The sequence below is a fragment of the Plastoroseomonas arctica genome, assembly GCF_018128965.1.
Taxonomy (GTDB): Bacteria; Pseudomonadota; Alphaproteobacteria; order Acetobacterales; family Acetobacteraceae; genus Plastoroseomonas; species Plastoroseomonas arctica.
In genome coordinates this window covers 1-114,563 of the sequence record NZ_JAAEDH010000003.1, presented here as the reverse complement: position 1 = coordinate 114,563, position 114,563 = coordinate 1, and the positions used below count along the sequence as shown (strand labels likewise).

Below are 114,563 nucleotides of genomic sequence, written 5' to 3'. Positions count from 1 at the left end.
ATTTCAGCGGCGCGCGTTGCGAACAGGTCAACATGCGCGGCACCATCATGCCCGGGGCGGTGTTCACCGGCGCGCTGCTCGATGGCGCCGACCTCTCGGATGCCGATCTCGGCCAGACGATGTTCGACCTGGTCCGCGCCCGCAACGCCCGCTTCACCGTGAGCAACTTCATGGCCGCACGGCTCACGCGCTGCGACTTCAAAGGCGCGAGCTTCGCGCGCGCCGACCTGCGCGGCGCCGACCTCAGCGATTCCAGCCTGTTCGAGGTCGACCTCGGACGCATCCTGGCGGATTCCACCACACGCTACGAACGCATCCAGCGCACCCGCACCAAGCTGGTGCCGCGCCGCGCGCCGCCGGTGCCGGCATGACCCGCGCCATCCTCGAATCCCTTGTCGCCGATGGCGAGATCATCGGCCCGCAGCTAAGCTTCGCCGGCTTGGACCTCGCGCGCGCGGACCTCTCGGGTGGCATTTTCGAGGGCGCGGACTTTACCGGCGCCGACCTGCGCGGCGCGAATTTCCGCGAGGCGATGGTGACCAAGTCCCGCTTCGAGGGCGCCGATCTCTCCGGCAGCGACCTCGCGCATGCGAGCTTCGTCGAATGCGCGATGGTGCGGGCGAACCTCGCCAGCACAAAGATGAGCCTCGCCAATTTTGTCACCTCCGATCTTACCGGCGCGGCGCTGCAGAGCTGCGACATGACGGATGCGAAGTTCGTCGAATGCGTGCTGGAGGGGGCGGGCTTCAGTGGCTCGCGTCTGCTGCGCACCGGGCTGCTGAAATGCCGCACCGTTGGCATGGACCTGAGCGGCCTGTTCTGGGAAAGCGGCGCCATCTTCGAAGGCGACCTCTCGCGCGTCGCGATGGGCGGCACGCGCTTTTTCCGCGCCGTATTCAAGGATTGCTCGCTCGCCGGCGCCAGCTTCGCAGGCATCGAGTTCGAGGGCTGCCAGCTGATGGATTGCGATCTCACGGGATGCGATTTCTCGCGCTGCAACCTCAAGCAGACCGGCATGATCAAGTCGATCCTGCACCACGCGAATTTCGACGGCGCGCGCATGATGATGGGCATCTACATGGAGGCGCAGCTGCAGAACGCCTCCCTCCGCAGCGCCGACCTCACCAACGCGGTCTTCGCCAAGGCTGACCTGAGCGAAGCGGATTTCGCGGGAGCGCGCCTCTACCAGGCGATCTTCCAGGACGCGAATGCGCCACGCGCGAAATTCACCCAATGCGACATGACCTATGCCGATCTCAGCCACGCCAATATCGAACAGGCCGACTTCGCGGGTGCGACGCTGGCCCGCGCGGTGCTGCACGGCGTGAACGACCGCAACGCCAATATCCCGAACCGCCGCCAGGCGATGCCGCCCGATGTCGAACGCACCGAGGCCGACAACTGGCAGACCCGCTGGAAGAAGCCATGATATACCGTGAAGGAGGAGCGCCGCGATGAACGCCCTGACCCCGATGACCACGCCGGCCGCCGAACAATTCTGCGCCACCATCATGGGACGCGATGGCCAGCACCTGCTTGTCGAGCGCGATGGCTCCGCCCAGACGGTGCGGCGCGCGCTGTCCTGCCTTGTGCAGCCGGAACCGGGCGACCTCGTTCTGCTCGGCGGCCCCGCGACGCGGCCCTTCGTGCTCGCCGTGCTGGATCGCTCCGGCGCCGCGCCGCTGCGCATCGCAGTCGAAGGCAATATCGAGATCGCGGCCGATGGCGGACGCCTCACGCTCACCGGCGACGCCATGGTGATGGCCGCGCGCACAGGGCACGTGCTGGTCGACGACCTGGCGCTGACCGGCGAGAAGGTGACCAGCCGCTTCGGGCGCATCTCGGTGGTCGCCGAGGCGATCGAGAGTCTCGTCACCCGCCTGCTCACCCGCGCCAAGCGCAGCTACCGCTTCGTCGAGGAGACCGAGCAGCTGCGTGCGCAAAACATCGACCAGCGCGCCTCGGGGCACCTGCACCTGCGCGGGCAGACCGCGGTGCTGCATGCCGGCGTCGTCGTGAAGCTCGACGCCGCCCAGATCCACATGGGCTGAGGGAAACACCGATGTTCGCCAACACCCAGATGATGGGCCTCGACCTCGCCTTCCCCGATGTCTGCATGACACCGGCGGTGCCGCCCGTGCCGATCCCCTACCCCAACATCGCCCTGGGTCCGACCGCGATCCCGAGCCAGGTGACGACGCTGATCATGGCGATGCCGGTGCACAACATGGCAACCGTCACGCCGCTCTCGAACGGCGACAATGCCGGCGTGCTGACCGGCGTGGCGTCGGGAATGGTGATGGGGCCATCGCGCCACCTGCTCGGCTCCTTCACCACCATCATCGGCGGCATGCCGTGCACGCGGCTCACCTCGATCACGCTGCAGAACAGCACCAACATGGTCGGCTGCCGCCTGGTGCCGAGCCAGGTGACGATGCTCGTCCTGGCCCCCTAGATCGGGCCGCCATGGATGCGCCAGCGTCCGGTCACCGGCGCCGGCAGCCGCGCCATCAGGGCCAGCATCGCGGCGTTGTCCTCCAGGATCCAGCTGATCTCGATGCGCCGCCAGCCGCGACGCTCCGCCGCGTCGAAGGCGGTGGACAGCATCATCGCCGTCGCGGCGGAGGATGCCAGCGTGCCACGGAACGCGCGGCTGACCCCCAGCATCGCGATCCGTGCACTGCCGACCCTGCCGAACAGCATCGCCGGCAGCATCCGCCAGGACCCGCGCGCCTCCTCAATATTGGGCAGCATCGCCAGCACGCCGATCGGGGCGCCGTCCCACTCCGCGAACAGGATCACGCTGGTGCGCGCGATGGGGCGCATGATTTTCGCGATCGCCGCCGCTTCCGCATCGCCGATCGGCATGAACCCCCAATTCTCGGCCCAGGCGTCGTTGAACAGTGCGGCAAGGCGCGCGACCTCCGCTGGCCAATCGCGCGGATCGAGTGCGCGAATGCGCAGCCGCGCATCGAACCCCGAGAGCAGACGCGCCGCGCGCGCGCGATGAACCTCCCGCGCCAGGTCGAGCGTGCAGGCGACCACGTCCTTCTCCGGCGCCAGGCCCTGGGCTTCGAGCATCGGCGACAACCAGGGCGGGTTCCGCGGCATGCGCAGCATCGTAGGGCTGTCGAAGCCCGCGACCTGCACGCCCACCTCGTGGTTGATGGTGAAGGAAAGCGGGCCGCGCAGGCGAGTCATGCCACGCGCGGCAAGCCAGGCGCGCGCGGTATCCAGCAGCGCGGCCAACGTCGCTCCGTCCTGCTCTACCTGCAGGAAGCCGAAGCTGCCGATGCCGGGGCCACCGCCATCGACGCAGGCGGCGATGCGGCCCACCGCGCGAGAGCCACGCCACGCGGTCCAGCCGGAAACGGGGAGCGGCGAGAGGCGGAATGCCTGGCGCATCTCGTAAGAAAGCAAGCTTGGAGGGAATGAATTCCCTCCAAACCACCCTTCTTTAATTTTTATCAATGGGGCGTCCCTAAGCGGCCTGCGCGGCATCGAGGGCGGCCGATGCTATGACGGCGGCGGCCGTGCGCAGCTCGGCGGGATCGTGGTCGGCGGACAGGAAGAAGCGCAGGCGCGCGCTCGACTCAGCGACGGCGGGGAACAGGATGGGCTGCACGTTGATCGCGCGCTCAAACAGGGCGGCGGAAAGCCGTGCGGCACCGATGGAACTGCCCGTGATCAACGGGACGATGGCAGCGCCCGCGGAAGCGCCCGTGTCGAAGCCGCGTGCGCGCAATGCGTCGCGGAACAGGGCGGCATTCGCCTGCAGCCGCGCCACGCGCTCCGGCTCGGCATGAAGGATGCGCAACGCCTCGGTCGAGGCGGCGGCGAGCGCGGGGGGCATCCCTACCGAATAGACGAAGCCCGGCGCCGAGTGCCGCAGCCAATCCACCAGGTCGCGATTGCCGGCGATGAAGCCGCCACAGCCGCACAGCGTCTTGGACAGCGTGCCCATCCAGATATCGACCTCGCAGGGATCCACGCCCGTGTGCTCGAAGATGCCCGCGCCGGTCGCGCCCAGCACGCCCAGGCCATGTGCCTCATCCACCATCAGCCAGGCATCGTGGCGCCGCGCCATCGCGGCAAAACGCGCGAGGTCGGGTGTGTCGCCATCCATCGAATAGTGACCCTCGATGAGGATCAACGCACGCCGCGCACCCTGCCGCGCGGCGGCCAGCTCGCGCTCCGCCGCCTCGGCATCGTTATGCGCGAAGGCGATGCGGCGCGCGCCCGACAGCCGCGCGCCCTCGAGGCAGGAATTATGGATCGCGGCATCATGCACCAACAGGTCGCGCGGCCCGAGCAGATGCCCGAGCACGGTGACGTTGGTGGCGTGCCCGGAGACGAAGGCGAGCGCCGCATCCTGGTGGTAATGTGCCGCAAGCGCCGCCTCCAGCGCGCCATGCACCGGCCGCTCGCCCGACACCATGCGCGATGCGGAGGCGGAGACGCCGTAGCGCGCCGTCGCCTCGGCCACGGCGCGATGGATGCGCCCATCGCCGTTGAGCCCAAGATAGTCATAGGACGAAAAATTCAGGCAATCGCGACCATCGATGACGCTGTGGGCGCCGGCGATGCCGTCATGCGCGCGGAAGAACGGGCTCTCGATGCCCAGGTGCCCCGCCGCCTCGCGGATCACCGCCATCTCCCGCTGACCGGGCAGGTCGCGAAAGGCGCGGCCCGGCGCCGCCTCGGGCGCGACCACGCCCTTGCGCCGCGACAGCCGCTGCAGCAAGGCGAGCTTGGCGGTTTCCGAAAGCCCGAAGCCGGTTCTCACGTCACGCTCTCCGGCGGTTCATAGGCGTCCATCATCGTCTTCACGAGCCCGGTGTCGCCCTCATCCCATATCGCCCCGGCGATGCGCGTGGCGAGCGTCGCGATGGTCAAATCCTCGGTCACGGCGGCCAGCGGCACCTGCACGCCCAGCCGCCGCTCCAGCCCCATGCGCAGTTCCAGCCCGCCGAGGCTGTCGAGACCCAGGCCCGGCAACGGTGCGTCCGCCGGCACCGCATCGGCGGGCAGGCGAAGGATGCGCGCGATCTCCTCCTGCGCGAGGCGGATGAGCGCGGCCCGTGCCTCAGCGCGCGGCAGCGCCCGCAGCGTCGCGCGCAGATCGGCCGGGGCGGCGCTGCCGGGCGCGCTTCGCTCCAGCCGCGCGAAGGCGGGCTCGGCGAAGATCGGCAAGTCGATCCCGGCTCCGTCGCGGGCGAGCCGTACGACATGCACCACCGGCAGCCGCGCCGCGATCAGCGCCGGCAAGGCGCCGAGGGCGTATTGTGCCGTCATGCTCTCCACGCCCAGGCGGCGGGCCAGGGTCAGCGCAGCCTCGCCGCCGGTGGCCAGCACGCCGGCATCCGCGATCGGGCCCCAGCCGACCGCGAGCGCCGGCAGGCCTTCCGCGTGGCGGCGGCGCGCCAGCGCCTCCAGCCCCGCATTGGCCGCGACGTAAGCCGCCTGCCCCGGATTGCCGAATGGTGTCGTTGCCGAGGAGAACAACAGGAACAGGTCGAGCGGATCCTCCCGCGTCAGCCGGTCGAGCAGCAGGGCGGCGTCAAGCTTGGGTGCCATCACCCGCGCATAACGGGCTGCGTCATGCGCGACTGCCGGCGCATCCTCGAACACGGCCGCCGCATGGATGATGCCGCGGATGGGTGGCCCCGCCGCGCGCAGCTGCCGGAGCGCCGCGTCGAGCGCGGCGTCGTCGGTCACGTCGCAGGCGATCAGGCTCGCCTGCGCGCCGAGGGCGGCGAGAGTGCGGATGATCGCATCCGCACCGGGCACGGCACCACCGCGGCGCGACAGCAGCGCCAGGCGGCCGGCGCCGCGCGCCGCGAGGAACTTCGCGGCCTCCAAGCCGAAACCGCCGGTGCCACCGGTGACGACGTAGCAGCCCTCCTCGTCCGGCGCCCAATCCGGCGTGGGCGGTGCGCTGGAGGCGGGCGGCGTCAGCACCAGCTTGCCGATATGGGTGCTCGCCTGCAGCGCGCGGAAGGCTGTCTCCACAGCCTCGGCCGGCAGCACGCGATGCGGCAGCGGCAGCAGCGCTCCCTCCGCCAGGCGCGCGGCGATGTCGCCCAGGATATGCGCCGCGAGCTCGGGACGCGCACGTGGCAGGGCATCCGCGTCGATCGCGTGGTAGGCGATGTTGCGGCGGAGCGCGCGCATCCCGAGGCGGCTGTCTTCGAAGAAATCGCGCTTGCCGAGCTCCAGGAACCGCCCGAAGGGTTTGAGCAGCGCCAGGCTGCGCGCCATCGCGTCGCCGGCGAGCGAGTTCAGCACCACCTCCACGCCTTCCGGCCACTGCGCACGCAGCGCATCGGCGAAGCCCGCGTCGCGGCTGTCGACCACCAGCGCCGCGCCCGCCGCGCGCAGGAAGGCGCGCTTCTCCGCCGTGCCGGCCGAGGCGGCGACCTCCGCCCCCGCCGCGCGCGCGATCTGCAGCGCCGCGAGGCCGACGCCGCCGGCGCCGCCATGGATCAGCACGCGCTCGCCGGGGCGGATGCGGGCGAGCGTCTCCAGCGCATAGGCCGCGGTCAGGAAGGCCACCGGGATGGTCGCGGCGGCGGCGGCGGACAGGGTGTCCGGACGCAGCGCCAGCGCATCGGCGCGCGTCGTCGCGAAGGTGGCGAAGGCGGCCGGGGCGAAGCCGAACACGCGCGCGCCCGGCGCCAGGGCGACGCCGGCGCCCACCGCCTCGACGATGCCCGCGCATTCCATCCCCAGTGTCGGCCCGGCGAAGCCATCGAGCAGCGCCTCTTCGGGCAACAGGCCCTGCGCCCACATCAGATCGCGGAAATTGAGCCCGGTGGCCTCGACCCGCAGGCGCACCTCGCCGGGGCCGGGCGAAGGCGGCGCTGCGGCCGCGCGCCAGGCGAGGCTGCCGATCTGGCCGGGCGCTCCCACCGCGAGCACGGCATCACGCCCCGCCACCGCCTGCGGCAGACCAGGCTGGAAGCGAGGCGCGAGGCGCCCCTCATGCGTCAGCGTGACCTCGGGCTCGCCCTTGGTCGCGAGTTCGGCGCGCAGCCGGCGCGGCATCTCGTGCGGTGTCAGGCCCGCGAGCGCGATCCGACGCGGCGCCAGGCCGGGCATCTCGTTGGCCAGCACGCGCGCGAGCGCGAGACAGGCGGCCGCGCCGGGGCTGCGTGCGGCGTCGCCGAGGATGAGCGTGAGGCTCGCCGCGCTGCCCTCCGCCGCAGCGGCGGCGCGGGTGATGGCGGCGAGCGTCGCCGGGCTGCCATCCTCGCCGCCGAAGATCAGCAGGCGCTGGCCACGCAGCGCGGCGGGCGACGGGGTCTGCGTGATGGCGGCGGGCGTGCCGAAGGCCTCGGCGAGCGGCCAGGCGTCCTGCGTCGCCAACACCAGCGTCGCCGGCTCCGGCGCCAGCGCGGCATCGTCGCGGGGCGGCGCCTCGGCCGCGATCAACCATACGGGCAGCGGTGCGGCGACTAGTGGCGCGACCTCGACGGCCAGCCAGCCGGCCTGCCGCAGGGCGCCGCGCCACGCCTCGGCATCGGGAACGGCAGCGCCGTCCCACCATCCGGGATGCTGGCCGCAGGCGAAATCGAGCAGCCGCGAGGGTGCGGGCTCCGCCAGGAACAGCGCTGCATTGGGGCCGGCAATGCGCCGCAGCGTCGCCGCAAGCGTGGTCCCCGCCGGGCTGGCCAACCCAGGCAGCAGGCCGACGACCAGATCCGCCTCGGCCGCCGCATCCATGACGCACCAGGCGAAATCCACGCCGTCGCGCGGCGGCGGCTGCGCCCCGGCGCGCGCCGTGCCGACCCCGGTGTAGAGGATGCGCCGGCCACTCGCCGCCAGGGCCTCGATCATGATCCGGGTCAGCGCGCCGCCGGCGCCGAGTTCCAGCACCCGAAACGGCCGCTCGATCGGCCAACGCGCGGCGAGCACCGTGGCCGCCGCTGCCAGCACTGCCGCGAGACGCGCATGCGTCGCGCTGTCGGGCGACAGGGTGGCCGCCACCTGCGCCGCGCCGCCGAGCGCGGCGGGCAGGGTCTCCGCCGCATGGGCGAACCAGGCGAGGTCGAGCGCCAGCGCCGGCTGGTCGGCGAGCACGGCCCGCCAGATCTCCATGGCCGGCGGCAGCGGCTCGGCCTCCGCCAGCGCAGCGGCGAGCGGTCCCGTGGCCCCGGGCACGGATTGGGCGGATGCCGCGGCGAAACCATCGAGCAGCAGCGCCGCCTCGCTGAGGTCAAGGCCCGCATCGGTGGCGCGCGCGGCGGCGATCGCCTCGGCCAGAGCGGGGATCGGTGCGCGCCCGGCATCCGGGATCGGCAACGCCTCGAAGCGGAAGGCGTGGGCGGAGGCCGGCTCGCGCCGGGGCAGGCGCAGCCGCTGCAGCCAGAGATCCTCGATCACCGCGACCGGCGTGCCGGTGGCATCGCGCAAGGTGATCCGCGCCGCGATGCTGCGGCTCCCCTCCGCGGTGATCGCGAGCTCGGCGATGGCGGCCGGTGGCGCGTTGCGTCGGGCGCAGAGGCGGCCGATGCGCACCGGCACCAGCCCGTCGCCGCCGGCGCGCTCGGCGAGCAAGCCGACCAGCGCCTGAAAGGCGCCGTCGAGCCGAACCGGGTGCAGGAAGAAGCCGGCATCCGCGGGCGCAGTCTCGGGCAGCTGCAGCGTGGCGCGCGCGGTGCCCAGCGCGTCGTCGACCTCGAGCCCCTCGATCGACCGGAAGGCGGGCCCGTAGTCGAGCCCGCAGCGCGCGGCCAGGGTGGCGACATCGCTGCCGGCGACGCGGCGACGCGCCGCCAGCGTGACCAGTACGGCGCTTGGCAGGGACGGCAGCTGACCCAGCATCGCCCGCGCATGCTGCGCAAAAGGCTCGTCGGCGAGGCGGCGGCGGCTATCGAGCGTGAAGGCGCCATCGGCGAGCGTGCTGCGCAATTCGCGCGCACGACCGGCCTCCAGCGGAACCGCGCGCAGGATGGCGAGGTTGCGGAGTTCCAGCACCGCGGCCTCCGGATGGGCGGCGGCGGCGGCGGCGGCGAGCGCCATCTCCGCGATGGCCGCGGCGGGAAGCACCGCCTCGCCGAGCAGGCGATGGTCGCCGAGCCAGGCATCCTGCTCGGTGTCGAGCATGCGCTGCCACTGCCCCGGCGCGGCGAGGTCGCCGAGCAGCGGGTGGTCGCGGCGCGGCTGCGTCAGGCGCGCGCTTTCGACGGTGATGGGGAAGCGCGTGGCGCGGCGCGCGAAACCGGTCAGTGGCAGCGCCCGGTGCGCCGTCGCACCCGCGAAGCTGCGCGCGCCGCGTGGATCCGCACCCTGCGAAGTGGCGCGGTCGGCGACGGCGGGGAAGGGATCGCGCGCGTTGTCGCGGCGCGTCAGGCTGGGCAGCGTCGCGACCCCCTCCGCGGCCGCGCGCCCGGACTCGCGGATGTAGGATTGCAACACCGGGTTGGGCCCGATCTCGACGAAGATGCGCGCACCCTGCCGCGTTGCCTCGGCGATGGCGGCGTCGAAGCGCACCGGTGCACGTAAGTTGCGCCACCAGTAGTGCGCGTCGAGCGCTTCTCCCTCGATCAGCGTGCCGGAGACGGTCGAGATCAGCGGCAGCCGCGTCGGGCCCGGCGCAAGCGCGGCGAGATCCGCGCGCAGCGCTTCCTCCACCGGGTCCATTGCGGCGGCGTGGAAGGCGTAGTCGAGGTCGAGCACCAGGCAATGCGCGCGCGCCTCCACGGATGCCGCGGCAAGCCGCGCGATGGCCGGCGACGGGCCCGCGATGGTCAGCGCATCGGGCGCGTTGAAGGCGGCGATCTCGAGCCCCGGGCCGCAGGCATCGAGCAGCGGCTGCGCCATCTCCGCCGACAGGCCGAGCGCGGCCATGCGCCCGACCCCGCGCCGCGCGTGCTGGTGCCGGCTGCGCGTCGCGACCAGCATGGCCGCCTGGTCCAGGCCGAGCGCGCCGGTGGCGCAGGCGGCCGCAACCTCGCCCACCGAATGGCCAAGCACCAGCGCGGGGGCGATGCCGTGTTCGGCGAGTGCTGCGACGATCCCGTACTGGATCGCGAAGAGCAGCGGCTGCGCATGGTCGGTCGCGGCCAGCGCCTCGGCGCTGACGCCCTCGCGCAGCAGCGCGAGCGCGGACCATCCCAGATGCGGGCCGAGCGCGGCATCGGCGTCCGCCACGGCGCGGCGGAACACGGGGCTGCCGCGCAACGCCTCGCGCGCCATGCCGGCATATTGTGCGCCATTGCCGGCGAAGACGAAGGCGAGCGTGCCGCGCGCGGCGGTGCCTTCGGCAATGCCCTCGGCTCGGCCATCGCGGAGCCAGGCGGCCAGGCGTTCGGGAATGCCCTCGCCGCGCAGGACGAGGCGGTGCGGGTGCAGGGCGCGGTGGCGGGCGGCGGCGCGCGCGAGAATGCCGGGGTTCGGAGCGCCCGTCGCCCGCAGCGCCGTCACCCAGCTCGCGACCAGCGGCTTCAGACCCTCCGCACTGCGCGCCGAGAGGATCAGCGGCGGCATGGCCTTAGCCGTGTTGGCCGCGACACGCCGCGCTGGCGCCGCGCCGAGGAAGGCGGTGGCGTTGGTGCCGCCGAAGCCGAAGCTGTTCACGCCGATGACGGCATCGTCACGCGCATCGAGCGGCGTCGCCTCCGTCGCGACCGCGAGGTTCAGCCCGGCGAAGTCGATTTCCGGATTGGGGGTCGCGCAATGCAGCGTCGCGGGCAGGCTGCGCGTCTCGAGCGCGAGCATCGCCTTGAGCAGCCCGGCCATGCCGGAGCCAGCCTCCAGGTGCCCGAGGTTGGTTTTCACCGACCCGATCGGCAGCGGCCGCGCGCGGTGCTGGCCGATGACGCGGCCGATCGCCTGCGCCTCCGCCGGGTCGCCCACACGCGTTCCGGTGCCATGCGCCTCGAAGGCGGCGACGCGCTCGGGCGTGATGCCGCCGCGCGCCATGACACGGGTCAGCAGTGCCATCTGCGCGGCGGGGTTGGGCAACGACAGGCCGATGGTGCGCCCGGCCGCGTTCACCCCGGTGCCGAGGATGGTCGCGCGCACCGCTTCGCCATCGGCCAGCGCGTCGCGCAGGCGCTTGACGATGATGACGCCGGCGCCCTCGGCGCGCACATAGCCATCCGCCTCGGCGGCGAAAGCGCGGCAGCGCCCGGTCGGCGAGAGCATGCCGGCGCGCGAGAATCCCATGAAGGCGTAGGGGCTGAGCAGCAGGTTCACGCCGCCGACCACCGCCGCCTCCAGCGCCGGGTCGGCCGCGAGCGCATTGGCCGCGGCGTCGAGCGCGACCAGCGAGGAGGAGCAGGCGGTGTCGAGCATCGCCGCCGGGCCGCGCAGGTCGAAGACATGGCCGATGCGGTTGGCCAGGATCGCCATCGCGCTGCCGGTCATGTGGAAGCGGTCGGCGGCGGCCGGGTCTTCGAGGCGCAGCTCGGCATGGTCGTGGGAGGAGGCGCCGATGAACACGCCGATGGCGCGCCCGGCTAGCCGGTCCACCGGCCATCCGGCATCGTCGAAGGCGTGCTGCGCGACCTCGAGCAGGATACGCTGCTGCGGGTCCATCTCCTCCGCCTCGCGCGGGGAGAGGCCGAAGGCGGCGGCGTCGAAGCCCAGCACGTCGCCGATGATGCCGGCGGCGAAGGAGTAGCTGCGCGACGGTTCGCCGCGGCGGGGGTGCAGGAAGCGGGCCTTGGCGAAGCGGTCCTCCGGCACCTCGGTGACGGCGTCGCGTCCTTCGGCGAGCAGGCGGGCGAAGGCCGCGAGATCCGGCGCGCCGGGCAGCCGGCAGGCCGCACCCACGATGGCGAGGGGCTCGGTGGTCCGCGCCGCCTGACGCCCGCCCGCCGTGCCGCGCGTCGGGGCGCGGCTGGAACGTGTCATGCCGCGCGGCCCTCAGCCAGCGACGACATCGCGCGCCGCGACGGTGAGCGTGGCCGGCTCGCTCAGCGGACGGCGGACCGGCGCCTCGAAGCGCGGGCGCGCCGTGCGCGGGCGGACGAGCTCGTCCAGCAGGCCATCGACCTCGGCGAAGTGCTCCTCCCAACGCGGCCGGCGCCAGCGCGCGAGGCGCTTGAGCTGGGTCTCGCGCGCGCGGCTGTCGGGGCGGGCGAAGTCGAGCACGCGCTGGCGCCAGGCGGCGCCGTCCAGCGGATCCAGGTATTCCGGCACGTCGCCGCCCACCTCGCGGAGCGCCGGGATGTTGCTGCAGATGGCCGGCGTGCCGAGGGCCAGCGCCTCGGCCAGCGGCAGCCCGTAGCCTTCGGCGAAGGAGGGGAACAGCAGCGCGCGGGCCCCGCGAAGCAGGCCGGCCACGTGGCGGTCGGTCAGGTTGCCGGTCTCGGTCACCAGGCCGCGCAGCACCGTGCAGCGCTCGAGCAGGTCGAGCACGTTCTCGTTCTCCCAGCCGCGCTTGCCGATCAGGCGCAGGCGCGGCGTGGCGGGGCCGTAGCGCTCGGCCAGGTCGCGCCAGAGATGGAGCAGCAGCAGGTGGTTCTTGCGCGGCTCGATGGTGCCGACGGCGATGAAATAGGGCGGCTCCCCGGCAATGGCCGCAACATCGGGCGGCGTGACGCCGAGCACCGCCACCCGCACCGGCGGCTGGCCCTCCCGCCTCGCGAGATGCGGGCGCAGCGCCGCGGCGGTGGCCGAGGAATTGACGATGATGCCGTCGGCCTGCGCGCTGATGGTGGCCAGGCGGCGCAGGTGCTGCTGCGTCACGCCGGGGCGCGCGTATTCCGGGTGGGTCGCGGGGATCAGGTCGTGGACCAGAGGCACGAACAGCGCGCCCGCCTGGCGCAGCCGCGCGATCGGCTCCTGCTTTTCCATCGCCTTGTGCGACACCAGCAGGAAGGCGCAGCGCTCGGGCCCGGCGAGCGCCCTGGCCAGCCGGTCCCGGCCACGCCCGGCGCAGAGCCAGGCGACGCAGGCGCGTCGGATCCGGCGCGCCTCAGCCCGCGCCGCCTCGCCGCCTTCGCCACCGGCCCATACCTCGGCGAGAGCCGCATGCAGCGCCTTCACCGCGCCGCGCGGCAGGGCGGTGAAATACCCCCAGGGGCTATAGGCGACGAAGGTGCAGTGGTCCTGGTCGCCCGCGAGCCAGCGCGCCACATAGGCCGCCTCGACCCGGTCGATCCCGGACGGCGTGGCGGCACCGGCCACGGACAGCAATCGGGAGACGTCTAGGAGGATGTGCAAATGCGTTGCCACGGGTGAAATCGTTGGGAGACAGTATCGTAAATTGCACACGCCGCGCCTGGATAGGCAACTCGAAGATACGCCCGGCGTGTGGATCCACGGCGACCCGGCAAGGCCAATGCCTCATCGTGCCGCCCTGCATGCTTAGCGGAATTTTACTAATATGGGGTGAATAGCGCGCCAGATATTCGCGTTATGCGTGAGACAGCCCCCCTCGCCAGCGGCCGTACGCGGGGGCAAGCTCCGCTCCATGAGCAAGACCTCCCTCTGGCGCCGCGGTGCCACGGCCGACAGCATCAACGCCCGCTTCGAGGGGACGGTCGCCGGCCTGCTCGGCATCCGCGTTACCGCCGTGACCGAGGAGGGGCTGGAGGCCGAGATGCCGGTCGATGCGCGGCACATCCAGCCCTACGGGATCCTCCATGGTGGCGTCTCGGTGGTGCTGAGCGAGACGCTGGGTTCGATCGCCTCGGTCAATGCGTCGCCGGAGGGTGCGCAGGTGGTCGGCATCGAGGTGAACGCCAACCACCTGGCGACGGTGGCCAATGGCAGCCGGGTCACGGCGCGCTGCCGGCCGCTGCATGTCGGGCGCACGACGCAGGTGTGGCAGACCGAGATTTTCCGCGCGGATGGGCGCATGGCCTGCGTCTCCCGCCTGACCGCGGCGGTGCTCGAGGCCAAGGGCGGCGCCGCGGCCGACGTCGGCAAGGAGGGGTAGGGCGTGATGAAGAAGGTTGTGCTGATCGGAACCGGGGGGACCATCGCCTCGGTGGGACGGCATTCGCGGGACCTGCAGGATTACGGCACGCTGGGGAAGATCCTGGACGCGCCGAGCCTCGCCGCCCGCGTGCCGGAGCTGGCCGAGGTGGCGGAGGTGGTCACCATCCCCTACCGCGCCGTGCCCTCGACCCAGCTGGGGTTTGCCGAGTGGCGGGAGCTGGTCGGCATCATCCATGAGCAGGTGGCGGCCGACCCGGCGATCGGGGGCTTCGTCGTGACGCATGGCACGGCGTCGCTGGAGGAGACCGCCTATTTCCTGTCGCTGACTCTGAAATGCGCCCAGCCCGTCGTGATCACCGGTGCGCAGCGGCCGTCTTCCGCGATTTCGGGCGATGGTCCCATCAACATCCTCAACGCGGTGCGGGTTGCCGCCAGCGACGAGGCGCGCGGCATGGGTGCGCTGGTGCTCTTGAACGACGAGATCCAGGCGGCGCGGGAGGTGACGAAGACCTCCACCTTCCGCATGCAGACGTTCCGGACACCGGATTTCGGCGTGCTTGGCCAGGCGGATGCCGACAGCGTCAATTTTTACCGCCGCCCGGTGCGCAAGGCGGCGCCGGACACGGAGTTCGACATTGCGGGCCTGACCGGCCTGCCGCGGGTGGATGTGGCCTACACCCATTGCGATGCCGATGGCGTGGCGATCGACGCCTATGTCGCCGCAGGTGCGAAGGGCATCGTCACCGCAGGCTTCGCGCCGGGCTTCGTCACGCCGGCCATGGCGAAGGCTCTGGAGGTTGCGCATGCTGCGGGCGTCGTTGTGGCGATGTCCTGCCGCGCCGGTTCGGGCCGGGTCTTCCGCACCACGCGCATCCGCGAGGCGGGCTTCCTGGTCGCCGACAATCTGAACCCGCAGAAGGCCCGCATCCTGCTGGCGCTGGCCTTGACGCGCACCTCTGACCCAGCCGAGATCGCCCGGATGTTCGCGACCTACTGATCGGCCACACCAGTCAGCAAAAATAAAGGAATGGGGTCCGGGGAGATTCTTTTCCCCGGCCTTCTTCGGGAGGGTTCCAATGGTCCAAGTCGACATCCTCGTCCAAGGCTACCCTGGCAAATCCGTCTGCCATGGCGGTCTCGGCTGGAGCACGATCGCGCTGCTGCGCTGGCCGAACGGCCCCGTGGCGCTCATCGACGTCGGTGCCTTCTCGATCCGCCCGGAGTTCGGCAAGCAGCTCAAGGCGCGCGGCGTGAAGCCGGAGGAGGTGACGGACGTGGTGCTCACGCATGCGCACTGGGACCATTCGGTGAACTACACGCTGTTCCCCAATGCGCGGGTGCATATCGGCCGCGCCGAGATGGACTGGGCGGTGGCGGAGCCGGTGGGCTTCAACCCGTTGCCCGAATTGTACGTGCAGGATCTCGCAAAGTCGTCGCGGCTGCGGCTGCTCGATGAGGGCGACGAGGTGTTGCCGGGCATGACCGCGCATCTCGCGCCAGGCCATACGCCGGGGTGCCTGTATTTCTACCTGACCGCGACCGAGGCGCCGATCATCTTCACCGGCGATTCCGCGAAGAACCGCGCCGAGCTGCTGTCGATGGCGACCGACATGACGATGGACGCAGCCGCCAGCCGTGATTCCCTTGCCGCGATCTGGGCGCTGTGGCGGAAGGTGCCGGGCACGCTGGTGGTCCCCGGCCATGACATGACCATGCGCCTGGATGCCGAGGGCAAGCCCGAATACATGGGCCAGCGCCGCGCCGGCATTGCCGCCTGGTTCGACGAGGACCTGGCCGTGACGCATGAGTTCGACATCTCGGCGCCGTGAATGAGGCCGCTCGCGCCTGGGTGCGGCTGCCGTCCGGCCGGCGACTGGACCTGCTGGCGCCGACACCGTTCGACTGGACGGATGAGGATCTCGCCCTCGGGCTCGCGCGTACCTTCCGCTGGGGTGGGCATTCCGCCTGGCCGCAGCCGCTTTCGGTCGCGCAGCACGCGCTGACGGTGCTGGCGCTGCGTAGAACGCGGACACGGCACGGGCTTGATGCGGCGCGCGAGATGCGCGAGTTGCTGCACGACGCCGAAGAGGGGCTGATCAATTTCGACTGCATCTCGCCGTTGAAGCCGTTCCTCGGCGAAGGGTTTTCGGCGCTGTCGGAGCGGCTGACACAGACGGTCGCGACGCGCTACCGCCTGCCGGCCTGGACGGTGGAGGAGAAGCGCGCCCACAAATCCGCCGATGTCGCGGCGGCGGCGGCCGAGGCGGTGCATGTCGCCGGCTGGACGCCGGTGGAGGTGCGCGAGACTTTGGGTATCGCGGGGCCGATCCTGGCACGAGACCCGCTCGCGGCGCGGTATGCGGAGCAGCCCTGGCGGCCTTGGGCGCCGGATGTCGCGGCGGCGCGGTTTCTGGAGGAGCTGAGCGCGCTGCAGGCGCGGCGCGACCACCGGCCAGGCGTCAGCGAGGCTTGATAAAGCGGCCGCGTCAGCGGCAGCCGCCCGAACGGGGGCCGTTGTCGCTGATCTCGCCGCGCGCGTTCACCGGCAGGCTCTGGTGGCATTCGCGCGCACGCGGCGGCAGGGCGCGCACCAGCACCGCGGCGGTGCCGGCATATTGGCAGACGAGGACATAGCCGCGCGGGCTCCGGCGCGAGATATCCCAGCTCTGGCGCAGCGATGGCGGGGTCGGACGGCCGCGCGCGCCGGTATCGGGCATCAGCGTGCCGGGCGCCTGGGCCATGACGTCGCTTTCGGGACCATCGATCACGCTGATGCCGCTGAACGGGCGCGGCGGCGGCAGCTCGGCGGCGCGGTAGGGAAAGCCGGTGGGCGAGGGACGCGCCACCAGGGTGAATCCGGGCGCATTCGCCGGCAGCGTCCGCGGGCAGGTGATCTCCTGCGCCGCGAGCGGCGTGGCGATCAGCAGCAGGGGCAGCAGGGACAGGCGCATGGGCGGCCTCGAGATCGGGTTGCGGGGCGACGCTGCACCCGCCCGGCGCCACGGGCAAGCGCGGCTCAGGCCAGGCCCAGGGCGCGCATCTCCGACATCGCCGCGCGCACCGGGGTGAAACCCGCAACCGCCTCCAGCCCCGCGTAGCGCATCGCGCGCAGCTCGGATTCCGAGAGCGAAAGAATGCTGCGCAGCGCGGCGGCCACGGCATCGGCGTCGGTGGTGTCGACGAGGAAGCCGCTCACGCCGTCGGCGATGAAATCCGGTGCGCCGCCGAGCCGCGGGGCGAGTGCGACACAGCCGCAGGCCATCGCCTCGGCCGCCGTGCGGCCGAAGGCCTGGTAGTCGGACAGGTCGAGGAAGACATCCGCGGCGCGCATCAGCGCCGCCACATCCTGCTGGCGCAGGCGCCCCAGCATGCGCACGCCTTCGGGCGTGACGAGGCCCGCCTGCTCCATCTCCTCCGCATCGGCGCCGAAGCCCACCACCTCCACATCGCCGAACTCGCCGGCGGCGAGGCGCGCCATCAGCTTCAGCGTGCGGCGCGGCGCGCGGCGTGGTGTTGCCGGCCGCACCATCGCCACCACCACGCGCCGCCCCGGGCTGCGCGGCGCGGGGCCATACAGGCCGTGGTCGATGCTCGGCACCACGCGCACCGCATCGAGGCCATGCGCCGCCTGCACGATGCCGGTGAGCCAGCTGGTCTTGGCGAAGTAGACGCAGTTGGGCAGCAACGCGAAGCTCGCCACTGCAAGCTGATGTTCGGAGGTGCCGGCGGCGTAGAACAGCGGCTCATAATCCTGCACGTAGTAGCCGGTGCGGATGGCGGAGTTGCGCATCGTCAGCAGCGCCTCGCTGATCGAGTGGACGGAGGTGTTGGTGGTGCCGATCACCACCTCGGCCTCGGCGGCGAGGAGGGCCAGGTCCTTGGGCCCGTCGAACACGCCCATTCCACCCTCGGCGACCCAGGCGAAGCGGTCATAGGCGGCGGCGAATTGCGGCGCATTGGCGCGATTGACCAGCACCCGCGCCTCGACGCCCAGCGCGCGCAGCGCGGTCACTTCCTGCACCACCGAATGGGCGCCGCCACTGCCGCCGCGCACCGGCAGCACGAATGCGATACGCGCCATGCTCAGCTGATCTCCTTGAGGCGGTCGAGCATGCGCGCGCGCACGCGCACCAGCGCGGGGCAGGACTGCATGGTGCGCTCGAGGGCGGCGATGTTCACGCCCAGATGCTTGTTGGTCATCTCGAGCCCGCCGGCGCGGGTCAGCGGGCTGCGCCCGGCGGCGCCGAAGCTCAGCGACTTGTGGTGATAGACGAAGGCGTCGTCGGCGAGCGTCAGGCGGAAGCCGGCGCGGCGCGCGCGCAGGCACAGATCGGTCTCCTCGCCATAGCCCATCGGGAAGGCCTCCTCGTCATAGGCGCCGATTCGGTCGAGGACGGTGCGTGCGATCAGCGTGCAGAAGCCGTTCAGCACCGGGAATTCCGGGTATTCGCGCGTCGAGACCTCGTCGAGCAGGCGCTGCACTGCGTCTAGGTGCTCGGGCTCGATCATGTCGTTGACCGACCACGACCCGTCGGGTCGCTTGACCTCGGGGATCGACTGCCAGGTTGCGGCGTTGGACAACGGGCCAACCATCCCGGTGCCTGGCCTTGCGCGCGCCGCGGCGTGCAGCCGGTCGAGCCAGCCATGCGGGACGACGGTGTCTGAGTTCAGCACCACCACCCATGGGGCTTGCGTGAGCGCCACCGCCTCGTTGATGGACTTGGTGTAGCCGCGGTTGGTGTCGCGCCGGTGCAGGATGAAGCGCGGATCGCCGGCGACTTCCCGGCGCAGCATCTCTGCGGTGAAGCCGCGGCTGCCATCATCGACGATCAACACCTGGAAGGGCCCGGTGCCGGCGGCGCGCAGCGCGCGCAGGCAGCCGCGCACGATGTCGTCGCCATTGTAGACGGGCAGGATGACTTGGGTGAACGGGTGCGCGTCGCCGGCTGCGACGCACGGGGATTGGCCGGCCGCCGGCGGCATCGCCGGCAGCAGCGCGTGCGTTGGCATGGCCGCCTCGCCATGCACCCGCACCAGCTCGGCCAGCGCGTCGAAGGCGCTGTGCAGGCGCTGATCCTCCATCCCGGCCGCCGAGGATCCGGCCGGCGCCACGATGCGCGGCGGCATGGCCGCCAGGCCGCGCGCGTTCAGCGCCTCCACGCCAAGCCAGAGCGCGCCCGCCGCGAAGTCCTCCTCGCTCAGCGTGATCTGGGCCGTGATGAGGCTCGGGCGGCGGAACACGCGCACCCGGCGCAGGCGGCGCAGCTTCTCGAAGCCGCCGAAGCGGAACACCATGAGCCAGAGTTCGGCCTGCGCCTGCATCGCCCGCTGCGTCGCCTGTGGCAGCCAGGCGCGCAGCTGCAGCAACGCGGGCGTGTCCTCGATGGTGGGCATCAGTGGTGCGAGGGGAAAGTGCAGCGCGATGCGTCCGCTCGGCGCATCGGCCAGGATGCGGATGCCGCGTTCGGGCGCGGTGTCGGCCGTCATCGGGTCGCCAACGACAAGCTCGTAGCGCAGCGAACGTGCGGGCGGCTCGGCGGCCACGAAGAGGCCGGGCGCGAGTTCCACCGGATCGCCCGCGCTCACATGGCCGGTGAGCGGCGCGTCCCAGCGGGCAAGCGGCGCCTCGGCCTCGTTGGCCTGCACCGCCGCGCCGCGCCCGACGGCGATGGGCGAACCCGCGAGCTCCAGGCCGGTGGCGAGGTTCCAGACGCGCAGCTCGCGCGGCACGCCGTCGCGCACCGATGACGGCAGGTGCCAGGTGAAGCCGCAGGCACCATCGGGCAGCGCCTCCGCATCGGGTGCGAGTGGCCAGGCCGCCAGAGTGCGCAGACCGAGCCCCGGCACCTGGATCGCGATCTCTGGCGGCTCGCCGGGCACGTCCGCCTCGCCGAGCGCCCAGCCGGTGAGGCGCGCGCCATCCTCGGACTGCTCCAGACGAACGCGTCCGGTGATGTCGCCCTGGTTGGCGGCGACGGGATCGATGACGTTCATGCCGGTGCGCTCAGCCGTTCGACGGTGGGTGCGCCGATGATCGGCGCCGGGCCATGCGCCGGCGGGAAGGCGGCGGCGAGCACGGGTGATTCGAAATCCTCGGGCGCGGCCAACGCTGCCCCGAGCCGGCAGAGCGGCTGCGGCGGCAAGACCACCAGCGTGCCTGGCGCGCCCATCCGTAATACGAGCGCGAGGCCGCCAGCGCCCAATGCCGCGACCTCCGCCGCATCGAGTGCGAGGTCGAAGCACGCCATGCGCCGCTGCGCCGTGGCCGGGAGCTCGAGCAGAAGACGCGATCGCCCCGTGCCGGCATCGTACAGCGCCAGGCTCAACGGCATCGCAGCGCCGATGGCGCGGAGTTCGATCGCCATGCGCAGCCCTTCCGCCAGGATCGGCGCGGCCTCCGGGTGCAGCGCGAAGGCGACCTCGCCGCCGCCATCCTCCGGGCGCAGCCACAGCCCGTAGAAGGGCAGCTCGCCGGGGCGCCGCTCATGCGCCTCGGCCACGGCATAGCGCAGGCGAACATCGGCACGCAGCGTCAGCCCGGGCGAGGGTTCGACCGTGGCGGTGCCGGCGCTGCCTTCGACCGCGCCCGGCCATTCGCGCAGCCACGGATTGCGCAGCGGCGAAGGCAGGCCAGGCAACGGCGCCAGGCGCTGTTCGAGCAGCCGCGCCGCCTCGGCCGCGACGGTGTCCTCGGGTGCCACCGCCAGAAGCGCGCGCCAGCGGCGGAGCGCGGTGCGCAGCGCGCCGGTCGCCTCGGTCGCCTCGGCCGCGCCACGCAGCGCCTCGCGTTCGAGCGGGTCGCGGCGGATCGCGGCCATGAACTCGCCCAGCGCCTCGAGCGGGCGGCCGAGGCCGAGCAGCAGACGCCCGCGCTTGAGCAGCCGTTCGCGATGCGCGGGGTCGGTGGGTGGAACCGCGGCCCAAAGCTCCACCGCCTCGCCGTGGCGGCCCGCCGCCATGGCGATGCGGGCGAGGATGATGACCGCGCGGGTCAGTTCCGGGCGCATCGCCAGCGCCGCGCGGGCGTGGCGCTCGGCGAGCGCCATCTCGCCCATGGTGAAGGCGACGCGGGCGCGCACGGAGAGCATGTCGGCGTGGCGCGGCGCCGCCTTCAACCCGGCATCGAGCAGCGCGGCGGCGGCGGCGAAGTCGCCCCGGGCCTCGGCGTTGCGCGCCTCCTGCAGGGCGGCGCGGGCGCGCTCTGCCGCGGTGGCCATCGGCGCCGGCGCGATGAAGGGGGTCCGGGCGAAGGACGCCGGAAGGGCGGGCCCGGGGCGCATGAGCGCAATGCCGGTCCTCGCCTCCAGCAGCTGGAACAGCCGATCGAAGAGCGGCCACTCGGCGCGGCGCGGGCCCAGGCAGGCGGCCTGCGCCGCCGCCAGCCGCGGGCGATTGGCGGCGAAACTCAGCTCGCGGCGGAACAGCGCCCGACCCGGGCCACCATTGGTGAGCCCCGCAGCCACCTCGCGCAGCGCGCCATCGAGGGCAACAGGCGAGGCCACCAGGCGGACGGCGCCGGGCGCGGCGAGCTCGGTGATCGGCGGCACCGGCGTCGCGATCACCGGCACGCCCATGGCCAGCGCATCGGTCAGCTTCGCCGGCGTCTGCCAGGCGGAGATCGCCGCCGCGGGGTCCTGCAGGATGGCGACCGCATCGGCCATGCCGGCCAGCGCGGGCAGGCGCTGCCAGGGCTGGTCGCCATGCAGGGCGACGCGTGCGACGGACTGGCGCAGCCGTCCTAGAAGCGCCATGTCGCGGATGGTGCCGATGACGCAGAGCGCGAGGCGCGGATCAGCCAGCCGCTCCATCGCCTCGACCAGCTGGACCAGCCCCTTGTGCTGGCGCGGCGTGCCCAGGAACAGCACCACGCGATCCTCCGGCCCATAGCCGAATTCGGCCCGCAGCGCGGCACGGTCGTGCAGGGCCGGGTCGAACAGCGCCTCGTCGCGTGCGTGGCGGAGGATGGTGCCGCCATAGGCACGCTGCAGGGCGCCGGAGGAGACGGTGATGCCATCGGCCTCCCCAACCAGCGTGGCGCAAAACCGCGTCCAGATCGGGCTGCGCGGCTTGGCGAAGGCGAGCGGGTCCTCTGCGGCGGCGGCTTCCAGCGCCTCGAAGCCTGCTTGTGTCTGGTCGTCGAGGAAGGCGAGTTCGTGGTCGTCGATGTCGAGCAGCAGCGGGCATCCCGTGCGCTGGCGGATCAGCGCGCCGATCAGCAGGCTCGCGAGGCGCGGCTTGCCGACATGGACGAGATCGCAGCGCGTCGCGTCGGCCAGGACGACGGCACCGGCCACCAGGCTGCGCAGATCGCCGGCGGCGAAGCTGCGCATCGGGATGGGGCTGTCGGCGATCGGCGGCCAGATCCGACCGCCCTGGCTTTCGAAGATCGGCCCGACCAGCTCCGTCGCGTCGCCGGGGCCGGCGAGTTCGGCCAGCATATGGGCCCGCGCCACGGGGTTGTGCGCCATGTCCCAGGCGATGACGGTGACGTGCCGGGCGCCGACGCGAGATCCTGCCGGGCCGGCCGCGGCATTGGCCGTGATGCGCGGCGTCTCCACCGGCGGCGGCTCGGCCCACGCCGTTTCGGTGCCGGCGCGCGCGGCGGCGAGGTTGCGCAAGGCGCGCGCCACCGGCGGGACGGAGGCTTCGATGCTGCGCAGCATGGCCGGCGCGGTCAGCGCCCAGGCCAGGAACCCCAGCCAGCCACCCGCCGGCGGCTGGGCGCCGAGCACCAGCGCCACCCAGTCGCGCAGATAGGGGTCCGGCAGCACGCCCAGGCGGGCATGCGGCGGCAGCGTTCCCTCGGTAACGGCCGGCACCACCTCCGCGCCGAATTCCCCCGCCCGCGCCACCGCCTGGACGACGAGGTGCAGGGGCCGCCCGGTGTGGCGCTGCAGGGTTTCGGCCCGCCGGCTCTCCCGCCCCAGCAGCAGGACATGGACGAGTTGGACATCGGCGGCTGTCGCGAAGCGCTCCATACCGGTGACACCCCTGGCTGGGGGCTGCCCCGGTCCGCTGTCTTCGGCGTCGGACACGCGCGTTCAGGCTCCGCTAGGGTTCCGAACGATGTCCTAGCATGACCTGACGCCGCTTAGAATCCAGTCGCGGTCAGGCCTCGACCTGCTCGACCGCCACGACTTCGGGCACATAGTGACGCAGCATGTTCTCGACGCCATGCTTGAGCGTGGCACGCGAGGAGGGGCAGCCCGAGCAGGCACCCTGCATGCGCAGCCGCACGATGCCGTCGCGATAGCCGCGGAACACGATGTCGCCACCGTCGCCGGCCACGGCGGGGCGCACCCGGGTGTCGAGCAGTTCCTTGATCTGGGCCGCGATCTCGAGGTCGGCGGGGTCCACATCCTCGGCTTCCGCCTCGGCGTCCGCACCCTCGAGCACCGGCAGGCCGGCGGTGAAATGCTCCATCACAGCGCCCAGCACGCGCGGGCGCAGCGTCTGCCACTCGGTCTCGTCGGATTTGGTGACGGTGATGAAATCGGCGCCCAGGAACACCCGCGCCACGTCGCCCAGCGCGAAGATGCGCGCGGCGAGCGGGCTGCGGGCGGCGGCCTCCTCGGCCGCGGTGAAGTCGGCGGTGCCGCGCTCGCCCATCACGTCCCGGCCGGGGAGGAACTTCAGGGTGGCGGGGTTCGGGGTGGCTTCGGTCTCGATGAACATGGCGCTGGTCCGATACGGCTGGGAGGGGTTGTTCATACCGCACGACCCCGGTCCGGTTTCGCGATAGGTGGCGCGGATGGGCCGATTGCGCAACGGGGAGGGTGCAATCCAGCCTCTCATTCCAGCCAAGTGAGGCCTGGGGCCTTGTCGGGGGCCGCTGCGGTCAATACATCTCGGGCTGTTGCAATCCACCCCATCCGTTGAGACGGGGGCGGGCACGGTGCCTCATCGTTGGGCCGGACCCGTCAGCCACATAGGAGAGTATTTGGATGAGCAAGGTCATTGGTATCGACCTCGGCACCACCAATTCCTGCGTCGCGGTCCTTGAAGACAAGGATGTGCGCGTCATCGAGAACGCCGAAGGGGCACGGACGACGCCCTCGATGGTGGGCTTCGCCAAGAATGGCGAACGCCTCGTCGGCCAGTCCGCCAAGCGCCAGGCGGTCACCAATCCCACCAATACGCTGTATGCCGTCAAGCGCCTGATCGGCCGTCGATTCGACGATCCGATGGTGCAGAAGGATATCGGCCTCGCGCCGTTCGAGATCGTGCGCGCCGACAATGGCGACGCCTGGGTCAAGGTGAACGGCCAGAGCTACGCGCCGCAGCAGATCAGTGCGAACGTGCTGACCAAGATGAAGGAGACGGCCGAGGCCTATCTCGGCGAGAAGGTGACGCAGGCCGTCATCACGGTCCCCGCCTATTTCAATGACGCCCAGCGCCAGGCGACCAAGGAAGCCGGCGCGATCGCGGGCCTCGAGGTGCTGCGCATCATCAATGAGCCGACGGCGGCAGCCCTCGCCTACGGCATGGACAAGAAGCACACCGGCACGATCGCCGTGTATGACCTTGGCGGCGGTACCTTCGACATCTCCGTGCTGGAAATCGGCGACGGCGTGTTCGAGGTGAAGTCCACCAATGGCGACACCTTCCTCGGCGGCGAGGATTTCGACCAGCGTGTGATCGACTACCTGGCCGACGAGTTCAAGCGCGAGAACGGCATCGATCTGCGCGGCGACAAGCTTGCCCTGCAGCGCCTGAAGGAAGCCGCCGAGAAGGCCAAGATCGAGTTGTCCTCGGCCAAGCAGACCGAGATCAACCTGCCCTTCATCACCGCGGACGCGAGTGGGCCGAAGCACCTGGTGTTGCAGGTGACGCGCGCGAAGCTGGAAGCGCTGGTCGATGACCTGATCGCGCGCACCATGGAGCCGTGCAAGAACGCGCTCAAGGATGCGGGCCTGACGGCGGGCGAGATCGACGAGGTCATCCTGGTCGGCGGCATGACGCGCATGCCCAAGGTGATCGAGGCGGTGAAGGCCTTCTTCGGCAAGGAGCCGGCGCGCAACGTGAACCCCGACGAGGTCGTCGCCATCGGCGCGGCCATCCAGGGCGGCGTGCTCAAGGGCGACGTCAAGGACGTGCTGCTGCTCGACGTGACGCCGCTGTCGCTCGGCATCGAGACGCTGGGAGGGGTGTTCACACGCCTGATCGACCGCAACACGACGATCCCGACCAAGAAGTCCCAGGTCTTCTCGACCGCCGACGACAACCAGACCGCGGTCACCATCAAGGTGTTCCAGGGCGAGCGCGAGATGGCCGGCGACAACAAGCTGCTGGGCAATTTCGACCTGCAGGGTATCCCGCCCGCACCCCGTGGTGTCCCCCAGGTCGAGGTCACGTTCGACATCGACGCCAACGGCATCGTCTCGGTTCAGGCCAAGGACAAGGCGACCGGCAAGGAGCAGCAGATCAAGATCCAGGCGAAGTCTGGCCTGTCTGATGCCGATATCGAGCGGATGGTGAAGGAGGCGGAGGCCAATTCCGACGCCGACAAGAAGCGCCGCGAGACAGTCGAGAGCCGCAACCAGCTCGACAGCCTTGTCCACTCCACGGACAAGACGCTGAAGGAGAATGGCGACAAGATCCCGGCCGAGGACAAGACCGCCGTCGAGGCGGCGCTGGTCAGCGCGCGGGAGGCCTTGGAGGGCCAGGACGACGACCGGATCAAGTCGGCGACCGAAAGCCTCACCCAGGTCGCCATGAAGATGGGCGAGGCGCTGTACAAGGCGCAGGCCGCCGCAGCCGAGGCCCCGCCCCCGGGCGACGCGCCCGGCAAGCAGCCGGATGGCAAGGTGGTCGACGCCGAGTTCGAGGAAGTCGACCCCACCAAGAAGAAGCCCTCGTGAACCGTGATCCCCGCCCGGCGCGTGCCGGGCGGGGGCTTTCGCGCTGCCAGGGGAGCGTGTGACCGCAATGGCGAAGCGGGATTACTACGAAGTGCTCGGCGTCGCGCGCGACGCCGATGAGGAGGCGTTGAAGAAGGCGTATCGCAAGCTCGCGATGCAGTTCCACCCGGACCGCAACCAGGGGAACGACGACGCCGAGGTGAAGTTCAAGGAGGCCGGCGAGGCCTACGAGGTCCTCAAGGACGCCGAAAAGCGCGCCGCCTATGACCGCTTCGGCCATGCCGCCTTCGAGGGCGGCGGCGGTGGCGGCCAGGGCCCCTTCAGCGGCGGCTTCGAGGATATCTTCGAGGAGATGTTCGGCCGCTTCGGCGGTGGTGGCGGGCGCCAGCGCGCAGCCGCTGGGCGGGGCTCGGACCTGCGTACCCAGATCGAAGTGACGCTCGAGGAAGCCTTCGGGGGCACCAAGAAAACCATTCGCGTGCCCTCCTCGGTCAGCTGCGACGCCTGCAAGGGCTCGGGTGCCGAGGGTGGCACGGCCTCCGCCAGCACCTGCGGCACCTGCCAGGGGCAGGGCAAGGTTCGCGCGCAGCAGGGCTTCTTCCTCATCGAGCGCACCTGCCCGACCTGCAACGGCACCGGGCGCATCATCAAGAACCCCTGCAAGGTCTGCCAGGGCGCGGGGCGCGTGCATCGCGACCGCAACCTCTCCGTCACCGTGCCCCCGGGCGTCGAGGACGGCACCCGCATCCGCCTGGCCGGCGAGGGGGAGGCGGGGATGCGCGGCGCGCCCTCGGGCGATCTCTACGTCGATGTCGCGGTCAAGCCGCACCCGATCTTCCATCGCGAGGGCGCCTCGATCCTGGTGCAGGTGCCGCTGCGCATGACCCAGGCCGCGCTCGGCGGGCATGTCGAGGTGCCGACCGTCGATGGCGGGCGCGCCAAGGTGACCATCCCCGCTGGCACCCGTGCCGGCGAGCAGTTCCGCCTGCGTGGCAAGGGGTTCTCCGTGCTGCGCTCGGCGGCGCGTGGGGACATGTTCGTCCAGGTCGCAGTGGAGACGCCGCAGAACCTCACCGCAAAGCAGCGCGAACTGCTGGAGCAGTTCGAGGCCGAGGCGGCCAAAAGCGGCAAGTCGAGCCCGGACAGCGAGGGCTTCTTCGCCAAGGTGAAGGAATTCTGGGACGGCTTGGCGCGGTGAAGCTGCCCGCCCTGCCCTTCACCGCGGTCGACTGGTCCGCCATTCCCGCCGAACGCCACGATGGCGAAGCCGGCTTCGCGCTGTGGCGCACCATGCAGACCGGCAACGTGCGGGTGCGCGTGGTCGAATACTCGCCTGGCTACCTGGCGGACCATTGGTGCGACCGTGGCCACGTCCTGTATGTGCTCGCCGGCGAGCTGGAGAGCGAGCTCCGCGATGGCCGCCGCTTCGTGCTGCGGCCCGGAATGGGCTATCAGGTGTCCGACTTCGGCGATGCGGCGCATCGTTCGTCCACCCGCGACGGGGCTACGCTGTTCATCGTCGACTGACGCCGGCGCGAAAGCCGGCATCATGCCCTGGGTACCCGGCGAGGGTATGCGCGCGCCCGAAGCCCGGCGATGGTTCGCAAGCGTCAGCGACACGAGGGAAAATGTCACATGAACAAGCCCATCCTGCTGACCGGTGCCGCCGGCAATCTCGGCCGCGTCCTCACCAAGGGCCTGGCCGAGCACGGCTTCGACCTGCGTCTCACCGATGTCCGCCCCTTCCCCGACACGTTGCCCTCCGGTGCCGTGTTCGAGCAGGCCGACCTCGAGGACGGGGTCGCGCTGCTGCGGCTGGCCGAAGGCTGCGGCACCATCCTGCATTTCGGCGGCGTCAGCACGGAGCGACCTTTCGAGCAGATCATCGGGCCGAACCTGCGCGGCCTGTTCCACATCTATGAAGCCGCACGCAGGGAGCGCGCGCGGGTGGTCTTCGCGAGCTCGAACCACGCCATCGGCTTCCATGAGCGACCCACCGAAGACTCCGGGTTGCTGGACGTCGCGGACCCCTTCCGGCCGGATGGCTATTACGGCCTGTCCAAGGCCTATGGCGAGCTGATGGGGCGGATGTACTGGGACAAGCACGGGGTGGAGAACGTGAACCTCCGCATCGGCGCCTGCTATGCGCGCCCGGCCGATCGCCGGCAGCTGTCCATCTGGCTGTCCTTCCCGGACCTGGTGCGGCTCGCCACCTGCTGCATCGAGGCGGAGCGCGTCGCCCACGCCGTGGTGTGGGGCGTATCGCAGAACCCGGCCAGCTACTGGGGCAACGACCACCGCGAACGCATCGGCTGGGAGCCGCAGGACAGCGCCGAGCCGTTCCGCGCCGAGGTGCAGCATATCCTCGACGACGCGGTGAGCGAGCGCTACCAGGGCGGAACCTTCGCAGCCGCGGGCTATTCCAGGACGGAGCCCGCGCCCCGCGAAACCTTCGCGCTTGACTGAGCTGCGGCTGCGCGCCGGCGCTTGGTCGGCGGTGCTGCTGCCGACACAGGGCGCGGCTTTCGCGGAACTCGGGCATGCGGGGGTCGCCGTGCTCGCGCCGCTGCCGCCGGGGGCGGATTCGAATACGGCGGTGACCGGCGCCTTCTGGATGATCCCGTGGGCGAACCGGATGGCGGATGGCGTCCTCGGGACCGGCTGGAACCTGCCGGTGAACCGCGCGAGGGACAAAACCGCCATCCACGGACTCTCGCGCGACCGGCCCTGGCAGGTGCTCCGCGCGACGGCGGACCAGGCGCGGCTGGTGCAGACGGTGTCGGCGCCCCCCTATGCCTACCGCGCGATGGTGTCCGTGCGCCTTGACGAGGACGGCGTGAGGATCGCGGCGCTTGTCACGAATCACGGCGTCGAACCCGCGCCGATCGGGCTCGGCTGGCACCCGTGGTTCGCGCGTCGGCCGGGACAGCGCGTGAGCTTCGCAGCCCGGCACCGGCTCGCCACCGATGAGAGGCTGCTGCCGGTTGCGGTCGCTGCATCGCCAGGGCTTGAGGACGCCGAGATCGACAGCATCGAAGGAACAGACGCGCATTTCGCCGGCTGGAACGGGCGCGCACGGCTCGAGGACAGCATCCTGCGGCTGACGATGCGCGCTGGCGGCACCTGGGCGCGCAACCTGCAGCTCTATGTTCCCCCGCACGCCCGGACGATCTGCCTGGAGCCGGCGAGCCATATTCCCAATGCGCCGAACTGCCCGGCGCTGGCACCGCTCGGCCCGCTGCGGCCACTCGCGCCCGGGGCCTCGCGCAGCGCCTGGCTCCACCTCGCCGCACTGCACTGAAGCCCGGTTCACAAACCCCCCGGGGCGTACCATGATCTCGGTATGGGAGAGACTCAGCAACGCGCCTTGGTCCTCGGTGGGGGCATCATGGGCCTGTCGACGGCCTGGGCCCTGGAGCGCGCCGGCCACGCGGTGACGGTGGTCGATCAGGACGAGATCCCGAACCCGCGCGGCGCCTCGACCGACCATCACCGCCTGATCCGCCACGCCTATGGTGCGCAGCTTGGCTACATGCGCATGGTCGACGACGCCTTCGAAGCATGGAGCACGCTCTGGCAGGATCTCGGCGAGGCGCTGTTCGTGCCGACCGGCGTGCTCGCCATGGCCGATGCGGAGGGCGGATGGCTCGCCGAGAGCCGCGCGGCGCTGGCCGCGCAGAACCGGCCGCTGCGGGTGCTGGGCGCCCGCAACGTCGCGGCGCGCTACCCGATGCTGTGGGGCACCGGCATCGCGCGCGCCTTCCTGATGCAGGCGGGCGGGGTGCTGCTCGCCGAGCGCATCCTGATCGCGCTGCACCGGCACCTGCTGCACCGCGGCGTGCATTTCGTCACCGCCCGCGCGACGCGGGTGGACGCGACGCGGGCGACTCTGGCGCTCGATGACGGCACCAGCCTGCAGGCGGACCTGCTGGTCGTGGCCGCGGGACCCTGGGCGCCGCGCCTGCTCCCGGGCATCGCCTCCCGGGTGACGGCCTCGCGCCAGGTGGTGGTCTATCTCGACGCGCCCTACGAGCATCGCCTGGCCTGGGAAACCTCGCCGATGCTGCTCGACCTGTCCGAACAGGGCGGCTTCTACGCGGTGCCACCCGTCGCCGGCACGCCGCTCAAGATCGGCGACCACCGCTTCACCAATATCGGCGATGCCGAGGATGACCGGCACGCGACGGCCGCCGAGGCGGAGGCCATCCTGGATCTCGCGCATCGCCGCATCAAGGAGATCGGGCGCTACCGCGTACTGTCGGCGCGCGCGTGCTACTACGACGTGAGCGAGGGCGAGCGCTTCATCCTCGAGCCGATGGGCCCGCGTGCCTTCGTGATGAGCGGGTTTTCCGGCCATGGCTTCAAGTTCGGCCCGCTGCTCGGCATGGCGCTGGCGGCGGCGGCGGGCGACGCCACCCTGGCGCGCGCACTGCCCGAATGGGCTGCCGGCGAGACGGTGGCGCCGGACGGCCTGCTGTTCGAGCGCGCGCGCGACACGGTCTAGCCGGCGCCGGACCGACAAACGGGGCACGAACCCCGGGCTGCTTTTTGGGAGCGAGCGCGATGCGCACCACCGCCGCGGAAGACGTGATTTTCGGCCTGACGCGGATGGGCGACACCGAGGCGTCGGGCCTCTCCGCCGATGACGTCGCCCAGGTGGTGAATGAAGCCGCGCGCTTCTGCCGCGACCAGATCCTGCCCGGCGCCCAGGCCGCGGATCGGGAAGGCGCGCGTTACGCCAATGGCACCGTCACCACGGCGCGCAGCTATCCCGGCGTCTACCGGCAATGGATGGAGGGCGGCTGGCAGGGCCTATCGGCGCCCGAGGAATTCGGCGGCCAGGCGCTGCCGGGCAGCCTCTGGGTCGCGATGATGGAGTTCGCCCTTGCCGCCGACGCCTCCTTCGCGCTCGGCCCGCTGCTGACCGCCGGCGCGATCGAGTGCCTCGACCACTATGGCAGCCCAGAGCAGAAGGCGCGGCTGCTGCCGCACATGGTGTCCGGCGAATGGACCGGGGCGATGTGCCTGACCGAGCCGCAATCGGGCTCCGACCTAGGCACGCTGCGCACCCGCGCGGAGCCGCTGGGCGAGGGCCGCTACGCGCTGCACGGCCAGAAGATCTACATCACCTGGGGCGACCACGACTGCACCGGGAACATCGTCTACCTGGTCCTCGCGCGCCTGCCCGATGCGCCGCCGGGTTCGCGCGGCATCTCGCTGTTCGTGGCCACCAAGATGCTGGCGGATGGCACCCGCAACGCGCTGCGCTGCGGCGGGATCGAGCACAAGATGGGCATCCATGCGTCGCCCACCTGCACGATGCTGTTCGAGGGCGCCGAGGCCGAACTGGTCGGCACCCCGCATCGAGGCCTCAACGCGATGTTCGCCATGATGAACAATGCCCGCCTGGCCATCGCCGTGCAGGGCGTTGCACATGGCGCGCGCGCGCTGGAGCTCGCCGAGGCCTATGCCGCCGAGCGCGAGCAGGGTGGCCGCAAGATCGAGGCCTATCCCGACGTTGCCCGCATGCTGATGGAGATGCGCGCCTCGACGCTGGCCGCACGGCTGATCGCGCTGGAGACGGCGGCGGCTGGGGACCGCTTCCGCCGCACCGGCGATGCGGAGGCGGAGCTGCGCCTCGCGCTGCTGACCCCCATCGCCAAGGCCTGGTGCACCGAACGCGGCGTGGAAAACGCCTCTACCGGTGTCCAGGTGCATGGCGGCATGGGCTATTGCGAGGATGCCGGCGCGGCGCAGGTGCTGCGCGACGCGCGCATCGCGCCGATCTACGAGGGCACCAACGGCATCCAGGCGATCGACCTGGTCGCGCGAAAACTCGGCCGCGACCAGGGTGCCGCGATGCGCGCGCTGATCGCCGAGGCGCGCGAGGCCGCCCCGGCGATTGGCACGACGCTCGACGGTTTCGAGGCTGCGACCGCGCTGATCGTGGCAGCCGAACCCGAGGCGGCGCAGTCTGTCTCGTTCGCCTATCTGGATGCGGCGGGTTGGGTCCTGGGTGCCTGGCTGCTGGCGCGCGCGGCCCAACTCGATGCGCGCTACGCGGAAACCGAGCATTTTTTCCGCCAACGGATGCTGCCGCGTGCCGTGGCGCGCATCGCCGAAATCAACGCCGTTCTGGGAAGATCCGGGGAATGACTCCCCGCCAGTGCCAACAGATAAGAACAAATGGATGGGGTCTGGGGAAATTCTTTTCCCCAGCCTTCTCCCCAAATGTTTCAGATCGACGCTTGCCATTCCCCCGCGAAGTCGTATCTCCGCTCATGCTCCGGTCAGGTTTGCACAAGTTTTGAGATCGGACTCGATAAGGGACCAGCTTACCGGATGAACATCCAAGCGCCCGCGATCCATCGCCCCCGCTCTCGCGTCGCGGTGATCGGTGCCGGGCCGGGCGGCCTTGCCGCCGCGATGCAGTTGGCCGCGGCCGGCGCCCGCGTGACCCTCTACGAGAAGGACAGTGTCGTCGGCGGCCGCACCCGCGTGCTGACCACGCCGGAGGGCTACCGCTTCGACCTCGGCCCGACCTTCTTCCTGTATCCGCGCATCCTCGCGGAGATCTTCGAAGCCTGCGGCACGCGGCTGGAGGACGAGATCGAGCTGATCCGCCTCGACCCGCTCTACCGCCTGATCTTCGAGGGCGAGCCGCGCGTCACCATCGACGCCACCGCCGACATGACGCGCATGGCCGCGGAGATCGGCAAGCTCTGCCCGCATGATGCGCGCAACCTCGGCCGCTTCATGGCCGAGAACCGCGCCAAGCTCGAAAAATTTCGCCCCGTGCTGGAACGCGCCTTCCACTCCAAGGCGGATCTGCTGGGCATCGACATGCTCAAGGCGCTGCGCCTCATGCGCCCCTATCGCAGCGTGGATGCCGATCTGGGCGCGCATTTCAACGACCCGCGCGTGCGCCTCGCCTTCAGCTTCCAGACCAAATACCTGGGCATGAGCCCGTTCCGCTGCCCCTCGCTCTTCACCATCCTGAGCTTCCTTGAATACGAGCACGGCGTGTTCCACCCGCGCGGCGGCTGCGGCGAGGTCTCGGTCGCGATGGCACGCGTGGCGGAGCGGCTGGGTGTGGAGATCAAGCTCTCGACGCCCATCGATTCCATCGCCTTCGAAGGCCGGCGCGCGGTGGGTGTGGAGATCGGCGGCACGCGTCACGCCGCGGATGCGGTCGTGATCAACGGCGACTTCGCCCATGCCGTGCCGAAGCTGATCCCCAACGCGGTGCGCCGCCACTGGACCGACAAGCGCATCGCCAAGGCGCGCTATTCCTGCTCGACCTTCATGCTCTACCTCGGCGTCGAGGGCACCTTCCCGCAGCTCGCGCACCACTCGATTCTGCTCTCCGAGGACTACAAGCGGAACATCGCCGAGATCGAGGGCGGCATCATCCCCGACCAGCCCTCCGTCTATGTGCAGAACCCGGTGGTCACGGATGCGACCATGGCGCCCCCTGGGCATTCCGCGATCTACGTGCTGGTGCCGGTGCCAAACCTGCGCCACGGCGCCGATTGGTCGGCCGAGGCGCCGCGTTACCGCGCGCTGGCCATCAGCCGGCTGAAGGCGCTGGGCATCCCGGACATCGAGCAGCGCATCCGCTACGAGCACAATGTCACGCCGCAGATGTGGCTGGATGACTATGCAATCGGGTATGGCGCGACCTTCAACCTCTCGCATGATCTGCGGCAGATGCTGTGCTTCCGCCCCGGCAACCGGTTCGCCGATGCCGAAGGTGTGTACCTGGTGGGCGGCGGCACCCACCCTGGCAGCGGGTTGCCGGTGATCTATGAGGGTGCCCGGATCACGGCCGGCCTGGTCGGCCAGGATCTGGGCTTGGGCGTCACGTCACCGGCGCTCGCGGGCTAAAGGGAGTGGTATGATGAGCAAGGTCGTCGTCATCGGCGGAGGGCTGGGCGGCCTGTCCGCCGCCGCGGTCGCGCAGGCGCGCGGGCACCAGGTCACGCTGTTCGACAAGAACCCCTGGCTCGGCGGCAAGGCCGCCGTGCTGAGCCTGCCGGCCCCCGATGGCAGCGGCAAATTCCGCTTCGATATGGGCCCCACCATCCTGACCGTACCGCGCGTGCTGCGCCGCATCTATGCCGAGGCTGGGCGCGACCAGGCGCAGGACCTGCCGCTCATTCGCCTCGACCCGCAATGGCGCTGCTTCTTTGAGGATGGCAGCCAGATCGATCTGATGGCAAATGTCGAGACCATGGCGCGGAGCATGGATGAATTCGCCCCCGGCCAGGGCATGGGCGACGGCTACAAATCCTTCCAGAAGATCTCCCAGGACCTGCACGCGATCTCCGAGCGCTTCTACTTCTGGAAATCCGTCGAGGGCGTGCGCGACACGATGGACCTCAAGGCGAATTTCTCGCTCGCCGTGCTGAAGGACCTGCTCAAGCTGCGCATGGGCAAGACGGTGGCCAAGCTCATCCGCGGCAATGTGCCCGATGCTCGCCTGGCGCAGATGCTCGACCATTTCTGCCAGTATGTCGGCTCCAACCCCTATATGGCGCCGGCCGTGATCGCCGGCATCGGCGACATGCAGGCGGCCGAGGGCGTCTGGTACCCCGAGGGCGGCACGCGCGCGGTGGCCGAAGGGCTGGCGAAGCTCGCCGGTGATCTCGGCGCCGATCTGCGGACAGATTCCGATGTCAGCGGCATCGAGGTCGTGGGCGGCGCGGTGAAAAGCGTCACCGTGAACGGCGAGCGTTTCCCCTGCGACGCTGTCATCTCCAACATGGACGCGATCCGCACCTATACCGAGCTCGTGAAGGGCAATGAGGGCGAGAGCTACGCGAAGAAGGGCTTCCAGCCGGCTTGCTCCGGCGTGGTGCTCTATCTCGGCCTGAACAAGCGCTACGACCACCTCGGCCACCATGACTTCGTCTTCTCGCGCGACGCCGAAGAAGAATTCGACGCCATCTACCGCCGCGGCGTCCCGGCACCCGACCCCACCGCCTATCTCGCCGCACCCTCCGGCACCGACCCCTCCGTCGCACCCGACGGCGGCGAGGCGCTGTACGTGCTGGTCCACACGCCGCACCTGCGCCCTGAGCACGACTGGTCGAAGATGTTTCCCCCCTATCGCCAGACCATCCTCGACAAGCTCAAGCGCACCGCGGGGCTCGAAGACATCGAGGAGCGCATCGTCGTGGAACGTGCGCTCACGCCCGTCGACATCCATGAGCGTTACCGCGTGCTGGAAGGCGCGATCTACGGCCTCGCCTCGCACGGCGCCTATTTTGGCGCCTTCAAGCCCGGCAACCGCGCGCGCAACATCCGTGGCCTGTATCTCGCCGGCGGCGCCGCCCACCCCGGCCCAGGCATGCCGATGGTGATGATGTCCGGCTGGATCGCGGCCGATTCGATGGACCGCGACGCCGGCGGCAAGGGAATGGGTGACGCCGCCGAACTCGCCGGCCGGCGCGAGGCGATGCTGCCCCAAGCCGCGGAATAATGGTGGAGGCGTCACCCGTCGCGCAGCGATCGGCGTGGCGGATGGCGTTCTTCCACGCCGCCTTCCGCCATAGCTTCCGCGACAGCATGGGCGCCCTGCGCGTGCCGCACTGGGGCCTGCCACCGGCGCCACTGCCCGCCGCACCCATCGTCATCATGGTGAACCACCCCTCCTGGTGGGACGGGATGGGCCCGATGCTGATCGTGCAATCCCTGCTCGATGGCCGGCACGTCTACACGCCCATGGATGCCGCCGCCTTCGAACGCTACGGCTTCATGAAGCGCCTGGGCGTCTTCGGCGTGGATGGAGAAAGCGCGCGCGGCGCCGTCTCCTTCCTGCGCACCGCGCGCGAGGTGCTGAAAAACCCCGGCCACCTGCTCTGGATCCACGCCGCCGGGCGCTTCCATGATGTGCGCGAACGCCCGGTGCCGCTCACTCCCGGCATCATCCGCCTGGCCGAGGTCGCGCCGCAGGCCATCTTCCTCCCACTCGCCCTCGAATACGTCTTCTGGGACGAAAAGCGTCCCGAGGCGCTCGCCGCCTTCGGCCCGCCCATCGCCGGCGAGGCCCTCGCGGCCATGCCCCGCGACGAACGCGCCACTCATTTGCGATCGGCACTCGAATCCACGATGGACAGGCTGGCGGCATCGGCCATCACGCGCGATGCTCTGGCGTTCAAGACTGTCATCCGGGGAAAAGAAGGCATGGGGGGAATCTATCAACTGTGGCGCCGCGCGCGTGCGGCGCTCCGCGGCGAACGCTTCGACGCAAGGCACATGGCCGAAGGCGGCAAGTCGTGACCCTGCTCGAGATCGTACTGCTTCTCACCGTCATTCCCGCCTCGATGGCGGCGGTCAACCTGGCTCTGCTTCGCGTGCCGCACGGCGCCATCCCCGCCGGTGCGAAACTCTCCATCCTCATCCCCGCACGCGACGAGGAAGCCAATATCCGCGCCTGCGTCGAATCCGCCCTCATGCAGTCCGGCATCGCGCTCGAAGTCATCGTCATGGATGACGGCTCCCGCGACGCCACCGCCGCGATCGTGCGCGAGATCGCCGCGCGCGACCCGCGCCTGCGCCTCGAACAGGCCCCGCCGCTGCCCAAGGACTGGGCCGGCAAGGTGCACGCCTGCGCGCGCCTGGCCGAGTGCGCGACCGGCACGCACCTGCTCTTCCTTGACGCCGATGTCCGCCTCGAAGCCGGTGCCGCGGCCGCCATGCTCGGCCACGCGGCACGCACCAACTGCGCCATGGTCTCGGGCGTGCCGCGCCAGGTGATCGGCTCGCTCGGCGAGGCGCTCACCGTGCCCATCATCAACCTGCTGCTCGCCGGCTACCTGCCCGCCATGGGCCGCGCCTTCACCCGCATGCCCGGCATGGCCGCCGGCTGCGGCCAGCTCCAACTCGTTGAACACGCCGCCTACACCCGCATCGGCGGCCACGAATCCCTCAAGACGTCCATGCATGACGGGCTCAAGCTCGCCCGAGCCCTCCGCCGCGCCGGCGAACGCACCGAACTCGTCCAGGGCGCCCATCTCGCACGCTGCCGCATGTACGAAGGCTTCGCCGCCAGCTGGAACGGCTTCCTCAAGAACGCCTGCGAAGGCATGGCCACCCCCATCGGACTGCCCATCTGGACCGCCCTCCTCGCCGGCGGATTCATCGCCCCCTTTCTCCTCCTCCCCGACACCGCCCTCGCAGCCGCCCTGGCGCTGGGCGTGCGCGCCGCCATCACCCGCCAGACGCGCGAACCCTGGTGGACCATCCCCCTGCTGCCCTTCGCCGTCCTCACCGCCCTCGCCATCCAATGGACCGCCCTCACCCGCGCGGTGCGAGGAGGACAGACCTCCTGGAAAGGACGCGCCTATGGGCAGGCGTGAAGGCAAGGCGGGGGCCTCCGCCCCCTCGACCCCCGCCAGGGATCGCGCCGATCCCCGGGCCCCTGCGTGTGTTGGTCCTGGGTTTGGAAGGTGGGCTCTGGACTTTTATCTGGGCCTTTCATCGGGAGAGGGTGGCCGGCACGCGCTCACCAGTTGGGCGCGCACCTCAGGCCACCCTCTCCCGATGAAAGGCATTCCGGACAACGCCCCAGAACCACCCTCCCAAAGCCAAGAACCAACAGATGGAGGTCCAGGATCGACACGATCCTGGAGGGCTTCGACGTATACGTCGAAGGGGGCAGAGCCCCTGGCCTTCCTTCACCCGTGACCCCATCGCGCGACCATACCCAGGAGAACTTCCCCGTCGCGTCGCGGCTGATCGCGCCTGCGTTGCGGCCGAAGGTGATGGGGTTTTATCGGTTCGTGCGCACGGCGGATGATGTGGCGGATGATCCGGCGTTGGGCTCGGCGGAGAAGTTGGCGCGGCTGGATGGGTTGGAGGCGGCGCTGCTGGATGTCGGGGCGTCGGAGCCGGCGGCGGTGGGTCTGCATGCGTCGGGGGCTGGGGTTGGCGAGGCTCGGGTGATGCTGGGGGCCTTCCGGCAGGATGCGGTGCAGGCGCGGTATGCCGATTGGGATGCGCTGATGGCGTATTGCGCGGTGTCGGCGGCTCCGGTGGGTCGGTTCTTGTTGCGGCTGCATGGTGAGGATGCGGGGCTGTATCCGGCGACGGATGCGTTGTGCGCGGCGTTGCAGGTGTTGAACCACGTGCAGGATTGTGCAGGGGACCGGGCGGCGCTGGGGCGGGTTTATTTGCCGTCTCCGTGGATTGGGGATGAGGCGGCGTTTTTCGCGCCCGAGGCTGTGGCGCTGCGGCGCCCGGTTCTGGATGCGTTGCTGGACGGCGTCGAGGGTCTGCTGGACCAGGCGGCCGGGTTTCCGGAGCGGCTGCGCTCGCGGCGCCTGGCGATGGAGAGCCGGGTGACGATCGCGCTGGCGCGGCGGCTGTTGGCGGAGCTGCGGGCGGCAGACCCGGTGGTCGGGCGGGTTGCGCCGGGCAAGGTCGATTTTGCGCGTGCCTTCCTGCGCGCACCGCTGCGCGGGCCGAGCGATGCGGCGCTGGTGCTCGCGCGCGTCGGGCGGGCGGGGAGTTCCTTTGCGCGCGGCATGGCGGCGCTGCGCGGCGAGCGGCGGCGCGCGCTGTACGCGGTCTATGCCTTCTGCCGCGCAGTGGATGACATCGCCGATGCGGAGATGCCGGAGGGCGAGAAGCGGCTTTTCCTGTCACGCTGGCGCGCCAAGCTGGTGGCGCCGGATTGCGCGTTGTCGCGCGAGCTCGCCTGGGCGCGAAGAGGGTATACGCTGCCGGTCGCGGAATGCGAGGCGATGATCGCCGGCATGGAGGCCGATGCCGCGCCGCGCGTGCGCGTGGCGGACCAGGCGGGGCTGGACCTCTATTGCCGTCAGGTCGCCGGCAGCGTGGGCGCGATGGCGGTGCGGATTTTCGGCGCGCCAGGGGCGGAGGCGTTCGGCCTCGCGCTGGGGCGCACGCTGCAGCTGGTGAACATACTGCGCGACGTGGACGAGGATGCGCAGCGCGACCGCGTCTACATCCCGCTCGACCTGCTGGCGGCGGAGGGTGTCGCCGACGGGCCCGCGCTCGCGATGATCGCGCAGCCGGGATTCTCGCGCGCCTGCGCGGCTCTGGCAGTGCAGGCGCGCGAGGGGTTCGCCGCGGCCGAACGCGCGCTCGCAGCCGGGGATGCGGCGCCGCTGCTGCCGGCGCGGGTGATGATGTGGGGGTATCGGCGGCTGCTCGATCGCCTGCTCGCGCGCGGCTTCGTGCCGCCGCGGCTGCGCCCCCGGCTGCGCACGGCGGAGAAGCTGCGCATGGCGCTGGCGGCCGCGCGGCTCGCGCCGGTCTAGAGCATGATCGCCGCAGGTGGAATCGCGGGAGGCGTGAATCATGCTCTCCAACCAAGGCGCTGGAGCTTTTGACGTGAGCGCTTTCGAAGCGAAAAAGCTCTAGCGGGTGGCGGGATCGGTGCATGTGGTGGGCGCCGGCGTCGCCGGCCTCGTCGCCGCGCTGCGGCTGGCGCGCGCGGGCCAGGCGGTGACGCTGCACGAGGCCTCGCCCGAAGCCGGCGGCCGCTGCCGCGCGCTGCCCGATGGCACCGACAACGGCACCCATGCGCTGACCGGCGCGAACCGGACGGCGCTGGGCTTCCTGCGCGAGATCGGCGCCGCGGACGGGTGGGTGGAGCCTGAGCCGGGCGCGCTGCCGGTGTTCGACCTGGCCGATGGCAGCGCGCGGCGCGTCGCGCTGGCACCGCTCGGATGGCTTGGTGCGGCGGCGCGGCCCGCGGGGATGTCGCTGGGTGCGCTCTGGGCGCTTTCGACGGGGCGCGGCAGCGTCGCGCAGGCGCTGCACGCGCATCCGATGTTCCTGCGCGGCTTTGTCGAGCCACTCACCGTTGCCGCGCTCAACACACCGGTCGAGGAGGCCTCCGCGCCGCTGCTGCGCCGGGTGCTGGCGCGGCTGCTTGCACCCGGCGCGGCGCGGGTGCTGGTGGCGCGAAAGGGGCTTGGGCCGGACCTGATCGCGCCCGCGCTCGCGGCGCTGCGCCTGGCCGGGGTGCCGCTGCGCTTTGGGGCGCGGCTGCGCGGCATCGTGGTGAATTCCAGCCGTGTGGTGGCGCTGGAGATCGGCGCCCATCGGGTGGCACTCGGCCCCGGCGACGCGGCGGTGCTGGCGCTGCCGGCGTGGGAGGCGGCGCGGATCATTCCTGGCCTCGCGGTGCCCGCGGCGCACGCGCCCATCCTCAACATCCATTATGCGCGCGTGGGGGCTGGGCCGGTGCGCTTCTTCGGCCTGCTCGGCGGCCTCGCGCAGTGGGTCCTGGTGCGCCCCTCGGGCGTGAGCGTGACCGTCAGCGCCGCGGACGCCGCCATCGGCGAGGAGGCGGAGGCGCTCGGCGCGCGCGTCTGGCCGGAGCTGCGGCGGGCCGCGCTGGGCCTTGGGCTCGCGGGCGATTGGCCGGACGCGCCGCCGGCCTTCCGCGTCGTGAAGGAACGTCGCGCGACGCCGCGGCATGGCGTGGTGGGCAACCCCGTGCCGCTACGGATGCCCTTCGCCAACCTCGCCTTGGCCGGCGACTGGACCTGGCCCGGCCTGCCGGCGACGATCGAGGCGGCGGTGCTCTCCGGCCGCGCGGCCGCGGCGGCACTCGCGTGAGCCCCGCCGCAGCCCTGGCTGCGCTCCGTGCCGAGCCGGGAATCCCGGATCTCGCGGCGCGCCGCGCCATGCTCCACCGGCTGGACAAGGTCATGATCCGCCGGGCCGAGGAGATCGCCGCCGCGCTCGACGCCGATTACGGTGGCCGCTCGCGCATCGAGACCATGCTCGCCGACATCATCCTGGTGGCCGATTGCGCACGCCATGCGCGCCGGAACCTCGCACGCTGGGCGCGGCCGCGGCGCCACTCGGTACCCTTCCCGTTCCAGCCCGCCGGCGCACGGGTCGAGTGCGTGCCCATGGGCGTCATCGGCATCATGGCGCCGTGGAACTACCCCTTCCAGCTCGCGCTGCTGCCGGCCATCGACGCCCTGGCCGCCGGCAACCGCGTGGTGATCAAGCCCTCCGAGCTGCTGCCACGCAGCGCGGCGCTGATTGCGGAGATCCTCGCCGAGGCGCCCGGTCCCGGCTTCGCCCGCGTGGTGCAGGGCGGCCCGGACGTCGCCGCGGATTTCGCGGCCCAGCCCTGGGACCACCTGGTCTTCACCGGCGGCACCGCGACCGGCCGGCGCGTGATGCGCGCGGCGGCGGAGACCCTCACGCCGCTGACGCTGGAACTCGGCGGCAAGTGCCCCGCCCTGGTGCTGCCGGGTGCCGACCTCGCGCGCGCGGCGCGGGAGATCCTGGTGGGCAAGGCGATCAATGCGGGCCAGACCTGCATCGCGCCCGACACCGTGCTGCTGGTCGGCCATGGTCGCGCGGACTTCACCGCCGCCTGCCGCGCGACCGGAATCGCCCTGCCCGAGACGGCGCTGGCGAGCGACGCGCAGGCGGCCCGCATGGCGCGCTTCGCCGAGGGCGCCTGTCTCACGCCATTGGGCGCGGACCGCTCGCCACGGCATCGCGCCATCGCGCTCGCCGAGGCGCCGGACGACCACCCACTGCTCCACGAGGAGGTGTTCGGCCCGATCCTGCCGGTGGTCGAGACCGCGGATTTGCCCGCAGCACTTGCCTGGATCGCTGCCCGGCCTTCGCCGCTCGCCATCTACAGCTTCGGTGCGACACGTGCCGAGGAAAACACGATCGCGGTTGGCACGCGGTCGGGCGCGATCATCGCCGGGCGCTGCGTGGAACAGGCCGCGATCCCGGGCCTCCCCTTCGGCGGCCTCGGGCAATCCGGCTTCGGGCGCTACCGCGGGGAGGCCGGGTTCAGGGCATTTTCGAACCAGCGCGTGCGGATGTGGCGGGGTACCTGGTCACTCTCGCGGCTGTTCGATGAACCTCGCGGGACATGGGCGGAGAAGATTATTTCCCGGTTGCTCGGCCACTGAAACAGGTGTGTTCTGCACCCAATGGTTGCAGATAATCATGACCGTCTCCAAATAGATACGCTTCGCGTACGTATACGCATGGCGCGGGAGGACGATGCGCGGGCGCTCGCATCCATGATGAGCGCGCGGATCAGCGCCCGGCTCGCGACCTGGCCCGAGCTGATGACCCCGTCCATGGCGCGGAACCGCCTGGCACGCGACCTGGCGGACGCGCAGCGGATCGCGCCCATGGTGATGGAGCTGCGCGAGGATGGCGCCGTCTGTGGCTGGATGAGCGTCACCCGTCTGCCGGAGCATCCGGCCTGCGGCATCCTCACCTATTGGCTGGGAGAGGCGCACCAGGGGCGCGGCCTGATGCGCGAGGCGGCGCCGCAGGCGGTGCGGCATCTGTTTGAGAAGCTCGGCCTCGAGCGGCTGCGCGCGGCGGTGCAGATGGACAACGCCGCCTCCATCGGCGTGTTGCACGCGGCGGGCATGCGCCCTCTCGGCCCTGGCCGCATCTGGTGCAGCGCGCGCGGACAGGAGGAAACCTGCCTGTGGTTCGAAATCGACCGCGCCATGGCGCTTGGCGAGGCCGTCGGGATTGGGCATAGCGAAGCGGCGGGCGAAAGCCCGGATGCTGTCGCAAGCGAGCACTGGGCGGGCGTGCCGGAACGGTAGACGGAAGGGACTTAAAATCCCTCGGCCCTTGGGCCATGCGGGTTCGAGTCCCGCCGCCCGTATCCACCCGTGGTTAAGCGCTAAAGCGGCTTTACCGGGCGACGGGCGCCCAACCGGTTCGCCTCGGGGGGCGAGTTCATCCCGGCGGTGCGGCCAGTGTCACGCCCTGCTCGGCATAGAAGCGCGCCGCGCCCGGATGGAAGGCCAGGATGGCGTTGGCGGGCGCATTGGCTGCGCGGGTGCCGATCGCGCTCGGGTGGATCGCCACGCGCGGGTCCTCGGCGGAGAGCGCGGCGCGGGTCAATGCATACGCCACCGGCTCGGGCATCGCCCAGTTGCCGACGACGAAATTCCACGCCGAGAATGTCAGCACGGGGGCGGACTGGCCGCGATAGGTGCCGGGCGCGACGGTCGACTCCGCCATGTAGGGCAGCCGCCGGCGCGCCTCGGCGAGCTCCGCCGGGGTGAGGCCGAAGATCACCGCCTCGCTGCGATCGGCGACCATGGTCAGCGCCGGGATTGGTACCGCCGCACCTTGCCAGAGCGCGTCGATCTCGCCGCGCAGCAGCGCCTCGGCCAGCGCGGCGGGGTCGCCGCTCACCACGACGGGCTCGATGCCGGCAACCGCGGCGGCGACGCGGAAGAACCCCTCGGCGGGGCCGCGGGCGGGGCCGGCGCCGACGCGCTTGCCGGCTAGGTCGCGGATGGTGCGCAGGCCTGAGGCTGCGGGGGCGGCGACCATGAAGGCGGTCTCATACATCGGGAACAGCGCGCGGATGGCGACGTGGCGGTGGCCGCCGGCATTGGGCGCGCCTTCCAGCGCGTCCCAGACGGAGCCGAGGAAGGCGGTGCCGATGGCGTTGGCGTCAGATTCGACGGCGCCGAGGTTCTGCAGCGACCCCGCACTCTGCTTCACCTCCGTGGTTATGCCGGTGCGGGCGAGGTGGCGCGCGAGGCCCTCGCCATAGGGGAGGAAGGCGCTGCCGGGACCGGCGGTCCAGAGCGCGATCGCGGCCTGGGCCTGGGCGAGGCCCGGGGTGAGCGCGGCCAAGGCCATCAGATTGCGACGCCGCATCGGCCGTCCTCCATCGTTGCAGTGATCATGGCGCCGGACCGAGGACACTCAGCCCCCTCGCCACGGCTGCGTTGGGCAAATCCCCGTCGAGCGAGGCGAGCGGAAGTCGGCGGCGCTGGGCGAGCTCAAGGTAGGCCGCATCATGGACGGAGAGGTTGAACCGCTCCGCGAGCGGCGCGGTGGCGGTCCAGTCGGCGGTTTCGAGATCGAGCACCACCGGAAGCTCCCGCAGGAAACCCGTCAGCTGCGCGCGTTTGGACGCGTCGAGCCGGCGCTGGCGCTCGGCTATGAGGAGTCCATTGAGCGCTTCGAGAGGCCAGAGCAGCGGGGCCCTCGCGCCGATCTGGGTCAGGCGGTCCAGCAGTTTCGTCACGGCTGGCGTCTGTTCATCCTCGAAGCACCAGGCGTGCGCGACGGAGTTGTCGAGCACGAAGCTCACGACCGTCCTTCGTTGACGAGGTTCTTGATCGCGATGCCGCCGAGCGTGGTGCCGCGGCTGGCCTGCCGCAGGCCATCGGCGGCGCGGCGGGCCTTGTCGCGATAGAATGTCGGTCCAACCGGGACGAGCTTCGCCACGGCGACGCCGCGGCGGGTGATGATGACCTCAACACCGCGCTCGACCTCGGATACGAGGGCGCTGAGACGGTTTTGCGCATCGAAAATCGGGACGTTCATGACGGTAGTCTAGCTGGCCAGATAGCCAGATCGCCAGTATGTCGCGAGAGGTGTCGTCTCGAGCAGCCTGGGGAGGCGGCGAGCATGCTCCGCCGCACTCATCCCCGTGCCGCGAAATCGATGCGCGGATCGACCAGCGTGTAGCAGAAATCCCCCAGGATCTGCATCACCAGCCCGAGCAACGTGAAGATGTACAGCGTCGCGAACATCACCGGGTAATCCCGCCGGATCGCCGCCTCGAACCCCAGCAGCCCCAGCCCGTCGAGCGAGAACACGATCTCCACCAACAGCGCGCCGGTGAACAGGATGCCGATGAAGGCCGAGGGAAACCCCGCAATGATCAGCAGCATCGCATTGCGGAACACATGGCCGTAGAGCACGCGGTTCTCGCCAGCACCCTTGGCGCGCGCGGTGACCACGTATTGCTTGCCGACCTCGTCCATGAAGCTGTTCTTGGTCAGCATGGTCAGCCCGGCGAAGCCGCCGATCACCAGCGCGAGCGTCGGCAGCGCCATGTGCCAGGCGTAGTCCGCAGCGCGCTGCCAGAAGGGCCAATCCGCGCTGCCCTGCGAGGTCAGCCCGCGCAGGGGAAAGATCTGCAGGAAGCTCCCCCCCGCGAAGAACACCACCAGCAGGATGGCGAAGAGGAATCCCGGGATCGCATAGCCCACCAGCACGATCCCCGAACTCGCGACATCGAAGCGCGAGCCGTCGCGCACCGCCTTGCGGATGCCCAGCGGGATGGAGACCAAGTAGATAATCAGCGTCGACCACAGGCCGAGCGAGATGGAGACCGGCATCTTCTCCGCCAGCAGCGTGACCACCGGCCGGTCCTGGAACAGCGACCGCCCGAAATCGAAGGTGAGGTAGCCGCGCAGCATCTCGAAGAAGCGCACATGCGCCGGCTTGTCGAAGCCGAAGGCGCGCTCGATCTCGGCGACCACGGCGGGGTCGAGGCCCCTCGCGCCGCGATAGCTTCCGGTCGGCGCATCGCCGGTGCCGCCGCCCTGCTGGCGCGGCTGCTGCCGCACTTCGCCACCACCCTCGCCGGTGAGGCGCCCGAGCGTATTCCCCTGGCCCTTCAGCTCCGCGAGCATCTGCTCCACCGGGCCGCCAGGGGCGAACTGGATGACGGCGAAGTTGATCAGGATGATGCCGAACAGCGTCGGGATGACCAGCAGCAGGCGGCGGAACAGGTAGGCGGCCAAGGCGGCGTCCTTTTGCTAGCGCCGACCGAACATCTTCTCGAACGCGGCTTTGTCGAGTTTCAGCCAGGTCGGCCGCCCATGGCTACAGGTGTTCGCGCGTGGCGTCGCCTCCATCTGGCGCAGCAGCGCGTCCATCTCGGCCGGCGCCAGGCGGCGCCCGGCGCGGATTGAGCCGTGGCAGGCGAGCCGCGCGATGGCGGCATCCAGGCGCCGCTCGAGCGCCATGGCGGAGTCCCATTCCGCCAGCTCCTCGGCCAGGTCGCGCAGCAGTGGTGCGGGCTCCGGCGCACCCAGCAGGGCGGGCATGGCGCGGACCAGCACCGCGCCGGCGCCAAAGCCTTCGATCTCAAGCCCCAACCCCGCGAGCATCGGCGCGGCCTCGACCAGCCGCGCGGCATCCGCCTGGGGCAATTCGACCACGGCGGGGATGAGCAAGGGCTGCGTGCGCACGCTGCCCTCGCGGCGCTGGGCGCCGAGCGCCTCCTGCGTCAGCCGCTCATGCGCGGCGTGCTGATCGACGAGGATCAGCGCGCCGTCGGGCGCCTCGGCGACGATGTAGGTCTCCATCAGCTGTGCGATGGCGCGGCCGAGCGGGTGGCCAAGCTCCGGCGCTTCCCAGGCCGGGGCGAGGGCCGGCGGCGGCATCGGCATCCCCAGACGCGGCTGCGCCCAGGACGCGGCTTGCGGCTGCGCCCAGGACGCGGCTTGGGGCTGCGCCCAGGCCTCGGCGCGGCCCGCCGACCAGGGCGCGGAGCGCGGCCCGCCGCCGGCGTAGGCGAGCTGCGTCTCGGCGAGGCCCGCGACCATCGCCGGCACCGCAGCCTCACCACCCGCACCTTGCGCCAGCGCGCGGCGCACGGCTGAGATCAGCGCGCCGCGCACCCCATCGGGGCGGAGGAAGCGCAGCTCGGTCTTCATCGGGTGGACGTTCACATCCACCGCTTCGGGCGGCAGGGTCAGGAAGATCGCGCCCACGGGGTGGCGGCCATAGGCGATCACGTCGCGGAAGGCGACGCGCAGCGCCACGCGCAACAACGGGTCGCGCACCGGGCGCCGGTTCACCACCAGGTGCTGCTCGGCCGCCGTTGCCCGGGTGTGGGAGGGCAGGGCGACGAAGCCCTCGATGTCCAACCCGTCCTGCACGCCCTCCACCGGCACCGCGGCGGCGGCGAAATCCGGGCCCAGCAGGTCGCGCAGCCGCTGGGCGCGGTCAGCGGCCGGCAGCGTCAGGGTGGCGCGGCCATCGACCTCGAGGCTGAACGCCACCTCCGGCCAGCCCATCGCGAGGCGCTTGACCGCATCCGTCACCGCCTCGGCCTCGGCGCGGGGGGATTTGAGGAACTTGCGTCGCGCGGGGGTAGCGAAGAACAGGTCGCGCACCTCAACCCGCGTGCCCGGCGCGCCTGCGGCCGGCGCCACTGCGCCGACATGGCCACCCTCGACGGTGATGGCATGCGCCGGCGCACCGGGCAGGCGGGAGGTGATGGCGAGCCGCGCGACGGCGCCGATCGAGGGCAGCGCCTCGCCCCGGAAGCCGAGCGTGGCGATGCGAAACAGCAGCCCCTCCTCCGCAAGCTTGGAGGTGGCGTGGCGCTCGATGCACAGCGCGAGGTCGTCCACGCCCATGCCGGCGCCGTCATCCTCGACCAGGATGCGGTCGATGCCGCCGCCCTCGATCGCGATGCGCAGGCGGGTCGCGCCGGCGTCGAGCGCGTTCTCGACCAGCTCCTTCACGGCCGCGGCGGGGCGTTCGACGACCTCGCCGGCGGCGATGCGGTTGGCGGTGGTCTCGGGGAGGCGGCGAATCCGCATGGGTCGCACCCTACCGCACCGGGGCTGCCGCCGCGAGGATCGCGAGGTTCAGCCCGGCGCGGCCCGGTCGCCCGTCAGGCCTGCAGGGCCTCGATCGCCGCCAGCATCGCCGCGGTGGCCGGGTGGGTCGGCGGGGCGCCGCCCTCCAGCGCCGCCAGGATCGGGCCGGCGAGCTGTTTGCCGAGCTCCACCCCCCATTGGTCGAAGGCGTTGATGCCCCACAGCGCGCCGAGGCAGGCGACCTTGTGCTCGTACAGCGCGATGAGCGCGCCAAGGCTCGCCGGGTCCAGGCGCGGCAGCAGCAGCGTCACCGAGGGCCGGTCGCCGGGAAACACCCGGTGCGGCACCAGCGCGGCAATCTGCGCCGCGTCGCGGCCCGCCGCGCGCATCTCGGCCGCGACGGAAGGGGCGTCGCGCCCCTGCAGCAGCGCCTCGGCCTGAGCGAGACCATTGGCCAGCAGGATGCGGTGGCTCGCCGCTTCGGCGTGGTCGGGATTGGCCACCAGGATGAATTCCGCCGGGATCACCCGCGTGCCCTGGTGCAGCATCTGGATGAAGCTGTGTTGTGCGTTGGTGCCGGGCTCGCCGAACACCACGCCGCCGGTCGCGTGCGACACCAGCGCGCCACCGAGGCCGACGCGCTTGCCCAGGCTCTCCATCTCCAGCTGTTGCAGATGCGCCGGCAGGCGGCACAACCGCTCGTCATAGGGCAGCACCGCGCGCGAGGTGGTGCCCATGGCGTTGCCGTTCCACAGGTCGACGAAGGCCAGCAGCAGCGGCAGGTTCTCGGCCGAGGGCGCGTGGAGGAAATGCGCGTCCATCGCCCGCGCGCCGCCGAGCAGCGCCTCGAACCTCTCCCACCCCAGGCCGAGCGCGAGTGACAGCCCGATCGCGGACCACAGCGAGAAGCGCCCGCCCACCCAGTTCTCGAATCCGAAGACCCTCGCGGGCGGGATGCCGAATTCGGCGGTGCCGGGCGCGTTGGTCGACAGTGCCGCGAGGTGCGCGGAGACCTGCGCCTCGCCCAGCGCGGCCGCCAGCCAGCCGCGCACCAGCCGCGCATTGGCCATCGTCTCCTGCGTGGTGAAGGTCTTGCTCGCGATCAGCACCAGCGTGCGCGCCGGATCGAGGTTCTGGCGCAGCGCCGCCCAGGCGTGCGCATCGACATTGGCCAGGTAATGCACGCGCGGGAGGTCGCCGGGGCCCACCAGCGCCCGCGCCACCATCGCCGGCCCGAGGTCGGAGCCACCGATGCCGATGTTCAGCACGTCGGTGAAGCGCTCGCCGGTGGCACCGAGGATCGCGCCCTCGCGCACCCCGGTCGCGAAGTCGCGCATGCGCGCCAGCGTCTCGGCGACCTGGGCGGTCTCGGCCGAACCGCCTACGCCCGGCGTGCCGCGCAGCGCCATGTGCAGCACGGCGCGGCCCTCGGTGGCATTGATCGCCTCGCCGCGCGCCATGGCGTCGCGCCGCGCCAGCACGCCGGTCGCCTCGGCCAGGCCATGCAGCGCGGCGAGGGCGGTGTCGTCCAGGCTGGTGCGCGAGAGGTCCACCGTCAGCCCCGCCGCGCGGAAGGTGAAGCGGGTCGCGCGGGCGGGATCCTCGGCGAAGCGCGCGCGGATCGCACCCGCATGCGGGCGGGCGGCGGCGGCCATGACGGCGGCCAAGGCAGTGTCGGTGCTCATGGGGGCGAACATCCCTGGCGATGGTGGCGGGCTGATGGCGGGGCTGGCAGTCTGGCGGCATGATAACGCGCCGCGCCCTCATCGTTGCACCCCTCGTCGCCGGCGCCGTCCCGCGTGCCGCCCTGGCGCAGCGCCTGGCGGCGGTCGCGGCCGACAGCCCGGACGGCGAGGCCCTGGTCGCGCGGCTGCGGGTCGGCGGGCTGGTGCTGTTCTTCCGCCACGCCGATACCGGCGGCGAGAATTGCGACCGCAGCTTCGTCATCGGCGACCGGGCCGGGCAGCGCAACATCTCGCCCGCGGGGCGCGCGCAATCGGCGGCGATCGGCGCGCGGATCGCCGCCCTCGGCATCCCGGTAGAGGAGCCGATCCTCGCCGGCCCCGTGTTCCGCGCGCGCGACACCGCCGAACAAGCCTTCGGCGCCGCGCGCGTGGTTGTCACCGACAGCCTGCTGGCCGACGACTATGCCGGCGGGCGCCTCGCCTGGGTGCTGGCCGAGCATCGGCGGCTGTTCGGCGAAGTCCCGCCCGCCGGGCGCAACCGGGTGCTGGTGGGCCACCGCACGCCGGCGATCCAGGTGGTGGGCGATGCGGTCGCCCGCCGCGCCTTTCCCGAAGGCGCGGCGCTGGTGCTGGCGCCGACCGGCGGGGCGTTCAGCCTGCTCGGCATCATCGAATTCGTCCCCGCGCCCACGGGCGGTTTCCACGGCTGCGGCTAGCCCCGCGCGGCCTTGCCGCTGCGCGCGCCGCCGCCTAGCCTTGCCGAAAGAAAAACGGAGGATACGCATGCAACGAAGGCTGTTGCTGGCGGGCCTGGGCGCCTCACTGGCGTGCCCGGCTATCGTCCAGGCCCAGGGCGAATGGCCCGGGACGCGCCCCGTCCGCATCATCCAGCCGAGCCAGGCGGGCAGCCCGGCCGACGTCTATGCCCGGCTCTACGCCGAGCATTTCTCCCGCGCCACCGGCGGCACCTTCGTGGTGGAAAACCGCGTCGGCGGCACCGGCACCATCGGCACCCAGGCCGTGCTCCAGGCGCCGCCCGATGGCTGGACGCTGCTGTTCACCTCCAACACCTCCCATGTCGCCGCCCCCCTCGTCCTGCGGAACATCCCCTATGACCCCGTGCGCGACTTCGTGGCGATCGCCGGCCTGTACCACTACGGCATGATGCTGATCGTGAACCCGGCGATCCCAGCGCGCAGCACCGCCGAGTTCATCGCCTGGGGCAAGTCGCGCCGCCAGGGCGTGAACATGGCCTCCGTCGGCCTGGGCAGCGTCGGCCACATGACGGCGGAGCGCTTCTACCTGCGCGCCGGCTTCCAGCGCGTCCACATCCCCTACCGGGGCGGGCCATCGGCGATCCTCGCGCTGAGCCAGGGCGAGTGCGACTACATCTTCGACAATATCGGCAATTCCGGCGCCTTCATGCGCGAGGGGCGGCTGCGCGGCCTCTCGCTCACCGGCCGCAACCGCGCGCCTCAGATGCCCGAAATCCCGACGCTGCTCGAGGAAGGCATGCCCGACTTCACCCAGGATGTCTGGTTCGGCGTCTGGGGTCCGGCCGCCATGCCGCGCGCGATCGTCGAGCGGGTGAACGCGGAGTCGAATCGCTGGCTCAACACGCCCGAGATCCGCGCGCGCATGGCGCAATCCGCGCACGAGAATCTCGAAGGGCCGCCGCGGGCAATGCACGACTACTGGATGGAGGATCGGCGCCTCTGGACCGAGATCGTGCGCGAGGTCGGCACCGCGCTGGAATAGGCGGTTGGACAAGTTCACCGCGCTGACCGTCTTCGCCCGCGTGGTCGAGCATGGCGGCTTCACCGCGGCTGCGAGCCGCCTCGGCCTCTCGCCATCCGCTGTCACCAAGACCATCGCGCGGCTGGAGGACCAGCTCGCGACGCAGCTCTTCACCCGCACCACGCGGCGCCTGCGCATCACCGATGACGGCCAGGATTTCTACGAACGCTGCATCCGCGTTCTCGCCGAGCTGGAGGAGGCGGAGAGCATCCTCAAGCAGGGCAGCGTCGTCGCGCGCGGCCGGCTGCGCGCCGTCGTGCCGCTGAGCTTCGGGCGCGTCACCCTCGCCCCCGAGCTGCCCGCGTTTTTCGCGCTGCACCCGGAGGTGAGCCTCGACCTGCATTTCTCCGACGGCCAGGTGGACCTCATCGCAGAGGGATTCGACGTCGCGGTGCGCACCGGCAATTTCTCCGACTCGCGCCTGACCACGCGCCTGCTCACGCGCGGCCCGCAGGTGACGGTGGCCGCGCCCGCCTACCTCGCCCGGCACGGCGAGCCCGCGGTGCCGCAGGATTTGCGCGAGCACAATTGCATCATCAGCCGCTTCGGGCCCGAGTGGAGCTTTGTGGACGCAGAGGGCCGCCCGCTCACCCTGCGCGTGCGCGGCAATGCGGTGATCAACAGCGGCGACGCGCTGCGCGAGACGGCGGTGGCCGGAACCGGCATCGCACAGGGCACGTGGTGGCTGTACCGCAAGGACCTCGAGCGCGGCGACCTCCGTCCGATCCTGGAGGGGTTCGCGGCGGAAGGTGCGCCGGTGTCGGTGCTGTATCCGCAGCAGCGACACATGGCGCCGAAGCTGCGGGCCTTCATCGATTTCCTGGTGCAGATCACCCGAGCAGGGTGACGAAAAAGCTGGGAGGAGGGAATTCCTCCCAGACCCACCTTCTTTTCATTTTATCCCTGGGTGCTGACCGCCCCGCCAGCACCAAAAACCCAAAAATGAAAGAATGGGGCCTGGGGAGATTCTTTTCCCCAGCCTTGCCTGTGCGCCACCGGGCATGTCCTTAATCGCATCGCGCGCCGTAGAAAAATCTAATTCACGATCATCCTACGTTTTTAATTGAATTCCACATCTAATCGCCCAAAATGCTGAAGCCGCACCAGGGGATTTCGGCCCATGGCTTTCACCACGATGTCCGTCCGTTCCGCCTTGCAGGGCTGTTGTCGCGCCGGCTGACCGCGCCACGCCTACCCGGACAATCCCTTTCGCATCGAGACCGCACCCATGATCCAGTCACGCCCCATTTCCGCGGGCGGCCACCTGATCGGCGTCGCCGCTCAGACGGACCGCGAATGGCACCTCATCGCCATCGACCCCCGCATCGAGGATTTGCACGGCAGCCGCTATGCCGATGCCCAGGCGGCCGAGCGCATGGCCCGGCGGGTCTATGCCCGCGAGACGGCCACCGTGGCCAACGCATGGTCGGCGCGATGAACGCGCTGGCCGGCATCGAACCCCGCGGCGCGATCGCGCTGCCGCCCATGCTCGCCGCCATCGCGGAGGAGGCGGCGCTGCGTGACCGCGACGCGCGCTTCCCCACCGCCGCGATGGCGCGGCTGCATCGCGCCGGGGTGCTGGCGCTGACGGTCCCGATTGGGCTCGGCGGCGGCAGCGCGGGGCTCGCGATCGCAGCGGGTGCCGTGCGCCAGGTGGGGCAAGCCTGCCCGGCGACGGCGCTGATCCTCGCGATGCAGCTCGGCAAGCACGCGGCCCTCGCTCGCGACGAGGCGGTGCCCGCGGCGCTGCGCGAGCGCATCGGGGCCGAGGCGGTGAGCGAGGGCGCGCTGATCAACGCGCTGCGGGTCGAGCCCGAACTCGGCTCGCCCACGCGCGGCGGCCTGCCTGCCACCACGGCCTGGCGGACGGAGGGCGGCTGGAGGCTGAGCGGTCACAAGCGCTACGTCACGGGATCCACCGGGCTGCGCTGGATGGATGTGCTGGCCCGCACCGACGAGGACCCGCCGCGCCTGGGGCGCTTCTTCGTCACCGCGGAGACGCGCGGCATCACCATCCGCGAGACGTGGAATCACCTGGGCCTGCGCGCCTCGGGCAGCCATGACGTGATCTTCAAGGATGTGTTCATCCCCGACGACCAGGCGGTTGGCCTCGCGCCCGCCCCGCTGTTCCGCGGCAACGATGCGGAGCAGGCGATCTGGAACGCGCTGCTGATCGGCGCCGTCTATAGCGGCGTCGCGCATGCCGCGCGGCGCTGGATCATCGGGTTCCTGCGCACGCGCAAGCCCACCGGCCTGGGCGCGCCGCTCGCCACGCTCGACGGCGTGCAGGAGAAGGTGGGTGCCATCGAGGGCCTGCTTTCGGTCAATGCCCGCGTGACGGAGGCCATGGCGGCCGCGACGGATGCCGGTCGCACGCCGGCGGCGAGCGAAGCCGCCCTCGCGAAGGTGACGCTGGCCGAGAACGCCATCCGCGCCGTGGAGATCGCCGTTTCGCTCGCCGGCAACCACGGCCATGACCGCGCGCATCCGCTGGAGCGGCATTGGCGGGACGTGCAATGCGCCCGCGTGCACGTGCCCAACGAAGATTCCGCCCGCCGCCTCGCCGGACGCCAGGCGCTGCAGCAGGAGGGCGTCCCATGACCGGCTTCGCGCTCCGCACCAGCCTCGCCACCGCCGGCCTTCTCATCCTTCTCGCCACGCTGGGTCTCGTCCGATGAACCTTCCCCGCCGCACCTTGCTCGCCGGCTTCCTTGCCGCCCCCGCGATTGCGCGTGGCGAGGATGCCTTCCCCACGCGCCCGATCCGCTACCTCTGCCCCTTCCCACCGGGGGCGACGAACGACAACGTCTCCCGCACCATGGCGCGCGCGCTGCAGCCGCGTCTGGGCCAGCCGGTGGTGGTGGAGAACCGCGCCGGCGCCGGCGGCGCCATCGGCGCCCGCGCGGTGGCCGAGAGCCGGGCCGATGGGCACACGCTGCTCAACGCCTCGGCCGGCAACCTCACCATCGCGCCGCATCTGGGGCCGGTCGGCTACGACCCGCTGCGCGCCTTCGCGCCGGTGGCGATGGTGGGCGAAGCCTATAGCCTCATCGCCGTGCATCCGGACCTTCCGGTGCGTAGCCTCGACGACCTGATCGGCTTCGCGCAGCGCAATCCGGGCGTGCTGAACTACGCCTCGGCCGGGATCGGCTCCGCCGGGCATCTCCGCGGCGCCCTGCTCGCCGAGGAGGCGGGCGCGGAGATGGTGCACGTGCCCTTCCCCGGCAGCGCGGGCGCGGTGAACAGCGTCATCGCCGGCGACAGCCACATCATCATCGACCCGATCGCGGCGCCGCACGTGCTCTCCGGCCGGCTGCGCGCCATCGCCACCATCGGCGAGGTGCGCTGGCCGGCCTTCGCCGACGTGCCCGCCACGGAGGAACGTGGCGTCGGCCGCGGCTGGCCCTCGGGCGGCTGGTTCGCGCTGTTCGCGCCGGCCCAGACGCCCGCGCCCATCGTCGCCACACTCAACCGCGCGTTCAACGACGCGCTGCTGGAACCCGAGGTGGACCTCGCACTGCGGCGCTTCGGCCTGCGCCCGGAAGCGCTCTCGCCCGACGCGCTCGGCGCGCGCCTGGCCGCTGACCACGCCGCTTCGGGGGCCGCCATCCGTCGCCTCCGCATCGCCTGAAGGGAGATCTCCGCATGACCCACGCGCTTGAATTCATCGGCATGATCGCGCATCGCCGCAGCTCCGAGATCCATCCGGCGACGGAGGTGTTCGACCCTGCCTACATCACCCGCTTCGCCCTCGCGCATGAGCAGGCCGGCTTCGACCGGGTGCTGATCGCCTGGCATTCGGCGCATCCGGACGCGCTGCTTGTCGCCTCCCACGCCGCGGCCACGGCGAAGCGCATCGGCTTCATGATTGCGCATCGCCCGGGGTTCATCGCGCCCACGCTGGCCGCGCGGCAATTCGCGACGTTCGACCAGCTGACGGGCGGGCGCGCCGCGATCCACGTCATCACCGGCGGCAGCCCGAAGGAGCAGCGCGCCGATGGCGATTTCCTCGACCACGACCAGCGCTACGCCCGCTCCGACGAATACGTGGAACTGCTGAAGCGCGTCTGGACGAGCGAGAAACCCTTCGACCATCACGGGCCGCTCTATCGCTTCGAGGGCGCCTTCTCCGAGATCAAGCCCGCGCAGAAGCCCCACATCCCGATCTTCTTCGGCGGCTCGTCCGACGCCGCCATCGAGGTCGCCGGACGGCATGCCGACACCTACGCCTTCTGGGGCGAAACGCTGGACCAGGCGCGCGAGACCATCGGCCGCGTCCGCGCCAGTGCGGCACGGGCGGGGCGCGACCCGTCGGCGCTGCGCTTCTCGCTGTCCTTCCGCCCGGTGCTCGCCGCGACGGAAGCGGCGGCCTGGGAGCGCGCGCGCGGCATTCTCGCCCGCATCAATGAATTGCGCGGAACGGATCTGGGAATCGTGAACCGGAAGCCCGAGAGCATCGGGTCGCAACGCTTGCTCGAAGCCGCCGCCGGCGGCGCGGTGCGCGACAAGCGCCTGTGGACGGAAGTCGCGGCCGCGGTCGGCGCCGGGGCCAACACCACGGCCCTGGTCGGCACGCCCGAGCAGGTCGCCGAAAGCCTCGCCGAATATCACGCGATCGGCGTTACCACCTTCCTGATCCGCGGCTTCGACCCGCTGGAGGATGCGGAGGAATTCGGCCGCTCGCTGCTGCCCGCGACCCGCGCGGCCGTGGCGGGGCTGGCGAAGGCGGCCTGAACCGGCCGTCTACGCGTCTTCGAACACCAGCCGCGGCTTCAGCCGCGGTGCCGCGAATTCGAGGAAGGCGCGCAGCTTCTGCGGCGGCAGCCGGCCGCCGAGCGTCACCAGGTGCACCGGCCAGGGCGGCGGCTCATGCCCGCGCAGCAGCACCACCAGCCGCCCGTCGCGCACCGCATCCGCCACCTGGTAGCTGAGCAGGCGGGTGATGCCGATGCCGGCGATGGCGGCGTCGGCGGCGGCCTCCACCATGCTGACGGCCAGGCGCGAATGCACCCGGGCGCGAACCTCCTTGCCGAAGCGCCACTCATCGGCCGATTGCAGCCCGGTATAGGTCACGCAGTGGTGCGCCGCGAGGTCGGCTGGCGTCTGCGGCGCCGGGTGCGCCGCGAGGTAGCCAGGGCTCGCGCACACGACATGCCGCACCGCGCCGATCCGCTGCGCGACCAATGCGCTGTCCGGCAACGCGCCGATGCGCAATGCGAGGTCGACATGCTCTTCGGCCAGGTTCACCACGCGGTCGCCGAGCTGCAGGCGGACATCCACCTCCGGAAAAGCCACCAGGAATTCGGCGATGACCGGCGTCATGTGCAGGCGCCCGAACGCCACCGGCGCGGAGATCGCGAGCTCTCCCTGTGGCGCGATGTACTCGCCGGCGGCGAGGCGCTCGGCCTCGGCGAATTCATCGAGCAGCCGGCGCGCGGATTCGTAGAAGCGCTGCCCCGCCTCGGTGGGCGAGACTTGGCGCGAGGTGCGCGTGAGCAGCCGCACCCGAAGATGCGCCTCCAGCTCGCTCACCCTGCGGCTGACGGTGGGCAGCGGCATGCGCAAACGTCGCGCGGCGGCGGAAAATCCGCCCGCCTCGATCACCGCGACGAAGGTGGCGGCGGCCGCGAAGCGGTCCATCTGGGCCTTTCAGCCATCGGAATGATGCTGGCCGAGACTGGCCGATGCCACTGCCGAGTGGAAGGGTGCGTCCGATGGAGCGAGAAATCGCCGGCGCTGGCCCGCGCGCCTACTTCCAGGGAGCCTCGAAGGGGGGCGGGGGGACGACTTCGAACGTGTTCAACTGCATGGCCAGCAGGCTGTAGTAGCCGACCAGACCCGTCAGCTCGACGCAGCCCTTGTCGCCCAGCAGCGCGTTGGCTTCGGCGTAGGTCGCATCGTCCACCCGCTTCTCCCGCAGCATGGCGCGCACGAAGGCGACCACCACGCGGTCGGCGTCGGCATCGAACGGGATCTCCGCCGCATCGGTGCCGATGGCGGCGATCACCGCGTCGGGCACACCCTGCTTCGCCGCGATCGGCGCGTGGGCGAACCATTCGTAGCCGGCGCGCCAGTGTTGGCCGACGCACAGGATGGCCAGCTCGCGCAGCCGCATCGGAACGGAGCAATCGAAGCGGATGAAGACGCCCAGCTGCTCCACCCGCGAGCAGAGCTCCGCACTGGTGATCAGCGCGGTGAACGGCCCGCGCACGGCGCCCCGCGCACCCGAGGCGATGCGATCCCAGGCCTCCTGCTGCGCCGGATCCAGCTCCTCGCGCACAAGCGGCGGGAGGCGGGGCATTATTCGGCGGCCACGCGCATCGATGGCGCAAAGGCGGGCATCACCTCGCGCGCGAAAGCGCGGAGATTGGCGGCGGATGCGTTCGGGTCGGTCAGCAGGATGTTCGTCGCACCGCCGGCCTCCAGCTGGCGGAGGCGCGCAATGATCTCCTCCGGCGTGCCGAGCAGCGGCGCCGTGTCCTGTTCCACGCTGTCCGCCAGGCCGCCGCGGGCGAGGTCGCCGATGACGCCCACCACGCGCTTGCGCGTGGCATAGGCGGCCTCGCGCTCCTCCTCGGAATGGATCATCTGCAGCGCGCGCGCGACGCCGACCATGTTGGAATGGTAGGGGCGGCCGATGGCCTCGCATTCCGCGCGGAAGATGGCGATGCGCTCGATCACCTGGTCCACCTGCGCGAGCTGGTCGAGCAACAGGCAGAACCCTTCGCGCGCCGCGCGGCGGATGCTGTCGGCGCTGCCGGCCGCCAGCCAGAAAGGCGGATGCGGCCGCTGCAACGGCGCGGGCTCGACCAGGAAATTGTCGAAGTGCCAGCGCTTGCCGTGATGGGTGAATCGCTCATCCCCGGCCCAGGCCTTCTTGATGACCGCGATGCATTCGTCGAACCGCTCCGACGCTTCCTCGATGGGAATGCAGAAGGCTTCGAATTCCGGCTTGCGATACCCCTTGCCGACGCCGAAATCGAAGCGCCCGCCCGACAGCAGATCCAGCGTTGCCGCCTGCTCTGCGATCAGCACCGGGTTGTGCCAGGGCAGCACGACCACCGCGGTGCCAAGCCTGATGTTGGTCGTCTTGGCGGCCAGATAGGCCAGCAGCGTGAGCGAGGCCGAGACCTGGCCCTGGCCGGTCGAGTGATGCTCGACCATGAACATGTGCTTGAAGCCGAGGCGGTCGGCCTCCTGCACATACTCGATGAAGCTGGTGTAGCCCTGGTTGTCCTCGATCCCGACGCTGCGCTTGGTGCGGGCGCCGCCGAACAATCCGAACTGCATGATGTTTGATCCCTGGAGGCGGTTTCCTTGCAGTGAGTTTGGCGAAGCGATTGCGGCAAGGGAAGGCCGCAATGGGCAAATGTGCCGTGCCGGGATGTCCGCAATCCGCGCGTACGACAGCATCGGGGAGATTTATTTCCCCGTGCTTGCGGACCACGCGGCACAACTCAACGGACGCCCGCCTATGTGACAGGCTCCCTGCGCCTAGGCACTATGCCGCCCATGGAAGACACAGTTGCAATCGTCACCGGTGGTCTCCGTGGCCTTGGAAAGGCCATGGCGCTGGGCCTGCTGCGCGCTGGGCATCGCGTGGTTGCAGTGGGCCATATTCCCGACGACATCCCCGCCATGGTCGATGCGGCGGGCGAGGACGCCCCCCGGCTGACCTGCCTGGCGCTGGACCTGCTGCAGTCGGAGGCCCGGGAGGCTTTGGTGTCCCAGGCGGAGGCCATCGGGGCCGTCGGCGTGCTGGTCAACAATGCCGGGCTGACCTTCACCTATTTCGATCCGAAGCGCTTCGTCGACGGCCCAAGGAAGTTCTGGGTGCTGGAGGATGCCACGGTGCAGGCGGTGATGGACACCAACTACATGGTGGCCGATTGCCTGACGCGGCGCCTGGTGCCGGGGATGCTGGCGCGCAGCTGGGGCCGCATCGTCAATGTCACGACCAAGCTGGACACCATGGACCGGGCGGGGAGCATTCCCTACGGGCCGTCCAAAGCGGCGCTGGAGCTGGCGAGCTCGATCTGGGCGAAGGATCTCGCGGGCACGCCGGTCACGGTGAACATCGTCAATCCGGGTGCGGGCGCGCATACGCCGGGCATGGCGCAGGAGATGCGCGACTGGTCGGATAGCGGGAAGGCGCCGCGGCTGCTGGACGCGGAGGCGATGGCGCCGCCCCTGCTGTTCGTGGTCTCGCGTGAGGCAGACGCGGTGCAGGGCTGGCGCTTCGATGCGACCACATGGGATGCGTCGGTGCCGCCGGTCGAGGCTGCGCGGCGCAGCGGGAGGCGGGCCGGGTTCCTGCTGCATCCGGTCGAGGATTTTTCCGCCGCATAACGGCGCGATTGGGGAGAGAGACGATGGAATGGAATCCGCAGCCGCTCGATGCGGCCGACGTCACCGTGCATCGGCGCGGGAAGGGCAAGCCGCTGGTGCTGCTGCATTGCCTGGGCATGACCCACCGCTTCTGGGACGTGCTGGAGCCGCTGACCGACCGCTATGAGCTGATCGCCTACAGCTTCCCCGGCCATGGCGACACGCCGCTCCCTGCGGGTCAGTACGGAGCGCCGGAGCTGACGGCGCAGCTGCGCGCCATCGCGCAGCGCGAGGGGCTGGCCACGTTCCACCTGGCCGGCATTTCGATGGGCGGCTCGGTCGCGCAGCACTTCGCCGGCACGCATCCCGAGATGATCGACAAGCTGATCCTGTGCGACTGCACGCCGAAGTATAATGAGGAATCGCGGGCCAACTGGCCGGCGCGCGCCGGCATCGCGCGCAAGGATGGCGTAGCCGCCTTGATCCCAATGCTGATGCAGACCTTCTTCACGCCGCCCTCGGTCGCCGAGAACGGGCCGAACGTGCAATTCGTCCGCGCCGCCTTCGAGGCCTGCAGCGGCGAGGGCTATGCCCGCGCCTGCGAGATGCTGGCCATGGTCGATGCCGAAGCCGAGGCGCGCCGCATCACCGCCGAGACCCTGATCATGCTCGGCTCCAACGAGCGCCAGGCCTTCAAGGATGCCGCCGTGTGGATGCGCGCGAACATCCCCAACGCCCGCGCCGTGATCGAGGTCCCGGACGCCGGCCATGCCTCCGTCCGTGAGCGCCCCTCATTCTGCGTGGATCAGTTCGCCGCCTTCCTCGGCTGAGTCGCTGAGGCGGCGTTGCCGGTCCACAGCGCGCCGCGGACCGGCAACGGCCTGAATGGCCTGTCATGCAACGGTCAGCACGGGTTCATTGTCCTGACGCCGGTCGCACGCTAACTCGTCATGTTATGGACATGGCATTGCCAAGTGACGCCGGCGGCCCTCTTCCGGGCCGTCGCCGCAAACCCCTCCGGTTCCGCCCCTGGCTGCAAGGCTCGCTGTGGGGCGACGTGATGGAGCCGCGACCCCTCGGCGGACGGGTGCGCGCCATCCGGCGCATCTCCTTCGCGCTGATCTGGACGATGCTCGCCATCCCGATCCAGGCGCTGATGCTGCTGCTGCCGGGCCATGCGAAAGTCGCCTTCGCGCGCATCTACAACCGGGTGCTCTGCCGGCTGATCGGCATCCGCGTGCAGGTGGTCGGCGAGCAGGCGCGCGGCGGCAGCGTGCTGTTCCTGTCCAACCACACCTCCTGGCTCGACATCCTGGTGCTCGGCGGCACGCTCGAAGCCTGCTTCGTGGCCAAGGCCGAGGTCGGGCAATGGCCGCTCGTGCGCACCATCGCGCGGATGGGACGCACCGTCTTCGTCAGCCGAAAGCGCGGCACGACGGGGCGCGAATCCGACGAGATCCGGGCGCGGCTCGCCGGTGGCGACAGCCTGATCCTGTTCCCCGAGGGTACCTCGAACGACGGCACCCGCACCCTGCCCTTCCGCTCCGCCTTCCTGGGTGCGGCGGCCGGCGCGCGGCTCGTGCAACCCGTCTCCATCGTCTACGACCGGCTCGGCGGGCTGCCGGCCTGCCGGCGCGACCGGCCGCTCTTCGCCTGGTACGGCGACATGGATATCGGCAGCCACTTCTGGCGCATCGCCCGCCGCTCCGGCGCGCGCGCGACAGTGCTGCTGCATGAGGCGGTAGACCCGGCGCTCTACGCCGACCGCAAGGACCTGACGCAGCGGGTGGAAGCGGTGGTTGCGGCAGGGGCGTCTCAGCTGCGGCAGAACAGGGTGCCGGTGCCGCTGAGCCTGTAGGACAGTGAAGGGGAAAGGCATTCCCCGAAACGCCGTTCTGTCGGCCGGTCTCGGGGTGCTGTTGCGCGGGTCATCACCGACCCCTGGCGTTCGTCTAATCCCGCGCGTGCGCTCCGGCGGTCTTGGGTATCACGCCGGAAAAACTTGCTTTCTCGACCGACAGGTTCGGAGCCGGCCAGGCGAGCAGGCGCGCTTTAAGCGCCTCGCAATCGCCCATTTCGTTCAAGGTCGAGGCGTAGCGAATTGCGGCCTTGCCGGCGTGAACTCTCCAGGCCTCGTCCGACAGCATACGATCCATTTCGGTCTCATCGATGGGAAACACGCAGCCTTCGAAGCCGGGCGGAAGACTCGCCATCGTGTGAGGAGACCCGAAGACAGGCCTTCCTCGGCTCAGCGCGTCGATCACCTTGATCTTCAGCCCGGTACCGTCGACCGGCGAAACCACGATACGGCTAACGGCATAGACGCCCGCAAGGTCTTCGACATAGTCCAGCATGACCGCGCCCACACTCCGGGCGGCCGCGACGACGTCTGCCACCCCGCACACCCGCCCCGCGATTGCGAAGCGACGGGTGTTCAGCCAAGTCCGGTGTTCATGGATGAACCTGATCAAGCCACGCGCATTGAACGGGTTTTCTGATCCCACGAACAGCACATCGTGCCGGATGTTCGACTCAGGCGATGGAAGGATTTGCGGTGATGGAACGCCCGAGTACTTGGGGACATAGTAGGTCTTCGTGTCCGGCAGCAGCATCCGGAAAAACGAGACCTCAGCCGGAGCGATGCCGATCAAACCTCCCACTGAGCCAAGGACGGTGAGCTCGCCCCGCGCCTTGAGCATCGTCCGCGCGTCGGTGACGTTTCCGCCGGATTGCTTTAGGCCGCTGAGAAAGGCGAGGTCGTGTGTTTCCAAGATGACGTCGGCGTCGGGAAGCCCATTCACTTCAATCAGACCCCGCGCGTAGTGCACGATAAACAGTGACAGTTCCGAACGACATGAGATCGCCTGAAGGCGCGGGCTCAGGTATGGAATTCTCAATCTGAAAGCGCGCACTGCGAGATTGGGTGACAGTGCGGCCAACAAGACCTTGATCCGGGTCCACGCCCTAACGAGGATTGATGACTCCTCGAGGACGAGTTCCGCGCCTGGATAGAGTTCGCCGAACTGACGGATCTCAGTGTCTCGCCATGGCCAGGCGTTGTGGTCACGATACGAGTAAAAGACGATGCGCGCATCGATGCTCACCAGGAACATCATTAAGTCGGACATGCGCCTGTGCGCGCCATTTTCCTGATTTATGAAGGCGCCGTTGAAGTAGACGACAACCGCCGGTCCATTGCGTACGAATGTCTCGGACATCAGCTCGCCGTCGAAATAAAGATGGCTTTGGCAAGGTTTTTCATCTACTATCAGCAATAACTATAACGGTGTCCGCCGTAATCTTTTCTTCATCATCCCCGCCATCGAATACAAAATTGGGGGCACAATCGATCGAACTGCAACTTTTAAGAACGATGGCGCAGTCTGAGGGGCGAAATACGAGTCGAAACTCGCCGATGCCCCATGATCATCGCGGCCGTTACTGTAATAGTATGCTGCAACAGATCGGCGCGTGATTCCGGGCGGCGGATTCAATCCGCCGGGATGACCATGCAGACTCACGTCGGTATGGGCAAAAACAATGGTCCTGCCGAAGGTAGGCAATATGCGTTCCGCGCATTTATTTTGAGCGACATCCCATAACTCCAGAAGACCGCCGTATTCTTCATTCCAGTCTTTGTTGAGGTAGGTGATCACAACAAGCCGATTGTCCAGTTTTGTGACGGGATGCTTGCTGAAATCCAAATGCAGGCCGAACTTTCCACCCGATCGGCTCTCGTGCATGCCACCCCCTTTCATTAGGGGGTCGAATACAAGCCCTCGGATACCGGAAAGCTCACCCATAAAATTAACAAACCAAGCGGAACTCAGGATATCGAAATAAGTCTGCGTCGCAGGACCGAACTTGCTGTTGGGGTTGGACCGCAGCGTTAGTTGATGCTGATTTTCAATTTCTCTCCATCCCTGCTTCCCGAGATGATCGAATTCCTCGTGGACCTCAGCCAGGAGATCTTCCGAAAAAAGGCCGTCAAAAACAAGATGGGGGAAAGGGGAAGCGCTGGAAAATTGATCGGCCTTGTCCAGCAGCGACTTGACCACGTCATCGTTCACGAAACGGCTGATCGGAACAATGTTCCTGGAACTCGCTTCCTGCATCGCGTTCATGTTGCACCCGATCCACTGACGCTGGAATTCATGTGCCAACGTATAAGGTCATCATCTGGATGCGCGCACGCGCAAAAAGAACCACGGTGATCGGTGTGGCCCGCGGGGCGCCTGGCGTCCAGCGAGCCCAAGATTCGTGGCTCGAGCAAGTCGTTTGCCGGTAGCCAAACCCTGTCCACGGTCTTCCTTACGCCAGCGCCGCGATCGCCGCCCCGACCCCACCGGGCGTGTGCGGCACGCCGGCCACCTGCATTGCCAGCTCCACCGTCGCCAACGTGCCCAGGATCATCGGCTCGTTCAGGTCGCCCAGGTGGCCGATGCGGAACACCTTGCCGCCCAGCGGCCCCAGCCCGCCGCCCAGCGACACGTTGAACTTCTGCAGCGCCACGGCCCGCAGCGCGTCCGCGTCGAAGCCTTCGGGCATCATGATGGCGGTCACGCTGTCCGAGTACCGCGCCGGGTTCAGGCAGAAGAGCTGCGGGCCGTTATTGCCCGACCAGTGCTGCACGGCGGCGCGCACTGCGCGCGCCAGGCGGGAATGGCGGGTGAAGACATTCTCCAGCCCTTCCTCCTGCTCGATCAGCCGCAGCGCTTCCTGCAGGCCGTAGAAGAAGGATACCGGCACCGTGCCGACGAAGCTCTTGTGCCGGCGGGTGAGCATGTTGGTCCAGTTGAAGTAGTGCTTGGGCAGGCGGGACGTCTTGTGCGCCTCCAGCGCCTTGTCCGACACGCCCGTGAAGCTCATGCCCGTGGGCAGCATCAGACCCTTCTGGCTGCCGCCCACCGCGGCATCGACGCCCCACTCGTCCATGCGAAAATCCAGGCTGCCGAGCGAGGAGATGGTGTCCGCCAGCAGCAGCGCCGGGTGGCCGGTGGCGTCCATCGCGGCGCGCACCTCGGCGACCGGCAGGGCCATGCCCGTCGCGGTCTCGTTGTGCACGACGCAGACCGCCTTGATGACGTGCGCGGAATCCTCGGCGAGTGCGGCCCGCACGGCGGCGATGTCCACGCCGCGCCGCCAATCGGCCGCGACGGACCGCACCTCGATCCCGAGATCCTCCGCCATCTTCGCCCAGGACAGGGAAAAATATCCCGTCTCCAGGATCAGCACCGTGTCGCCGGGCGAGAGCAGGTTGACGAAGCTCGCCTCCCACGCCGCATGGCCCGAGCCGGTGTAGAGAAAGATGTTCTGCTTGGTCTTGAGGACGCGCTTAAGGCCCTCGACGCACGCGTCGTAGATCGCGATGAAGTTCGGGTCGTTGAAATCGACCGTCTGGTGCGCGCCGGCGAGCAGCACGGAATCGGGGATGTTCGTCGGGCCCGGATTGGCGAAGAACTGGCGGCCGCGCGGGCGGGCATTCTTTGGTGTCGCATCCATGGTGAATTCCTCCCTGGAATGGTCTTGCCCGGTCATCCCATGACCGGCGCGGCTTGCCCAGGGGGCGCGGCCAAATTCCCGGCCTGGACAGTGGCGCGCGGCCGTTCTCTGCTGCCGCCCAAGGCACGCCGCGACGCAGCGGGACAGATGCCACGGAGGATCCGATGCCCGCATCCGCACGCCTCGTCGCCGCCAGCCTGCTGTCGCTTCTCGCCGCCGTGCTCGCCACGGCCCCGGCATCTGCCCAGGACGCCTGGCCCAGCCGCGCCATCCGCTTCATCGTCCCCTTCGCGCCAGGCGGATCCAACGACTTCACCGCCCGCCTCATGGCGCCCCGCATGGCGGCCCGCCTGGGGCAACAGGTGGTCATCGAAACCAGGCCCGGCGCCGGCGGCGTCACCGGCGTGGACATCGCCGCCAAGGCCGCCCCCGATGGCTACACCATCGCGCTCGGCACCGCCGGCGGCATCGTCATCGGCCCGCTCATGGCCGCACGCCCGCCCTTCGACCCCACCCGCGACCTCGCCGCCGTGACGCTCGCCATCAACGTCCAGGTGCCGGTCGCGGTGCCCGGCGCCTCGCCCTACCGGACCATGCGAGACCTCATTGACGCTGCCCGCGCCAACCCAGGCCGCGTCACCTACGGCTCCTCCGGCACTGGCGGCCTGCCGCACCTGGCCGGCGAGCTCATCCGCATCGCCGCCGGCGTCGAGATGGTCCACGTGCCCTATCGCGGCGGCGCCCCCCTCGCCCTCGCCGTCCTCACCGCCGAGGTGAACGCCGGCCTCTCCGACCTGCCGGTCTTCATGCCCCATATCGCCTCCGGCCAGGTCCGCATCCTCGCCGTCGGCGCCCCAAACCGCCTGCGCTTCCTGCCCGACGTGCCCACCCTGGCCGAAACCGGCATCCCCAACATCGACACCAACAACTGGCACGGCCTGGTCACCGCCGCCGGCGTGCCAACCGCCATCCTCGACCGCCTGCAAGCCGCCGCACACGCCGCCCTCTCCGACCCCGAAGCCGCCCGACTCATCGCCGAACAAGGCATGGAAGCCGCCCCCGGCAGCCGCGCGGACTTCACCGCCCTCATCGTGCGCGAACAGAACCGCTGGCGCGGGGCGATCCAGAGCGCCGGCATTCGGCCGGAGTGATGGGGGGAAGACTGCAAGGCCAGGGCTCTGCCCTGGACCCGCGAGGAGCCTGTGGCCCCTCGACCCCCCTTTGTTGGTTTTGAAATGAGGAGGGGTGTGCTTGCTTGAAGCGCCGGGTTGGGGAGGCTCAACCCCTTCGCCCATTTCAAACCAACAGATGGAGGTCCAGGGGCAGCGCCCCTGGCCTTGCTTCCTCCCTCCCACCACTGAGGTCCGCATGATGGCGTCTGGGTTTCGCATTGGGTCGCCGATGCGGCGTGTCGAGGATCCGCGGTTCTTGCGCGGGGTCGGGCGGTATGTGGATGATCTCGGCGTGGCCGGCGCGGTGCATATGCATGTGTTGCGGTCGCCGCATGCGTCTGCACGGATCGAGGGAATGGATGTGGCGGCGGCGCGGCGCGCGCCGGGCGTGGTGTTGGTGTTGACGGCGACGGAGCTGGACGTGCCGGGGGTGTTGCGGTGCGTAACGCCGCGGCATCGGCGGGATGGGCGGGCATTGGTCAGTCCGGAGTGGCGTGTGTTGCCGTCGGATGCGGTGCGGCATGTGGGCGATGCGGTGGCGGTGGTGTTCGCGGAGAGCCTTGCTGCGGCGCGGGATGCGGCCGAGTTGATTGAGGTGGCGTATGTGCCGTTGCCTTCGGTCACGGATGTGGCGGAGGCCGCGGCCGGGGCGGAGGTTTGGCCGGGCGAGGCGCCGGGGAATGAGTGTTTTCATTTCCGCCTGGGGGATGCGGATGCGGTGGGTGCCGCGTTCGCGAAGGCGGCGCATGTGACGCGGCTGGCGTTCCGGATTTCGCGGCTGACGGCGGCACCGATGGAGCCGCGCAACCTGGTGGCCTCCTATGACCCGGTGGATGAGCGCTACACGCTGACGACGGGAACGCAGTTGCCGCATGTGATGCGCAACGAGATCGCGGAGCATGCGCTGGGGGTCGCGTCGAACCGCCTGCGGGTCATCAGCCCGGATGTCGGCGGCGGGTTCGGCATGAAGGAGAGCCCGTTCCCAGAGCATGTCTGCGCGCTGGTGGCGGCGCGGATGCTGGGGCGTCCGGTGCGCTGGGCGGCGACGCGCAGCGAGAGTTTCTTGAGCGACAGCCATGCGCGCGACAATGCCTCGGTGGGGGAATTGGCGCTGAATGCGGCGGGCGATTTTCTGGCGATGCGGGTGCGCACGGCGGCCAATCTGGGGGCCTATCTCGCGTGGCAGGGGCCGGTGTCGTCGACCAACAATGTGGGTGGGTTGGCCGGCGTCTATCGCACGCCGCACATCTGCACCGAGGTGACGGGGTATTTCACCAACACCCAGCCGACGGCGCCCTATCGCGGCGCGGGGCGCCCGGAGGCGATCTTCGCGATGGAGCGGCTGATCGATCTCGCCGCCGATGAAATGGGGCTGGACCGGATTGAACTGCGGGCGAGGAACATGATCAGGCCGGAGGAGATGCCGTTCCGCACGGGCCTCGACTACACCTACGACAGCGGTGATTTCCCGAAGAACATGGCGTTGGCGCTAGCGGCCGCCGACTGGGATGGGTTCGCGACGCGTCGTTCGGAAGCGGCCGCGCGCGGCATGCTGCGCGGCATCGGCATCGCGAATGCGATCGAGAGTGCCGGCGGGCCGCACCGCAAGCCGCTAGAGGAGGCTGCCGAAATCCGCTTCGATTCCGGCGGGTCGATGACGCTGTTGCTGGGCTCGCATAATCACGGGCAGGGGCATGAGACGGTGTTCGGCCAGATCGCGGCGACGCATCTGGGCATCCCGCCCGAGCGCATCCGCATCCTGTTCGGCGACACCGATGTGGTGGCGCATGGGCGCGGGACGATCGGCAGCCGGTCGATGATGGCTGCCGGCGGCGCGCTGGTCGGCGCGTCGCTGAAGGTGATCGCGCGCGGCAAGACGATCGCGGCGCATCTGCTGGAGGCGAGCGAGGCAGATATCGAATTTGAGGATGGCGTGTTCCGCGTGGCCGGCACCGATCGAGGGTTCGGGATCGAGGCCGTCGCGCGGCAGAGCTACATCCCCGGCGCGCTGCCCGATGGCGCAGAGCTCGGGCTGGGCGCCTCGCTGGTGAACCGTCCCGGCGACGCGACCTTCCCCAATGGCTGCCATATCGCCGAGGTCGAGATCGACCCGGAGACGGGCGCCTGCGCGCTGCTGCGCTATACGGTGGTCGATGATGTGGGCACGGTGATCAACCCGATGCTGGTCAAGGGCCAGATCCATGGCGGCATCGCGCAAGGCATCGGCCAGGTGTTCGGCGAGGCGATCCGCTACGAGGATGGCCAGCTGATCAGCGGCAGCTTCATGGACTACGCCATGCCGCGGGCCGACGACCTCTGCGCCTTCAAGGTGCTGTCCAACCCGGTGCCGACGAAGACCAACGCGCTCGGCGTGAAGGGAGCGGGGGAGGCGGGGACCGTCGGCGCGCTGCCGGCGGGCATCGGTGCGGTGGTCGACGCGCTGCGCCCGCTCGGCATCCGCCACATCGCAATGCCCGCGACGCCGGAGACGATCTGGCGCGCCATCCAGGAGGCCCGCGCATGAGCACCATCCTGCTGATCCACGGCGCCTACCAGGGCGGCTGGATCTGGACCCGCGTCGCTTCCGTGCTACGTGCGCACGGGCATTTGGTGCTGGCGCCCTCGCTCGACGGCTGCGGGGAGCGCGCGCATGCGCTGCGACCCGGAATCACCACCGAAACCCATGCGGCGGAACTTGCGGACCTTCTCTTCCGCGAGGATCTGCGCGACGTGATCGCCTGCGGCACCTCGACCGGCGGGATGGTGCTGGCGCGGCTTGCCGAGATCGCGGGGGACCGCCTTACGCGGCTGGTCTTCGCCGATGCGCTGGTTCTGCGCGACGGCGAGGCGGTGGACGACATCGTGACCCGTCCCACCAAGGTGAATACCGCTCTGACCACTGGCCCCTCGCGCGAGGATGCAAAAACGCGGCTTTTTGCCGAGATGGACGCAGCGACACGCGAGTGGACGCTTGCGCGCATCACCCAGCAGCCGATCGGGACCATGGAGGCGCCGGTTGTGCTGCCGCATTTCTGGGACGCACGCTGGAACGCCGACGTCGTGTGGTGCCGACGCAGCACCAACCCTCCGGTCGCGCATCTCAAGCGCTCGCACGCCGCACTCGGGGGTGCCTGGCACGAACTTGACACCGGCCACTACCCGATGCTGACAGCCGCACCCGAACTCGCCGCAATCATCGCCGGCGGCTGATCAGACCGCCTCGACGCCCACGACGCGAAAGCTGCGCGCCTCGCCCTCGGGTTCGTTCACGGTCACGTACGCTCCGGGACGCAGCGTCTCGTGCACGGTGAGGCCCGTGGCCGGCGCGTCGGAGCGGTCGTCGGCCTGGTTGAAGAAGCGCAGCGACCAGCCGCTGTCTTCATCATACTGCACGTCGCCGCGGATGTCGGTCTCGCCAGGGCGGATGCGCATCGCCGGCCAGGGTTCCTCGTCGGCGATCCAGGCGGGCGCGTCCGGCCGGCCGTCGCCATCGAGCGCGAGGGCAAGGATGTAGCGGTGCGCCGGGCTGCCCTCGGGGAAGCCCGGGCCTGGCGCCATCGCCAGCGTCACGGTCATCACGCCCATTGTCACACCTTCAAATCGCCACGCGCACGCCGAGCTCGACCACGCGGTCGGAGGGAATACGAAAGAACTCCGTCGCGGGCACGGCGTTGCGGCTCATCGCGCCATAGAGATATTGCCGCCAGCGGGACATCTTCGGCACGACCGCCGCGACCAATTGTTCGCGACCCAGGAAATAGCTCGCCTGCATCGGTTCGAAGGCGACACCGAACTCGCTGAGCGATTCCAGCTCGCGCGGAATATTCGGGCTTTCCGAAAAGCCGTAGCGGATCAGCACACGGTGGATTCCCGGGGCCAGTTCGCTCACCTCGCGCCGCAGCTCCTGCGGCACCAGCGGCTCGTCCTGGTTGAGCACGGTGACGAAGAACACGCGCTCATGCAGCACCTTGTTATGCTTGAGGTTGTGCAGAAGCGCCGCGGGCACGTAGTCGGCCTGTCCCGTCATGAACACCGCGATTCCGGGCACCCGCACGGTGCGCGATTGCGGCAACCGCGCGATGTAGGATTTCAGCGGCAGGCTGTCCTGGCGAAAGCGCGCGAACAGCAACTGCCGGCCGCGCTGCCAGGTGGTCATCATCAGGAACAGCCCGCTGCCCAGGATCAGCGGCACGTAGCCGCCCTCGGGGATCTTCAGCACGTTGGCGATGAAGAAGGTGAGGTCGAGCAGCATCAGTGGCAGGAACACCGCGGCCACCAACGGCGTCGACCAGCCGAACTGCCGGCGGAACACGATCACGGCGAGGATGGTGGTGCAGATGAAGGTGCCAGTCACCGCGATGCCGTAGGCGGCGGCGAGGCTGTCCGAATTGCGGAAGGACAACACCAGGATCACCACGCCCACCAGCAGCAGCGCGTTGATCTGCGGCATGTAGATCTGCCCCTCCTCGGTCTCGGAGGTGTGCTTGACGGACAGGCGCGGCAGGAAGCCCAGCTGCACGCATTGCCGCCCGATGGTGTAGGCGCCCGAGATCATCGACTGGCTCGCGATCACCGTCGCGGCCGCGGCGAGAAACACCAGCGGCAGCCGCAGCCATTCGGGGGCGAGCAGGTAGAAGGGATTCTCCAGCGCGGCGGGGTCGCGCAGCATCAGCGCGCCCTGGCCGAGATAGTTCAGGGCGAGTGCCGGCAGCACGAAGAAATTCCACGCCATGCGGATCGGGCGTCGCCCGAAATGGCCCATATCGGCATACAGCGCCTCCGCCCCCGTCACCGCAAGGACGACCGAGCCCATCGCGATGAAGGCGGCCAGGTGATAGCGGATCGCGAAGTTCACCGCGTAGTGCGGCGAGAGCGCGGCCAGCACCGCCGGCGTCTGCACCATCTCCACCAGGCCGAGCAGCCCGATGACCGAGAACCACACCACGCAGACCGGGCCGAACATCGCGCCGATCAGCCGCGTGCCGCGGAACTGCACCACGAACAGCCCGATCAGGATCGCGACCGAGATCGGCAGCACGGCATGCTCGAAGGTGGGCGAGACGACCTTCAGGCCCTCGATCGCAGAGAGCACGGAAATCGCGGGGGTGATGATGCCGTCGCCGAAGAACAGGCAAGCGCCGGCGATGCCGATCATCGCGACGGCGGCGCGCGCACGCCCGCCCTGGATCTGCCGCTGCGCCAAGGTCATCAGCGCGAGAATGCCGCCCTCGCCCTTGTTGTCGGCGCGCATGATGATGATGACGTATTTCACCGTCACGGTCAGGATCAGCGACCAGATGATCAGCGAGAGGATGCCCAGCACCTCCCAGGCCTCGATCCCATCCGCGGAAAAATGCAACAGCGCGGTCCGGAACGCGTAGAGCGGGCTGGTGCCGATATCGCCATAGACGACGCCGAGCACGCCAAGCAGCAACGCCGGCGTGAGAGGCTGCCGGTCGCCGGCCGCGGCTGGGTTACTCAAGCGGGGTACTCCGTAATGCGGTGCAACATTACGCCCGGATGGGGAGAGTCTCAAGGAAGGCCGGGGAAAGGAATTTCCCCGGACCCCATTCTTTTGTTTTTGGCTACTGGGGCGGTGGAAAGCGCGCCCCGAAACTTCGGACCGCGGAGCGGGCCGCGAACGCCGCTAGTGCGGCGAGCCCGGCGCGCAGAGCGCGCGCCCGGCGCCTGAGGGCACCAAATTAGTGCCCACGCAAAATCTGACTCAGGAACAGCTGCAGGCGCTCGGTCTGCGGGTGGTTGAACATGTTCTCCGGCGTGCCGGATTCCACGATCTCACCCCGGTCCATGAACACCACCCGGTCGGCCACTTGGCGCGCGAAACCCATCTCGTGGGTCACGCAGATCATGGTCATGCCGGTGTCCGCGAGGGCCACCATGGTGTCCAGCACCTCCTTGATCATCTCGGGGTCGAGCGCGGAGGTCGGCTCGTCGAACAGCATGATCTTGGGCTTCATGCACAGCGCGCGCGCGATGGCCACGCGCTGCTGCTGGCCACCGGACAGCTGACCCGGATACTTCTTCGCCTGCTCGGGGATCTTCACCTTGTTGAGGTATTCCATCGCGAGCTCCTCGGCCTCGCGCTTGGGCATCCGCCGCACCCAGATCGGCGCAAGCGTGCAGTTCTCGAGGATGGTGAGGTGCGGGAACAGGTTGAAGGACTGGAACACCATGCCGACCTCGCGGCGGATGGCGTCGAGCGCGCGGACGTCATCCGTCAGCTCCGTGCCGTCGACCAGGATATGGCCTTCCTGATGCGTCTCCAGCCGGTTGATGCAGCGGATCAGCGTGGACTTGCCCGAACCCGAGGGCCCGCACACCACCACGCGTTCGCCCAGGGCGACGTCCAGTGAGACGTCGCGCAGCACGTGCATCGCGCCGAACCACTTGTTCACCCGGTCGAGCGAAATGGCCGGCGGCGCGTCGAGCCGGGCGGCGGAGGCGACGGTTTCGATGGCTGCACTCATGATGGTCGTCTCCCGGAAATCAGCGGCGGCGATGCTGGTTGAGTTCGGCTTCGAGGCTCTGGCTGTACTTGGACATCGCGAAGCAGAAGCAGAAATAGATCAGCCCGATCGTGATGTAGACCTCGACGCCAAAACCCTGCCAGGCGGGCTCGACGATGGCGGTCTTGCCTGCGGTCAGCAGGTCGAAGATGCCGATGATCAGCACCAGCGAGGTATCCTTGAAGAACCCGATGAAGGTGTTGACCAGCGGCGGGATCACCATGCGCAGCGCCTGCGGCAGGATGATGAATCCCGTCTTATGCCAGTAGCTGAGGCCGAGCGCATCGGCCGCCTCGTACTGGCCCTTGGGCAGCGCCTGCAGGCCGGCGCGGACCACCTCGGCCAGGTAGGCGCCGGCGAACAGGATGATGGCGATCTGGGCGCGCAGCAGCTTGTCGATGTTCATCCCCTCGGGGAGGAACAGCGGGAACATCACCGACGCCATGAACAGCAGCGAGATCAGCGGCACGCCGCGGATGAGTTCCACGTACAGCACGCAGATGGCCTTGATCGCCGGCATCTTCGACCGCCGACCAAGCGCCACCAGGATGGCGAGCGGGAAGGCGAAGGCGAGCCCGAAGGTGGACAGGATCAGCGTGATCGGCAGCCCGCCCCAGCGCTCCTGCGCGACGAAGGGCATCCCCAGGATGCCGCCCCACATCAGCACGCCGATGGCGGTGAGTGCCGCGATCCAGATCAGCGCCAGCTCCTTGCGCCAGAACCGGCGCATCGCCGAGACGATGTAGAGGCCCACGAAGATCACGCAAGCGAGCGCGGGGCGCCAATGCTCCTCATAGGGGTAGGTGCCGAACAGAATGAAGCGATGCTTCTCCGTCACCACCGCCCAGCAGGCACCCACGCCGCGGGCGTCGCGGCAGGCCTGGGTCTGGTTGTTGGGCACCGACCAGATGGCGTTGATGAAGGCCCAGTCGATGAACCCGATCGCCCAGCGGATGATGAGGTAGCCCAGTGCCAGGGTGATCGCGGTTGAGAGCCATCCCGAGAACAGGTTGGCGCGCACCCAGGCGATGGGCCCGACCACCGAGATCGGCGCGCGGCGCGGCTCGGGCGGGACGGGGATCGAAACCGGCGTGAGTGTGGTGTCCGATGCCATGGCTCAGCGCTCCACCAATGCGATCTTCGAATTGTACCAGTTCATGAACAGGCTGATCGACAGGCTGATCGACAGGTACACAGCCATGATGATGGCGATGCCCTCGATCGCCTGGCCCGTCTGGTTCAGCGTCGTGTTCGCGATGCTCACGATGTCCTGGTAGCCGATGGCGACCGCGAGCGAGCTGTTCTTCGTGATGTTCAGATACTGGCTGGTCATGGGCGGGACGATGACGCGCAGCGCCTGCGGCAGCACGATCTGCTTCAGCACCACGCCGGGCTTGAGTCCCAGCGCCTGCGCCGCTTCCCACTGGCCGCTATGCACGGACTGGATGCCGGCGCGCACGATCTCGGCGATGAAGCCGGAGGTGTAGGTGACGAGACCAACGAGCAGGGCGAAGTATTCCGGGCTCATCACCAGGCCGCCGCGGAAGTTGAAGCCGCGCAGCGCCGGCACGTCGGGGGTGAAGGGCGCGCCGAGCAGCGCCCAGACCGCGATGGGCCCGCCGATGATCAGCAGGATGCCGATCGGCCAGATGCGCCGCGGCTGGCCATCCTCCATCTGCTTGGCGCGCATCAGGTCGGAATACATCCAGGTCAGCACGAAGCCGACGAGGGCTGCGAGCAGTGCCGCGGTATGCGCGCCCTCCCACTGGATCCAGGGCAGCAGCAGGCCGCGGTTGGACAGGAACACGCCGTCGATCGGGTTGATCGCCTGGCGTGGCCCGGGCAGGCCCTGCAGAATCGTGTACCAGAACAGCAGCTGCAGCAGCAGCGGCAGGTCGCGGATCACCTCGACGTAGATGCCGGCGATCTTGGAGACGAGCCAGTTCTTGGACAGACGCGCAATGCCGATCAGCGTGCCCAGGATGGTGGCCAAGATGATGCCGACGATCGCGACCTTGAGCGTGTTCAGCACGCCCACCATCAGGGCGCGGAGATAGTTGTCGGTCGGGCTGTAGTCGATCATGTGCTCCGCGATCGGCAGCCCGGCCTCGCGCTGAAGGAAGCCCCACCCCGTAGCGATGCGGCGGATCTCGAGGTTGCGCTGGGTGTTGGTGACGAGCCACCACACGATCGCCACCAGGATGCCTACGACGAGCACCTGCCAGAAGATGGCGCGCACGCGCTCATCCGACCAGGAGAGTTTCATCGGCCGCTTGGGCGCGGTGCGCTTGAAGCGCGGGTCGGCGGTCGCGTCGGACATGGAGCAACCTCTCCTCTAAAAAAATGGGCGCGGACCCCGCGAAGGGTCCGCGCCCGGCAGGGCTCAGCGGAAGGGCGGCGCGTATTGCAGGCCGCCCGGCGTGCTCCACAGCGCGTTCGGCCCGCGCTGCAGCCCGATCGGCGTCAGGTGGCGGGTGAAGATCTCGCCGTAGTTCCCCGTCGTGCGGATGATGTTGACCATCCAGCGATTGTCGACGCCGAGCATCTGGCCGAGCTCGCTGGTGCGGCCGAGCAGGCGCTGCACGTCGGGGCGCGTGTCGGTGGTGGACAGCTGCACAACGTTGGCGGCGGTGACTTCGAATTCCTCGGCCGTGATCAGGCCGAAATGCACCCAGCGCACGAGGTCGGCGAAGCGCTGGTCGCCATGGCGCACCAGCGGGCCGAGCGGCTCCTTGCTGATGACCTCGGGCAGGATGACGTGGTCATTGGGCTGCGACTGAGCCGCACGCGTGGCGGCGAGGCCGGAGATGTCGGTGGTGTAGGCATCGCAGCGGCCGGCGAGATAGGCCGCGATGTTGTCCTCGAGCCGCTCGATCACCACCGGGGTGAAGCGGATGCGCGCGCCGCGCGCCCAGTCGGCGAGGTTCTGCTCCGTGGTGGTGCCGGGCTGCACGCAAATGGTGGCGCCATCGAGGTCGCGCGCGGAGGCGACGTTGGCGCTGCGCTTCACCATGAAGCCCTGGCCGTCGTAGAAATTGATCGCGGGGAAATCGAGGCCGAGCGAGGTATCGCGCGACAGCGTCCAGGTGGTGTTGCGGAACAGCACGTCGACTTCACCCGACTGGAGGGCGGTGAAGCGCACCTGCGCCGTGGTCGGCACGTAGCGCACCTTGGACGCGTCGTTGAAGATCGCGACGGCGAGCGCGCGGCAATATTCGACGTCGAACCCGGTCCAGACACCCTGGCTGTTCGGCTGGGCGAAGCCCGCGAGGCCGGTGTTCACGCCGCAGATCAGCGTGCCGCGTGCGCGGATCGCGTCGAGCGTGCCGGTCGCCTGGGTCGGCGCCTGCGCCATGGCCGGCGCCGCGGCCAGCGCGGTCAGCGCGGCCAGGGCGCGCAGCCCAGCCTTGAGGGTGTGGCCAAAAAAGGTCATGCGTCTCTCCTGTTCGTTGTCCCGCGGCGCAGCCTTGCCGCTGGGCCTCCCCAATCGGCCGATGCTGCGCCATGGGCGCGGCGGGGGCAATCGCCAACCGCCTGCCCCTCGGGCAAGCGCCTAGCAAAGCGGCACGTTCCGCGCCAGCGCATCGGTTCCAGGGGACGGCTCGATCTCATTCGGGTTAAGGGCTAGCAAAAGCCGGGCCGCCGCTTCGAGGAGTTGGACCATGTTGATGCTCGATGCCGACGAGGTCGCGCGCCGCCTGCCCTGGGCGGCGCTGATTGAGGCGCTCGCCGCGATGTTCCGCGATGGCTGTTCAGCGCCTCTGCGCCACCGCCACGCTGTCGGCGACACCTCGCTGCTGCTGATGCCGGCCTGGCGCGCGGGAGACCATACCGGCGTGAAGATCGTCCATGTCGCGCCCGGCAACGCCGCGCGCGGCGAACCGGCGGTCAACGCGGTCTACCTGCTCTCCGATGCCGCCACCGGCGCGCCACGCGCAATGCTCGATGGCGGCATGCTGACCGATCGACGCACGGCCGCGACCTCCGTGCTCGCCGCGCGGCACCTCGCGCGACCCGACGCGACGCGGCTGCTGCTGCTCGGCGCCGGCCGCGTCGCGCACGCGCTGGCGGAAGCTTATCGCGACCAATTCCCGATCGCCGACATCGCGATCTGGAGCCGCAGCCCCGAACGCGCGGAAGCGCTGGCGCAGCGCCTCCTCCGCCACGGCCATCCGGCGCGCGCGGTGGAAAGCGCGGCGCCCGCCGGCGCCGACATCATCGCCTGCGCGACGCTCGCGACCGAGCCCCTGGTGCGCGGCGACGACCTCGCGCACGGCATGCACCTGGACCTGGTGGGCGCCTATCGACCGGACATGCGGGAGGCGGATGGCGCGGCTCTCGCCCGAGCCCGCCTGGTGGTGGACACCCGCGCCGGCGCCTTCGCCGAGGCGGGCGATCTGCTCCAGGCGATGGCGGAGGGCGCGATCACGCAGGCGCATGTGGTGGGGGAACTGGCGGAGGTCTGCCGCGGCGAGGTCGCCGGGCGGAAGACGCCTGAGCAGATCACCGCCTTCAAATCGGTTGGTTGGGCCGGGGAGGATTTGGCGGCGGCGATCCTGGCGTGTGGGGGATAGATCCGACGACAGATTGGGGGAAAAGAATTTCCCCCAAACCCCCATTCTTTTGTTTTTCATTTTTTTGGTGCTGGCTAGGCGGGCAGCGCCGAGGGGGCCAATCGAGCGCCACTTGGCAGCCTGTCCCTAGAAATAATCTCTTCGTGCTTGCGCCCCAGCCAGCTCTCGCTTCGGCGGCCCGAGCGCCTCATCAACGCGCACCAAAAAGCCAAAAACAAAAGAATGGGGGTCTGGGGGAAATTCTTTTCCCCCAATCTTGGCTAAGCCGGATCCAGCCGCAGCACTCGCCCGTCCCGCTCATCCGTCAGGATGTGCACGCGCCCTTCCGGCGAGACCACCACATGGCGGAAGCGCGCGATGCGCGGGAGGAGCCTTTCCTCGCCCGCGATCCGGTCATTCTCGATGGTCAGGCGGATGAGTTGCCCGCTCAGTCCCGCCATCAGCAGGCTGCCGCGCCAGCCCGGCATCGCCGCGCCGTTGTAGAAGGCGACGCCGGAGGGGTTGATCGAGGGTGTCCAGGCACGCAGCGGGTCCTCAAACCCCGGCGCCGAGCGACGGTCCGAGATGACGCTGCCATCATAGTCGATGCTGTTGGTGACTAGCGGCCAGCCGTAGTTGCGGCCGCGCTGGATGACGTTCACTTCGTCGCCGCCGCGCGCCCCGAACTCCGCCTCGAACAGCGTCCCGGAGGCCGGGTTGACGGCGAGGCCTTGCGGGTTGCGGTGGCCGAGCGACCAGATCTCGCCGCGCGCGCCGGTTTGGCCGACGAAGGGATTGTCGGCCGGGATGCGCCCCTCGCGCGTGAGGCGCAGGATCTTGCCGCCCAGGTCGTTCAGCTTCTGCGCGCGGTCCCGCTCATAGCGCTCGCCGGTGGAGAGGAACACGTGCTGCCCATCGGCGGCGAAGGCAATGCGGCAGCCATAGTGATTTCGCCCGCTGGACTGGCCGGGCGTCGCGTCGAGCACGGGGGTGACCGCCTCCAGCCCGCGCGCATCCGCGCTCAGGCGCGCACGGACGAAGCGCGTCAGCGCGCCTTGCGTGGTCAGCGCCGCCTGGCAGAACCAGAGTTCGCGCGAGGCGGAAAAGTCCGGCGCGAGGGCGACGTCGAGCAACCCGCCCTGGCCACGCGCCTCGACCTCCGGCACGCCCTCGAGCGGGCGCGACAGCGTGCCGTCCGGCGCGAGCAGGCGCATCCGGCCGGGGCGTTCCGTGACGAGCAGCCGGCCATCGGGCAGGAAGGCGCCGCCCCAGGGGTTTTCCAACCCGCGGAACAGCGTGGTGACGCGGAACTGCGCCCGTTCGGATTGGACGACGCCCGCGGGCTGCGCCCCGGCGCAGGCGGGCAGCAGCAGGGCAAGCAGGAGGATATATCGCATGCCCTGCGAGATGGGGCGGCAGGCCGCCCCGGCAACCGGGTTCAGGCGATGGCGCCGGCGACCCAGTCGCGCAGCTGGCTTTTCGGCATCGCGCCCACCTTGGTCTCGACCGCCTTGCCGTCCTTGAACAGGATCATGGTTGGGATGCCACGCACGGCGAAGTCGTTCGGCGTGATGGGGTTGTCGTCGATGTTCACCTTCGCGACGATCAGCTTGCCCGCGAATTCCTTGGCAATCTCGTCGAGTGCGGGGCCCACGGCGCGGCAGGGGCCGCACCATTCGGCCCAGAAATCGACGAGGACAGGGCCGGCCGCTTCCAGCACGTCCTGCTTGAAGCTCTCATCGGTCACGGCGACGGTATTCTCGGACATAGGGATGCCTCTCTGGGTGGGGCTGGCTGCCCCGCATCATCGCAAAATCGGGACGCGATGTCCCGCGGTCAAGGTTCATGCGCGTCCAGCATGGCTGAGGGCAGGACCATGATCTGCGCGCCATACGTCCAGATCAGCACGCAGGCGACCTCCCGCCCCGGATAGGCGGCGCGCAGCAGGGCGCGGTAGGCGGCCATCTGGCGCAGGTACAGCGGTGCCACGTCCTGGTCGCGTGCCGGCGGCGGGCGGTTGGTCTTGAAGTCCACCACCAGGATGCGCTCGGGCGTGACCACGATGCGGTCCACCTGGCCCGCGATCAGCCGCCCGCGCACGCGCCCCGCGAGCGGCGCCTCCGCCAGGCTGCCCGGCGCGAAGGCGGCGGCGCAATCCGGGTGACGCAGCAGGGCGAGCACCTCGGCCGCGACCTCCGCCTGGGCTTCGGCGCCGAGGCCCGCGCCGGCCCGGGCGAGGTAGCGCCGCGCCGTCGCCTCCCACCGTTCGGGGCGCTGTTCGGGCAGGTGCTGCAGCAGCGCATGGACCAGCCGTCCGCGCCGGAAGCGCTGGCCGGTCGGGTCGCCGACCGGGCGCGGATTGGCCGCCGCCCCCTCCTCTTCGCCGGGCAGGGCGGAGGGCGATAGTGCGGCCTCGGTGCCTTCGGCCGGCGCCGGGCGCATCGCCCAGTCCGGCAGCGCGACCGACGGCGCCAGCGCCGAGGCTGCTTCGAGGCGCGGCGGTTCGGTTTGCGGCGCGGCGACGCGCATCCGCCCATCGGGCATCGCCTCGGCCCCGTCCAGGCGCGCGAAGCCCTCGGCAATCAGGTCGTACCAGCAGCCCTGGGGCCGGTTCCGGCCCTGCCAGCCGGCGACCAGCAGCCGGTCCTCGGCCCGGGTCAGCGCGACGTAGAGCAGGCGATGCGATTCGCGCGCCGCGGCGGCCTTCTCGGCGTCGAGCAGGTCTCGGTAGGGCGGCACGTGGAAGGTCGCGTTCGGGGCCCAGAACGGCAGGTCGGTGCCGTCGGCGTCCTTGCCCCAGCGCACACCGCGATCGGTCGCACCGGGCCCGATCGTGTCGGGCAGGATCACGATGGGCGCCTGCAGGCCCTTCGCGTTGTGCACCGTCATGATGCGCACCTGGTCCAGGCCCGCATCCTGCTCGCGCTTCACCGTTGCCCCGCCCTGGCGCAGCCATTGGACGAAGAGCTGCAGGCTGGGCGGATGCGCGCGCTCATGGGCGAGAGCGGTCCCGAGAAATTCATCGATGGCGTCGGCCGCGTCGGGGCCAAGGCGGGCGAGCAGCCGAGCGCGCCCGCCATGCTCGCCGAGCACTTCGGCGAACAGCGTGTGCGGCCCGGTGAAATCGGCGCGCAGGGCGATATGGGCAAACAGGTCCGCCGCACGGCCGAGCGCGCTGGCGCCGGCGCGATGCTTGGCGAGGGCCGATGCCAGGCTGCCCGTGCGGCCATGAGCAAGGGCGTAGAGATCGTCCTCGCCGAGCCCGAAGACCGGGCTTTTCAGCGCGGCGGCGAGGGCGAGGTCATCCTCGGGCAGCAGCATCGCATCGGCGAGTGCCAGCAGGTCCTGCACCGCGATCTGGTCGACCAGCACCAGCCGGTCGAGCCCGCCGACCGCGACGTGCATCTCCTTCAGCGTGCGCACGAGCGTGGGGATGAAGGCGCCGGAGCGCTTGCGCACCAGCACCAGCACGTCGCCGTAGCGGATGGGCCGGCCGCGCGCGGGCAGCATCTCGCCGTTCTTGACCCAGTCGCGGATGGTCTCGGCGATCTTCACGGCGAGCCGCGCATCGGCGCTGCCGGTGGTGGCGATGGGCGCTTCCGGCACCAGCCAGGGCTCGGGCGGCAGGTCGCCCGGGTCTTCCTCAGGCGGCCACAGCTCGACCATGCCCGCCTGCCCGGCGCGGTCGGCGAAATGCTTGAGCGGCGGCTCGCCCGGCTCGACCACGCCGGGCTGAGCCTCGGCGCCGGCGAAGACCGCGTCGACCAAGTCGAGCACGGGGGCCGTCGAGCGGAACGACACGTTCAGCGGCACGCGGCGGAATTGCTGGCCCGCCTCCTTCGCCGCGGCGGCGAAGAACTCGCGCTCACGAGCAAATCCCTCCGGATCCGCACCCTGGAAGCCGTAGATGGATTGCTTCACGTCGCCCACCGCGAAGACGCTGCGGGGGCGTTCGCGCGCACCGTCGCCGGCGAAGAATTCCTCGGTCAGCGCGCGGGCGATGCCCCATTGCGCGGCGTTGGAATCCTGCGCCTCGTCGAGCAGCACGTGGTCCAGCCCGCCATCGAGCTTGAACAGCACCCACGCACTGCCGGGGTCGCGCAGCACCGCGCGCGCCTTGTCGATGAGGTCGTCGTAGTCGAGCATGCCGCGGCCGGATTTGCGCGCGGCATAGGCCGCGATCACCGGCGAGGCCAGGGTCAGCAGCGCGCGCGTCGCGGCGAGCAGGCGCAGCGCGCGGCGGCGCTCGGCGATGGCGGCGACGCGTTCCGCCTCGGCGCGCATCGCCTCCAGGACCTCGCCCTGGGCAACGCCCAGACCGCCCTTGGTCGCGAGGTTGCGGTCGGCATAGGCGGTCTCCTCGTTGGTGAGGAAGATGCCGCACCAATCCGCCCAGGCGGCGGCCCGCGCCTCCGCGTCCAACGCAAGCCAGGCGCGCAGGCGGGCACCGCGATCCCGGTCGGATTCCGACTTGCTGTTGGCGAGCAAGGTCGCCGTCACGCCCATCTCCGGCACGTGGGCGACGGCGGCGGCGATCAGCCCCGCCTCATCCTCGTCCGCATGCAGGCCCAGGCGCCGCGTGAGGCGCGCGACCAGCGCATCCTCCTGCCCGGCCGGCATCGCGGCCGCGAGTGCGGCGCGGTCATTGTTCAGCGCGCGCACCAATTCCGCAAACGCCGTGGGCGGTGTGAGGGCGGCCAGCGCCTCCATCGCCTCGGTATTGCCCGCCTCGCCCAGCACCGCCTCGCGCGCCTCGGCCAGCATCGCGAGCGCGTCGCGATCCTCGGCCACCGAGAATTGCGGCGTGAGCCCGGCCTCGAGCGGGAAGCCGCGCAGCAGCGACTGGCAGAAGGCGTGGATGGTGCTGATACGCATGCCGCCGGGCAGGTCCAGCACGCTCGCAAAGAGCCGCCGCGCATGGTCACGCACCGCCGTATCGGGCGCCACGCCGGTGAGTTTCCGGATGCGCGCATCCAGCGCCGCATCGTCGGCCACCGCCCATTCACCAAGGGCGCGCGCCAGGCGGTTCGCCATCTCCGCCGCCGCCGCCTTGGTGAAGGTGAGGCACAGGATGCCCTGCGGCTTCTGCAGCGGGTCGAGCAGCAGGCGCAGCACGCGGTCGGTCAGCACCCGCGTCTTGCCCGACCCCGCCGAGGCGCCGACCCAGGCGGAGATCGCGGGGTCGCTGGCGCTGCGCTGGTCGGCCTCCGCCTTGGTGCGCGTCTCGCTCATTCGCCATCCTCCGCGCCGGCCCATTCGGCGATGCGCGAGAGATGGTCATACTCGCCACCGCGCGCCGCACGCAGCGGGTGCGGGCGCGCGGTGAAGGGGCGCCGTTCCAGGAGGTAACGACCGACCAGCGCGGCGGCGGCATCGGCATTGGCGAAGGCGAGGGTCTGCACCGCCTCGGCTCCCTGGCGCACGGTGCCGGCCTCGCCCGGCGGCTCGCCGCCCGAGAGGCGCCAATAGGCGAGCAGCGAGACCGCGCCGGCGGCCAGGCCGCGGAAGGCGCCGTCGATCGCCATGAAGGCTTCCAGCGGCAGCTGCGGCGCGGCGCCGTTCTCGGGCTCGGTCTTCTTCGGCAACTGCCCGGTCTTGTAGTCGAGGACGGACAGCGTGCCGTCGCGCAGCACGTCGATGCGGTCGGCGCGCGCGGTCAGTTCGATGGCGCGATCCGCGCTTTCGGCCAGCACCATGCGGCCATCGATCTCGACATGGCTACGCAGGATGTCCGCCCGTGCGCGCGCTTCCTCGGCGATGGCGAAATCGCCGATGCGGCGCAGGCGCGGGCGCCAGAATGCGGCATAGGCGGGCCGCGGGCCGTGCTCGGCGAGCGCATCCTCCATCGCCGTGTCGAACAGCGCGCGCGCGCGGGCGACGTGCGTCCAGCCCTCGGCGTCCAGCGCGCGGATGAAGCGCGCCATCGCGGCGTGCACCAGCTCGCCATAGTCGGGGCCGCCGATATCGGCGTCGAGCGCGTCGAGGCGCTGCAACTTCAGCACGCGCTTGGCATAGAGCGCGTAAGGGTCCGCCAGCAGCGTCGCGACATCCGAAAGCGAGATCACCAGCGGCCGCGCGTCGAGCGGCGGGTTCGGCGCCGGGCGCGCGCAGGGGGTGACGATCGGCGCGGCGTCGAGCGCCTGCGCCCAGCCGGCCGCCTCGCTGGGTTCCAGCCGCAGGCCCTGCCCGCGCAGGAAGGTCTCCAGCCGCACCAGCCAGCGCGCCGGCACGGTCGGCGCCCCGCCGCGCTTGATGGAGCGCGTCAGAACCGCCTCGGGGGCGGCGCAGGCGGTGAGCAGGAAATCCGCGGCGACGCGCCCGATCCGTGCCTCGGGCTCGGGCAGCCCGAATTCGCGGCGCATCGGCCGGCTCATCCAGGGGCCGGGGTCGGTCGCGAGCGGCCAGATGGATTCGTCCAACGCGCCGAGCACGACGCGGTCGAAGCTCAGCAGCCGGGCTTCCAGCAGGCCCAGGATTTCGACGCGCGGATGCGGCGCGCCGGTGCGCCCGCGGCTGGCACGGCCGCTGCGCGCGACACCCTGGGCGAGTGCCGCCTCGAACAGGCCAGGGAATTGCGCGGGCGGCAGGGATGGCAAATGCGCGAAGCCCTCCGCCATGGCGGCAACGTGCAGCGCAAGAGGCTCACCCTCCGCGCCGGCATAGAGGCGCAAGCCGCCTTCCTGCGCGTCGGTGGCGGCGAGCGCCTCGGCCGCCGCCATCACCGCATCGAGCAGGGCGGCGGGATCGGCCTCCCCTGCCATCAGCGCGGGCAGCGGGCCGAGCGCCGTGGCCAGCGCATCGACGGCGCCGAGCACGCGGGCCAGCACCTCGACCTGGGACTCGCGCCGCATCCCCGCGCGCGCGGCTTCGCGGAGCGCGTCGAGCCCGGCGGCAGGGCGCGGGCCGCGCAGTGCGGCGCGTTCCAGCGCCCGCCAGGCGGAGAGCCAGGCGAAGCGATCCATCCCCGCCGCCGCCAGCGGGTGTTTTGCGAGTGCCAGCAGCGGCACCGGCGCGAAGCCCTCCGCGACAGCCCGCACCAGCAGGCGCAGGAAACCGCCGGCCGGCGTTTCGCCAAACGGCTCGCCGGCGCTGTCATCGGCGGTGATGCCGTGCCGCACGAGGGCAGCCGAGACGCGGCGCGCGAGGTCGCGGTCGGGTGTCACCAGCGCGGCGCGGGCGCCCTTCACCTCCAGCGTCTCGCGCAGCAGCAGCGCGATGGCGTCCGCCTCGGCCCCCGGCTCGGGCGCGGCGAGGAGGGAGAGGCCGCCGAGGCCGTCGCGCCAGTGGATGGGGTCGGGTCGTGTCCAGGCCGCGGTGCCCGCGGGCGGCCGCAGGGCCATGCCGATGAGCTCGGCACGCCGCGCGGGCACCTTCCGCGCGCCATCCGGCGCCGGCCACGGCGCAACGTCGGCGCGCGCGATGCCGAGCGCGTCGAGCAGCAGCACCTGGCTCGAGAAGGGGTGCGTCGGCGCCTTCGCGATCTCGCCCCAGACCGCGCCCGCGCTGGCCTGGTCGATGCCGTGCAGCACCACCGCGCCGTGGGGCAGCGTGAGGATGGCGCCGAGCAGCGCGACGGCGGCCGGCACGGTGCCGCCGATGCCGATGCCGGCGGCGATGATCGGGTGCGTCGGCGGATCCGCGCGCCACGCCTCGGCCTGCGCCAGCAGCGCGCGCACGCGGCGCACGCCGATATCGATCAACCCGTTCTCCTGCAGCCAGGCGTTCCAGTCCGCGACGATGCCGCGGAGGAAGATCAGCGTGATCTCCCAGTGCCGCGCATGCGTCTCCGGCACCAGCGCCTTCAGCCGCGCGAGCCATTCTTCCGCGAAGGCCTCGCCCGGGCGCGCGAGCAGCGCCATGTCGCGCTCCTCCAGCGCGATCTCGTCGAACAGGCGGGCGAGTTCGCCAGCCAGCGCCCAGGCCTGCTCGGCGACCGCCGGCCCGCCATGGCGCGGCGGGCGCTGCCGCACGAAGCCGGTGAGCACGGCCTGGCGCACCAGCGGCTCCACCGCCGCCGGCAGGTCGAGCAGGGCGGGCAGGGCGAGATCGTCGGCATCCTCTGTGGACAGGCCGGCGAGCGCGCGCATGCGCGGCAGCAGCATCGCGCGGCCCTCGCCGGCGCGCAGGAACGCCTCCCGCAGTGCCCGCGCCGAACGCCGGGTGGGGAGAAGGATCGTCGTGCGCGCCAACGTCTCAGGGTCGGTCGCGCGCGTCAAAATGCCGGCGGCGAGCGTATCGAGGAACGGCCGTTCGGCCGGGATGTCGAAGACCGGGGGGGGCCGCATCAAAAGGGCGCGCGGGCGAGGCCGGTGCGCAGCGCGAGCTCGGCGCGCTTGAGATCGCGCGGCGTCGACAAATGGAACCACACGCCGTCATGGACCAGGCCGAACAGCCGCCCGGCCTCGATGGCGCGGTCATAGAGCAGGTTCAGGCTGAACGGCCCCTCGGGCACCTGCGCGAACAGCCGCGGCGAGAGGATCTGCACGCCGCCGAACAGATAGGGCGCCATCTCGTGTTCCTTCGGCCGCCTTGCGTGGCCGAGCGGGTCGAGCAGGAAATCGCCGCGCCCGACCTCGCCCTCCACCTGCGCGGTGCGGACCACCAGCAGCAGCGCGTCCATCGCGTCGTCGTCGAAAGCGGCGGCGAGGCGCGACAGCGCCGGGGACGGGCCGTTCAGCCAGAAGGCGTCGCCGTTCACCACCGCGAAGGGGCCATCGCCCAGCAGCGGCAGCGCGGCCGCGACGCCGCCGCCGGTCTCCAGCAGCACATCCTCATGGCGGACCGTGATCGCCGGCGTGGCGCGGCCCTCGACGGCGGGGGCGATCTGCGCGCCGCGCCAATGCGCGTTGACCACGGCTTGCCGCACGCCGGCCTCGTCGAGCCGGTCGAGCGCGTGGTCGAGCAGCGATCGGCCGCCCAGGGGCAGCAGCGGCTTGGGGCGCTCGTCGGTCAGCGGCCGCATCCGCGTGCCCAAGCCCGCCGCCAGGACCATCGCGTGCGTCAAGGTGATCATGCCTCGTCCCTCTCCGCCGCGCCGGCCGGGTTGCCCCGCCGTTCGCGCGGCACATGCGCGTCCAGAAATTCCCGCAGCGGGCGCGTGGCGGGGTGCGCCAGCGCGGCCTCCAGCAAGGCCCAGCAGCGCGGGCCGTGGACGAGATAATGCGGCTTGCCGTCGCGCCGGTCGAGCCGCACCCAAAGTGCTGCGACGCGCAGGTGCCGCTGCGCCGCGCAAACCGCCATCGCGGCGCGGAAATCCGCCTGATCCAGCCCCCGCCGCCGTGCCAGGTATTCGCCCACCATCGCCGCGCGCAGCCCGGGTGCGACGTCGCGCCGCGCATCCTCGAGCAGCGAGACCAGGTCATAGGCCGGGTGGCCGAGGGCCGCGTCCTGGAAATCGATGATGCCGCAGCGCCGGGCGCCGTCCCGGTCCTCCAGCCGCATCAGATTGGCCGGGAAGTAGTCGCGGTGGACGAAGCCCTGGGCGGCGAACGGCGCCAGCACGGCGTGCAGCGCCTGGTCCAGCCCGGCGCGCTGCGCCGTGGAGGGCGGGCGGCCCAGCGCCTCCGGCCACCACCAGTCAAGGAAGGTCGCCGCGGTCGCGCGCGCCATCGCGGCGGCATCCCAGGCGGGCAGGCCCGCGTGTGGCGGGGCTTCGTGCAGCACGGCCAGCGCCGCCACGGCTTCGGCATAGAGCGCCCCCGGCACCGCGTCGGCGTCGAGCAGCGCGGCATGCGTCGCGTCGCCGAAATCCTCGATCAGCAGCAGGCCCTGCGCCGCATCCTCGGCGAGGATGCGCGGTGCCGAAAGGCCCAATGACGCGATGTGCCGCGCCACCGCGACGAAGGGTGCCACCGGCTCGGGGCTCTCCATCAGCAGCGCCGGGTCCGGCCCGCCGAGCAGACGGGTGTAGCGCCGCCCGCTGGCATCGCCCGGCAGCGCCGCGCGCGCGGCGGCGCCGAACCCGTGCGCATCGAGGAAGGCGTCCGTCACGCGAGCCGCGCCTCGTCCCAGCCGGAAAGCTCCGCCTCGCGCTGGTCCACGCTGGCGCCATAGGCGAGGCAGATGCGCAGCGCGCCCTTCGGCGCCAGTGCACCCAGCCTTTCAGGCCATTCCACGATCACGATCCCCTCCCGCGCCTCGTCCCAGCCGAGCTCGCCCATCTCCGCCGGGCCGGAGAGGCGATAGAGGTCGAAGTGATGGACGTCGCCATAGCTCTGGACCAGCGTGAACGTCGGGCTCGGCACCTCCAGCGCCGGGTCCCCGGCCAGCGCGCGCAGCAGGGCCCGCGCAAATGCGCTTTTCCCGGCCCCGAGCGGGCCTTCCAGCAGCACCGCATCGCCCGGCGCCAGCCGCGCCGCGATCCGCGCCGCCAGCGCCTCGGTCGCCGCCAGGTTGACCAGTTGCAATCGCACCCCAGGCTTTGCTCCCTGCCGCGGCGTCCTCTATCACACCCCCGCGGCGCATCCATACCGATCGGGCGAGACCTCGAGCGGACTTCGCCCTCAGGGAGCATCATGGCCCAGACCATTGCCACCGACATCGCCATCATCGGCGCCGGGCCCGCCGGCCTCTTTGCCGTCTTCGAATGCGGCATGCTGAAGATGCGCTGCGTCGTGATCGACACGCTCGAGGCGATCGGCGGCCAATGCAGCGCGCTGTATCCGGAAAAGCCTATCTTCGACATCCCCGCCCATCCGCGCATTGAGGCGGCGACGCTGATCCACCAGCTCGAAGCGCAGGCGGCGCCGTTTTCCCCCACCTACCTCCTCGCCCGCCGGGTCGAGGCGCTGCGCGCCGACGGCGAGAGCTTCATCCTCACCACCTCGGCCGGGGACAGCATCACCGCAAGTGCGGTCATCATCGCGGCCGGCGCAGGCGCGTTCGGACCGAACCGGCCCCCTCTCGACAACCTCGCCACCTACGAAGCCTCGGGCGGCGTGCGGTACATGGTGGCGAAACGCGCCGAATTCGTCGGCAAGCGGGTGGTGATCGCGGGCGGCGGCGACAGCGCGGTGGATTGGGCGCTCAGCCTCAAGGACGTGGCCGCGCGCGTCACCGTGGTGCACCGGCGCGACAAGTTCCGCGCATCGCCGGAGACCGCAGCGCAGCTCAGCGCGGCCGCCGAACGCGGCGAGATCGAGCTCGCCATTCCCTACCAGCTGCATGGCCTGGCCGGCGACGGACAGCGCCTCACCGGCGTGGTGCTCGCGACACTGAAAGGCGAGGAGAAGCTGGTCGAGGCCGACCACCTGCTGGCCTTCTTCGGCCTGTCGATGGAGCTCGGCCCCATCGCGGATTGGGGCCTGGCACTCGAACGCCACCACGTCGCCATCACCCCCGCCACCTGCGAAACCTCCGTCCCCGGCATCTACGCGGTCGGCGACATCGCCAGCTACCCCGGCAAGCTCAAGCTGATCCTGCAGGGTTTTTCCGAAGCCGCGATGGCCGCCCACGCCATCCACCCGCGAGTCTTCCCCGGCCAGGCGCTGCACTTCGAATACTCGACCAGCAAGGGAGTCGCCGCCTAGGCGCGCCAATCCGCGGATGATTGTCTGAGCGCGGTGGACAACACCGCCCCACCCCGCTAGGGGCGCCCTCACGCAATCGGGAGACGCACATCATGGCTGGTCACGGACACGGCGCCGACCACGGCGGCGGCAACAAGGGCACCGCCCTGCTCATCGCGATCCTCGCCCTGTTCCTCGCCCTCGCCGAAACCGGCGCGAAGGCCGCGCAGACCGAGGCCCTCACCCGCAACATCGAGGCCGCCAACCTCTGGGCCTTCTTCCAGGCGCGCACCATCCGCCAGACCACCGTGCGCACCGCCGCCGAGCAGACCGCCCTCGAACTCCTCGCCGCGGATGAAGCCCGGCGCACCGCCCTCACCCGCCAGATCGACACCTGGCGCGAATCCGCCACCCGCTGGGAAAGCGAACCCGCCACAGGCGAAGGCCGCCGCGAACTGGCAGCCCGCGCCCGCGGCGCCGAAACCATCCGCGATCGCTCCATGGCCGCCTACCACCACTACGAGGTCGGCTCCGCCGCCTTCCAGGTGGCCATCGTGTTGGCCTCGGCCGCCATCGTGACCTCCGTGCCACTGCTCACCATCCTGGGCGGCATCCTGGGCGTGGCCGGGATCGCCCTGACGGGCATCGGCTTCTTCGCGCCCGAGGCGGTGCACCTGTTTGGCGGCGGGCACTGAAGCAAGGCGGGGGGCTCCGCCCCCTCGACCCCCGCCGGGGATCGCGCCGATCCCCCGGCCCCTGCATGTGTTGGCTCTTGGATGGGGACGGGTTGGGATTGCTTGAAGCGCCGGGTTGGGAAGGGGGCGCGTCAGGGGAACTCCCTTCGGCGGAGCGCGCACCACGCGCCCCCTCCCCAACCCGGCTCGCCTCCAGCACACCTAAAGCCACTCCCCCATCCCAAGAACCTACAGATGGAGGTCCAGGATCGCCGTGAAACGCACACGTTTCACCCTGGCAGGTTCCAGAAGCGGAGCCCCTGGCCTTACTTCGCCCGCGCGCCGAGCAGGTGTGCGATCGCGTAGACCAGGTCCGGCCGGTTCAGCGTGTAGAAGTGGAATTCGTCCACGCCGTTGGCCTGGAGCAGGCGGACTTGTTCCGCGGCGACGACCGTCGCGACCATGCGGCGGGTATCGGCATCTTCGTCCAGGCCTTCGAACAGGCGTGCCATCCAGGCGGGCACGTTGGTCCCGCACATGGCGGAGAACTTCACGACCTGGGCGAAGTTCGTCACCGGCAGAATGCCTGGCACCACGGGCACGGTGATGCCGGCTGCGCCGCAGCGGTCGAGAAAGCGAAGGTAGGTGTCGGTATCGAAGAAGTACTGGGTGATGGCGCGGGTCGCCCCGGCGTCGATCTTGCGCTTGAGGTTGTCGAGGTCGTGCTGGGCGGAGGCGGCGGTCGGGTGGCTCTCGGGGTAGGCGGCGACGGAGATCTCGAAGTCGGCGATTCGCTTGAGGCCGCGCACCAGGTCGGCGGCGTAGGCGAAACCGCCGGGGTGGGGCTCGTAGGTGGCCTGGCCCGAGGGCGCGTCGCCGCGGAGCGCGACGATATGCCGCACGCCATCGGCCCAGTAGCGGCGGGCCACCTCCTCGACCTCGGCCTCGGTTGCGCCCACGCAGGTGAGGTGCGCGGCCGGCGTCAGCGAGGTCTCGGCGACGATGCGGGCGACGGTGGCGTGGGTGCGTTCCTGTGTGGTGCCGCCGGCGCCATAGGTGACGGAGACGAACTCGGGTGCCAGCGGCTCCAGCCGCCGGATGCAGGCCCAGAGCTGTTCTTCCAGCTTGTCGGTCTTGGGCGGGAAGAATTCGAAGGACAGCCGCGGCGCGGGCAGTTCCGCGAGGTTCGGCAGGCCGGCGATGCGCGGCCCGGTGAGCCAGCGTTGCAGCGTGCCGGCGGCTTGGTCGTGGCTTGGGAGATCCATGGAAATGTCCGGCGGCTGCGGGAGTTCGGGCCCGGTAACTGACGCCTCAACGCTGAAGTGACAAGACCGGTACCCGGTGAAACGCGACGATACATTCTTTTTCCGCGGAAAACTGCTAACGCTGCGCCATGCGCTTTACACATGCCCTGGCGGTGACCGCCCTCCTCACCCTTGGCGCCTGCGCCACTCGCCCCGACCCATCCGATCCGGAGGCCGTCGCCGAGTACGAGCAGAACAACGATCCGCTGGAGCCGGCCAACCGCGTCTCCTACGCGGTGCACGACGCCATCGACCAGGCCGTGCTGGAGCCCGCCGCGCGCGGCTACCGCTACGTGGTGCCCGAGCCGGTGCGCCTGTCCATCCGCAACGTGCTCGCGAATTTGCGCACGCCGGTGGTCCTGCTCAACGACCTGCTGCAGGGCGACGGCGAGCGCGCCCGCATCACGCTCGGCCGCTTCATGGTGAACTCCACGCTCGGCATCGCCGGCATCCTCGATGTCAGCGAGGATTGGGGGGTGCCCGGCCATTTCGAGGATTTCGGCCAGACGCTCGCTGTCTGGGGCGTGGGCGAGGGACCGTTCCTGTTCGTCCCCATCCTGGGGCCATCAAATCCACGGGACCTTTTCGGCACGGCGGTGGATTTCGCCGCCGACCCACTCACCTATTTCGGTCAGGGCGTGGTGGTCGATGCGCTGAACTACACCCGCACCGGCCTCACCGTGGTTGATGTGCGCGAAGCTCTGATCGCCACCGTCACGCCCGTTCGGGAAGGTTCGATGGATCCCTACGCCACCTTCCGCTCCGGCTACCGGCAGCGCCGCAACGCCGCCATCCGAAACCAGGAACCGCAGCGGGGCCAGGGCCAGAACACCGGCTCCGGCGTGGGCCGCGGCTTCGGGCTCACCGTCCCGCTTCGCTAGGATTGACCCTCATGACGACCCTTCGCCGCAACCTCGTGCTCGGTGCCGCCGGGCTTGGCCTGTGCACAGCGATCAGCCCCGCGCAGGCCGAGATCGACCCCGCGCGGGCCACCGCCTTCATCGAATCGGCCGGCCGCGACCTGGTCGCGCAGCTCAACTCCACCGCCGGCACCGCCACCCAGCGGCGTGAGCGCGTGGCCGCGGTGCTGCGCCGCGCCATCGACATCGAGGGCACCGGGCGCTTCATCCTGGGCCGCTACTGGCGCCAGGCCAGCGAGGCCGAGCAGCGCCAGTATCTGCAGCTGTTCGACGAGATCATCATCCGCAACCTCTCGGCCCGCTTCGGCGAGTACCAGGGGGTGCGCTTCACCGTCGGCCGTACCCAGCAGCGCTCCGAGGAGGACGTGCTGGTCACCACCCAGGTGGACCGGCCGAACAGCGCCTCCTTCGCACTCGACTGGCGCGTGGCGGAAGTCGGCGGGCAGCCCAAGGTTGTGGACGTGATCGCCGAGGGGACCTCGATGCGGCTGACGACGCGGAGCGAATACTCCTCGGTCATCCAGCGCAACGGCGGGCAGGTGAGCGCGCTGCTGACGGCGATGCAGCAGCAGATCGCGCAGCTGGCGGCGCGCGAGGGGCGGTAGAAGAAAGCGCCGGGGAAAAGAATTTCCCCGGGGACCCCATTCTTTTATTTTTATCTATTGGCCTGGGTATTCAGGGCGCGCCGAGTTTGCGGCGGCGTCGCTGACTGCGCGGGCAGTGCCGCAGCTTCGAAGGCCGCACCGACGCAGCGCTGGCTGCACAACCAGCACCAAAAAATCAAAAATAAAAGAATGGGGTCTGGGGAAATTCTTTTCCCCAGCCTGTCGTCAGGGCCGGCTCTCAAACACCAGCATCCGGCCCCCCAGATGCTCGAACTCTCCCGCCGGCACCATCCCGATATCCTGTGCCACTTCAATCGAATCCCGATTTGTCTCCCGCGCCACCGCGATGATCCGCGCGAGCCCCGCCCGATGCCCGAAATCCAGCGCCGCCCGTGCCGCCTCCCGCGCATACCCATGCCCGCGGCTTTCCGGCCAGAACGCATAGCGCAGCGCCACCCCGCGCCCATCCGGCCGCTCCATGAACCCGCACAGCCCCAGGAAATCCCCCGCCTCGCGCAGGAACACGCACCAGGTGCCGTACCCGCGCACCTGCCAGAAAGCGATGTCGTCCTCCAGCTCCTCCCGCGTGCGGGCGGGCGTGCGCACCCCGTGCAGCATATGGCCGAAGACGCGTTCATCCGCCTTAAGGCGCGCGAGGTCGGCCAGCATTTCCTCGCCCGGCGGCAGTAGCATCAGCCGCTCGGTGCGCAGGATGCGCCCCGGCCCGGCATGCGCGCCGGGCAACCCATCATAAGGCTGCGGGCCTTCCGCGTTCACCGCGACAGCGGCCGGTATTTCAGCCGGTGCGGCTGGTCCGCCGCGGTGCCCAGGCGGCGCCGCTTATCCGCCTCATAGGCCTGGAAGTTGCCCTCGAACCACTCGACATGGCTGTCGCCCTCGAAGGCCAGGATATGCGTGGCCAACCGGTCCAGGAACCAGCGGTCATGGCTGATGATCACCGCGCAGCCCGCGAAATCCTGCAGCGCCTCTTCCAGCGCCCGCAGCGTATCCACATCCAAATCGTTGGTCGGCTCATCGAGCAGCAGCACATTGTGCGGCCGCTTCAGCATCTTCGCCAGATGCACGCGGTTCCGCTCACCGCCGGAGAGCACCCCCACCGGCTTCTGCTGATCCCCACCCTTGAAGTTGAACGCCGCGCAATACGCACGGCTCGGCACCTGCCGCTTCCCCATCGGGATCATGTCCATCCCGTCCGAAATCTCCTGCCACACGGTCTTGGTCGCATCGAGGCTGTCGCGGCTCTGGTCGACATACCCGAGCTCGACACTCTCTCCGACCACCAGCGTCCCCGCATCGGGCGTGTCCACCTCGGTGATCATCTTGAACAGCGTGGACTTGCCCGCGCCATTCGGCCCGATCACGCCGACGATCCCGCCCGGCGGCAGCTTGAACGACAGGTCATCGATCAGCAGCCGGTTGCCAAACCCCTTCCGCAGCCCCTCCGCGACAATCACGATATTGCCCAGCCGAGGCGCCGGCGGGATCTGGATCTCCGTCGGATCCGGCGCGCGATCCTGGCTCTTCTGCAGCAGATCCTCATAGGCGCTGATGCGCGCCTTGCTCTTGGACATCCGCGCCGCCGGCGACCGCCCGATCCATTCCTGCTCCTCGGCCAGCTGGCGTTGGCGCGTGCTCTCCTCGCGCTCCTCCTGCTGCAACCGCTTCCGCTTCGCGTTCAGATAGGCCGAGTAATTCCCCTCATACGGAATGCCCCGCCCGCGATCGACCTCCAGAATCCAGTTGGTCACGTTGTCGAGGAAGTAGCGGTCGTGGGTCACGATCAGCACCGCGCCGCGATAATCGCGCAGCGTCTTCTCCAGCCAGGCCACGCTCTCGGCATCCAGATGGTTGGTCGGCTCGTCGAGCAGCAGCATCTCGGGCTTCTCGAGCAGCAGCTTGCACAGCGCCACGCGCCGGCGCTCGCCGCCCGACAGCGTCGTCACAGGGCTGTCGAAAGGCGGGCAGCGCAGCGCGTCCAGCGCGATGTCCACCGTCCGCTCAAGCTCCCAACCATTCGCCGCGTCGATCTTCTCCTGCAGCGCCGCCTGCTCACCGAGCAGCTCGTTCATCCGCTCCTCGGTCATCTCGTTGGCGAATTCTTCGGAGATCGCGTTGAACCGCGTGAGCCAGCCCATCAGGTCGGCAAACGCATCCATCACGTTCTCGCCCACGGTCTTGTCCGGATCGAGATGCGGTTCCTGCGGCAGGTAGCCGACGCGCACACCCTCGGCGGCCCAGGCCTCGCCACCGAAATCCGTGTCCTGGCCGGCCATGATGCGCATCAGCGTGGACTTGCCGGCGCCGTTGGGGCCCAGCACGCCGATCTTCACGTCGGGAAGAAAGGACAGCGTGATGCCCTTGAACACCTCGCGCCCGCCCGGATAGGACTTGGTCAGGTTCTTCATGACGTAGGCGTATTGGTAGGCGGCCATGGCGGGGACCTGTGCGTCGGGAGGGTGAGCGGGGTTACTTAGAGGGGGGCGGCGTGGGGGACAAGAAAGAGCGGGGGAAATGAATTTCCCCCGGACCCCCTTTCTTTTATTTTTGTCACTGGGTATCGGCCGCGCAGACGGCACGCGAAAGGTGTAACCAACGCCAATGGCGCTGCCTCCGAACTTTCTCGATGAGCTCAGGACGCGCACGCCGTTGGCCTCGCTCATCGGCCGGCGGGCGCGGCTGGCGAAATCCGGACGCAACTGGAAGGCCTGCTGTCCCTTCCACAACGAGAAGTCGCCGTCCTTCTACGTCTATGACGATCACTACCATTGCTTCGGCTGCGGCGCGCATGGCGACGCCGTCTCCTTCGTCATGCAATCCGAAGGCGCGGGCTTCATGGAAGCCGTCGAACGCCTGGCCAGCGAAGCCGGGCTCGACATCCCCAAGCCAACGCCCGAGGCCGCCGCGCGCGACCGCACGGCCCGTGACCTCCACGCCGTCATGGCCGCTGCCGAGGCAAGCTTCTCTCGCCGACTTTACCTTCCCGAAGGGCGCCCGGCGCTCGACTACCTCATCCGGCGTGGGCTCACGCCCGAGACCATCCGCGACTTCGGCCTCGGCTGGGCCTCGGGCACCCGCGGCGCCATCGCCGGCGACCTCTCGCCCGAAGGCATCACGCCCGCCCAGCTCCTCGAAGCCGGCCTGCTCCGCGAAGGCGAAGGCGGCGAGTCCCCGCGCGACTTCTTCTTCAACCGCGTCATCTTCCCAATCCGCGACCGGCGCGGGCGCACCATCGCCTTCGGCGGCCGCACCCTGGGCGATGGCCAACCCAAATACGTGAACTCGCCCGAGACCCCGCTGTTTTCGAAGCGCCGCGCCCTCTACAACCTCGACCGCGCCAAGGAAGCCGCCTTCCGCGGCGCCCGCGTGCTCGCCGTCGAGGGCTACATGGACGTGATCGCGCTGCACCAGGCGGGCTTCACCGGCGCGGTCGCCCCGCTCGGCACCGCCCTCACCGAGGAGCAGCTGCAGGAGATCTGGCGCCTGCATCCCGAACCCGTGCTCTGCTTCGACGGCGACGCCGCCGGCGGCCGTGCCGCCGCACGCGTGGCAACGCTCGCCCTCGCACAACTGGCACCCGAACGCACCCTGCGCCTGGCCACGCTGCCCGGCGGCGAGGACCCGGACACGCTCATCGCCAAATCAGGCCAGCGCGGCTTCCAGGCGGTGCTCGATGCCGCCCAGCCGCTCTCGGAGGCGCTGTATACCCTCGTCGCCGGCGGCACCCCGCCGGCCACACCCGAGGCGCGCGCCGCCCTGCGCCACCGGCTTGAGGAAGCCGCCCGCACCATCCCCGACAAGTCGCTCGGCGCCGAATACCGCCGCGTCCTGCTCGACCGCTTCTTCGCCGCCCGTCCCCGCCCCGGCGTCAAGCCACCACCCCCGCGCATCGCCCGCCGCGCGCCCGACCCGGTGGCCGCGCGCGAGGATGCGGCGCGCTGCGCGCTCGCCATCCTGCTCGCCAATCCCTGGCTCATTCCGCAGGTCGAGGAAGCGCTCGCCGGCCTCGATCTCCCTGGCGGCCCGGCCACACGGCTGCAAAATGCCTTCCAAGCGTGGCTTTCCGGACCGCACGCGCTTGACTCTGCCTCGCTCATCGCCCACCTCGCCCAGACTGGGGAAAATGATGCGCTGGCCTGGGCGACGCGGCCCGAGGGCCTCCCGCAGGCAGCGCAACCGAATACCCAGCCCGGCGACGCCGAGAACGGGTGGTGGCATTTCTTCCTCCGCCTGCGTGGCGAAGCGGCTTTGATCGACGACCAGCGCGCCGCGGAGCGCGACTGGATTGAGACCAATGACCCCGGCGCGGCACTCCGCTTGCAACGCCTCACCGAGGCTCTGGCGGCGCAGCGCCGTGGCGAAGCGAATGAGGCGGAGGGCGACAGCCCCTTCGCATAGGTTAGTGGCATTTTCGCCGAGCCTCCGGGGCCGGCGCGCAGAGATCGGAGCGATCGAGGCATGGCGGCGAGCAAGGTTGCTGGTGATACGGCGGAAGCGCGTGAGGAAGTGGTCGAGGGCGTGCTGCTCGATATCCAATCCGCCGCCGTCAAGAAGCTGATCGCCCGCGGCAAGGAGCGCGGCTACGTCACGGTGGACGAACTCAACGCCGCGCTGCCCTCCGAGCAGGTATCCTCCGAGCTGATCGAGGACACCATGGCCATGCTCAGCGAAGTGGGCGTGAACGTCGTCGAATCCGAGGAGACGGAGGAAGGCGAGGCCGTCGTCGCCAAGCCCGAGAAGAAGGACGACGAGGAGGAGGAATCCGGCGGCAACGTCGATGAGGAAACGCTCGGCCGCACCGACGACCCGGTGCGCATGTACCTGCGCGAGATGGGCAGCGTCGAGCTGCTCTCCCGCGAGGGCGAGATCGCGATTGCCAAGCGCATCGAAGCCGGGCGCGACATGATGATCGGCGGGCTCTGCGAAAGCCCGCTCACCTTCCAGGCCATCCTGCGCTGGCATGAGGCCGTCAAGGACGGCAAGATGCTGCTCCGCGACGTCATCGACCTCGAGGCCACGCAATCCGCCAACAGTCCCGACGGCACCGCGACCGCCGCCGCGGCCGCCGAGGAGGAGTTCGAGGATGGCGAGGAAGGCGAGGGCATGGGCCTGTCGCTCTCGGGCCTCGAAGAGAAGCTGAAGCCCGAGGCGCTGGCCGCCTTCGAGGCGATCGAGCAGAACTACACCAAGCTGCACAAGATGACCGCCAAGCGCATGGAGGCCTACACCTCCGGCGAGGAATACGCGACGCGTGGCGAAAAGACCTACGAGAAGCAGCGCAAGGAGCTCGTGGCCCTCGTCGAGAAGGTGCACCTGCACAACAACCGCATCGAGGAGCTGGTCGACCAGCTCAAGGGCCTCAACCGCAAGCTGGTCGCGCTCGAAGGCCAGGTGATGCGCCTGGCCGACGGCTCGAAGGTCAAGCGCGACGAGTTCCTGACCCACTGGAAGGGTGCCGAGCTGGACCCGGCGCTGTTCGAGCGGCTGGGCAAGCTGCCGGCCAAGGGCTGGAAGACCTTCATCGCCAAGCACACCGATGATGTCGAGGCGATCCGCGGCAAGATCACCGTCGTCGCGCAGGAGACCGGGCTGCCGGTCAGCGAGTTCAAGCGCGTCTACGCGACGGTCGGCCGCGGCGAGCGCGACATGACCCAGGCGAAGAAGGAGATGATCGAGGCGAACCTGCGCCTGGTGATCTCCATCGCCAAGAAATACACCAATCGCGGCCTGCAATTCCTCGACCTGATCCAGGAAGGCAACATTGGCCTGATGAAGGCGGTCGATAAGTTCGAATACCGCCGCGGCTACAAGTTCTCCACCTACGCCACCTGGTGGATCCGCCAGGCGATCACGCGCTCCATCGCCGACCAGGCGCGCACGATCCGCATCCCGGTCCACATGATCGAGACGATCAACAAGCTGGTGCGCACGTCCCGCCAGATGCTGCACGAGATCGGCCGCGAGCCGCAGCCCGAGGAGTTGGCCGAGAAGCTCGGCATGCCGCTCGAGAAGGTGCGCAAGGTGCTGAAGATCGCGAAGGAGCCGATCAGCCTCGAGACGCCGATCGGCGACGAGGAGGACAGCCATCTCGGCGACTTCATCGAGGACAAGAACGCGATCATCCCGCTCGACGCCGCGATCCAGTCCAACCTGCGCGAGGCCACCACGCGCGTGCTGGCGAGCCTCACGCCGCGCGAGGAACGCGTGCTGCGCATGCGCTTTGGCATCGGCATGAACACCGACCACACGCTCGAGGAAGTCGGCCAGCAGTTCAACGTGACGCGCGAACGCATCCGCCAGATCGAGGCCAAGGCGCTGCGCAAGCTCAAGCACCCGAGCCGGTCGCGGAAGCTGCGCTCCTTCCTGGACAACTGATGTCGACGCTGATGCAAGAGCCGGTGGTGGAGGTGACGGTCGACGTCACCTTCCTGCGCATGGAAGCCCCGCCCGCCACCCCCGCGCCGCCGGTGCCGGAGGGCCTGCAGGTGGTGCGCGTCAGGCACTGCTCGGCTGGGTTCTACCGCTATCTCTACGACACGGTGGGCGCGCCCTGGCTGTGGTGGATGCGCCGCACCCTGAGCCAGCCGGAGCTGGAGCGCGCCATCGCGCCGCCCCGCGTCACCATCCACGCGCTGTATTCGGGCGGCGAACCGATCGGCTTCTACGAGCTGGAGCGTCGCCTGCCCGACGCCGTGAACCTCGCCTATTTCGGGCTGATGCCGCACATCATCGGCCGCGGCATCGGCAAGCCTTTCCTGCGCCACGCCGTCGATACCGCCTGGGCGGAGGGGCCGCGCTTCGTCACGGTCAACACCTGCACGGCGGACCATCCGCGCGCGCTGCCCAACTACGTCGATGCCGGGTTCGAGCGGCTGCGCACCATGCGCGAGGTCTGGCCGGTGCCGCTGCGGCTGGGCATGGAGATCCGCGTTCCGCGCTGACGCGGCCAAGCCAGCAGGGCCGCGAGCGGCAGCAGCCAGATGATGCGCGCCCCGTAGCGGTCATGCGGGGCGGAGAGCGCGCCGGTGGCAAAGGCGTTCGCCGCGATGGCGCCGAGTGCCACCAGCACCAGCGCGCGCTGTTCCGCGCCGCCGCGCGCGAGGCCGAGCAGCGCCAGCGCCAGCGATGCTGCCAGCACCGGCATATGCAGGGCCAGCCAAGGCGCGGCCGCCTCCGCCAGCGCGCCGCGCATCTGCAGCCCGGCATCGAAGGCCGCCAGCTCGCGCGCCGGAAACCCGTCCCGGATCATGCGTCGCGCGCTGAGGTCGAGATGCTCATTGCCGAGCGTGTCGCCGACGCGCGCCAGCGCGAGCTGCCGCGCCGCATTGCCCGCCATCGCGCGCAGCACGGCCAAGGGCCGCTCGGCGAAGGTGGCGCGCAGGATCACGCCCGCCTCCGGGGCGAGCGCCACGCTGCCCATGAAGCGCTGCGCACCCGTGGTATCCTGCGAGACAGGGCTGTCGGGCGACCAGAGGAAATCGTCGGAGTCCATCGGCAGCCGGTCGGTGAAATCGCACAGGTACCAGCCGGCTGCCGGGCAATGCGCGCGCAGCGTCTCCACCGCGGGCCCATCCGCCTGCAGCCGCGCAAGCAGGAAGATGCCGCCGTTCTGCGACAGCGTTGCTCGTCCGCTATCGGCGAGGTTCACGCCCAGCAGCACGCCCGCAGCCAGCACCGGCACCATCGCCGCGCGCAGCACCGGCACGACTCGGCGGCGCAGCACCAGCACCAGGCCCACCAGCGCCAGCGCGATGACCAGGTGCGACAGGTGCGCCGCCACGCACAGCACGCCCACGGCCGTCACCGCCACGCGCTCCGCCCGCGACAGGCGGTGCGCGCAGAAGCCGAGCAGGAAGATCGCCAGCGCCGCAACGCCGGACAGCACATCCGGCATCAGCGTCGCCGCGAACCAGGGCAGCGCCGTCAGCCCCGCCAGCGCCGCGCATACGGCAAGATGCACCCCCGCCCGCGCCGCGCCCAACGCCCCGCGCTGCGTCAGCCAGACCATCCACGAGATCAGCAGCAGCTGCGCCGCCAGCGACCCCCACAGCGTCACCCGCGCATGAAAGGCAGCGAGGGCCGGTCCATAGGCCGGCGCCTTGTCCCAAGGCAGCGCCCACAGGATCGTGTGTTCCAGGTAGGAGACGGTGTCGATGAACACCAGCGGATAGCCGTTGAGCAGCGCCGGCCAGCCGAGCAGCGCGCCGCCGGCCAGGACCGCCAGCGCCCTCACACCCGCCGCCGCGTGCCCGCCATCACCAGCGCGCCGGCGAAGGGCACAAGCCACAGGATGCGCGCCTCGTAGCGGTGATGCGGCTTGGACAGCCCGCCGGTCGCCAGCGCATTGGCCGCGCAGCCCAGCAGCACCAGCAGCAGCAGGGCGCGCAGCGTCGGGTCCGGCCGCCGCCACAGCCCGACCAGGCAAAGCAGCACGCCCAGCACCAGCACCGGCGCGTGGGGGACGAAGAACGGCGCCGCCGCCGCCGGCAGCGCGCCGCGCAGCTGCAGCGATGCCGCGTAGCGCGCGGTCTCCGCGGCCGGGAAATACTCCCGGATGCGGCTGCCGGTGGAGGCCTCGACATCGTCGCCGAGCGTGTCCCCGGCCTCGGCCGTCACCAGCTGGCGCAGCGCGTTCAGCGTCATCGCCCGCGCTACCGCCACCGGCTCCCGCCGCAGCGTCTCGGCGACGATCTCCCGCGCCTCATCGGACAGCAGCGCGCCGCCGAGGAAGCGCGCGCGGCCCTCCGCGTCGCGATTCATCGGGCTGTCGGGCACCCAGAGGAAGACGTCGGAATCCATCGGGAAGCGATCGACGAAGGCGCAGAGATACCAGCCACGGCCCGGGCATTCCGCCTGCAGCGTGCGCGTCGCCGGCCCGTCATCCTGCAGCCGCGCGAACAGGAAGGTCGCGCCATGCGGCGACAGCGAAAGCCGCCCATGCCCGACGAGATTGGTCACCAGCAGCAGGGCGATGGCGGCGAGGAGTGGTGCCGCCATGCGCAACACCGGGCGCCAACGCCACGCCAGCAGCGTGCCCACGACCAGCAGCGCCAGCGCGAGCGGCACATGCGACAGGTGCGCCGCGATCCCGACCGTGGCGAGCAGCCCCACCCAAGCCATCTCGCCGCGCGAAAGCCGCGGCGCACCGAAGCCGAGCAGGAACGTCGCGAGCACGACGACCGGCGCGAACACATCCGGCATCAGCAGCGCGATGGTGAAGGGCGCCGTGGTCAGCGCCGCGACGCCCGCGCACAGCGCCAGGTGCCAGGCCGGGCCCGCCACCCCGCGCACCACCCGCAGCACCAGCCACAGCAGGTGGGAGACCATCAGCGCCTGCGCCGCGAGCGGCAGCCACAGGGAAACCCGCCAGTGGAACAGGTGCAGCAGCGGGCCGTAGACCCAGGGCTTGTCCCAGATCATCAGCGGCACCAGCGTCTGCGCCAGGAACGCGCCGGTGTCGCTGAACAGCAGCGGGTAGCCATTGAGGAACGCCGGCCAGGCGAGCAGCGCCGCACCCGCCGCGATGGCGGCCAGCGCAAGGGCCGCCGACCGCCACCGGGGCGGGTCGCCGGCGGCGAGCGCGGCGGCGGTCATCCGGCCTGGCTCGCCCCGCAGAAGATCTCGACCACATTGCCCTCGGCATCGGCGCAGTGCAGCGCGCGGCGCCCATCGGGCAGCGCATGCGGCGCGGCGAGGATGGCGGCGCGCTTCATCAGCAGCCGCCGGTGCCAGCGGTCTAGCTCCTCGGGCGGCACGGCGAAGGCGAGCATCGCGCCCGGGCCGCCGGCCTCGGGGAACAGCGCGTCGCCGCGCGACCGCAGCACCAGTGCGACGCCGCCGAGATCGAAGGCCAGCCCGCCATGGCCGAGCGGCTTGAGCGTCATCACGCCCGCGTAGAATTCGCGCTGCCGCGCCACGTCGCGGCAGGGCAGTTCGATGCGACAGAATCCCTCGGGCGTCATGCCCGATCCCACCGCGCGGCGGCCTGGTCGTCCTCGCCCTTCGCCTCGACCCAGCGCGTGGAGCCGTCGGCGAAGACTTCGCGCTTCCAGAACGGCGCGCGGGTCTTCAGCCAGTCGATCAGGAAGGCGCAGGATTCGAGCGCCGCCGCCCTATGCGACGAGGCGGTGAGCACCAGCACGATCGGCGCGCCGGGCGGAATGGCGCCGACCCGATGGATCACCGTGGCACCGGTGAGCGGCCAGCGCCGGGCGGCCTCGTCGGCGATGCGCTCGATCGCGCGCTCCGTCATCCCCGGGTAGTGCTCGAGCTCGAGCGTGACGAGGCCGTCATCGGCGCGGCAGAGCCCGCAGAAGCTCGCCACGCCGCCGACATCCGTGCGCCCGCCGGTGAGCTCGGCGATCTCCGCGGCCAGGTCGAAGACGGCCTGCTGCACGCGCACGCGGACCGCCATGTCAGCCGCCCGTGACGGGGGGGAAGAACGCCACCTCGTCGCCGGCGGCGACGGCATCGCCGAGGCCGGCGAAATCCTGGTTGACCGCGGCACGCACCCGGCTGGTGCCGGCGAACGCCGCCTCATGGGCCGGGCTGCTCGCGCGCAGCCAGGCGATCAGCCGGCCCACGTCGCGCACATCCTGCGGCGGGGCGACCTCTTCCTCCGCCACGCCGATCCGCTGGCGCAGCCCGGCGAAGTAGAGGATGCGCATCAGCGCGGCACGACCCGGATGGACCCGTCGGCGCCGAGCAGGGTCACCGCGCCGGAGCCGTTGTCGACCGCGACGCCGCCCGGCTGGCCGGCCCGCGTATAGGGCGTCTGGCCGCCGCTGCCGACGCCGAGCACCGCCGGCGGTCCGCCGGGCACCGCGAGGACCTGCCCGGCCCGGTTGGGGTCGGGCGTGGCCGAAGCCGGCGGGGCGAAGGCATCCACCCGGCTCGGGCCGGGGATGCGCTGTTCGGTGATGGTCGAATCCGGTGGGGCCGACGAGCTGCCGCGCGGCGCCTGCGCCCGCGGGCGGCCCTCGCGCTCCAGGTCGGGCCGCGGCACCGGCCGGTATTCCGGGATGTTGCGCACCGCGTCGTCGGGGTTGCCGAGCGTGCTGCGCGGCGCCTCGGGTTCGATCCAGCCGAGGGCGGTGTCGTTGTCGACCCGCTCGACCGAAGCCTGGTCGCCCATGACGCGGCGGATGGTGAGGCTGTCGCCCGGCGCGGCCGGCCGGCTCGACAGGTTGAAGGAGGGGCCGGAGCCTTCGCAGCCGGGCAGCGCCAGCAGCAGCGCGAGCGCGGTGGAGACGCCGAAAATCCAGGGTCCGTGGCGCATGGCGGTCGGCACTCCGTTCCTGTTCGTCCGGAAGATGCGTCCGGAACGGCGCTGTCTCAAGGCCGCAGCACGCTGTTGTTTTCGGCCGCCGCCGCGCGGGCCGCGTCCGCCGCGCCGGCATGGCGCAGCCCGACATGGAGGTATTCCCAGCCGGTGACCAGGGTGAGGACCGCCGCCACCCAGAGCATGCCCTCGCCGATCAGCGAGACCGGCAGGAAGCCCAGGCCGATGACGCGCGCGCCGGTGTCTCCGGCGAGCAGCGTGCCCAGCGCGCCCATCTGGAAACCCGTCTTCCATTTGGCCAGCCGCGTGACCGGCAGCCCGGCGCGCAGCCCGGCCAGATACTCGCGCAGGCCGGAGACCAGGATCTCGCGCAGCAGGATGATGATCGCCGGCAGCAACCCGATGCCCGACAGCCGCCCCATCCCCGCCAGCAGCATCAGCGCGGCGCCGACCAGCAGCTTGTCCGCGATGGGATCCAGCATGCGGCCGAAATCTGAGGTCATCTGGCGGTTGCGGGCGATCTTGCCGTCGAAGTAGTCGGTGATGCCGGCCACCGAGAACACCACGCAGGCGGCCATGTCCGCCCAGGGCGCACCGATCGCGCAGGTGGCCATGAGCAGCGGAATCGCGGCGATGCGCGACAGCGTCAGCAGGTTCGGGAGGTCGGTCAGCATGCCCAGTTCTCAGCCTTGCGCCACTCTACCGGTCGCAGCGCCAGGGTGGAAATGCTCGTGGATCCGCCTGGCCATGCCGGGCCCGATGCCGGGGCAATTCGCGAGGTCGTCCGCACCCGCCTGGCGCACGCCGCGCGCCGAACCGAAGTGGTTGAGCAGGCGCCGCTTGATCGCGCTGCCGATGCCGGGGATGTCGTCCAGCTCCGACTTGGTGATGGCCTTGGAGCGGCCGGCGCGATGGGTGGTGATGGCGAAGCGATGCGCCTCGTCGCGCAGGCGCTGCAGGTAGTAGAGCACCGGGTCGCGCGGCGGCAGCTGGAAGGGCGGCTTGGTGGTGGAGTGGAACCATTCGCGCCCCGCATCCCGATCCGGCCCCTTGGCGACGGCGATCAGCGGGATGTCCTCGACGCCGAGCTCCGCCATGACCGAGCGGGCGGCGGAGAGCTGCCCGGCGCCGCCGTCGATCAGCACCAGGTCCGGCCAGGTGCCGGAGGCGCGCGAGGGGTCCTCGCGCATGGCGCGGCCGAAGCGGCGCTCGAAGACCTCGCGCATCATCGCGAAGTCGTCGCCCGGCGCGATGTCGCCCTTGATGGAGAATTTCCGGTAGGCCTGCTTGAGGAAGCCCGGCGGCCCGGCCGCGACCATCACGCCATAGGCATGGGTGCCCTGGATGTGGCTGTTGTCGAAGACCTCGATGCGCTGGGGCGTCTCGGGCAGGTCGAACAGGGTGGCCACCCCTGCGAGAAGCGCCTCCTGCGCGGTGCCCTCGGCGAATTTGCGCTCCAGGGCTTCGCGGGCGTTGGTCTCCGCATGCTCGACGATGGCGCGCTTCTCGCCGCGTTGGGGGCGGTGCAGCTCGACGCGGCGGCCGGCCTTGAGGCTGAGCGCCTCGGCGATCAGCGGGCACTCCACCGGCTCGTGGCTGAGCAGCAGCAGGGGCGGCGGCGGCAGGTCGTCGTAGAGCTGGCCGAGGAAGCTCGCCATCACCTCCTCCGGCGTCTGGTCGTCCTTGGCGTGGCTGAGGAAATACGGGCGGTTGCCGTTGTTGCGGCCGCCGCGGAAGAAGAACACCTGGACGCAGGATTGCCCGGCGATGCGGTGCAGCGCGATCACGTCGGCATCCTGCACGCCGTCGATATGGATGCGGTCGCGGCCCTGGATGTGGGTCAGCCCGCGGATGCGGTCGCGGATCGCCGCGGCGCGCTCGAATTCGAGCGCCTCTGCGGCAGTCTCCATCTCGGCGGCCAGACGCTTCTGGATCGAGGGCACCTCACCCGAGAGGAACTGCTTCGCCTCGTCCACCAGCTCCGCATAGTCCTCCCGGGATATGCGCTCCACGCATGGCGCGGAGCAGCGGCGGATCTGGTGCAGCAGGCAGGGGCGCTGGCGCGTGTCGAAGACGGTGTCTCGGCAGGAGCGCAGCAGGAACACCCGCTGCAGCGCTGTCAGCGTCTGGTTCACCGCCCAGGCGGAGGCGAAGGGCCCCCAATAGCTCGCCCCCTTGCGCCGTTCCCCGCGATGCTTGGCGATCTGCGGGTAGGGGTGGTCCTCGGTCAGCACCAGCCAGGGATAGGATTTGTCGTCGCGGAGCACGATGTTGTAGCGCGGCCGCAATTTCTTGATAAGATTGGCTTCCAGCAGCAGCGCCTCGGCCTCGCTGGCGGTGGTGATGACCTCGACCTGGCGGGTCTCGAACACCATCCGGCGCAGCCGCTCGGGCAGGCGGGCCACCTGGGTGTAGTTGTGCACGCGCTTCTTGAGCGACCGCGCCTTGCCCACGTACAGGGCGTCGCCTTTCGCATCGAGCATGCGATAGACGCCGGGCGAGAAGGGCAGGGTCGCGAGCGCCGTCTCGATGATGGCGAGGCCCAACATGACGGGCGCGCTCTCGGTTGTATCAGGCATGGGCGCGCCTTATACCACGGCTCGCCGCCGCGCGCGCGATGCGCAGCACGGATGCCGCAGGCAAGCACGAAATCCACCCACCGGTCGAAGCCTGTGGATAAATCTGTGGAGCGGAGCCGGAGGCAGGGCCGCAAAGCCAGCTTTGAGGCCGACTCCCGAAAAATTGCTTAAGAATTATGCGTCGGACATCCGCAAAGTCAACATATTGATAAGGTTGAATTTTTGCCCCCCCGAGCGTCGGCGGCCGCCGTCAAGCCCTAGTTTTCCCTAGCCATGTCACGCGGCTGACGCTTGGCCGTCATGGCGGTGGACAAGTTCCGCGACGAGCCGGTTCGATCCGGCCAGGCAATTTCAGCAGGGCGGCCGTGTCCGTTCAACGACCACGCCCACAGAGACCACATCCGGGAACGCATCCGGCTTCTCGATCTGCACGCGCGCCGCCACGACCTTCGGATCCGCGAGTGCCGCCAGCGCTATACGTTCCGCCAGCGTCTCCACCAGTAGCACATGCTCGCCGGACGCGATGCTGCGGGCCGCCATCACAACCCGTTCATAGTCCACCACCCGGCTCAGATGGTCCACGCCGATGCCGGCGGCGACATCGGCATCCTCCACCGCGAGCTCGATCCCGATGATGATCCGCTGCGGCCCCGCCTTCTCATGCGCGTGCACGCCGAGCCGGGCCCGCGCCTCGAGCCCGCGCAGGAAGACGCGGCGCAGCCCGCGCGCCGCGTCAGGGGCGAATCCGCTCACTCGGAGGGTCCCTCGCCGGGTGCCGCACCCCATTGCAGGTGCTGCCCGCCATCGAGCGCGATCATCTGCCCGGTCATTGCCGGCAGCGCCAGGATCGCGAGCAGCGCGGCCGCGATCTCGTCGGGCGAGGTTCCCCGCCCCAGCGGCGTCGAGGCCGCCTGGCGGTCGAACTGTGCCTGGCTCTGGCGCGGGCTGGGCAGGGCCGGCCCTGGGCCGATCGCGTTCACCCGGATGCGCGGGGCAAGGGCCAGCGCCATGGTCTGCGTCATCGCCCAGAGCCCTGCCTTGGAGATGGTGTAGGACATGAAGTGCGGCGTGAGCGACCAGACGCGCTGGTCGATCATGTTCACGACCACGCCCTCGGCCGCGTCCGGCAGCGCGGCCGCGAAGCGCTGGGTGAGCAGGAAGGGGGCGCGCAGGTTCGGCTCCATGTGCCGGTCCCAGCTCGCGCGCGTGGCGTCGTTCCACTCGTCGCGCTCGAAGGTGGAGGCGTTGTTCACCAGCACGCCGAGCGGACCCAGCGCGGCCGTCGCACCGGCGACCAGGCCCTCCGCCTCGGCCTCCAGCGCCAGGTCGGCCTGCAGCACGGCGGCACGGCGGCCGAGGGCGCGGATATCCGCTGCGGTCGCCTCCGCATCGTCACGGCTGCCGGCATAATGCACCGCGATGTCGAAACCCTGTCCGGCGAGCGCCAGCGCCATGGCGTGGCCGAGCCGCTTCGCCGCGCCGGTCACCAGCGCGACCCTTGGAATGGAGGTGGCAATCGTCATGGACCGGGTGATACGCGAGCGGGACACAACAGGAAACCTCCCATGCGCCCGATCCTGACCCTCGCTTTGCTGCTCGCCGCCGGCCCCGCGCTCGCGCAGTTCAGCATGCCAAGCCTGCCGAGCACGCCGAGCGTGCCCAGCCTGGGCGGCCAGGCGCCCAATGCTCAAGCCCTGGGCACCCAGGCGCTGACGGCGCAGACGCCCGAGGAGCGCCGCGCCTTCTGCCAGCGCGTCGGCAGCGCGGCGTCGAGCTGCGGGCTGGGCATTGGCGCGCAGGCGCTGACCGCCTGCCTCATCCGCACCCTGCCGACCCAGGATTCGCTGCGCGTCGCCCGCGTCGCCAACGATACGCGCGGCGACGCGACCTCGGTGCTGCGGGAGTGCGGCGTCGGGACGCGCTGAACGGGGCCGCCAAGCCCGGCTGGGTCAGCCCCGCACCTGCCCGCTGCCAATGACCTGGTAGCGGTAGGTGCACAGCTGCTCCAGCCCGACCGGGCCGCGCGCGTGCAGCCTCCCCGTCGCGATCCCGATCTCCGCGCCGAAGCCGAACTCCCCGCCGTCGCAGAACTGCGTCGAGGCGTTCCACATCCCGACTGCCGAGGCGATGCCGCCGAGGAACCGCGCCGCCGCCGCCGCATCCTCGGTGATGATCGCCTCGGTGTGCTCGGTGCCGTAGCGGCGGATATGCGCAATCGCACCCTCCACCCCGTCCACCACGGCGATGTTCAGCACCGCGTCCAGCCATTCCGTGTGGAAATGCTCGTCCGTCGCCGGCGGCAGCTCGGGGCAGATGGCGCGGGACCGCGCATCGGCATGGAATCGGCAGCCGCGCACCGCGAGGTCGGCGACCAGCACCGGCAGCAGGGACGGGGCAACCGCGGCATCGATCAGCAGCGTCTCGGTGCTGCCGCACACGCCGGTGCGGCGCAGCTTGGCGTCCGACAGCACGCACCGCGCCATCGCCGGGTCCGCCGCCTCATGGATGTAGGTGTGGCAAAGCCCCTCGGCATGCGCGAGCACCGGTACCCGGCTGTCCTGCTGCACCCGCTCGACCAGCGAGCGCCCGCCGCGCGGGATGATCAGGTCGATCAGCCCCGCCGCCTTGAGCATGGCGGCCACAAAACTGCGATCCGCGTTCGGCGCCACCTGGATGGCCGCCGCCGGCAGCCCCGCCGCCGCCAACCCGTCGAGCAGCGCGGCATGGATGGCGCCCACCGAGCGCAGGCTCTCCCGCCCGCCGCGCAGGATCACGGCATTGCCGGATTTGAGGCAGAGCGCGCCGGCATCGGCCAGCACGTTCGGCCGGCTCTCGAACACCATCCCGATCACCCCGATCGGCTGCGCCACGCGGCGGATAACCAGCCCGTTTGGCCGCGTCCACTCGGCAATCACGCGCCCGGCCGGATCCTCCAGCGCGGCGATCTCCTCCAGGCCCCGCGCCATCGCCTCGACCCGCGCGGGGGTGAGCGCGAGGCGGTCGTGGAAGGCCTGGGTCAGGCCGTCGGCCTCGGCGAGGTCCTCGGCATTGGCGGCCAGGATCGGCAGCGCGCGCACCCGGATGGCGGCGGCGGCGGCGAGCAGCGCCGCATCCTTCTGCGCCCGCGGCGCCGCAGCCAGGGCCACCGTCGCGACGCGGGCCGCGAGCGCGGCCTCGTTGAGGGAAGCCACGGCCAGTTCGGCGGTGGCGAGATCGGTGGCGGCGTTCATGAGCGCATTATACCCGCCCGCGCCGGCGCCGACTACTCGGCGGCGATCCTCGTCGCCTCCGGCAACCAGGGCGCGCTCGCCTGCATCATCTCGCGCAGGGCGGCGGACGGTTGCGGGCGGCCGAGCAGGAAGCCCTGGGCGCGGCCAAACCCCAGGCCTGCCAGCTGCGCCAGTTCCGCCTCGGTCTCCACCCCGCTGGCGCAGGCCTCGATGCCGAGGCGCCGGCTGAGCGCGCAGACCGCCTCGGTCACCGCCAGCGCCCGCGCATCCGTCCCGAGTTCCGCGGTGAAGCCGCGATCCAGCTTCAGCCGGTCGAGCGGAAACCGCACCAGATGCGTGAGCGAGGCGGCACCCGCGCCAAAATCATCCAGCACCACCTTCACGCCCAGCGCGCGGAGCCCGTTGATCTGGCCGAGCACCATCTCGGTATTGCGCGCGACCAGCCCCTCGGTCACTTCCAGCTCAAGCCGCCCCGGCGCGAGGCCGCTCGCCGCCAGCGCGTTCTGCACCGCGTCCACCACGTCGTCATGGCGGAACTGCGCCGGGGAGATGTTGACCGCGACCGACAGCGGCACCGGCCAGCCCGCGGCCTCGCGGCAGGCGGCGCGCAGCGTCCAGCGGCACAGCGGCACGATCAGCCCGGTCTCCTCCGCGATCGCCATGAAATCCCCCGCCGGGAGCAGCCCGCGCGTGGGGTGCTGCCAGCGCAGCAGCGCCTCGCAGGCGAGCAGCTGCCGGCCGGGCAACGCGTAGACCGGCTGCCAATGCAGCGTCATTGCCTTGAGCGCGACCGCCTCGCGTAGCTCCATCTCCAGCTGGCGCCGGCCCTGCAGCGCGACGTCCATCGCCGGATCGAGGAAGGCGATACCCTTGCCCTCGGCGCGCGCGCGGGCCAGCGCCTCCTCCGCGCTGCGCATCATGGAATCGGCGGTGGTCTCCATCGGGTCGCCGATGACGACGCCGATCACCGTGCCGCAGGGCACCGGCTGGCCCTTCAGCGTGTAGGGGGCGGCCAGCAGCGAGGCGAGGCGCCGCGCCATCCGCGCCGCCGCCTCGGGCTGGTCGCCGCCATCCTGCAGCACCGCGAAGCAGGCGCCGGACATGCGCGCCGCCTGGTCCTCCACCCGCAGGCCAAGCCCGAGCCGTTCGGCCACCAGGCGCAGGAGCTGGTCGCCCGCGGCGCTGCCAAAACTCTGGTTGATCGCGCGCAAGCCCTCGAGCTCGACCATCAGCACCGCGACCGGGGTGCCAGCGCGGCGGGCGCGCGACAGCGCCACGCGCAGCGCCTCCTTGAAGGCGGCGCGGCTGGCGAGACCGGTCAGCGCATCGGTATGCGCCCGAGCCTCGAGCCGGCGGCTCTGCGCGATGACGGCGCGCATCCGGCGGCGCTGGCGCCACAGCAGCGGCAGCAGCACCGCGGCGCCGAACACGACGCCCGCGATCAGGGGCAGCAAAGCGTCGTTGGTGAGCGTCATGCGTCGGCTCCAAGGCACAGACCTGTTACGTCTGTCCAAGGATACGGGCGGAAATGCTTACAAATGATCAACGGGCGGATAAAATGCGCCTGTCCTCATCCCGCGCGACGACTCGCTAAGGCTCCGTTACCCGCCGCGCAGCACCAAATCGTCGCGATGCACCATCTCGTCCCGCCCGCGCCAACCCAGGATCTCCTCCAGCGCATCCGAGCGGCGCCCCGCGATCCGCGCCGCATCCGGCGCGTCATAGGCGACCAGGCCGCGCGCGATCTCGACGCCCGCCGCGTCGCGGATGCTCACCGGGTCGCCGCGATGGAAGGCGCCGGCCACCGCCGTCACCCCCGCGGGCAACAGCGAGGACCCCCGCGCCAACGCCCGCGCCGCGCCGGCATCGACCGTCAGCACGCCCAGCGCGCCCATGCTGCCGCCGATCCAGCGCTTGCGCGCGGACCCGCCCTCCTCCGCCGGCAGGAACCAGGTGCAGCGCGCTCCCTCGGCCAGCGCCCGCAGCGGCCGCTCCACCTTGCCCAGCGCGATCGCCATCGCACAGCCGGCCCGCGTCGCGACCTCGGCCGCGATCAGCTTCGTGCGCATCCCGCCCGACGAATACCCCGGCGGCGGGTCGCCCCCCATGGCCATGATCTCGGGCGTCAGGCGCTCCACCACCGGCAAATGCCGCGCGGCCGGGTCGCGCTTGGGGTCGGCGCTGTACAGGCCGTCAATGTCCGAGAGCAGCACCAGCGCATCGGCCGAGATCATCGCCGCCACGCGCGCGGCCAAGCGGTCATTGTCGCCAAACCGGATCTCGGCGGTCGCGACCGTGTCGTTCTCGTTGATCACCGGCACGCAGCCGAGCGCGAGCAGCGTCCCGATCGTCTCCCGCGCATTGAGGTAGCGGCGCCGATCCTCGCTATCCTCAAGCGTCAGCAAAATCTGCGCGGCATTGATGCGGTGCGCAGCCAGCGCCTCAGACCAGGCAGAGGCGAGACGGATCTGGCCCACCGCGGCGGCGGCCTGCTTCTCCTCCAGGCGCAGCTTCGGCTGGGTGAGGCCCAGCACGCGGCGGGCGAGCGCAATGGCGCCGGAGGAGACCAGGACCACCTCGGCGCCGCGCGCGCGGAGGTCGGCGATGTCCTCAGCGACGCCGGCAAGCCAAGCCGAGCGAGGGGTGGCGGTGGATTCGTCGACGAGGAGCGCGGAGCCGATTTTGATGACGATGCGACGAGCGGAGGAAATGTCCATGGGGGCGGGGGATAACGAACAAAAAGGCCGGGAGAAAGAATTCTCCCGGACCCACTTCTTATATTTTTGGCTACGGGGGCGGGTTGCGAAGGCGTCGCTTGACGAACAGATGCGCAAAGGATATAAATCCTATGATCCGCGGCGTTTTACGATCGCCTTTGCCTCGCGGATCACCTCACGCGACAAACCCAGCTGCCGGAACACCTCGTGCACCGCATCGAGTGAGGAGATCGCCGCCGGCGTCAGCACCAGCTTGTCGCCATCCACCGCGATCTTGAAAAACGGCGGCGAACCCACCGCCTTCAGCGCCTCCATCGGCACCGAAAGCTGGTTCTTCCGGGTGATCCTCGCATAATGCCTGATGTCCATCGCAGCACCTCCCATCGGTAAGGAAGTAAGGAATGGCGCAAAGCGGCGGAACGAGTCAAGGAAAATAAGCCTATGACTACAAGTGCGAAAGTAAGATTTCCTTACTTCCTTACCGGCACTCCAGCACCCGGATGTCATAGACCGGATGCTCGAGCATGTTCACGCCTGGGGAATTGGCGAACATCCAGCCGCGAAACACCGGCGCCGCGCCGCGGCGGCTATCGCTGATCTCGAGGAAGGCGGCGGCATCCGGCACTTCGTCGGGCTGCCGCGCATGGCAGGCGACGACGCGGATCGACAGCGTCTGGAAGCGCGCATCCTGGCCGACCGCGGTCTCCACCACCGTGACCCGCGCCGTCACCTTGTCCAACGCCTGCAGCTGCGCGCGGCGCGCGGGCGTCCAGTCGGCCGCAGCAGGAACCGCGAGCAGGAGGAACAGCACGGCCCAAGGCTTCACCGCGCCACCTTGGGGGATTTCAGCGCGGCGACGACGCCTGCGAGGATGTCACGCATCGCCTGCTCGCCGACGCCCATCAGCACCGCATCCTCGAAGGCGTCCTGCAACACCTGCACCAGCTCGGCATGGTTGTCGGCGAGAGTCTTGAGCTTCTCGCGGCACGACAGCGGCGCACCATCCGCCCCCGGCCAGGACGCCGGCGGGTCGAGGCTCACCGCGGCGGCGCCGGGGCCGGCGCTTCGCCCGGGGTGGGCGTCGCGGGGCGGTTCATCTCGGTCACCGAGAAGATGAAGCGGCCCAGCAGGCTCTCGAGGCTGATCGCCGACTGCGTGATCTCGATGCGCTGGCCGTCGCGCAGGATGCGCTCCGCGCCGCCCGGCACGATCGAGACGTACTTGCCGCCCAGCAGGCTTTCGGACTGGATCTCGGCGGAGCTGTCGGACGGGATGCGCAGCCCTGCATCCACGCTCAGGGTCAATTCGGCCAGGAAGGTCGCGGGGTCGATGCGTTGCGCCACGACGCGGCCCACGCGTACGCCCGCGATGCGCACATCCGCACCGGCCGCGAGGCCATCGATGCGGTCGAAGCGCGCGGTCAGGTTCAGCCCGCCCGCGGCACTCGCGCGGCCGCTGTTGGTGACGGCGTAGACCAGGAACCCGCCCGCGACGAGCAGGATCAGCGCACCCGCGAGCAGCTCGAACGCACTCCGACGATCGGCCATGGTCAGGCGCCTGGCGTCCAGGCCTGGTAGGCGCCGGCGGGGCTCGCCGGAACGCCCAGGCGCAGGTCGGAACCCTGCGGGCGATAGGCGGCGGCGCTGCCGGTGAGGTTCGGCAGATGCGGCTTCTGCCAGTCGCGCGCCAGCGTCTCGGGCAGCGGCAGCGCGGTGGTGTGGTGCAGCCAGCCCCACCAGGCCGGCGGAACGACCGATGCCTCGGCCTCGCCGGCATAGATCACGAACCGCTTGGGCCGACCGTCGCGCAACGCGCGCTTGGCCTCCCAGTAGGAGTTGCCGGTGGCATCCTCTCCGACGCGACGCGCCGAAAGGCGGATGAAGAAGCGAGCGAGGAAGGACATGCGGCGGAACCTCGCACAAAGCGGTCGCGCAGGCAAAAACCAGCGCTTGTCCACAACATTATGGGGCTGGACCGGGTAAATACCACAACATACGGCTTCCCTCGTGCTGCCCACCTGCCTTAACATTCAGGCATGGCACAGCTCACCGGCACGCTTTGGGATGGCCTCGCCTTGCGGAGGCTCCGCGCCTCGCCCGACCCCGACAGCCCCCGCCGGCCCGTCGCCCTCCCCGCCACCTGGCCGAGCCCGGAGGCCGATGACGCCGCTGCGGCGCTTGCCGCCATCACGCCGGGCGCAGGGCCGGTCGCGCTGCCGAGCCTCGCCGAGCGCTGGATCCGTCGCCTCGACAAGGCCGGCCGCGCGATGGGCCTCGTCCCCGACGACGCCTTCGCCGAGGCGCTGCGGGCCCTGCTGCTGACGCGGCGTGGCGCGCCCGGCCTGCCCACCTGGCGCGGCGAGGCCAGTGCCGAGCCACCGCGCTTCATCCTCAATCTCACCGCCTTCCTCGACGCCGCCGGCGATTTCGACGCGCCCGCCTATGCCGAGGCCGTGGCGACCGCGACGCTCGCGGCCGACATCGCCGGCGAGGGTCGCGCCGCGCATCTCGCGGTTGGTTTCGCCGATCTCGCAGGCTTCCTTGCGGCGCATGGCCTGCGCTACGCCGGCGCCGAAGGTCGCGAGGCGGCGGCGGCCATCGCCGCGCTAACGCTCGGTGCGGCCGAGGCGGAATCCGGGCGGATCGCCATCATCATGGGGGCGCGCGAGCCGCTGCGCCTGGTCTGGCCGGCGCTGCCGACCGCGACGGCCATTCCCGGCCTGGCCGAGGCGGCGCGTGCCGCGATCGATGCCGCCGTCGCCAGCCGCGGGCTGCGCCACGCCACCATCCTGGCGCTGACGCTGCCCGATGCGGTGGATGCGCTGCTCGGTGTCGAGACCGGGGGCATGGCGCCGCCGGCCGGGCATATCCGTCCGGTGCTCGGCGCCGATGGCGTGCTGCGCGACCTGCCGACCCGCGCGGCGCGGCGTGCGGGGCCGAATGCCGAGGCGCTGCTCGCCCCGGTGGACCAGCACGCGCGCCACGCCATGCTGCTCGCCGTGGGTCCGTTCCTGCACGCCGCGCCGCCGGCCGCGATCGCCGCCCCGGC

100 protein-coding genes, 1 tRNA gene and 1 pseudogene (1 of these 102 running past the window's edge) are annotated in these 114,563 nt (G+C 70.4%); 47 read left to right on the top strand and 55 right to left on the bottom strand.

What is annotated here, in order from left to right:
- The 4 genes in view from GXW79_RS04620 to GXW79_RS04605 are tightly spaced (at most 25 nt apart) and all read left to right on the top strand, a layout consistent with a single transcriptional unit that may run on beyond the window.
- Positions 1-371: the end of a DUF2169 family type VI secretion system accessory protein gene (locus GXW79_RS04620; RefSeq protein ID WP_211873171.1), read on the top strand. The gene continues 2,248 nt to the left of window position 1, outside the view; 371 of the gene's 2,619 nt are visible here — the last part of the coding sequence; its start codon lies off the left edge, out of view; the stop codon is at positions 369-371.
- Positions 368-1,429 carry a pentapeptide repeat-containing protein gene (locus GXW79_RS04615; protein ID WP_211873170.1) on the top strand — a complete coding sequence of 354 codons (1,062 nt, stop codon included), beginning with the start codon at positions 368-370 and terminating at the stop codon, positions 1,427-1,429. Before GXW79_RS04620 ends, GXW79_RS04615 begins: the two co-directional genes overlap by 4 nt.
- A 25-nt stretch (positions 1,430-1,454) precedes the next feature.
- Complete coding sequence (locus GXW79_RS04610; RefSeq protein ID WP_211873169.1) at positions 1,455-2,051, top strand: DUF3540 domain-containing protein; 597 nt, start codon at positions 1,455-1,457, stop codon at positions 2,049-2,051.
- 11 nt (positions 2,052-2,062) lie between these two features.
- Positions 2,063-2,455 carry a DUF4150 domain-containing protein gene (locus GXW79_RS04605; RefSeq protein ID WP_211873168.1) on the top strand — a complete coding sequence of 131 codons (393 nt, stop codon included), beginning with the start codon at positions 2,063-2,065 and terminating at the stop codon, positions 2,453-2,455.
- Here GXW79_RS04605 and GXW79_RS04600 read toward each other — a convergent pair.
- The 4 genes from GXW79_RS04600 to GXW79_RS04585 form a co-directional block, all read right to left on the bottom strand.
- Positions 2,452-3,336 carry a GNAT family N-acetyltransferase gene (locus tag GXW79_RS04600; protein WP_211873167.1) on the bottom strand — a complete coding sequence of 295 codons (885 nt, stop codon included), beginning with the start codon at positions 3,334-3,336 and terminating at the stop codon, positions 2,452-2,454. The genes GXW79_RS04605 and GXW79_RS04600 overlap by 4 nt on opposite strands.
- A 145-nt stretch (positions 3,337-3,481) precedes the next feature.
- A complete protein-coding gene (locus tag GXW79_RS04595; protein ID WP_211873166.1) occupies positions 3,482-4,786 on the bottom strand; it encodes an aminotransferase class I/II-fold pyridoxal phosphate-dependent enzyme in 1,305 nt (434 codons plus the stop codon).
- The gene (locus GXW79_RS04590; protein ID WP_211873165.1) at positions 4,783-11,862 is read right to left on the bottom strand and encodes a type I polyketide synthase; all 7,080 of its coding nucleotides are present in this window, start codon (positions 11,860-11,862) and stop codon (positions 4,783-4,785) included. The genes GXW79_RS04595 and GXW79_RS04590 overlap by 4 nt, the downstream gene beginning before the upstream one ends.
- A 12-nt stretch (positions 11,863-11,874) precedes the next feature.
- Positions 11,875-13,188 (bottom strand): glycosyltransferase family 4 protein, encoded by a 1,314-nt coding sequence (locus GXW79_RS04585; RefSeq protein ID WP_211873164.1) that lies wholly within the window; start codon positions 13,186-13,188, stop codon positions 11,875-11,877.
- A gap of 238 nt (positions 13,189-13,426) precedes the next feature.
- On the opposite strand from GXW79_RS04585, the gene GXW79_RS04580 reads away from it, so the two are divergent.
- The 4 genes from GXW79_RS04580 to GXW79_RS04565 all read left to right on the top strand — a co-directional run bounded on the left by GXW79_RS04580 (position 13,427) and on the right by GXW79_RS04565 (position 16,369).
- A complete protein-coding gene (locus GXW79_RS04580) occupies positions 13,427-13,894 on the top strand; it encodes a hotdog fold thioesterase (protein ID WP_211873163.1) in 468 nt (155 codons plus the stop codon).
- Between the two features lie 6 nt (positions 13,895-13,900).
- Positions 13,901-14,893, top strand: coding sequence for an asparaginase (locus GXW79_RS04575; protein WP_211873274.1), 993 nt, complete (start codon positions 13,901-13,903; stop codon positions 14,891-14,893).
- A 79-nt stretch (positions 14,894-14,972) separates the two neighbouring features.
- Complete coding sequence (locus GXW79_RS04570; protein ID WP_211873162.1) at positions 14,973-15,725, top strand: MBL fold metallo-hydrolase; 753 nt, start codon at positions 14,973-14,975, stop codon at positions 15,723-15,725.
- A complete protein-coding gene (locus GXW79_RS04565) occupies positions 15,722-16,369 on the top strand; it encodes an HD family hydrolase (RefSeq protein ID WP_211873161.1) in 648 nt (215 codons plus the stop codon). Before GXW79_RS04570 ends, GXW79_RS04565 begins: the two co-directional genes overlap by 4 nt.
- Before the next feature lie 13 nt (positions 16,370-16,382).
- Here the strand turns inward: GXW79_RS04565 and GXW79_RS04560 are convergent, their stop codons facing one another.
- The 5 genes from GXW79_RS04560 to GXW79_RS04540 form a co-directional block, all read right to left on the bottom strand.
- A complete protein-coding gene (locus tag GXW79_RS04560; RefSeq protein ID WP_211873160.1) occupies positions 16,383-16,847 on the bottom strand; it encodes an STY0301 family protein in 465 nt (154 codons plus the stop codon).
- A 65-nt stretch (positions 16,848-16,912) separates the two neighbouring features.
- On the bottom strand, positions 16,913-17,977 hold the full coding sequence (locus tag GXW79_RS04555) for a glycosyltransferase family 4 protein (protein WP_211873159.1): 1,065 nt from the start codon (positions 17,975-17,977) through the stop codon (positions 16,913-16,915).
- A gap of 2 nt (positions 17,978-17,979) precedes the next feature.
- Positions 17,980-19,890 (bottom strand): glycosyltransferase family 2 protein, encoded by a 1,911-nt coding sequence (locus GXW79_RS04550; protein WP_211873158.1) that lies wholly within the window; start codon positions 19,888-19,890, stop codon positions 17,980-17,982.
- Positions 19,887-22,931 (bottom strand): glycosyltransferase, encoded by a 3,045-nt coding sequence (locus GXW79_RS04545; RefSeq protein WP_211873157.1) that lies wholly within the window; start codon positions 22,929-22,931, stop codon positions 19,887-19,889. Before GXW79_RS04545 ends, GXW79_RS04550 begins: the two co-directional genes overlap by 4 nt.
- Before the next feature lie 73 nt (positions 22,932-23,004).
- On the bottom strand, positions 23,005-23,571 hold the full coding sequence (locus GXW79_RS04540; protein WP_211873156.1) for a NifU family protein: 567 nt from the start codon (positions 23,569-23,571) through the stop codon (positions 23,005-23,007).
- A gap of 269 nt (positions 23,572-23,840) precedes the next feature.
- Between GXW79_RS04540 and dnaK the strand changes: the two genes are divergently transcribed.
- The 16 genes from dnaK to GXW79_RS04460 all read left to right on the top strand — a co-directional run bounded on the left by dnaK (position 23,841) and on the right by GXW79_RS04460 (position 42,408).
- On the top strand, positions 23,841-25,757 hold the full coding sequence (gene dnaK / locus GXW79_RS04535; protein ID WP_211873155.1) for a molecular chaperone DnaK: 1,917 nt from the start codon (positions 23,841-23,843) through the stop codon (positions 25,755-25,757).
- Between the two features lie 67 nt (positions 25,758-25,824).
- The gene (gene dnaJ, locus GXW79_RS04530; protein WP_211873154.1) at positions 25,825-26,955 is read left to right on the top strand and encodes a molecular chaperone DnaJ; all 1,131 of its coding nucleotides are present in this window, start codon (positions 25,825-25,827) and stop codon (positions 26,953-26,955) included.
- Positions 26,952-27,284 carry a DHCW motif cupin fold protein gene (locus GXW79_RS04525; protein ID WP_211873153.1) on the top strand — a complete coding sequence of 111 codons (333 nt, stop codon included), beginning with the start codon at positions 26,952-26,954 and terminating at the stop codon, positions 27,282-27,284. The genes dnaJ and GXW79_RS04525 overlap by 4 nt, the downstream gene beginning before the upstream one ends.
- Before the next feature lie 108 nt (positions 27,285-27,392).
- Complete coding sequence (locus GXW79_RS04520) at positions 27,393-28,223, top strand: NAD-dependent epimerase/dehydratase family protein (RefSeq protein ID WP_211873152.1); 831 nt, start codon at positions 27,393-27,395, stop codon at positions 28,221-28,223.
- On the top strand, positions 28,216-29,058 hold the full coding sequence (locus GXW79_RS04515) for an aldose epimerase family protein (protein WP_211873151.1): 843 nt from the start codon (positions 28,216-28,218) through the stop codon (positions 29,056-29,058). The genes GXW79_RS04520 and GXW79_RS04515 overlap by 8 nt, the downstream gene beginning before the upstream one ends.
- Before the next feature lie 66 nt (positions 29,059-29,124).
- Positions 29,125-30,261: an FAD-dependent oxidoreductase gene (locus tag GXW79_RS04510; protein ID WP_211873150.1), complete on the top strand. Its 1,137-nt coding sequence runs from the start codon at positions 29,125-29,127 to the stop codon at positions 30,259-30,261.
- 59 nt (positions 30,262-30,320) lie between these two features.
- Positions 30,321-31,913, top strand: a complete 1,593-nt coding sequence (locus tag GXW79_RS04505; protein ID WP_211873149.1) for an acyl-CoA dehydrogenase family protein — start codon at positions 30,321-30,323, stop codon at positions 31,911-31,913.
- Between the two features lie 186 nt (positions 31,914-32,099).
- The gene (gene crtI, locus GXW79_RS04500; RefSeq protein ID WP_211873148.1) at positions 32,100-33,644 is read left to right on the top strand and encodes a phytoene desaturase family protein; all 1,545 of its coding nucleotides are present in this window, start codon (positions 32,100-32,102) and stop codon (positions 33,642-33,644) included.
- A gap of 13 nt (positions 33,645-33,657) precedes the next feature.
- Complete coding sequence (locus GXW79_RS04495) at positions 33,658-35,241, top strand: phytoene desaturase family protein (protein ID WP_408901539.1); 1,584 nt, start codon at positions 33,658-33,660, stop codon at positions 35,239-35,241.
- 41 nt (positions 35,242-35,282) lie between these two features.
- A complete protein-coding gene (locus GXW79_RS04490) occupies positions 35,283-36,041 on the top strand; it encodes a lysophospholipid acyltransferase family protein (protein ID WP_211873146.1) in 759 nt (252 codons plus the stop codon).
- A complete protein-coding gene (locus GXW79_RS04485; protein ID WP_367614804.1) occupies positions 36,038-37,120 on the top strand; it encodes a glycosyltransferase in 1,083 nt (360 codons plus the stop codon). Before GXW79_RS04490 ends, GXW79_RS04485 begins: the two co-directional genes overlap by 4 nt.
- Before the next feature lie 324 nt (positions 37,121-37,444).
- A complete protein-coding gene (locus GXW79_RS04480; RefSeq protein WP_211873145.1) occupies positions 37,445-39,046 on the top strand; it encodes a squalene/phytoene synthase family protein in 1,602 nt (533 codons plus the stop codon).
- Positions 39,047-39,152: 106 nt separating this feature from the next.
- A complete protein-coding gene (locus GXW79_RS04475) occupies positions 39,153-40,355 on the top strand; it encodes a hydroxysqualene dehydroxylase (protein WP_211873144.1) in 1,203 nt (400 codons plus the stop codon).
- On the top strand, positions 40,352-41,686 hold the full coding sequence (locus tag GXW79_RS04470; protein ID WP_211873143.1) for an aldehyde dehydrogenase family protein: 1,335 nt from the start codon (positions 40,352-40,354) through the stop codon (positions 41,684-41,686). Before GXW79_RS04475 ends, GXW79_RS04470 begins: the two co-directional genes overlap by 4 nt.
- A gap of 21 nt (positions 41,687-41,707) precedes the next feature.
- Positions 41,708-42,346 (top strand): GNAT family N-acetyltransferase, encoded by a 639-nt coding sequence (locus GXW79_RS04465; RefSeq protein WP_281414668.1) that lies wholly within the window; start codon positions 41,708-41,710, stop codon positions 42,344-42,346.
- A tRNA-Leu gene (locus tag GXW79_RS04460) sits at positions 42,326-42,408 on the top strand. Before GXW79_RS04465 ends, GXW79_RS04460 begins: the two co-directional genes overlap by 21 nt.
- 74 nt (positions 42,409-42,482) lie before the next feature.
- Here the strand turns inward: GXW79_RS04460 and GXW79_RS04455 are convergent.
- From GXW79_RS04455 to pgi, 6 genes are all read right to left on the bottom strand, one after another.
- Positions 42,483-43,421 carry a TAXI family TRAP transporter solute-binding subunit gene (locus tag GXW79_RS04455; protein WP_211873141.1) on the bottom strand — a complete coding sequence of 313 codons (939 nt, stop codon included), beginning with the start codon at positions 43,419-43,421 and terminating at the stop codon, positions 42,483-42,485.
- Positions 43,422-43,446: 25 nt separating this feature from the next.
- A complete protein-coding gene (locus GXW79_RS04450) occupies positions 43,447-43,860 on the bottom strand; it encodes a type II toxin-antitoxin system VapC family toxin (protein WP_211873140.1) in 414 nt (137 codons plus the stop codon).
- Complete coding sequence (locus GXW79_RS04445; protein ID WP_211873139.1) at positions 43,857-44,096, bottom strand: type II toxin-antitoxin system Phd/YefM family antitoxin; 240 nt, start codon at positions 44,094-44,096, stop codon at positions 43,857-43,859. Before GXW79_RS04445 ends, GXW79_RS04450 begins: the two co-directional genes overlap by 4 nt.
- Positions 44,097-44,194: 98 nt before the next feature.
- A complete protein-coding gene (locus tag GXW79_RS04440) occupies positions 44,195-45,304 on the bottom strand; it encodes a microcin C ABC transporter permease YejB (RefSeq protein ID WP_211873138.1) in 1,110 nt (369 codons plus the stop codon).
- A gap of 15 nt (positions 45,305-45,319) precedes the next feature.
- Positions 45,320-47,116 (bottom strand): DNA mismatch repair endonuclease MutL, encoded by a 1,797-nt coding sequence (gene mutL, locus GXW79_RS04435; protein WP_211873137.1) that lies wholly within the window; start codon positions 47,114-47,116, stop codon positions 45,320-45,322.
- 74 nt (positions 47,117-47,190) lie between these two features.
- On the bottom strand, positions 47,191-48,801 hold the full coding sequence (pgi, locus tag GXW79_RS04430) for a glucose-6-phosphate isomerase (protein WP_211873136.1): 1,611 nt from the start codon (positions 48,799-48,801) through the stop codon (positions 47,191-47,193).
- A gap of 59 nt (positions 48,802-48,860) precedes the next feature.
- On the opposite strand from pgi, the gene GXW79_RS04425 reads away from it, so the two are divergent.
- The 7 genes from GXW79_RS04425 to GXW79_RS04395 all read left to right on the top strand — a co-directional run bounded on the left by GXW79_RS04425 (position 48,861) and on the right by GXW79_RS04395 (position 55,332).
- On the top strand, positions 48,861-49,517 hold the full coding sequence (locus GXW79_RS04425) for a histidine phosphatase family protein (RefSeq protein WP_211873135.1): 657 nt from the start codon (positions 48,861-48,863) through the stop codon (positions 49,515-49,517).
- Between the two features lie 67 nt (positions 49,518-49,584).
- Positions 49,585-50,559 carry a Bug family tripartite tricarboxylate transporter substrate binding protein gene (locus GXW79_RS04420; RefSeq protein WP_211873134.1) on the top strand — a complete coding sequence of 325 codons (975 nt, stop codon included), beginning with the start codon at positions 49,585-49,587 and terminating at the stop codon, positions 50,557-50,559.
- 4 nt (positions 50,560-50,563) lie between these two features.
- Positions 50,564-51,445 (top strand): LysR family transcriptional regulator, encoded by an 882-nt coding sequence (locus GXW79_RS04415; protein WP_211873133.1) that lies wholly within the window; start codon positions 50,564-50,566, stop codon positions 51,443-51,445.
- 381 nt (positions 51,446-51,826) lie between these two features.
- Complete coding sequence (locus GXW79_RS04410; RefSeq protein ID WP_211873132.1) at positions 51,827-52,036, top strand: hypothetical protein; 210 nt, start codon at positions 51,827-51,829, stop codon at positions 52,034-52,036.
- The gene (locus GXW79_RS04405) at positions 52,033-53,199 is read left to right on the top strand and encodes an acyl-CoA dehydrogenase family protein (RefSeq protein ID WP_211873131.1); all 1,167 of its coding nucleotides are present in this window, start codon (positions 52,033-52,035) and stop codon (positions 53,197-53,199) included. The genes GXW79_RS04410 and GXW79_RS04405 overlap by 4 nt, the downstream gene beginning before the upstream one ends.
- Positions 53,200-53,272: 73 nt before the next feature.
- Positions 53,273-54,229, top strand: coding sequence for a Bug family tripartite tricarboxylate transporter substrate binding protein (locus GXW79_RS04400; RefSeq protein ID WP_211873130.1), 957 nt, complete (start codon positions 53,273-53,275; stop codon positions 54,227-54,229).
- 14 nt (positions 54,230-54,243) lie between these two features.
- Entirely contained in the window at positions 54,244-55,332 is a 1,089-nt protein-coding gene (locus tag GXW79_RS04395) for an LLM class flavin-dependent oxidoreductase (RefSeq protein WP_211873129.1), read from the top strand.
- A gap of 9 nt (positions 55,333-55,341) precedes the next feature.
- On the opposite strand, the gene GXW79_RS04390 is transcribed toward GXW79_RS04395, so the two are convergent.
- From GXW79_RS04390 to GXW79_RS04380, 3 genes are all read right to left on the bottom strand, one after another.
- Entirely contained in the window at positions 55,342-56,238 is an 897-nt protein-coding gene (locus GXW79_RS04390) for a LysR family transcriptional regulator (RefSeq protein WP_211873128.1), read from the bottom strand.
- Positions 56,239-56,347: 109 nt separating this feature from the next.
- A complete protein-coding gene (locus tag GXW79_RS04385; RefSeq protein ID WP_211873127.1) occupies positions 56,348-56,899 on the bottom strand; it encodes a carboxymuconolactone decarboxylase family protein in 552 nt (183 codons plus the stop codon).
- Positions 56,899-57,888 carry an LLM class flavin-dependent oxidoreductase gene (locus GXW79_RS04380; protein ID WP_211873126.1) on the bottom strand — a complete coding sequence of 330 codons (990 nt, stop codon included), beginning with the start codon at positions 57,886-57,888 and terminating at the stop codon, positions 56,899-56,901. The genes GXW79_RS04385 and GXW79_RS04380 overlap by 1 nt, the downstream gene beginning before the upstream one ends.
- A gap of 213 nt (positions 57,889-58,101) precedes the next feature.
- Between GXW79_RS04380 and GXW79_RS04375 the strand changes: the two genes are divergently transcribed.
- The 3 genes from GXW79_RS04375 to GXW79_RS04365 all read left to right on the top strand — a co-directional run bounded on the left by GXW79_RS04375 (position 58,102) and on the right by GXW79_RS04365 (position 60,784).
- On the top strand, positions 58,102-58,947 hold the full coding sequence (locus GXW79_RS04375) for an SDR family NAD(P)-dependent oxidoreductase (RefSeq protein ID WP_367614803.1): 846 nt from the start codon (positions 58,102-58,104) through the stop codon (positions 58,945-58,947).
- 23 nt (positions 58,948-58,970) lie between these two features.
- On the top strand, positions 58,971-59,756 hold the full coding sequence (locus tag GXW79_RS04370) for an alpha/beta fold hydrolase (protein WP_211873124.1): 786 nt from the start codon (positions 58,971-58,973) through the stop codon (positions 59,754-59,756).
- 230 nt (positions 59,757-59,986) lie between these two features.
- Positions 59,987-60,784, top strand: coding sequence for a lysophospholipid acyltransferase family protein (locus tag GXW79_RS04365; protein ID WP_246503719.1), 798 nt, complete (start codon positions 59,987-59,989; stop codon positions 60,782-60,784).
- A gap of 94 nt (positions 60,785-60,878) precedes the next feature.
- Here GXW79_RS04365 and GXW79_RS04360 read toward each other — a convergent pair whose 3' ends face one another.
- The 3 genes from GXW79_RS04360 to GXW79_RS04350 form a co-directional block, all read right to left on the bottom strand.
- Positions 60,879-62,144 (bottom strand): glycosyltransferase family 4 protein, encoded by a 1,266-nt coding sequence (locus GXW79_RS04360; protein WP_211873122.1) that lies wholly within the window; start codon positions 62,142-62,144, stop codon positions 60,879-60,881.
- Positions 62,145-62,204: 60 nt separating this feature from the next.
- The gene (locus tag GXW79_RS04355) at positions 62,205-63,050 is read right to left on the bottom strand and encodes a 2OG-Fe(II) oxygenase (RefSeq protein WP_211873121.1); all 846 of its coding nucleotides are present in this window, start codon (positions 63,048-63,050) and stop codon (positions 62,205-62,207) included.
- A 187-nt stretch (positions 63,051-63,237) separates the two neighbouring features.
- The gene (locus GXW79_RS04350; protein ID WP_211873120.1) at positions 63,238-64,428 is read right to left on the bottom strand and encodes a pyridoxal-phosphate-dependent aminotransferase family protein; all 1,191 of its coding nucleotides are present in this window, start codon (positions 64,426-64,428) and stop codon (positions 63,238-63,240) included.
- Positions 64,429-64,592: 164 nt separating this feature from the next.
- Between GXW79_RS04350 and GXW79_RS04345 the strand changes: the two genes are divergently transcribed.
- The 3 genes from GXW79_RS04345 (at position 64,593) to GXW79_RS04335 (ending at position 68,810) form a co-directional block, all read left to right on the top strand.
- Positions 64,593-65,579 carry a Bug family tripartite tricarboxylate transporter substrate binding protein gene (locus GXW79_RS04345; protein ID WP_211873119.1) on the top strand — a complete coding sequence of 329 codons (987 nt, stop codon included), beginning with the start codon at positions 64,593-64,595 and terminating at the stop codon, positions 65,577-65,579.
- Positions 65,580-65,856: 277 nt separating this feature from the next.
- Positions 65,857-68,124 (top strand): xanthine dehydrogenase family protein molybdopterin-binding subunit, encoded by a 2,268-nt coding sequence (locus tag GXW79_RS04340; RefSeq protein WP_367614802.1) that lies wholly within the window; start codon positions 65,857-65,859, stop codon positions 68,122-68,124.
- Positions 68,121-68,810, top strand: coding sequence for an alpha/beta fold hydrolase (locus tag GXW79_RS04335; protein ID WP_211873118.1), 690 nt, complete (start codon positions 68,121-68,123; stop codon positions 68,808-68,810). Before GXW79_RS04340 ends, GXW79_RS04335 begins: the two co-directional genes overlap by 4 nt.
- Here GXW79_RS04335 and GXW79_RS04330 read toward each other — a convergent pair whose 3' ends face one another.
- The 6 genes from GXW79_RS04330 to GXW79_RS04305 form a co-directional block, all read right to left on the bottom strand.
- Entirely contained in the window at positions 68,811-69,185 is a 375-nt protein-coding gene (locus GXW79_RS04330) for a hypothetical protein (RefSeq protein ID WP_211873117.1), read from the bottom strand.
- 10 nt (positions 69,186-69,195) lie between these two features.
- Positions 69,196-71,082 carry a potassium transporter Kup gene (locus GXW79_RS04325; RefSeq protein WP_246503718.1) on the bottom strand — a complete coding sequence of 629 codons (1,887 nt, stop codon included), beginning with the start codon at positions 71,080-71,082 and terminating at the stop codon, positions 69,196-69,198.
- Between the two features lie 220 nt (positions 71,083-71,302).
- A complete protein-coding gene (locus GXW79_RS04320) occupies positions 71,303-72,088 on the bottom strand; it encodes an amino acid ABC transporter ATP-binding protein (RefSeq protein ID WP_211873116.1) in 786 nt (261 codons plus the stop codon).
- A 19-nt stretch (positions 72,089-72,107) separates the two neighbouring features.
- Positions 72,108-73,241 carry an amino acid ABC transporter permease gene (locus GXW79_RS04315; RefSeq protein ID WP_211873115.1) on the bottom strand — a complete coding sequence of 378 codons (1,134 nt, stop codon included), beginning with the start codon at positions 73,239-73,241 and terminating at the stop codon, positions 72,108-72,110.
- Between the two features lie 3 nt (positions 73,242-73,244).
- Entirely contained in the window at positions 73,245-74,447 is a 1,203-nt protein-coding gene (locus tag GXW79_RS04310) for an amino acid ABC transporter permease (RefSeq protein WP_246503717.1), read from the bottom strand.
- A gap of 63 nt (positions 74,448-74,510) precedes the next feature.
- On the bottom strand, positions 74,511-75,560 hold the full coding sequence (locus tag GXW79_RS04305; protein WP_211873114.1) for an amino acid ABC transporter substrate-binding protein: 1,050 nt from the start codon (positions 75,558-75,560) through the stop codon (positions 74,511-74,513).
- A 229-nt stretch (positions 75,561-75,789) separates the two neighbouring features.
- Between GXW79_RS04305 and lhpI the strand changes: the two genes are divergently transcribed.
- The gene (gene lhpI, locus GXW79_RS04300) at positions 75,790-76,701 is read left to right on the top strand and encodes a bifunctional Delta(1)-pyrroline-2-carboxylate/Delta(1)-piperideine-2-carboxylate reductase (RefSeq protein ID WP_211873113.1); all 912 of its coding nucleotides are present in this window, start codon (positions 75,790-75,792) and stop codon (positions 76,699-76,701) included.
- A 260-nt stretch (positions 76,702-76,961) separates the two neighbouring features.
- Here the strand turns inward: lhpI and GXW79_RS04295 are convergent, their stop codons facing one another.
- The 7 genes from GXW79_RS04295 to tsaE form a co-directional block, all read right to left on the bottom strand.
- Positions 76,962-78,077: a PQQ-dependent sugar dehydrogenase gene (locus GXW79_RS04295; RefSeq protein WP_211873112.1), complete on the bottom strand. Its 1,116-nt coding sequence runs from the start codon at positions 78,075-78,077 to the stop codon at positions 76,962-76,964.
- Between the two features lie 41 nt (positions 78,078-78,118).
- The gene (gene trxA / locus GXW79_RS04290; protein ID WP_211873111.1) at positions 78,119-78,448 is read right to left on the bottom strand and encodes a thioredoxin TrxA; all 330 of its coding nucleotides are present in this window, start codon (positions 78,446-78,448) and stop codon (positions 78,119-78,121) included.
- A 68-nt stretch (positions 78,449-78,516) separates the two neighbouring features.
- On the bottom strand, positions 78,517-81,912 hold the full coding sequence (addA, locus tag GXW79_RS04285; protein ID WP_211873110.1) for a double-strand break repair helicase AddA: 3,396 nt from the start codon (positions 81,910-81,912) through the stop codon (positions 78,517-78,519).
- A complete protein-coding gene (gene addB / locus GXW79_RS04280) occupies positions 81,909-84,965 on the bottom strand; it encodes a double-strand break repair protein AddB (RefSeq protein WP_211873109.1) in 3,057 nt (1,018 codons plus the stop codon). The genes addA and addB overlap by 4 nt, the downstream gene beginning before the upstream one ends.
- A complete protein-coding gene (locus tag GXW79_RS04275) occupies positions 84,965-85,693 on the bottom strand; it encodes a nucleotidyltransferase family protein (RefSeq protein WP_211873108.1) in 729 nt (242 codons plus the stop codon). The genes addB and GXW79_RS04275 overlap by 1 nt, the downstream gene beginning before the upstream one ends.
- Positions 85,690-86,670 (bottom strand): aminoglycoside phosphotransferase family protein, encoded by a 981-nt coding sequence (locus GXW79_RS04270; protein WP_367614801.1) that lies wholly within the window; start codon positions 86,668-86,670, stop codon positions 85,690-85,692. The genes GXW79_RS04275 and GXW79_RS04270 overlap by 4 nt, the downstream gene beginning before the upstream one ends.
- Positions 86,667-87,092, bottom strand: coding sequence for a tRNA (adenosine(37)-N6)-threonylcarbamoyltransferase complex ATPase subunit type 1 TsaE (gene tsaE, locus GXW79_RS04265; protein ID WP_211873107.1), 426 nt, complete (start codon positions 87,090-87,092; stop codon positions 86,667-86,669). The genes GXW79_RS04270 and tsaE overlap by 4 nt, the downstream gene beginning before the upstream one ends.
- 102 nt (positions 87,093-87,194) lie before the next feature.
- Between tsaE and GXW79_RS04260 the strand changes: the two genes are divergently transcribed.
- Positions 87,195-88,208 carry an NAD(P)/FAD-dependent oxidoreductase gene (locus tag GXW79_RS04260; protein ID WP_211873106.1) on the top strand — a complete coding sequence of 338 codons (1,014 nt, stop codon included), beginning with the start codon at positions 87,195-87,197 and terminating at the stop codon, positions 88,206-88,208.
- A gap of 92 nt (positions 88,209-88,300) precedes the next feature.
- Positions 88,301-88,882: a DUF4337 domain-containing protein gene (locus GXW79_RS04255; protein WP_211873105.1), complete on the top strand. Its 582-nt coding sequence runs from the start codon at positions 88,301-88,303 to the stop codon at positions 88,880-88,882.
- A gap of 305 nt (positions 88,883-89,187) precedes the next feature.
- Here the strand turns inward: GXW79_RS04255 and metF are convergent, their stop codons facing one another.
- A complete protein-coding gene (metF, locus tag GXW79_RS04250) occupies positions 89,188-90,126 on the bottom strand; it encodes a methylenetetrahydrofolate reductase (protein ID WP_211873104.1) in 939 nt (312 codons plus the stop codon).
- A gap of 128 nt (positions 90,127-90,254) precedes the next feature.
- Between metF and GXW79_RS04245 the strand changes: the two genes are divergently transcribed.
- Both GXW79_RS04245 and GXW79_RS04240 read left to right on the top strand, forming a co-directional pair.
- Positions 90,255-91,046, top strand: coding sequence for an MlaA family lipoprotein (locus tag GXW79_RS04245; protein ID WP_211873103.1), 792 nt, complete (start codon positions 90,255-90,257; stop codon positions 91,044-91,046).
- Between the two features lie 11 nt (positions 91,047-91,057).
- A complete protein-coding gene (locus GXW79_RS04240; protein ID WP_211873102.1) occupies positions 91,058-91,690 on the top strand; it encodes an MlaC/ttg2D family ABC transporter substrate-binding protein in 633 nt (210 codons plus the stop codon).
- 225 nt (positions 91,691-91,915) lie between these two features.
- Here GXW79_RS04240 and GXW79_RS04235 read toward each other — a convergent pair whose 3' ends face one another.
- Together GXW79_RS04235 and ettA are read right to left on the bottom strand one after the other, a co-directional pair.
- Entirely contained in the window at positions 91,916-92,467 is a 552-nt protein-coding gene (locus GXW79_RS04235) for a GNAT family N-acetyltransferase (RefSeq protein ID WP_367614800.1), read from the bottom strand.
- Entirely contained in the window at positions 92,464-94,143 is a 1,680-nt protein-coding gene (ettA, locus tag GXW79_RS04230) for an energy-dependent translational throttle protein EttA (RefSeq protein WP_211873101.1), read from the bottom strand. Before ettA ends, GXW79_RS04235 begins: the two co-directional genes overlap by 4 nt.
- A 166-nt stretch (positions 94,144-94,309) precedes the next feature.
- Between ettA and dnaG the strand changes: the two genes are divergently transcribed.
- From dnaG to GXW79_RS04215, 3 genes are read left to right on the top strand one after another with little or no spacing between them, the layout of a single operon-like run.
- Positions 94,310-96,106 (top strand): DNA primase, encoded by a 1,797-nt coding sequence (gene dnaG, locus GXW79_RS04225; RefSeq protein ID WP_211873100.1) that lies wholly within the window; start codon positions 94,310-94,312, stop codon positions 96,104-96,106.
- 60 nt (positions 96,107-96,166) lie between these two features.
- Entirely contained in the window at positions 96,167-98,083 is a 1,917-nt protein-coding gene (gene rpoD, locus GXW79_RS04220; RefSeq protein ID WP_211873099.1) for an RNA polymerase sigma factor RpoD, read from the top strand.
- A complete protein-coding gene (locus tag GXW79_RS04215; protein ID WP_211873098.1) occupies positions 98,083-98,649 on the top strand; it encodes a GNAT family N-acetyltransferase in 567 nt (188 codons plus the stop codon). The genes rpoD and GXW79_RS04215 overlap by 1 nt, the downstream gene beginning before the upstream one ends.
- Here GXW79_RS04215 and GXW79_RS04210 read toward each other — a convergent pair.
- The 10 genes from GXW79_RS04210 to GXW79_RS04165 form a co-directional block, all read right to left on the bottom strand.
- Positions 98,556-99,941 carry a hypothetical protein gene (locus GXW79_RS04210; RefSeq protein WP_211873097.1) on the bottom strand — a complete coding sequence of 462 codons (1,386 nt, stop codon included), beginning with the start codon at positions 99,939-99,941 and terminating at the stop codon, positions 98,556-98,558. The two genes, GXW79_RS04215 and GXW79_RS04210, sit on opposite strands and share 94 nt — an antisense overlap.
- A complete protein-coding gene (locus GXW79_RS04205; protein WP_246503716.1) occupies positions 99,938-101,302 on the bottom strand; it encodes a hypothetical protein in 1,365 nt (454 codons plus the stop codon). The genes GXW79_RS04210 and GXW79_RS04205 overlap by 4 nt, the downstream gene beginning before the upstream one ends.
- Entirely contained in the window at positions 101,299-101,670 is a 372-nt protein-coding gene (locus GXW79_RS04200; RefSeq protein ID WP_211873096.1) for a VOC family protein, read from the bottom strand. Before GXW79_RS04200 ends, GXW79_RS04205 begins: the two co-directional genes overlap by 4 nt.
- Positions 101,667-102,122 carry a molybdenum cofactor biosynthesis protein MoaE gene (locus tag GXW79_RS04195; RefSeq protein ID WP_211873095.1) on the bottom strand — a complete coding sequence of 152 codons (456 nt, stop codon included), beginning with the start codon at positions 102,120-102,122 and terminating at the stop codon, positions 101,667-101,669. The genes GXW79_RS04200 and GXW79_RS04195 overlap by 4 nt, the downstream gene beginning before the upstream one ends.
- 1 nt (position 102,123) lies before the next feature.
- Positions 102,124-102,375 carry a molybdopterin converting factor subunit 1 gene (gene moaD, locus GXW79_RS04190; RefSeq protein WP_211873094.1) on the bottom strand — a complete coding sequence of 84 codons (252 nt, stop codon included), beginning with the start codon at positions 102,373-102,375 and terminating at the stop codon, positions 102,124-102,126.
- The gene (locus tag GXW79_RS04185) at positions 102,375-102,986 is read right to left on the bottom strand and encodes a hypothetical protein (RefSeq protein ID WP_211873093.1); all 612 of its coding nucleotides are present in this window, start codon (positions 102,984-102,986) and stop codon (positions 102,375-102,377) included. The genes moaD and GXW79_RS04185 overlap by 1 nt, the downstream gene beginning before the upstream one ends.
- 56 nt (positions 102,987-103,042) lie before the next feature.
- The gene (gene pgsA, locus GXW79_RS04180) at positions 103,043-103,663 is read right to left on the bottom strand and encodes a CDP-diacylglycerol--glycerol-3-phosphate 3-phosphatidyltransferase (protein ID WP_211873092.1); all 621 of its coding nucleotides are present in this window, start codon (positions 103,661-103,663) and stop codon (positions 103,043-103,045) included.
- Positions 103,664-103,672: 9 nt separating this feature from the next.
- On the bottom strand, positions 103,673-105,568 hold the full coding sequence (uvrC, locus tag GXW79_RS04175) for an excinuclease ABC subunit UvrC (RefSeq protein WP_211873091.1): 1,896 nt from the start codon (positions 105,566-105,568) through the stop codon (positions 103,673-103,675).
- Positions 105,569-105,919: 351 nt separating this feature from the next.
- Positions 105,920-106,321, bottom strand: a complete 402-nt coding sequence (locus tag GXW79_RS04170; RefSeq protein WP_367614799.1) for a dihydroneopterin aldolase — start codon at positions 106,319-106,321, stop codon at positions 105,920-105,922.
- A complete protein-coding gene (locus GXW79_RS04165; protein WP_211873089.1) occupies positions 106,318-107,091 on the bottom strand; it encodes an SDR family oxidoreductase in 774 nt (257 codons plus the stop codon). The genes GXW79_RS04170 and GXW79_RS04165 overlap by 4 nt, the downstream gene beginning before the upstream one ends.
- 42 nt (positions 107,092-107,133) lie before the next feature.
- On the opposite strand from GXW79_RS04165, the gene GXW79_RS04160 reads away from it, so the two are divergent.
- Positions 107,134-107,493, top strand: a complete 360-nt coding sequence (locus GXW79_RS04160; RefSeq protein WP_211873088.1) for a hypothetical protein — start codon at positions 107,134-107,136, stop codon at positions 107,491-107,493.
- Positions 107,494-107,517: 24 nt separating this feature from the next.
- On the opposite strand, the gene GXW79_RS04155 is transcribed toward GXW79_RS04160, so the two are convergent.
- The 8 genes from GXW79_RS04155 to GXW79_RS04120 form a co-directional block, all read right to left on the bottom strand.
- The gene (locus GXW79_RS04155; RefSeq protein ID WP_211873087.1) at positions 107,518-108,798 is read right to left on the bottom strand and encodes a glutamate-5-semialdehyde dehydrogenase; all 1,281 of its coding nucleotides are present in this window, start codon (positions 108,796-108,798) and stop codon (positions 107,518-107,520) included.
- Positions 108,799-108,830: 32 nt separating this feature from the next.
- Complete coding sequence (locus tag GXW79_RS04150; RefSeq protein WP_211873086.1) at positions 108,831-110,273, bottom strand: putative bifunctional diguanylate cyclase/phosphodiesterase; 1,443 nt, start codon at positions 110,271-110,273, stop codon at positions 108,831-108,833.
- A gap of 126 nt (positions 110,274-110,399) precedes the next feature.
- Entirely contained in the window at positions 110,400-111,515 is a 1,116-nt protein-coding gene (gene proB, locus GXW79_RS04145; protein WP_211873085.1) for a glutamate 5-kinase, read from the bottom strand.
- 129 nt (positions 111,516-111,644) lie between these two features.
- Positions 111,645-111,884, bottom strand: coding sequence for a hypothetical protein (locus GXW79_RS04140; protein ID WP_211873084.1), 240 nt, complete (start codon positions 111,882-111,884; stop codon positions 111,645-111,647).
- A 109-nt stretch (positions 111,885-111,993) separates the two neighbouring features.
- Positions 111,994-112,341, bottom strand: a complete 348-nt coding sequence (locus tag GXW79_RS04135) for a DUF2155 domain-containing protein (RefSeq protein ID WP_211873083.1) — start codon at positions 112,339-112,341, stop codon at positions 111,994-111,996.
- Positions 112,338-112,556, bottom strand: a complete 219-nt coding sequence (locus GXW79_RS04130; protein WP_211873082.1) for a hypothetical protein — start codon at positions 112,554-112,556, stop codon at positions 112,338-112,340. Before GXW79_RS04130 ends, GXW79_RS04135 begins: the two co-directional genes overlap by 4 nt.
- Positions 112,553-113,062 (bottom strand): outer membrane lipid asymmetry maintenance protein MlaD, encoded by a 510-nt coding sequence (gene mlaD / locus GXW79_RS04125; protein ID WP_211873081.1) that lies wholly within the window; start codon positions 113,060-113,062, stop codon positions 112,553-112,555. The genes GXW79_RS04130 and mlaD overlap by 4 nt, the downstream gene beginning before the upstream one ends.
- A gap of 2 nt (positions 113,063-113,064) precedes the next feature.
- Positions 113,065-113,418, bottom strand: a complete 354-nt coding sequence (locus tag GXW79_RS04120) for an NADH-ubiquinone oxidoreductase subunit NDUFA12 family protein (RefSeq protein WP_211873080.1) — start codon at positions 113,416-113,418, stop codon at positions 113,065-113,067.
- 132 nt (positions 113,419-113,550) lie between these two features.
- On the opposite strand from GXW79_RS04120, the pseudogene GXW79_RS04115 reads away from it, so the two are divergent.
- Positions 113,551-114,563 (top strand): annotated as a pseudogene (locus tag GXW79_RS04115) (hypothetical protein); the annotation flags it as partial.

Excerpts from the sequence above, each read along its gene's own strand:
- GXW79_RS04550 (WP_211873158.1), bottom strand. The coding sequence starts at position 19,890 with ATGAACGTCATCGATCCCGTCGCCGCCAACCAGGGCGACATCACCGGA.
- GXW79_RS04385 (WP_211873127.1), bottom strand. The coding sequence starts at position 56,899 with ATGCCCCGCCTCCCGCCGCTTGTGCGCGAGGAGCTGGATCCGGCGCAG.
- GXW79_RS04495 (WP_408901539.1), top strand. The coding sequence starts at position 33,658 with ATGAGCAAGGTCGTCGTCATCGGCGGAGGGCTGGGCGGCCTGTCCGCC.
- GXW79_RS04575 (WP_211873274.1), top strand. The coding sequence starts at position 13,901 with ATGAAGAAGGTTGTGCTGATCGGAACCGGGGGGACCATCGCCTCGGTG.
- GXW79_RS04380 (WP_211873126.1), bottom strand. The coding sequence starts at position 57,888 with ATGCAGTTCGGATTGTTCGGCGGCGCCCGCACCAAGCGCAGCGTCGGG.
- GXW79_RS04245 (WP_211873103.1), top strand. The coding sequence starts at position 90,255 with ATGCGCTTTACACATGCCCTGGCGGTGACCGCCCTCCTCACCCTTGGC.
- GXW79_RS04315 (WP_211873115.1), bottom strand. The coding sequence starts at position 73,241 with ATGGCATCGGACACCACACTCACGCCGGTTTCGATCCCCGTCCCGCCC.
- GXW79_RS04350 (WP_211873120.1), bottom strand. The coding sequence starts at position 64,428 with ATGGATGCGACACCAAAGAATGCCCGCCCGCGCGGCCGCCAGTTCTTC.
- GXW79_RS04540 (WP_211873156.1), bottom strand. The coding sequence starts at position 23,571 with ATGTTCATCGAGACCGAAGCCACCCCGAACCCCGCCACCCTGAAGTTC.
- mutL (WP_211873137.1), bottom strand. The coding sequence starts at position 47,116 with ATGCGGATTCGCCGCCTCCCCGAGACCACCGCCAACCGCATCGCCGCC.
- GXW79_RS04445 (WP_211873139.1), bottom strand. The coding sequence starts at position 44,096 with ATGAACGTCCCGATTTTCGATGCGCAAAACCGTCTCAGCGCCCTCGTA.
- GXW79_RS04365 (WP_246503719.1), top strand. The coding sequence starts at position 59,987 with ATGGAGCCGCGACCCCTCGGCGGACGGGTGCGCGCCATCCGGCGCATC.
- GXW79_RS04390 (WP_211873128.1), bottom strand. The coding sequence starts at position 56,238 with ATGGACCGCTTCGCGGCCGCCGCCACCTTCGTCGCGGTGATCGAGGCG.
- GXW79_RS04305 (WP_211873114.1), bottom strand. The coding sequence starts at position 75,560 with ATGACCTTTTTTGGCCACACCCTCAAGGCTGGGCTGCGCGCCCTGGCC.
- GXW79_RS04355 (WP_211873121.1), bottom strand. The coding sequence starts at position 63,050 with ATGAACGCGATGCAGGAAGCGAGTTCCAGGAACATTGTTCCGATCAGC.
- dnaJ (WP_211873154.1), top strand. The coding sequence starts at position 25,825 with ATGGCGAAGCGGGATTACTACGAAGTGCTCGGCGTCGCGCGCGACGCC.
- dnaG (WP_211873100.1), top strand. The coding sequence starts at position 94,310 with ATGGCGCTGCCTCCGAACTTTCTCGATGAGCTCAGGACGCGCACGCCG.
- GXW79_RS04120 (WP_211873080.1), bottom strand. The coding sequence starts at position 113,418 with ATGTCCTTCCTCGCTCGCTTCTTCATCCGCCTTTCGGCGCGTCGCGTC.
- GXW79_RS04240 (WP_211873102.1), top strand. The coding sequence starts at position 91,058 with ATGACGACCCTTCGCCGCAACCTCGTGCTCGGTGCCGCCGGGCTTGGC.
- GXW79_RS04140 (WP_211873084.1), bottom strand. The coding sequence starts at position 111,884 with ATGGACATCAGGCATTATGCGAGGATCACCCGGAAGAACCAGCTTTCG.
- GXW79_RS04185 (WP_211873093.1), bottom strand. The coding sequence starts at position 102,986 with ATGCGCCACGGACCCTGGATTTTCGGCGTCTCCACCGCGCTCGCGCTG.
- GXW79_RS04555 (WP_211873159.1), bottom strand. The coding sequence starts at position 17,977 with ATGGCGCGTATCGCATTCGTGCTGCCGGTGCGCGGCGGCAGTGGCGGC.
- GXW79_RS04205 (WP_246503716.1), bottom strand. The coding sequence starts at position 101,302 with ATGACCGCCGCCGCGCTCGCCGCCGGCGACCCGCCCCGGTGGCGGTCG.
- GXW79_RS04320 (WP_211873116.1), bottom strand. The coding sequence starts at position 72,088 with ATGAGTGCAGCCATCGAAACCGTCGCCTCCGCCGCCCGGCTCGACGCG.
- moaD (WP_211873094.1), bottom strand. The coding sequence starts at position 102,375 with ATGCGCATCCTCTACTTCGCCGGGCTGCGCCAGCGGATCGGCGTGGCG.
- metF (WP_211873104.1), bottom strand. The coding sequence starts at position 90,126 with ATGGATCTCCCAAGCCACGACCAAGCCGCCGGCACGCTGCAACGCTGG.
- proB (WP_211873085.1), bottom strand. The coding sequence starts at position 111,515 with ATGGACATTTCCTCCGCTCGTCGCATCGTCATCAAAATCGGCTCCGCG.
- uvrC (WP_211873091.1), bottom strand. The coding sequence starts at position 105,568 with ATGCCTGATACAACCGAGAGCGCGCCCGTCATGTTGGGCCTCGCCATC.
- GXW79_RS04590 (WP_211873165.1), bottom strand. The coding sequence starts at position 11,862 with ATGACACGTTCCAGCCGCGCCCCGACGCGCGGCACGGCGGGCGGGCGT.
- pgi (WP_211873136.1), bottom strand. The coding sequence starts at position 48,801 with ATGAGCACCGACACTGCCTTGGCCGCCGTCATGGCCGCCGCCGCCCGC.
- GXW79_RS04200 (WP_211873096.1), bottom strand. The coding sequence starts at position 101,670 with ATGACGCCCGAGGGATTCTGTCGCATCGAACTGCCCTGCCGCGACGTG.
- GXW79_RS04490 (WP_211873146.1), top strand. The coding sequence starts at position 35,283 with ATGGCGTTCTTCCACGCCGCCTTCCGCCATAGCTTCCGCGACAGCATG.
- GXW79_RS04295 (WP_211873112.1), bottom strand. The coding sequence starts at position 78,077 with ATGCGATATATCCTCCTGCTTGCCCTGCTGCTGCCCGCCTGCGCCGGG.
- GXW79_RS04410 (WP_211873132.1), top strand. The coding sequence starts at position 51,827 with ATGATCCAGTCACGCCCCATTTCCGCGGGCGGCCACCTGATCGGCGTC.
- GXW79_RS04375 (WP_367614803.1), top strand. The coding sequence starts at position 58,102 with ATGCCGCCCATGGAAGACACAGTTGCAATCGTCACCGGTGGTCTCCGT.
- GXW79_RS04505 (WP_211873149.1), top strand. The coding sequence starts at position 30,321 with ATGCGCACCACCGCCGCGGAAGACGTGATTTTCGGCCTGACGCGGATG.
- GXW79_RS04605 (WP_211873168.1), top strand. The coding sequence starts at position 2,063 with ATGTTCGCCAACACCCAGATGATGGGCCTCGACCTCGCCTTCCCCGAT.
- GXW79_RS04330 (WP_211873117.1), bottom strand. The coding sequence starts at position 69,185 with ATGGGCGTGATGACCGTGACGCTGGCGATGGCGCCAGGCCCGGGCTTC.
- GXW79_RS04160 (WP_211873088.1), top strand. The coding sequence starts at position 107,134 with ATGCGCCCGATCCTGACCCTCGCTTTGCTGCTCGCCGCCGGCCCCGCG.
- addB (WP_211873109.1), bottom strand. The coding sequence starts at position 84,965 with ATGCGGCCCCCCCCGGTCTTCGACATCCCGGCCGAACGGCCGTTCCTC.
- GXW79_RS04400 (WP_211873130.1), top strand. The coding sequence starts at position 53,273 with ATGAACCTTCCCCGCCGCACCTTGCTCGCCGGCTTCCTTGCCGCCCCC.
- GXW79_RS04455 (WP_211873141.1), bottom strand. The coding sequence starts at position 43,421 with ATGCGGCGTCGCAATCTGATGGCCTTGGCCGCGCTCACCCCGGGCCTC.
- dnaK (WP_211873155.1), top strand. The coding sequence starts at position 23,841 with ATGAGCAAGGTCATTGGTATCGACCTCGGCACCACCAATTCCTGCGTC.
- GXW79_RS04215 (WP_211873098.1), top strand. The coding sequence starts at position 98,083 with ATGTCGACGCTGATGCAAGAGCCGGTGGTGGAGGTGACGGTCGACGTC.
- addA (WP_211873110.1), bottom strand. The coding sequence starts at position 81,912 with ATGAGCGAGACGCGCACCAAGGCGGAGGCCGACCAGCGCAGCGCCAGC.
- mlaD (WP_211873081.1), bottom strand. The coding sequence starts at position 113,062 with ATGGCCGATCGTCGGAGTGCGTTCGAGCTGCTCGCGGGTGCGCTGATC.
- GXW79_RS04360 (WP_211873122.1), bottom strand. The coding sequence starts at position 62,144 with ATGTCCGAGACATTCGTACGCAATGGACCGGCGGTTGTCGTCTACTTC.
- pgsA (WP_211873092.1), bottom strand. The coding sequence starts at position 103,663 with ATGCTGACCGACCTCCCGAACCTGCTGACGCTGTCGCGCATCGCCGCG.
- GXW79_RS04405 (WP_211873131.1), top strand. The coding sequence starts at position 52,033 with ATGAACGCGCTGGCCGGCATCGAACCCCGCGGCGCGATCGCGCTGCCG.
- GXW79_RS04570 (WP_211873162.1), top strand. The coding sequence starts at position 14,973 with ATGGTCCAAGTCGACATCCTCGTCCAAGGCTACCCTGGCAAATCCGTC.
- GXW79_RS04615 (WP_211873170.1), top strand. The coding sequence starts at position 368 with ATGACCCGCGCCATCCTCGAATCCCTTGTCGCCGATGGCGAGATCATC.
- GXW79_RS04560 (WP_211873160.1), bottom strand. The coding sequence starts at position 16,847 with ATGCGCCTGTCCCTGCTGCCCCTGCTGCTGATCGCCACGCCGCTCGCG.
- ettA (WP_211873101.1), bottom strand. The coding sequence starts at position 94,143 with ATGGCCGCCTACCAATACGCCTACGTCATGAAGAACCTGACCAAGTCC.
- GXW79_RS04345 (WP_211873119.1), top strand. The coding sequence starts at position 64,593 with ATGCCCGCATCCGCACGCCTCGTCGCCGCCAGCCTGCTGTCGCTTCTC.
- GXW79_RS04335 (WP_211873118.1), top strand. The coding sequence starts at position 68,121 with ATGAGCACCATCCTGCTGATCCACGGCGCCTACCAGGGCGGCTGGATC.
- GXW79_RS04310 (WP_246503717.1), bottom strand. The coding sequence starts at position 74,447 with ATGTCCGACGCGACCGCCGACCCGCGCTTCAAGCGCACCGCGCCCAAG.
- GXW79_RS04420 (WP_211873134.1), top strand. The coding sequence starts at position 49,585 with ATGCAACGAAGGCTGTTGCTGGCGGGCCTGGGCGCCTCACTGGCGTGC.
- GXW79_RS04395 (WP_211873129.1), top strand. The coding sequence starts at position 54,244 with ATGACCCACGCGCTTGAATTCATCGGCATGATCGCGCATCGCCGCAGC.
- GXW79_RS04195 (WP_211873095.1), bottom strand. The coding sequence starts at position 102,122 with ATGGCGGTCCGCGTGCGCGTGCAGCAGGCCGTCTTCGACCTGGCCGCG.
- GXW79_RS04370 (WP_211873124.1), top strand. The coding sequence starts at position 58,971 with ATGGAATGGAATCCGCAGCCGCTCGATGCGGCCGACGTCACCGTGCAT.
- GXW79_RS04520 (WP_211873152.1), top strand. The coding sequence starts at position 27,393 with ATGAACAAGCCCATCCTGCTGACCGGTGCCGCCGGCAATCTCGGCCGC.
- GXW79_RS04610 (WP_211873169.1), top strand. The coding sequence starts at position 1,455 with ATGAACGCCCTGACCCCGATGACCACGCCGGCCGCCGAACAATTCTGC.
- trxA (WP_211873111.1), bottom strand. The coding sequence starts at position 78,448 with ATGTCCGAGAATACCGTCGCCGTGACCGATGAGAGCTTCAAGCAGGAC.
- GXW79_RS04465 (WP_281414668.1), top strand. The coding sequence starts at position 41,708 with ATGGTTGCAGATAATCATGACCGTCTCCAAATAGATACGCTTCGCGTA.
- GXW79_RS04260 (WP_211873106.1), top strand. The coding sequence starts at position 87,195 with ATGGCCCAGACCATTGCCACCGACATCGCCATCATCGGCGCCGGGCCC.
- GXW79_RS04255 (WP_211873105.1), top strand. The coding sequence starts at position 88,301 with ATGGCTGGTCACGGACACGGCGCCGACCACGGCGGCGGCAACAAGGGC.
- GXW79_RS04155 (WP_211873087.1), bottom strand. The coding sequence starts at position 108,798 with ATGAACGCCGCCACCGATCTCGCCACCGCCGAACTGGCCGTGGCTTCC.
- crtI (WP_211873148.1), top strand. The coding sequence starts at position 32,100 with ATGAACATCCAAGCGCCCGCGATCCATCGCCCCCGCTCTCGCGTCGCG.
- GXW79_RS04425 (WP_211873135.1), top strand. The coding sequence starts at position 48,861 with ATGATAACGCGCCGCGCCCTCATCGTTGCACCCCTCGTCGCCGGCGCC.
- GXW79_RS04275 (WP_211873108.1), bottom strand. The coding sequence starts at position 85,693 with ATGATCACCTTGACGCACGCGATGGTCCTGGCGGCGGGCTTGGGCACG.
- lhpI (WP_211873113.1), top strand. The coding sequence starts at position 75,790 with ATGTTGATGCTCGATGCCGACGAGGTCGCGCGCCGCCTGCCCTGGGCG.
- GXW79_RS04165 (WP_211873089.1), bottom strand. The coding sequence starts at position 107,091 with ATGACGATTGCCACCTCCATTCCAAGGGTCGCGCTGGTGACCGGCGCG.
- rpoD (WP_211873099.1), top strand. The coding sequence starts at position 96,167 with ATGGCGGCGAGCAAGGTTGCTGGTGATACGGCGGAAGCGCGTGAGGAA.
- GXW79_RS04580 (WP_211873163.1), top strand. The coding sequence starts at position 13,427 with ATGAGCAAGACCTCCCTCTGGCGCCGCGGTGCCACGGCCGACAGCATC.
- GXW79_RS04150 (WP_211873086.1), bottom strand. The coding sequence starts at position 110,273 with ATGACGCTCACCAACGACGCTTTGCTGCCCCTGATCGCGGGCGTCGTG.